General features: G+C 38.9%; 85 protein-coding genes and 1 tRNA gene. 40 read left to right on the top strand and 46 right to left on the bottom strand.

The features are described 5' to 3' along the window. Positions 1-77: 77 nt before the first annotated feature. The 8 genes from IQ282_RS11170 to IQ282_RS11135 form a co-directional block, all read right to left on the bottom strand. Positions 78-1,073 carry an NADP-dependent oxidoreductase gene (locus IQ282_RS11170; RefSeq protein WP_194851930.1) on the bottom strand — a complete coding sequence of 332 codons (996 nt, stop codon included), beginning with the start codon at positions 1,071-1,073 and terminating at the stop codon, positions 78-80. Positions 1,074-1,281: 208 nt separating this feature from the next. Next, on the bottom strand, positions 1,282-1,602 hold the full coding sequence (gene trxA / locus IQ282_RS11165) for a thioredoxin (protein ID WP_194851929.1): 321 nt from the start codon (positions 1,600-1,602) through the stop codon (positions 1,282-1,284). Between the two features lie 102 nt (positions 1,603-1,704). After that, the gene (gene dnaE / locus IQ282_RS11160; RefSeq protein ID WP_194851928.1) at positions 1,705-6,057 is read right to left on the bottom strand and encodes a DNA polymerase III subunit alpha; all 4,353 of its coding nucleotides are present in this window, start codon (positions 6,055-6,057) and stop codon (positions 1,705-1,707) included. A gap of 253 nt (positions 6,058-6,310) precedes the next feature. Continuing rightward, positions 6,311-8,965 carry a carboxypeptidase-like regulatory domain-containing protein gene (locus IQ282_RS11155; RefSeq protein WP_228547297.1) on the bottom strand — a complete coding sequence of 885 codons (2,655 nt, stop codon included), beginning with the start codon at positions 8,963-8,965 and terminating at the stop codon, positions 6,311-6,313. Positions 8,966-9,024: 59 nt separating this feature from the next. Next, entirely contained in the window at positions 9,025-9,831 is an 807-nt protein-coding gene (locus IQ282_RS11150) for a GLPGLI family protein (protein WP_194851927.1), read from the bottom strand. 1 nt (position 9,832) lies between these two features. Continuing rightward, entirely contained in the window at positions 9,833-10,141 is a 309-nt protein-coding gene (locus IQ282_RS11145) for a hypothetical protein (RefSeq protein WP_194851926.1), read from the bottom strand. Positions 10,142-10,276: 135 nt separating this feature from the next. Continuing rightward, positions 10,277-11,044: a GLPGLI family protein gene (locus IQ282_RS11140; protein ID WP_194851925.1), complete on the bottom strand. Its 768-nt coding sequence runs from the start codon at positions 11,042-11,044 to the stop codon at positions 10,277-10,279. 151 nt (positions 11,045-11,195) lie between these two features. After that, positions 11,196-11,642, bottom strand: a complete 447-nt coding sequence (locus IQ282_RS11135) for a ferritin-like domain-containing protein (protein WP_194851924.1) — start codon at positions 11,640-11,642, stop codon at positions 11,196-11,198. Positions 11,643-12,264: 622 nt separating this feature from the next. Between IQ282_RS11135 and IQ282_RS11130 the strand changes: the two genes are divergently transcribed. Both IQ282_RS11130 and IQ282_RS11125 read left to right on the top strand, forming a co-directional pair. Next, positions 12,265-13,539 carry a ribonucleotide-diphosphate reductase subunit beta gene (locus IQ282_RS11130; RefSeq protein ID WP_194851923.1) on the top strand — a complete coding sequence of 425 codons (1,275 nt, stop codon included), beginning with the start codon at positions 12,265-12,267 and terminating at the stop codon, positions 13,537-13,539. A gap of 2 nt (positions 13,540-13,541) precedes the next feature. Beyond that, entirely contained in the window at positions 13,542-15,329 is a 1,788-nt protein-coding gene (locus tag IQ282_RS11125; RefSeq protein ID WP_194851922.1) for a ribonucleoside-diphosphate reductase subunit alpha, read from the top strand. 394 nt (positions 15,330-15,723) lie between these two features. On the opposite strand, the gene IQ282_RS11120 is transcribed toward IQ282_RS11125, so the two are convergent. Then, a complete protein-coding gene (locus IQ282_RS11120; protein WP_194851962.1) occupies positions 15,724-16,296 on the bottom strand; it encodes a DUF3109 family protein in 573 nt (190 codons plus the stop codon). A gap of 451 nt (positions 16,297-16,747) precedes the next feature. Here IQ282_RS11120 and IQ282_RS11115 point away from each other — a divergent pair, with 451 nt between their 5' ends. Together IQ282_RS11115 and IQ282_RS11110 are read left to right on the top strand one after the other, a co-directional pair. Next, positions 16,748-17,350 (top strand): MarC family protein, encoded by a 603-nt coding sequence (locus tag IQ282_RS11115; RefSeq protein ID WP_194851921.1) that lies wholly within the window; start codon positions 16,748-16,750, stop codon positions 17,348-17,350. Positions 17,351-17,352: 2 nt separating this feature from the next. Continuing rightward, positions 17,353-17,550: a hypothetical protein gene (locus tag IQ282_RS11110; protein WP_194851920.1), complete on the top strand. Its 198-nt coding sequence runs from the start codon at positions 17,353-17,355 to the stop codon at positions 17,548-17,550. On the opposite strand, the gene IQ282_RS11105 is transcribed toward IQ282_RS11110, so the two are convergent. The 4 genes from IQ282_RS11105 to IQ282_RS11090 all read right to left on the bottom strand — a co-directional run bounded on the left by IQ282_RS11105 (position 17,547) and on the right by IQ282_RS11090 (position 22,422). Next, a complete protein-coding gene (locus tag IQ282_RS11105; RefSeq protein WP_194851919.1) occupies positions 17,547-19,130 on the bottom strand; it encodes a S41 family peptidase in 1,584 nt (527 codons plus the stop codon). The two genes, IQ282_RS11110 and IQ282_RS11105, sit on opposite strands and share 4 nt — an antisense overlap. Beyond that, a complete protein-coding gene (locus IQ282_RS11100; protein ID WP_194851961.1) occupies positions 19,127-19,558 on the bottom strand; it encodes a deoxycytidylate deaminase in 432 nt (143 codons plus the stop codon). The genes IQ282_RS11105 and IQ282_RS11100 overlap by 4 nt, the downstream gene beginning before the upstream one ends. 165 nt (positions 19,559-19,723) lie before the next feature. Then, positions 19,724-20,311: a HupE/UreJ family protein gene (locus tag IQ282_RS11095; protein WP_194851918.1), complete on the bottom strand. Its 588-nt coding sequence runs from the start codon at positions 20,309-20,311 to the stop codon at positions 19,724-19,726. 83 nt (positions 20,312-20,394) lie between these two features. After that, entirely contained in the window at positions 20,395-22,422 is a 2,028-nt protein-coding gene (locus IQ282_RS11090; RefSeq protein ID WP_194851917.1) for a TonB-dependent receptor family protein, read from the bottom strand. 262 nt (positions 22,423-22,684) lie between these two features. Here IQ282_RS11090 and IQ282_RS11085 point away from each other — a divergent pair, with 262 nt between their 5' ends. Continuing rightward, positions 22,685-24,967 carry a response regulator gene (locus IQ282_RS11085; RefSeq protein WP_194851916.1) on the top strand — a complete coding sequence of 761 codons (2,283 nt, stop codon included), beginning with the start codon at positions 22,685-22,687 and terminating at the stop codon, positions 24,965-24,967. A 29-nt stretch (positions 24,968-24,996) separates the two neighbouring features. Here the strand turns inward: IQ282_RS11085 and IQ282_RS11080 are convergent. Further along, positions 24,997-25,078, bottom strand: a tRNA-Leu gene (locus IQ282_RS11080). Positions 25,079-25,207: 129 nt separating this feature from the next. On the opposite strand from IQ282_RS11080, the gene IQ282_RS11075 reads away from it, so the two are divergent. The 14 genes from IQ282_RS11075 to IQ282_RS11010 all read left to right on the top strand — a co-directional run bounded on the left by IQ282_RS11075 (position 25,208) and on the right by IQ282_RS11010 (position 38,691). Next, positions 25,208-26,149, top strand: coding sequence for a ribose-phosphate pyrophosphokinase (locus tag IQ282_RS11075; protein WP_194851915.1), 942 nt, complete (start codon positions 25,208-25,210; stop codon positions 26,147-26,149). A 27-nt stretch (positions 26,150-26,176) separates the two neighbouring features. Beyond that, positions 26,177-26,824 (top strand): 50S ribosomal protein L25/general stress protein Ctc, encoded by a 648-nt coding sequence (locus IQ282_RS11070; RefSeq protein WP_194851914.1) that lies wholly within the window; start codon positions 26,177-26,179, stop codon positions 26,822-26,824. 66 nt (positions 26,825-26,890) lie between these two features. Continuing rightward, positions 26,891-27,523, top strand: coding sequence for an aminoacyl-tRNA hydrolase (gene pth, locus IQ282_RS11065; protein WP_194851913.1), 633 nt, complete (start codon positions 26,891-26,893; stop codon positions 27,521-27,523). Positions 27,524-27,692: 169 nt separating this feature from the next. Continuing rightward, positions 27,693-28,649: a bifunctional riboflavin kinase/FAD synthetase gene (locus IQ282_RS11060; protein WP_228547296.1), complete on the top strand. Its 957-nt coding sequence runs from the start codon at positions 27,693-27,695 to the stop codon at positions 28,647-28,649. Next, positions 28,639-29,973, top strand: coding sequence for an HTTM domain-containing protein (locus IQ282_RS11055; RefSeq protein ID WP_194851912.1), 1,335 nt, complete (start codon positions 28,639-28,641; stop codon positions 29,971-29,973). The genes IQ282_RS11060 and IQ282_RS11055 overlap by 11 nt, the downstream gene beginning before the upstream one ends. A 73-nt stretch (positions 29,974-30,046) precedes the next feature. Continuing rightward, entirely contained in the window at positions 30,047-31,318 is a 1,272-nt protein-coding gene (serS, locus tag IQ282_RS11050; RefSeq protein WP_194851911.1) for a serine--tRNA ligase, read from the top strand. Positions 31,319-31,324: 6 nt separating this feature from the next. Then, on the top strand, positions 31,325-33,115 hold the full coding sequence (locus tag IQ282_RS11045; RefSeq protein ID WP_194851910.1) for a tetratricopeptide repeat protein: 1,791 nt from the start codon (positions 31,325-31,327) through the stop codon (positions 33,113-33,115). 3 nt (positions 33,116-33,118) lie between these two features. After that, positions 33,119-33,448 carry a DUF4286 family protein gene (locus IQ282_RS11040; protein ID WP_194851909.1) on the top strand — a complete coding sequence of 110 codons (330 nt, stop codon included), beginning with the start codon at positions 33,119-33,121 and terminating at the stop codon, positions 33,446-33,448. A gap of 12 nt (positions 33,449-33,460) precedes the next feature. Further along, a complete protein-coding gene (locus tag IQ282_RS11035; RefSeq protein ID WP_194851908.1) occupies positions 33,461-33,820 on the top strand; it encodes a hypothetical protein in 360 nt (119 codons plus the stop codon). Between the two features lie 21 nt (positions 33,821-33,841). Continuing rightward, complete coding sequence (rsmA, locus tag IQ282_RS11030) at positions 33,842-34,693, top strand: 16S rRNA (adenine(1518)-N(6)/adenine(1519)-N(6))-dimethyltransferase RsmA (RefSeq protein ID WP_194851907.1); 852 nt, start codon at positions 33,842-33,844, stop codon at positions 34,691-34,693. A gap of 513 nt (positions 34,694-35,206) precedes the next feature. Then, entirely contained in the window at positions 35,207-36,556 is a 1,350-nt protein-coding gene (mgtE, locus tag IQ282_RS11025) for a magnesium transporter (RefSeq protein WP_194851906.1), read from the top strand. Positions 36,557-36,672: 116 nt separating this feature from the next. Further along, positions 36,673-37,149: a hypothetical protein gene (locus IQ282_RS11020; protein ID WP_194851905.1), complete on the top strand. Its 477-nt coding sequence runs from the start codon at positions 36,673-36,675 to the stop codon at positions 37,147-37,149. Between the two features lie 42 nt (positions 37,150-37,191). After that, positions 37,192-38,133 (top strand): 2-hydroxyacid dehydrogenase, encoded by a 942-nt coding sequence (locus IQ282_RS11015; RefSeq protein ID WP_194851904.1) that lies wholly within the window; start codon positions 37,192-37,194, stop codon positions 38,131-38,133. A 174-nt stretch (positions 38,134-38,307) separates the two neighbouring features. After that, positions 38,308-38,691, top strand: a complete 384-nt coding sequence (locus tag IQ282_RS11010) for a TM2 domain-containing protein (protein WP_194851903.1) — start codon at positions 38,308-38,310, stop codon at positions 38,689-38,691. A 60-nt stretch (positions 38,692-38,751) separates the two neighbouring features. Here IQ282_RS11010 and IQ282_RS11005 read toward each other — a convergent pair whose 3' ends face one another. The 4 genes from IQ282_RS11005 to IQ282_RS10990 are packed head-to-tail and all read right to left on the bottom strand — an operon-like array spanning position 38,752 to position 43,439. After that, complete coding sequence (locus IQ282_RS11005) at positions 38,752-39,792, bottom strand: carboxypeptidase-like regulatory domain-containing protein (protein WP_194851902.1); 1,041 nt, start codon at positions 39,790-39,792, stop codon at positions 38,752-38,754. Between the two features lie 8 nt (positions 39,793-39,800). Further along, positions 39,801-41,636, bottom strand: coding sequence for a GNAT family N-acyltransferase (locus IQ282_RS11000; RefSeq protein WP_194851901.1), 1,836 nt, complete (start codon positions 41,634-41,636; stop codon positions 39,801-39,803). Between the two features lie 46 nt (positions 41,637-41,682). Further along, the gene (locus IQ282_RS10995; protein WP_194851900.1) at positions 41,683-42,969 is read right to left on the bottom strand and encodes an aspartate kinase; all 1,287 of its coding nucleotides are present in this window, start codon (positions 42,967-42,969) and stop codon (positions 41,683-41,685) included. Further along, positions 42,966-43,439 (bottom strand): GNAT family N-acetyltransferase, encoded by a 474-nt coding sequence (locus IQ282_RS10990; RefSeq protein WP_194851899.1) that lies wholly within the window; start codon positions 43,437-43,439, stop codon positions 42,966-42,968. The genes IQ282_RS10995 and IQ282_RS10990 overlap by 4 nt, the downstream gene beginning before the upstream one ends. A 114-nt stretch (positions 43,440-43,553) precedes the next feature. Between IQ282_RS10990 and fbp the strand changes: the two genes are divergently transcribed. Then, the gene (gene fbp, locus IQ282_RS10985; RefSeq protein ID WP_194851898.1) at positions 43,554-44,573 is read left to right on the top strand and encodes a class 1 fructose-bisphosphatase; all 1,020 of its coding nucleotides are present in this window, start codon (positions 43,554-43,556) and stop codon (positions 44,571-44,573) included. A 130-nt stretch (positions 44,574-44,703) separates the two neighbouring features. Here fbp and IQ282_RS10980 read toward each other — a convergent pair whose 3' ends face one another. Continuing rightward, positions 44,704-45,129: a tellurite resistance TerB family protein gene (locus IQ282_RS10980; protein ID WP_194851897.1), complete on the bottom strand. Its 426-nt coding sequence runs from the start codon at positions 45,127-45,129 to the stop codon at positions 44,704-44,706. A 56-nt stretch (positions 45,130-45,185) separates the two neighbouring features. Next, on the bottom strand, positions 45,186-46,124 hold the full coding sequence (locus tag IQ282_RS10975) for an NAD-dependent epimerase/dehydratase family protein (RefSeq protein WP_194851896.1): 939 nt from the start codon (positions 46,122-46,124) through the stop codon (positions 45,186-45,188). Positions 46,125-46,139: 15 nt separating this feature from the next. On the opposite strand from IQ282_RS10975, the gene IQ282_RS15045 reads away from it, so the two are divergent. The 8 genes from IQ282_RS15045 (at position 46,140) to IQ282_RS10940 (ending at position 53,892) form a co-directional block, all read left to right on the top strand. Beyond that, positions 46,140-46,265 carry a hypothetical protein gene (locus tag IQ282_RS15045; RefSeq protein WP_262893094.1) on the top strand — a complete coding sequence of 42 codons (126 nt, stop codon included), beginning with the start codon at positions 46,140-46,142 and terminating at the stop codon, positions 46,263-46,265. Positions 46,266-46,376: 111 nt separating this feature from the next. Continuing rightward, positions 46,377-47,057, top strand: a complete 681-nt coding sequence (locus IQ282_RS10970; protein ID WP_194851895.1) for a hypothetical protein — start codon at positions 46,377-46,379, stop codon at positions 47,055-47,057. A 79-nt stretch (positions 47,058-47,136) separates the two neighbouring features. Then, positions 47,137-47,667 carry a hypothetical protein gene (locus tag IQ282_RS10965; RefSeq protein ID WP_194851894.1) on the top strand — a complete coding sequence of 177 codons (531 nt, stop codon included), beginning with the start codon at positions 47,137-47,139 and terminating at the stop codon, positions 47,665-47,667. Positions 47,668-47,721: 54 nt separating this feature from the next. Beyond that, on the top strand, positions 47,722-48,774 hold the full coding sequence (locus IQ282_RS10960; RefSeq protein ID WP_194851893.1) for a ligase-associated DNA damage response exonuclease: 1,053 nt from the start codon (positions 47,722-47,724) through the stop codon (positions 48,772-48,774). A gap of 160 nt (positions 48,775-48,934) precedes the next feature. Further along, positions 48,935-49,303 (top strand): hypothetical protein, encoded by a 369-nt coding sequence (locus IQ282_RS10955; protein WP_194851892.1) that lies wholly within the window; start codon positions 48,935-48,937, stop codon positions 49,301-49,303. Further along, on the top strand, positions 49,300-51,015 hold the full coding sequence (locus tag IQ282_RS10950; protein ID WP_194851891.1) for an ATP-dependent DNA ligase: 1,716 nt from the start codon (positions 49,300-49,302) through the stop codon (positions 51,013-51,015). The genes IQ282_RS10955 and IQ282_RS10950 overlap by 4 nt, the downstream gene beginning before the upstream one ends. 47 nt (positions 51,016-51,062) lie before the next feature. Continuing rightward, positions 51,063-51,431: a hypothetical protein gene (locus IQ282_RS10945; RefSeq protein WP_194851890.1), complete on the top strand. Its 369-nt coding sequence runs from the start codon at positions 51,063-51,065 to the stop codon at positions 51,429-51,431. A gap of 4 nt (positions 51,432-51,435) precedes the next feature. Then, positions 51,436-53,892: a ligase-associated DNA damage response DEXH box helicase gene (locus IQ282_RS10940; protein WP_194851889.1), complete on the top strand. Its 2,457-nt coding sequence runs from the start codon at positions 51,436-51,438 to the stop codon at positions 53,890-53,892. A gap of 95 nt (positions 53,893-53,987) precedes the next feature. Here IQ282_RS10940 and tnpA read toward each other — a convergent pair whose 3' ends face one another. The 3 genes from tnpA to IQ282_RS10925 all read right to left on the bottom strand — a co-directional run bounded on the left by tnpA (position 53,988) and on the right by IQ282_RS10925 (position 54,992). Beyond that, positions 53,988-54,389, bottom strand: coding sequence for an IS200/IS605 family transposase (gene tnpA / locus IQ282_RS10935; protein ID WP_194851888.1), 402 nt, complete (start codon positions 54,387-54,389; stop codon positions 53,988-53,990). A gap of 85 nt (positions 54,390-54,474) precedes the next feature. After that, positions 54,475-54,741 (bottom strand): plasmid stabilization protein, encoded by a 267-nt coding sequence (locus IQ282_RS10930; RefSeq protein WP_194851887.1) that lies wholly within the window; start codon positions 54,739-54,741, stop codon positions 54,475-54,477. Then, positions 54,741-54,992 carry a hypothetical protein gene (locus IQ282_RS10925; RefSeq protein ID WP_194851886.1) on the bottom strand — a complete coding sequence of 84 codons (252 nt, stop codon included), beginning with the start codon at positions 54,990-54,992 and terminating at the stop codon, positions 54,741-54,743. The genes IQ282_RS10930 and IQ282_RS10925 overlap by 1 nt, the downstream gene beginning before the upstream one ends. 158 nt (positions 54,993-55,150) lie before the next feature. On the opposite strand from IQ282_RS10925, the gene ileS reads away from it, so the two are divergent. From ileS to IQ282_RS10905, 4 genes are read left to right on the top strand one after another with little or no spacing between them, the layout of a single operon-like run. After that, the gene (ileS, locus tag IQ282_RS10920; RefSeq protein ID WP_194851885.1) at positions 55,151-58,567 is read left to right on the top strand and encodes an isoleucine--tRNA ligase; all 3,417 of its coding nucleotides are present in this window, start codon (positions 55,151-55,153) and stop codon (positions 58,565-58,567) included. Further along, the gene (locus IQ282_RS10915) at positions 58,564-58,953 is read left to right on the top strand and encodes a TraR/DksA family transcriptional regulator (RefSeq protein ID WP_194851884.1); all 390 of its coding nucleotides are present in this window, start codon (positions 58,564-58,566) and stop codon (positions 58,951-58,953) included. The genes ileS and IQ282_RS10915 overlap by 4 nt, the downstream gene beginning before the upstream one ends. Further along, positions 58,928-59,611: a DUF4097 family beta strand repeat-containing protein gene (locus IQ282_RS10910; protein WP_194851883.1), complete on the top strand. Its 684-nt coding sequence runs from the start codon at positions 58,928-58,930 to the stop codon at positions 59,609-59,611. Before IQ282_RS10915 ends, IQ282_RS10910 begins: the two co-directional genes overlap by 26 nt. A 36-nt stretch (positions 59,612-59,647) precedes the next feature. Beyond that, positions 59,648-60,256, top strand: a complete 609-nt coding sequence (locus IQ282_RS10905; RefSeq protein WP_194851882.1) for a lipoprotein signal peptidase — start codon at positions 59,648-59,650, stop codon at positions 60,254-60,256. A 20-nt stretch (positions 60,257-60,276) separates the two neighbouring features. Here IQ282_RS10905 and IQ282_RS10900 read toward each other — a convergent pair whose 3' ends face one another. From IQ282_RS10900 to IQ282_RS10875, 6 genes are all read right to left on the bottom strand, one after another. Next, positions 60,277-60,684, bottom strand: a complete 408-nt coding sequence (locus tag IQ282_RS10900) for a response regulator (protein WP_194851881.1) — start codon at positions 60,682-60,684, stop codon at positions 60,277-60,279. A gap of 2 nt (positions 60,685-60,686) precedes the next feature. Beyond that, on the bottom strand, positions 60,687-61,814 hold the full coding sequence (locus IQ282_RS10895; RefSeq protein ID WP_194851880.1) for an ATP-binding protein: 1,128 nt from the start codon (positions 61,812-61,814) through the stop codon (positions 60,687-60,689). An 86-nt stretch (positions 61,815-61,900) separates the two neighbouring features. Continuing rightward, on the bottom strand, positions 61,901-62,473 hold the full coding sequence (locus tag IQ282_RS10890) for a 5-formyltetrahydrofolate cyclo-ligase (protein ID WP_194851879.1): 573 nt from the start codon (positions 62,471-62,473) through the stop codon (positions 61,901-61,903). Further along, complete coding sequence (locus IQ282_RS10885) at positions 62,463-63,422, bottom strand: succinylglutamate desuccinylase/aspartoacylase family protein (RefSeq protein WP_228547295.1); 960 nt, start codon at positions 63,420-63,422, stop codon at positions 62,463-62,465. The genes IQ282_RS10890 and IQ282_RS10885 overlap by 11 nt, the downstream gene beginning before the upstream one ends. A 2-nt stretch (positions 63,423-63,424) precedes the next feature. Next, the gene (rimK, locus tag IQ282_RS10880) at positions 63,425-64,297 is read right to left on the bottom strand and encodes a 30S ribosomal protein S6--L-glutamate ligase (RefSeq protein ID WP_194851878.1); all 873 of its coding nucleotides are present in this window, start codon (positions 64,295-64,297) and stop codon (positions 63,425-63,427) included. Continuing rightward, positions 64,287-64,724, bottom strand: coding sequence for an ATP-dependent zinc protease family protein (locus IQ282_RS10875; protein WP_194851958.1), 438 nt, complete (start codon positions 64,722-64,724; stop codon positions 64,287-64,289). Before IQ282_RS10875 ends, rimK begins: the two co-directional genes overlap by 11 nt. 208 nt (positions 64,725-64,932) lie before the next feature. Between IQ282_RS10875 and IQ282_RS10870 the strand changes: the two genes are divergently transcribed. Next, entirely contained in the window at positions 64,933-66,255 is a 1,323-nt protein-coding gene (locus tag IQ282_RS10870; protein ID WP_194851877.1) for an alkaline phosphatase D family protein, read from the top strand. Here IQ282_RS10870 and IQ282_RS10865 read toward each other — a convergent pair whose 3' ends face one another. After that, entirely contained in the window at positions 66,256-67,098 is an 843-nt protein-coding gene (locus IQ282_RS10865) for an alpha/beta hydrolase (protein WP_228547294.1), read from the bottom strand. It abuts the gene before it with no gap. Between the two features lie 133 nt (positions 67,099-67,231). Here IQ282_RS10865 and IQ282_RS10860 point away from each other — a divergent pair, with 133 nt between their 5' ends. After that, positions 67,232-67,933, top strand: a complete 702-nt coding sequence (locus tag IQ282_RS10860; protein WP_194851876.1) for a YqjF family protein — start codon at positions 67,232-67,234, stop codon at positions 67,931-67,933. Between the two features lie 104 nt (positions 67,934-68,037). Here the strand turns inward: IQ282_RS10860 and IQ282_RS10855 are convergent, their stop codons facing one another. The 6 genes from IQ282_RS10855 to IQ282_RS10830 form a co-directional block, all read right to left on the bottom strand. After that, on the bottom strand, positions 68,038-70,785 hold the full coding sequence (locus IQ282_RS10855) for a carboxypeptidase regulatory-like domain-containing protein (RefSeq protein ID WP_194851875.1): 2,748 nt from the start codon (positions 70,783-70,785) through the stop codon (positions 68,038-68,040). A 72-nt stretch (positions 70,786-70,857) separates the two neighbouring features. Then, positions 70,858-71,706, bottom strand: coding sequence for a GLPGLI family protein (locus tag IQ282_RS10850; protein ID WP_194851874.1), 849 nt, complete (start codon positions 71,704-71,706; stop codon positions 70,858-70,860). Between the two features lie 84 nt (positions 71,707-71,790). Then, positions 71,791-72,660, bottom strand: a complete 870-nt coding sequence (locus IQ282_RS10845; protein WP_194851873.1) for a GLPGLI family protein — start codon at positions 72,658-72,660, stop codon at positions 71,791-71,793. Positions 72,661-72,796: 136 nt separating this feature from the next. Then, positions 72,797-73,660: a GLPGLI family protein gene (locus IQ282_RS10840; RefSeq protein ID WP_194851872.1), complete on the bottom strand. Its 864-nt coding sequence runs from the start codon at positions 73,658-73,660 to the stop codon at positions 72,797-72,799. A gap of 43 nt (positions 73,661-73,703) precedes the next feature. Beyond that, complete coding sequence (locus IQ282_RS10835) at positions 73,704-74,564, bottom strand: GLPGLI family protein (protein ID WP_194851871.1); 861 nt, start codon at positions 74,562-74,564, stop codon at positions 73,704-73,706. A gap of 294 nt (positions 74,565-74,858) precedes the next feature. Beyond that, positions 74,859-75,581, bottom strand: a complete 723-nt coding sequence (locus IQ282_RS10830; RefSeq protein WP_194851870.1) for a TlpA family protein disulfide reductase — start codon at positions 75,579-75,581, stop codon at positions 74,859-74,861. Positions 75,582-75,715: 134 nt separating this feature from the next. Between IQ282_RS10830 and IQ282_RS10825 the strand changes: the two genes are divergently transcribed. Further along, a complete protein-coding gene (locus tag IQ282_RS10825; RefSeq protein ID WP_194851869.1) occupies positions 75,716-77,275 on the top strand; it encodes a sensor histidine kinase in 1,560 nt (519 codons plus the stop codon). Continuing rightward, the gene (locus IQ282_RS10820) at positions 77,268-77,957 is read left to right on the top strand and encodes a response regulator transcription factor (RefSeq protein WP_194851868.1); all 690 of its coding nucleotides are present in this window, start codon (positions 77,268-77,270) and stop codon (positions 77,955-77,957) included. The genes IQ282_RS10825 and IQ282_RS10820 overlap by 8 nt, the downstream gene beginning before the upstream one ends. A gap of 378 nt (positions 77,958-78,335) precedes the next feature. Here IQ282_RS10820 and IQ282_RS10815 read toward each other — a convergent pair whose 3' ends face one another. The 10 genes from IQ282_RS10815 to IQ282_RS10770 all read right to left on the bottom strand — a co-directional run bounded on the left by IQ282_RS10815 (position 78,336) and on the right by IQ282_RS10770 (position 86,963). Further along, positions 78,336-78,503, bottom strand: coding sequence for a hypothetical protein (locus IQ282_RS10815; RefSeq protein ID WP_194851867.1), 168 nt, complete (start codon positions 78,501-78,503; stop codon positions 78,336-78,338). Positions 78,504-78,562: 59 nt separating this feature from the next. Beyond that, a complete protein-coding gene (locus IQ282_RS10810; protein WP_194851866.1) occupies positions 78,563-78,841 on the bottom strand; it encodes a DUF427 domain-containing protein in 279 nt (92 codons plus the stop codon). A gap of 75 nt (positions 78,842-78,916) precedes the next feature. Then, positions 78,917-79,885 carry an L-histidine N(alpha)-methyltransferase gene (locus IQ282_RS10805; RefSeq protein ID WP_194851865.1) on the bottom strand — a complete coding sequence of 323 codons (969 nt, stop codon included), beginning with the start codon at positions 79,883-79,885 and terminating at the stop codon, positions 78,917-78,919. After that, the gene (egtB, locus tag IQ282_RS10800; protein ID WP_194851864.1) at positions 79,882-81,036 is read right to left on the bottom strand and encodes an ergothioneine biosynthesis protein EgtB; all 1,155 of its coding nucleotides are present in this window, start codon (positions 81,034-81,036) and stop codon (positions 79,882-79,884) included. Before egtB ends, IQ282_RS10805 begins: the two co-directional genes overlap by 4 nt. Before the next feature lie 150 nt (positions 81,037-81,186). Beyond that, positions 81,187-82,011, bottom strand: a complete 825-nt coding sequence (locus IQ282_RS10795; protein WP_194851863.1) for a thymidylate synthase — start codon at positions 82,009-82,011, stop codon at positions 81,187-81,189. A 126-nt stretch (positions 82,012-82,137) separates the two neighbouring features. Next, on the bottom strand, positions 82,138-82,536 hold the full coding sequence (locus tag IQ282_RS10790; RefSeq protein WP_194851862.1) for a thymidylate synthase: 399 nt from the start codon (positions 82,534-82,536) through the stop codon (positions 82,138-82,140). Positions 82,537-82,656: 120 nt separating this feature from the next. After that, a complete protein-coding gene (locus IQ282_RS10785) occupies positions 82,657-84,417 on the bottom strand; it encodes a NupC/NupG family nucleoside CNT transporter (RefSeq protein ID WP_228547293.1) in 1,761 nt (586 codons plus the stop codon). Between the two features lie 9 nt (positions 84,418-84,426). Next, the gene (locus IQ282_RS10780) at positions 84,427-85,047 is read right to left on the bottom strand and encodes a bifunctional nuclease family protein (protein WP_194851861.1); all 621 of its coding nucleotides are present in this window, start codon (positions 85,045-85,047) and stop codon (positions 84,427-84,429) included. A gap of 92 nt (positions 85,048-85,139) precedes the next feature. Next, on the bottom strand, positions 85,140-86,108 hold the full coding sequence (locus tag IQ282_RS10775; RefSeq protein WP_194851860.1) for an electron transfer flavoprotein subunit alpha/FixB family protein: 969 nt from the start codon (positions 86,106-86,108) through the stop codon (positions 85,140-85,142). 108 nt (positions 86,109-86,216) lie between these two features. Continuing rightward, positions 86,217-86,963, bottom strand: coding sequence for an electron transfer flavoprotein subunit beta/FixA family protein (locus tag IQ282_RS10770; RefSeq protein WP_194851859.1), 747 nt, complete (start codon positions 86,961-86,963; stop codon positions 86,217-86,219). Between the two features lie 157 nt (positions 86,964-87,120). On the opposite strand from IQ282_RS10770, the gene IQ282_RS10765 reads away from it, so the two are divergent. The 4 genes from IQ282_RS10765 to IQ282_RS10750 all read left to right on the top strand — a co-directional run bounded on the left by IQ282_RS10765 (position 87,121) and on the right by IQ282_RS10750 (position 94,249). Further along, entirely contained in the window at positions 87,121-88,101 is a 981-nt protein-coding gene (locus tag IQ282_RS10765; RefSeq protein WP_194851858.1) for a pyruvate dehydrogenase complex E1 component subunit beta, read from the top strand. 451 nt (positions 88,102-88,552) lie between these two features. Further along, on the top strand, positions 88,553-91,063 hold the full coding sequence (locus tag IQ282_RS10760) for a DUF5686 and carboxypeptidase-like regulatory domain-containing protein (RefSeq protein WP_194851857.1): 2,511 nt from the start codon (positions 88,553-88,555) through the stop codon (positions 91,061-91,063). A 257-nt stretch (positions 91,064-91,320) separates the two neighbouring features. Continuing rightward, on the top strand, positions 91,321-93,753 hold the full coding sequence (locus IQ282_RS10755) for a sodium-translocating pyrophosphatase (RefSeq protein WP_194851856.1): 2,433 nt from the start codon (positions 91,321-91,323) through the stop codon (positions 93,751-93,753). Positions 93,754-93,898: 145 nt separating this feature from the next. Beyond that, positions 93,899-94,249 carry a hypothetical protein gene (locus IQ282_RS10750; protein WP_194851855.1) on the top strand — a complete coding sequence of 117 codons (351 nt, stop codon included), beginning with the start codon at positions 93,899-93,901 and terminating at the stop codon, positions 94,247-94,249. Positions 94,250-94,883: the final 634 nt, after the last annotated feature.

Raw genomic sequence — 94,883 nt, 5'->3', positions numbered from 1 at the left:
CGTTGAGCTTTAAGTAATAAATTTAATCCTTCAATAATCTGTATCGGTTATTTAGGACGAGACATATATAAGACGTATCAATAAACCTTCACCACCATTTTCCCTTTGTTCTTCCCTTCAAACAAATCGATAAATGCCTGCGGAATATTATCAAAACCTTCTACAACGGTTTCTTCATATTTCAACTTTCCGTCCTTTAACCATTCGCCCAGTTGTTTGATCCCCTCTGGGAATTTTTCTTGATAATTGCTGACGATAAAACCCTGCATTTTGACACTCTTCTTAACGAGCGTTGTTTCTAATCGAGGTCCCGTAGGCTGCTCTGTTTCATTATAGAGAGATATGGCGCCGCAGTTTACCACGCGCCCCATGCGATTGATATTCTCCATAGCGGCATCCAGCGTATAGCTTCCCACATTGTCATAATAAACATCGATCCCATCAGGCGCCGCTTCTTTAATTGCAGCAGAAAGATCGTCTGTCGTATCATAATTGATACCCGCATCAAAACTAAATTTCTCTTTCAACATTGTGATTTTCTCATCGGTTCCCGCGATTCCTATCACTTTGCAGCCTTTTAACTTTGCGATCTGTCCCACTATAGAACCTACAGCTCCCGCTGCTCCTGACACTAATACGGTTTCTCCCTTCTTGGGCTCCCCTATTTCTAGGAGTCCAAAATAAGCCGTCAGGCCGGTCAAACCTAAAATTCCCAGATTTGCACTTAATGGAACCTGCTCCTTATCTACCTTGCGCAATCCTTTACCATCACTGGTAGAGAATTCCTTCCACGGTAGCATTCCCGTCAAATAATCACCCTTAGCAAATTTTTCATGGGAGCTTTCTACAACCTCGGCAACGATGGCAGTTGTAATAGGTTCATTTAATTTAAAAGGTTCTACGTACGATTTCTCATCCCGCATGCGGCCGCGCATATAGGGATCAACGGATACATATTTGGTTTTTAAAAGAATTTCCCCATCCTTAGGTGATGGCTTTTCTGAATCTGTAAATTCAAAATCGCTGGTTTGTGGAGTTCCGGTGGGTCTGTTTTTTAAGAGAATCGTTTTCATGGTAGAAGTTTTTATAAAATTAAGGCTAACGCGCTCTAACTGCTCTTAGTACCGTCTTAAACTTGCAGCCCATTGCGTTAAAATCCTATTACTATTTCTTATGGCTGAGGTGTTGCGATTCCGCTTTCGCGAAAGCGAACTAACCTCAAATTACCGCATAAAAAAAGCCCATCGTATCGATGAGCTTCTTTATAAATTGTAGCGGAATCTATTTCATTAGATCGTCTAGCGCATCTGTGTACGCATTCTTGGGAGCAACGCCCACCTGACGACCTACTACCTCACCGTTTTGAAAAACCAAAACCGTAGGAATGTTACGAACGCCATATTTTGCGGCAAATTCTTGATTTGCATCCACATCCATCTTACCGACAACGGCCTTATCTGAATATTCCTCAGAAACCTCATCAATGATAGGTCCTACCATACGACATGGTCCACACCATGCTGCCCAAAAGTCAACCAAAACTGGTTTATCACTCTTAAGTACGATTTCTTCAAAATTTGCATCTGTTATTTCTAGTGCCATGATATCTTTATTAATTAGTGTATACAAAGTTAGGTAAAAGGACTGCTATAAATCTTAAACCTATATTAGAGTTGCCTATAAAGGTATGCGATTCACCAATTATTAGTTGATTCCATACCCTATTTCTGCATCGTCTAGCATCCGTAAAAGCTCTGCAGTCACATTTATCTTTTGCATTCTACTGGACAGATTTATAGAAATTTTCTCTTCGTGATCCTTTAAATTGAAAAACAATTGTTGATCGCCTTTGTGTTGTTCAATAATATCTTTTAAGATTTCTACCCGTTTTTCCATCACCTCATTTGCATGAAATTCAATTGTTAAGGAACGTGCCGCATTTGACATCACATCTTGTAATTGTTGCATGTGGGTAAATAAAATTCTGGGATCTCTAGGCTTTCCTGTATTCTTATCTATCCATCCTTGTTGAATCTTAATTTTTGCATGTAAAAATGTATTAGGAACTAAAAAATGGCGGAATTTCAAATAATCCTCTCCAAACAAACGGAATTCATAAGTGTCATTATAATCCTCAATCGCAAAGGTTCCCCATGGCTTATTTGCCTTGCTCACGAGATGACGGCATTCCGTCACAACACCGCAAAAACTGAGGTCGCGATTCACCATCGATTCCAGGTCTGTTAAATCTGAAAGATTTGAGTTACAGAAGAACTCGACTTCTTTTTTATAATCGTCCAGCGGGTGACCAGATATATAAATACCAACGACCTCTTTCTCACGCTTTAATTTTTCCATCGTTCCCCAGTCTTCACAAATAGGTAATTGTGGCTCTGGAATCTGCACATCACTTGCCTCACCGAATAAACTGACTTGAGCGCTGTTTTCGTTTTCCTGGAACTTCTGCGCGTACTTCACCACCAGTTCTAAAAACACCTGACCGTTCTCTGCTTCATGGAAAAACTGTGCTCGGTTCTCGCCGCCTAAGCCATCAAATCCACCGCTTAAAGCCAGTGCTTCAAACGATTTTTTATTTGCCGCCCGCAGATCGATCCGTTTTGCCATATCAAAGATGCTGTGGTATGGTTTTTCTTTTCGGTTCTCTATGATGGTCATCACAGCATTATGACCCAATCCTTTCACAGCACCCATCCCAAAGCGAATAGCACCCTTAGGATTTACCGTAAATTTATATACAGATTCATTCACGTCTGGCCCTAAAACATCAAGACCCATGCGACGGCATTCATCCATGAATTTAGTCACGTCCTTGATCTGGTTCATGTTGTTCGACAGGGTTGCCGCCATGAATTCTGCTGGATAATTTGCTTTTAAATAAGCCGTTTGATAGGCAATCCATGCATAACAAGTGGAATGCGACTTATTAAAAGCATAGGAAGCAAAGGCTTCCCAGTCCTTCCAGACTTTTTCTAATATCGTTCTATCGTGACCATTTGCTTCTCCCGCATCTAGAAACTGAGGTTTCATTTTTTGAAGGGTAGCCATCTGCTTTTTACCCATCGCCTTTCTCAAAACATCAGCTTCACCTCTGGTAAAATTGGCTAGCTTTTGAGATAGTAACATCACCTGCTCTTGATATACCGTAATTCCATAGGTTTCCTTGAGGTATTCTTCCATGGCTTCCAGGTCATAGCTTATCTCTTTACGACCGTGTTTGCGATCAATAAATTCTGGAATATATTCTAGCGGTCCCGGGCGGTACAAGGCATTCATGGCAATTAAATCTGCAAACTGTGTGGGTTTGAGCTCGCGCATGTATTTTTGCATTCCCATACTTTCATACTGGAAAATGGCCGTAGTTTCTCCACGCTGGAAGAGTTCATAGGTCTTCTCATCATCCGGCGGTATGGCTTCTATATCAAGCTCAATGTGATGTCTGTCTTTTATAATAGCAATAGTATCCTTGATCTGGCTCAGCGTTTTCAGACCCAAGAAATCCATCTTCAACAATCCTGCATCCTCCACTACATTGTTGTCAAACTGAGTGACGTACAGATCAGAGTTTTTAGCGGTAGCAACGGGAACAAAATTAGTCAGATCGTCTGGTGTGATGATCACACCGCAGGCGTGAACGCCTGTATTGCGTACAGATCCCTCAAGGATTCGAGCCTGTTTGAGCATTTGAGCCGTTGGGTCATTGCCTTCGGCAAGGCTACGCAGTTCCCGCACCATGTCTGCATCATCCCCACGGAAATTGGCACTGATCTCGTTATCTTCCAATGCAAATATTTTTTTCAGCTTGGCAAAATCCGGAATCAGTTTTGCGACGCGGTCTGCATCTTGAAGTGGTAGATCCAGCGCTCTCGCACAATCCCGAATAGAGGATTTTGCCGCCATCGTACCATAGGTAATTATCTGTGCTACCTGAGAAGCTCCATATTTTTCAATTACATAATCCATCACTTTATGCCGATTCTCATCATCAAAATCAATATCAATATCGGGCATGGATATACGATCCGGATTTAAGAACCGCTCAAAAAGCAGGTCATAATGGATGGGATCTACGTTTGTAATTTTCAAACAATACGCAACCGCACTACCGGCAGCAGACCCACGGCCCGGGCCTACCGCCACACCCATAGCCCGAGCAGCTTTTATGAAATCCCAGGTAATTAGAAAATACCCGGGATAACCCGTGTTTTTTATAACGTCCAGCTCAAAGTCAAGTCGCTCTTTGATATCATCTCCCAGGTCTTCACCGTAGCGCAGGGCCGCACCTTCATAAGTAAGGTGTCTTAGGTAGGCATTTTCCCCATTATTTGTTTTGTTGGTGGCGTCAGTAGCATCCACAAATTCCTGTGGAATGTCAAATACGGGCAGCAATACATCCCGTGCCAGCTCATAAGCCTCTACCTTATCCACCACTTCCTGAATGTTTGTAATGGCTTCAGGCAAATCCTTGAAAATCTGCTTCATTTCCATTCCAGACTTGAAGTAATATTCCTGGTTAGGCAACCCATAACGATAACCACGACCGCGGCCTATGGGCGTTGCCTGCTTTTCATTGTCCTTTACACAGAGTAAAATATCATGCGCATTTGCATCTTCCTTATGAACGTAATACGTATTGTTTGTGGCAACAATTTTTACATCATGCTTTTTAGCGAGATCCAGCAAAACGGCGTTGGCCCGTTGCTCATCTTCCTGTCCATGACGCATTATTTCTACATACAGATCATCGCCAAATCTCTCTTTCCACCATTCCAGAGCTTCCTCGGCCTGTTTTTCTCCTACATTTAGAATTTTTGAAGGCACCTCGCCGTATAAATTTCCCGTCAGGACAATCAGGCCTTCTTTATATTCCTCCACCAGTTTTTTATCGATACGCGGCAAGTAATAGAACCCTTCTGTATAGGCCTTACTGGCCATTTTGGCGAGATTGTGGTAGCCGTTTTTGTTTTTGGCTAGCATGACGATCTGATATCCGTTGTCCTTAACAGATTTATCGTTCATATCCTCACACACCTGAAACTCACAGCCTATGATGGGTTTTATGGGTTCGCGGTCCTTAGTATCCTCATTTCCCGCAAGACTTGCGTTATAGGCCTTGACGGCTTTTACAAAATGGAACGCGCCCATCATGTTGGCATGATCGGTCATGGCTACTGCCGGCATATCATTAGCCGCAGCGGCTTCTACCAGGTCCTGAATACTGATGGTGGATTGTAGGATGGAAAACTGGCTGTGATTATGTAAATGGGTGAATCGAGCAGAACTAAGCTCATCAAGGTTTTCTGCAATTTCCTGTTTGGTAATTTCTGGCTCGACGTGTTCAACCAGTTTTTCTGAAGCTTTTTTTAAATTGATGTGCTTGATTCCTGCAGGGGGAATTGTGGCAGGATTGCTTTCGCGAAAGCGAACTAAGTAACCCGCATCTTGCTTTAATTGTGCAATAGTATATTGTTGAAGTCTTACTAACTCAAAAAAGCAGCGGGTCGTGGCCTCAACATCTGCAGTGGCATTGTGAGCCTCGCCAAAGGGTGTTTTAAATAAAAACTCATGAAGCTCCGTCAATGTAGGGAGTTTGAACTTTCCACCACGGCCGCCGGGAATCTGGCACAGCTGCGCGGTATGTTCCGTACAGGTATCCAGCACTGGGATTTTCTGCAACTGGTTTGCAATACCGGTGCGTTCAAATTCTGCTCCCGTGACATTCAAGTCAAATTTAAGATTCTGACCTACGACAAATTTTGATTGCGCTAAAGCTTTATTAAATTTCTCGAGCACCTCCACCAGCGGTCTTCCTTCCTTTTCTGCCAGAGCGGTAGAAATGCCGTGAATACGTTCAGAATCATAGGGGATATCATATCCTTCTGGAGTGATCAAATAATCCTGATGATCCACCATATTTCCCATCTCATCATGTAATTGCCAGGCGATTTGTACCACGCGTGGCCAGTTGTCCACATCTGTAAATGGCGCATCCCAGCGTTTAGGAAGTCCAGTGGTTTCTGTGTCAAATATTAAGTACATGGCAGGCAAGGAATTAGATTTTTTGAACATCAAAAGCAAAACATTACCTTGATTATCAAACTATTATAAAAAAACGAATGGGAGGTTTCTGAAATTTAAAGATAGAATAAATCCTAGGTTTTGAAAAGCTGACTTATCAACAATGATGGAGTGAAAAAAGACCGCTGCACTAAAACTTCGCTCAATCACCACTCTAAAAGATAAAATACAAAAGAAGTGTTACTGGTAAATCATAGTTTTCATAGAAAATTGTCTAAAACCGGTACTTTACATTCATCAACAAGTATCTGGGCAACAATCGATAGGTGACTGTTGAGGAAGAAACATCGTTGATGGAACTGGTTCTAAACTGCTCTGTGTTGGTCAGATTTCTTGCCTCCAGCGAAAACGAAAACTTACTGTCCTTCAACTTGTACCGCGCATCCAGATCCATGAAGTAATAGGTGTTGTCGCCCTCGTTAATGTTACCAAAGAAATAACGCTCTGACTTCAGCTGAAAATCAAACTGGTCGTTAATCACAAAAGACAGGTCCAGAAAGCTGGTATTGTCTGTAAAGCTGTTCTTGATACCGCTTGCCTCGACCGTATTGAATGCCCATTTTGTACCGATATGATAATTAAATATACCGCTAAAAGCAGATCGCAGCTCAAATCCCAGACCATAATTGACCGTTTGAACTTCTCTTAGATCTGAACCGTTGATACTGTTCTTGAATTCTGTCTGGACATAACTTCCCTTGACCTTAAAGTTCGAACTCAACTTACTAATATAATAATCAAGATTTGTATTGAGCAGGTAGGTCGCACGATCCTGAATAAGAATCTTGTCTGTTTTTGAGAATTGCTGCTGTATGATGGAATTCGTACTGAAGAAATCGTAATTTTTTGAGTAGGTGGCAAAAACGTTTGCCAAAAACTGGTCTGACCAATTGCCCAGCGTATAATTAAAATTTATACTTCCAGATTCCAGCTGATTAAAATCTCCAGTCCCACGGGCAAACGATCTGTAACTGGTCAATATATAATTATCATAAACGTCCAGAATACCCGCATTAGTCGTATTGTGGGAAATTCCCAATCCCACATTATTTTTCCTGTTGATCTTATAATCTAGATTCAATCGCGGATTCACAAAAAACGGAGTTTCATTATCCTGTATGGTTTCAGTTTCCAGATTGTTGTTCAACTGGTGTGCGTCCAGACTTCCAGTGACCTTCAACTCGCCCAGTTTATAGAGGTATTTTGATTTGACGTACAGATCATTGACCCTATAATCCACATCATTGCCGTAGTCTGATGGCGGTTGGGAGATGTTATCGCTTTCGCGAAAGCGTATTTCATTCAATAACTGGTCCTGCCGGTATTCATTCCCTACTTCAAGTTCCAGCAAGTTTCCATTTTCCCTCCTGTCCAAATAGTGCAGATTAAGACCGGCATACAACATTTTATTATCCAGTGCCTGCTGCACATTGTCCGGTTGCGGGTTGGTGTTGAACAGATCATCAAAGAAATACTGGTTGACCTGATAATCCTGTGGCGATTGCTCCTTGATCACTCTTGCCGTTGCCAGCAGGACTTTTTGATTATCAATTCGTTGTGTGTAGGTCGTGATGTGGTTAAAACGTTCCTGTGCCGTGGTCAGGGATTCTATAGTGGAGATGTCATTGAATTGCAAATTACTTCCCGCATCGTTCCCACGATCGCTGTATGAGGTAACCGATTCAATCATTGCTTTTTTGCTAAGGTCATAATTGAGCTGGAACTTACCGTAGGTCGTCTGGTATTTGTTGCGTAATTTGTAATCTTCTGTATTGGTAAAGTTGGTCCCATTTGCAAAAAAGGATGCGGTACTGTTTCTAAAAAAGTCTGTTTCATCCCAGTCAAAGAAAGCTAGCGTCTTGATCTTCAATTTCTCGGTAGGATTAAAAATAGCGTTGAGTGATAGCAACTCTGCATTGTTAAAGTTGGATCGTCTTGCGGAGAAGTTGTACAATCCAGCCTCAAGGTTTAATAAATTATTGACTTGTTCACTATCACCTATACGACCAGGCTCGCCGTAGCGTGCAGGATTGATCAAGTTTGAGATGTCGCCAGTGGCATCCTCGCCGGTGGAGTTGGCATTGCCCAGAAAATAAAATTTGTTCTTTTTCCCAAAGCTCATCAAATTGAATCGTGCCCTATAAAAGGAATCCCCTTCCAGATCTTGCCCTACTTCTACATTCCCGAACCATTGCCGCTTGGCATCTTCATCCAAGGTTAGGTTGAGGGCAATCTTGTCACTTTCTTCAATGCCTTTTAAAAGTTTGTTGTTGGAATAATGCTGTAAAACCTCAATCTTGTTGAGCGGTTTTACCGGCATATTTTTTGTCAGGATCTTGTAACCCTTTTCAAAAAAGTCGTCGCCTTCTACCATGACTTTTTCTACTTCTCGATTATTAAACTTGATGGTTCCTTCCTCATCTACTTGAAGTCCTGGGATCTTACGCAGTAAATCTTCCACTACTTCCTCATTGCCCTGCATAAAGGCTTTGGCGTCAAAAATGATGGTGTCTTTTTTAACCCTTATGGGTAAGTCTGCATTAATGATAATCTCATCCAGTTGTTGTTGTTGCTCTGTCAGAATAACATCGATAGTCAATAATTTATTGATGTCAAGAACATCAATCTCAATAATTTTTGGGGCGTAGGATAGGGATGAAAGTTTTAAAAAGTGTTTGCCTGTTTGTTTTGCTTTTAAGGAATAAAAGCCTAGATCATCTGTTTGACTATAAGAGACAATACTACTGTCTTGCATTTTTTGCAGTAAAACGGTAGCATAAGAGACAGATTGAGAAAGAGAGTCGGTTACGGTGCCTGAGATTTGGGATAGACATATGGATGGCAGCAATAAAAAAATAAAAAGACCCAAAAAGGTCTTTTTTATTTCAATATGATTAGTGCACTGGTTATTTATCTCCTTCAAAATAATTAAAATGAAAAATTAATCTCTGATCTATATTCATTGGAAGGTTCTAACCATTGATCGGTTGAAAAGCCATATGTAATTGAATTAGTTCTAGAACCGGATCTTGCTTTACGGATTTTCAATCCTGCAATTTTAGCTTCAATTCTGTTCTGATCAAATTGCTTATAGCTCACATTTTTAAATTTTTTCTGTCTTTCTTTGAAATCTTCCACCTTATCATCCATAGACAAAACACGATTTATTTTTTTAAGTGTCCACCCATAAGTGTTTGTTTGGTCCCTTATTGAAACAATCAATCCTGGCAGACCGTTAAACTTCCATGGTCCTGCAGTAACTGGAATATCATATGTAAAATAAGCCTCATATTTTCTGCCTCTGAATTCCAAATGCGCTAAAAAGCATTTATAACCTGATAATTCTAAAGTCTCATCGGTAATTTCCCATTTCATTTCAGGTAAATCTTCGTTAATTGATAAAAACCTCTTTACGCCTCGGCGGTCAAATCTATTCTCAATTAAATGATTTTTATTCCTCTCTATTAAGATTTCAGAAAAGTATTCCTTTTTGTTTACCTGATGCAAAAGAATTATTGATGGATCGTCCTTTAAACTTCCTAAAGATTTGGGGGAGTAATCAACATTATAATAAAGATAATCATCACTAATCGTTACTGTAGTGTTTCGGATATTTACTATTTCAGGCACATAGGTAACTTTTAACTCATAGTCCAAATGCAAAAAATCAGTCTGAGCTTGGATGGAGCTCAGACTGAAATTTAATAATAATGAAACTGTTAATGCTTTAAACATTTTATTCATATTGCGTTGATGGATTTTTTAAACTGTGATCCTCCTTAGCCTTATCTACGTTAGCTTTGCTTCCACAGTTCGTATCGCTTGAAACGTTATAGTCAATTAAATCTATCGTTTCACCCTCTTCATTTACAAATCTGTAACGACAAATTTTTCGAAAATCAATCTCATTATCTATTGATTCAATGGTTGTGACAATCAAAGATGATTTTTTTTCTTTTTTCTCTAAATTGATGTCATCTGGAACAATAAATCCACTACTCAACATAAACACTCCAGCAAGCCCGGCAAATAATAATTTTCTCATAATTAAAAGTTTTAATTGTTAATATGAGTTAAAGAAAGTAAGAAGGTAAGAAGGTAAGAAGAAACCTAATTTATTTTTAATTATTTACTGATGACTGTGTTAATTAACTATAATTATTCACAATGGTTAATTGATTTACTTCTCCCATTCAAAAACCCGTTCTATACCTAAACGTGTGGTTACACTAGATGTTTGCGTTGTTCCCTGTGGCAATCTCGCAGCAGATGCTTTGTTTCTATTTTCCATAAATTCCTCCCTAAGTTCTTCAAATTCTTTGAGGGTTATTACTGGCACTTCATAATCTGCTATTGAAGGAAGCATTAAATCTTCTCGCTTATTTGATATCTTTTTTGCGATCCAGGTATGATAACTGTCTGAACTTTCTGTCGAAAGTTCCAGAATCAAGCCTGGCAACCCCATAAATTTGAATGGCCCGTAGCTTACAGGAATTTGATCTGTGAAAAAAGCAGTGAAATCCCTACCCCTAAAATTTAAAGTAGCCACTTGACATTTATAGTCTCCTATTTGTTTAAATTCGGTTCTAATCTTCCAGTCTAAATTCAAATTTTTATCCTCCACCAAAAATCGTTTCTGGTCATTTGAAATCGTGTAGGCGGTACTGGATTTATTTGTTGCGTTTAAGAAGTAAATAATATTCTTGGTTTTAATATCACCGCCGGTAATAACAAAGTGATTTCCTTCTTTTTCTTCGACATTCACTTCCTCTTTCTTATGAATGGGCGGTTTGATGTAAACCGCTTCATTATTCTTTACATAAAGGATCTCATGGTTTGAGTAAAAATTATTTTCATAATAATATTCGACTTTTAAAACCTGTTGAGCGCTCAATGAACTACAACAGAATAATGTAGCTGCATATAGTATGAGTGTTTTTCCTATCATCGCGTAAACTTAAGGAATTAAAACAATTGTTTAGCCATCACCTAAAACAAATGGGATCCTAGATTCAATAAATCAAAAAAAATCCCATCTAAGCCAAAGCTTAAATGGGATTCTCCATTTATAAAGATCTTGCGATCCTCATAAAATTATTTTACCAGGTTTTTTCCATTCCTTCAACTTTCGTCAAGGATGCCTGTATGTTGTCTCGGTGTTTAGTCAAGACGCTTTTTGTAGAAGGTGGCAAAGTGCTTTCGCTCAGTACATCGTTATATTCTTCCACCGCTGCTTTTTCACCTCGTACTGCTTCTTCCAGTACGCTTTCTGCCTCATCAGAGGAGAAGGTAGATTTAATTTTCATCCACCCGCGGTGTGCATCACCTGCTAGACTCGTTCCTTTATTAGGTTCTTGTCCGAAGCTTTTCATTTCGGCTTTTAATTCATGGCCGAAGTTGTAACGTTCCTGAGCTTGTTGGCCAAAGAATCCTTTTAATTCCGCATTATCTACTTGATCTTTTGCAGTTTTGTAACCTGCTTCTGCATCATAATTTTTTTCTAATAACGCATTTAATTTTTTTCCTACTTCGTCTGTATAACTCATGATAGTTGTTTTAGTTGTTAATTATATAGCTAATCTACAACCATAACCAGTGTTTCGTTGCGTAATTAATAATGCTTTGGCTAATAATTGTGGAGTTATTAACGAATGGCAGATTGAAATCAGAATACTATTAAATTGTTTAACTATTTAGTTGGTTATTCAATTCTATTTGTATCGACATAGTGTGTAGGATTTTAGCGGTGACTTTAAAGTGCTGACAGCTAGCAAACCCATCTGTACAATTTGGTTCTGTTGCTTGTTGATAACATGAAAAATTCACAATGCGATTACAAGGCACCTACTATCAATCGATTACCTTTTTTTGATTCTAAACCTAGATCCATTTGTTACAGAAAAGATATGATTAAAAAGTGATGCCTTTATAGCAGATCTATGGTGTGATATGACGCTTTCGCGAAAGCGAACTCCCGTTAGACCTGTTAACAACACACAGATTAATGCAGCGTTCAAGCGTACGAAACGGACTACTAACATCGATGTTTTCAGTCTCATTCTAGCCTCAAACGTATGTTGATAAAATCTGAAGAAAGGAATCACGAATAGGCGGCAAATGCACTCATCAATACCGAATTTTAAATTTCAATAGAAATACCCAGTTCAGATGGAAATTACATACATAAGGAAGAGAGATTTTAGCGTTAAGACTTTTACGCTTGACAAGATCACAAATGCAGTACTGAAGGCAATGAAGGCTGTCAATTCTGGCACACAGGAAGCTGCGCAAAATGTTGCTCTTGCCGTTTACAAAACCCTAATGGACCGTCAAAAAGTGGATCCCAATTATATTCCTACTATTGAACAGGTACAAGATATCGTAGAAAATAAACTGATGGAAACGGAATTTCACGAGGCCGCAAAAGCCTACATTCTATACCGTAACCAGCGCGCCGTTGAACGCAAGACAGATATATTTGAAAAGCGTGTCAACCTGAAACCGTACGAGTATCCGCAATTGTATGATTACGTTCCAGCAATTAGACATTCCTACTGGATCCATACGGAATATAATTTCACGAGTGATATTCAGGATTTTAAATCTGGATTGACTGATCTAGAGCGCAGTGCGATCAAGAATACCATGCTAGCCATTTCCCAAATCGAGATTGCAGTAAAATCATTCTGGGGCGATCTATACCACCGCATGCCTAAGCCAGAAATAGGTGCCGTAGGTTCTACGTTTGCAGAAAGTGAAGTGCGCCATGCAGATGCTTATTCGCATCTTATCGAAATTTTAGGATTGAACGAGGAGTTCAAAAATCTTAAGAAAAAACCGGTCATCATGAAACGGGTGCAGTATCTGGAAACAGCCTTGCGCAATTCTAAGGCAGACGATAACCAAAGCTATGCAGAGGCGGTACTATTGTTCTCGTTATTCATTGAACACGTATCCCTGTTTTCTCAGTTTCTTATCATCATGGGCTTTAACAAGCACAAGAATATGTTGAAGGGAATTTCCAATGTTGTAGAAGCAACCAGTAAGGAAGAGCAGATCCACGGCGACTTTGGTATTGATCTGATCAGAATATTGCGCGATGAGCAACCAGAATGGTTTACAGAAGAATACCATGAGCGCATCAAACAAATGTGTATCAAATCCTTTGAATCAGAAAGTGCCCTTGTGGACTGGATCTTTGAAGAAGGAGAACTGGATTTCCTACCTAAAGCGGTAGTCAACGAATTTATCAAAAACCGATTCAACAATTCTCTCGTGAGCATAGGCATCGAGAAAGTGTTTGAGATCGACGAGGAACTTATCGCACAAACAGAATGGTTTGACGATGAAATTATAGGAACAAAACATGGAGATTTCTTTGTAAAGAGATCCATCAACTATACCAAAAGAGCGCAAAGTGTAACTAAAGACGACCTATTTTAATTATGAGAGAAAACAACACGACAACACAGAAGGAACAACAGAAAGTTGATGCCCACCAGAAACTCGTTGACGCGAGAAAAGACACATTTAGTAACACAAAACCACAGGAAGAAGAAGGATTCCAGTGGCTTAACAAGAACAGCCGCGATTTTCTAACCGCTGGATATCTTACACCTGGTGCAACACCAGAAGGTCGTATACGTGAGATTGCAGAGCGTGCAGAAGAGATATTGCAGATTCCCGGGTATGCAGACAAATTTTTTGGATACATGAGTGACGGTTTCTATTCACTCGCCTCACCGGTATGGTCTAACTTTGGTCAGCGTCGTGGTCTTCCTATCAGTTGTTTTGGGTCTCATATAAACGATGACATAGGTAATATACTTTACTCCCAATCAGAGGTTGGCATGATGTCAAAACTAGGTGGCGGTACTTCGGGTTATTTTGGTAAAATACGCCCTAGAGGGGCACCCATTAAAAATAATGGTGAGGCTTCAGGCGCGGTTCATATTATGAGGTTGTTTGAATCCATGGTTGATGTTGTGAGTCAAGGATCTGTGCGTCGTGGCCGTTTCTCTCCATACCTTCCCATCGAACATAAAGACATCAAGGAGTTTTTAGAAATAGGAACAGAAGGAAACCCCATTCAAGAACTTACACATGGTGTAACAGTGACTAACGAGTGGATGGAACAAATGATCGCTGGCGATGAAGAAAAGCGTACCCTGTGGGCTCGCGTGCTTCAATCTCGAGGTGAGATGGGTTATCCCTACATTTTCTTTACTGATAATGCAAATGATAATGCAGCAGATGTTTATCAGGATAAAAACTTGAAAATACATGCCAGCAATCTATGTACAGAGATCATGTTGCCCTCAAGTGACGAATGGTCGTTCGTATGTGTATTGTCGAGCATCAACTTGCTTGAGTACGACAAATGGAAGGATACAGATGCGGTTGAAACCATGGTTTATTTTCTAGACGCTGTTATCACAGAGTTTTTAGAGAAACTAGAGGTTTATCGTGATTCTGACAAATTAGAAGATAGACAAACATTCCTATTTATGGAACGTGCCTACAAATTTGCTAAAGAAAACAGATCACTGGGACTAGGTGCACTAGGATGGCATTCTTTATTACAATCCAGAAATCTCGCATTCAACAGTCAGGAAGCATTTGACCTTAACAGTAAGATATTTAAAACACTTAAGGATAAGAGTTACAAAGCAAGTGAAGAACTTGCTCAAAAATTTGGCGAGCCAGAACTTCTTAAAGGCTATGGCCGTAGAAACGCAACGCTTAATGCAGTAGCTCCTACCACATCTAGTGCCTTTATATTAGGTCAGGTTTCTCAGGGAATTGAACCCATCTGGTCAAACATATATGTAAAAGATATTGCCAAAATTAAGACGACCATCAAAAACCCGTACCTCGTAGAGTTATTGGAAGAAAAGGGAATGAATACCCAGGAAGTCTGGCATGACATACGTAACTATGATGGTAGCGTGCAACATCTCGATTTCCTATCTGATGAGGAAAAGGCTGTATTCAGAACCTATAGTGAGATTGATCAGATGGATATTATCTATCAAGCAGCAAATCGTCAAAATCACATTGATCAGGGACAGTCTGTTAACATTATTGTTCATCCAGACATGTCCACTAAAGATGTTAATAAGATTCATATTGCTGCCTGGAAATTGGGGCTGAAATCTCTCTATTACCAACACAGTATGAACGCCGCTCAAAAATTCAAGCAGAAGAAAGACTGTGTGAGCTGCGAGGCATAAGAACCTTATAATTATTTTGAGAAGCCGTCTAATTTATGTGATTAGACGGCTTTTTTAGTGGGATAAAGTGAGCATCAGAGCTATAAAATTGAGAAGTTTTATTACTGTTAACGTACATTTCTGGGCGTGACCACCACGCTATGGCGTGACGGTCGGGCTTTGCGTTACAATCTTTTTACAACTACGTATTTCATACGCAGCTTTAAAAAGGATTTCCACTACAATCCCTCACGCAAAAAGATTTATTGAAAATCATCAGCATTGCTACTTTATGCCAATATGATCTAGGCCCAACATTCAGAAAATAGACAGAACGAAGAAATTGGATTATAGTGAACTATAACTTCTAACTGTTCCTTGATCTCCAGCAGCTAATCGCAAGGCAAAATAAATACTATAAGGAACTCTTCGTCTCCGCAATCTCCGTCAGTTCCCGGAACCACTTTTTGCCAAATTTTCTAATCAGCGCTTCTTCAAGAAATTTGTAAACAGGAACATTCAACTCTTCACCCAACGTACAGGCAGCATCGCATATTTGCCATTTGTGGTAATTCACAGCGGTAAAGTCTGTATATTCTTGCAGACGTACGGGATACAAATGACATGAGATGGGCTTATAAAAAGGCGTTGCCCCATCGCGATAGGCCGCCTCGATCCCGCAAAGTGCGGTACCATCATCTTTGAAGGTCGCATAAGCACATTCTGCATCATTTACCAGAGTAGTTTCTAATTCTCCGTTTTCACGCTCGATCCAGGTTCCCTGTGCTTCAATAGCAGCGATTCCTTCAGGTCTTAAATACGGTTTTATATTCTCATATTCCCGGTCTAATATATCAAGCTCTTTTTGTTCCAGTGGTGCTCCAGCCTCACCGGCAACACAGCAAACGCCTTTACAAGCTGTGAGATTACAGACAAAGTCTTTGTCTAACACATCATCAGAAATAATAGTCTTGCCCAGTTGGAACATAGTCGCTTTTTGAAGATGCAAAGATACGAGGAGTTTCACAGCTGTATGAAGTATGGGTTTTTCAAAGTTTGACATTTAGCATTCCAACTCTTATTCATTAAAAGTCAGATGGTCTTCAGTATTTGTAATATTTAAACTGGAAACTGATTTTGATAACAGACTAATTCGCCATCGTCATATTCTTCAAATAATCGATATCAGGGCTTAATTGGGTTCCTTGTTTGACATTCTAATTATATCCTAATAGAACGAACGATGCCAATGACAATTTGGTTCTAGCATCTATAGTCCGCATAGTTCATTCCTCATTCCATATATCTTGTATCTCATGCAATTTAAGAAGAGTTGTAAAACCGTAATATAGCCAGATTAATAACGCAAATTTAACCTCACGGTCTTACCATTAAAATACTAAACCGCAGTACTTTTGCACGCCGAAAAAAAGAGTGCCATGAATTTAAGTTTGATTTCAGAGATTTTTAATTCCGTGAATTTGAAGGAAATTTTCACCGCCACAATGGTGCTTTTTGCCGTCATAGACATTACTGGAAGCATACCTATTATTGTGGATTTGCGACGTAAGGTGGGTCACGTTCAAAGTGAGAAAGCAACTATAGTTGCCGCTGTATTAATGATAGGATTTATGTTTGTGGGAGAAAGCATGCTGCATCTTATAGGTATAGATGTGAATTCCTTTGCTGTGGCGGGTGCATTCATTATCTTTTTTATTGCACTAGAAATGATTCTGGGCATCCAGCTCTACCGGGATGAAGAACCAGAAACAGCTGCTATTATTCCTATCGCTTTTCCATTGATTGCTGGAGCAGGTACTTTAACCTCGGTATTATCGCTGCGATCAGAATACAGCGCCATTAATATTATAATTGCCATTCTCATCAACAGTATTTTTGTTTACGTGGTACTTAAAAATTCCGGTAGAATTGATAAAGTATTAGGAAAACAAGGTATAAATGTGCTTAGAAAAATCTTTGGAGTTATCTTGCTTGCGATAGCTGTAAAACTATTTGCGACTAACATTAAAGAATTATTTTAATTATGAAATACGTTACTTACGGAATCATGCTTTTGGCAGTTGCCAGTATTGTATTCAATACATTTAAACTTAACTTTTCTCATCTTTTTGCAGGCGAGAGCCAGGTGGCTGTAATCAGCATTGTTGCCGCCCTTTGCGTGGTAATTTTGATGAGTATTCTTCTAATTTCCTATAAAATCAAGGAGAAACAGGAGTCTTAGTATGCTTCCTTACTCAATTCTAAGAGCCGGTCAATTATAGAACTTTTAGAATTCAATAATTTGATCTTGAGTTCTGTTCCATACAATTGCTCTGCGAGGGAAGCCTTTATCAATAACGCTATGTAATCACGATTGCCAGTCAATCGCAATGAACTGCTGTACCTGCGTGCAAATTGATAAAAAGATAATAGCAAGGTTTCTGGAACTTTGTAGTCGTTCGTAAATTCCCTTTTAGACATGTTTCTTAAATACCTTCCCTCGTGTTGTAAATAATCATTTGCTACGCGGTCTGCATATCCTGTACGAGCAAAGAATTCTAGCGTTTGATTTTCATAGCTTTTAGGTCCTGCAACAAAAACATCGGGAATAATTCCTCCTCCTCCATAAACTACCTTCCCTCCTGGTGTGGTGTAGCGCAACGAATCGTTAACTTCAATATTATCCTTATCAGTTAATTCTCCATTTTCATAACGTTTCAAATACTCATTGAAATAATCTTCGTTTCCTTTATTATAGGGTCGCTGGATGCTGCGTCCAGTAGGTGTGTAATAACGCGCTACCGTTAATCTCACTGCACTACCATCACCCAGTTGCATTTCTTGTTGTACTAACCCTTTTCCAAAGCTGCGTCTGCCTATAATTGTCCCTTTGTCATTGTCTTGTAAAGCACCTGCAACAACTTCACTGGCACTCGCGCTATTCTCATTGATCAGAATAAAAACTTTTTTATCTTCAAAATCGCCTGCGCTAGTCGCATAACTATCTTTTCTATTATTTTTCCGGTCTTTTTGAAAAAGAATAAGCTGGCCTTTTTTTAGAAATTCGTCAGCCATTTCTATGGCAGCACTTAGAATACCGCCAGGATTGTCTTGCAAGTCCACGGCAAGTTGAGTAGCTCCTTTTTTCTCAAGCTTTAAAACCGCACGATGAAATTCTGCATTTGTTGTTTCTGCAAAGCGATTGACTTTTATATAGCCCAGCTTTTCATTGAGCATATAAGCTGCTTCCACACTTTCAATTGATACCTCGCCCCTCGTTACTGGAACATTAACGATAGAGGTATCTCCTGGTTTTAAGACGCCTAGAATTAGTTTGCTTCCTGACGCTCCCTTTAGCGCATCTGTAGATATTTTATTTTCACCATACAATGGTTTTCCATCCATAAATAGGATTTTATCGCCACTCTTGATCCCAGCTTTCTCACTAGGTCCTTTACTGATGGTGGAAAGCACAGAGATAGTATCTCTCGTCACAAAATAACGAATTCCTATCCCTACAAAATTCCCTCTCAAATCATCTGCTACAGCTTCTGCTTCATCCGTTGAGATGTAAACAGAATGCGGATCTAGATTTTGTAAAATGCCGTTAACCGCTACATCAACAATGCTATCTGTATTTACCTCATCCACATACCGTTGGTCAATAATATCTATCAACCTGTTCAGCTTACGCTTCTTTGCACTGCCCACGGATACAAAACTATTATCTGATCCGTTTGCTGACAATAAGTTACCTAGTAAAATACCTAAACTGAAGAATATTCCTAGAAATAACGGGTAAAGAAGGTATCGTTTTTTCATGAATCGAGATCGGTAATATGCTCTACTATAACGCCTGCCTTTTCTAGAAATTTCAATCCACTGTCGTCTTTATAATCTTGATGATAAACCACTCTGGTAATGCCACTCTGGTGGATTAATTTGCTGCATTGCTGGCATGGAGACATCGTGATATATAAAGTAGCACTGTGGCAGGATTGTGTAGATGATGCTACTTTTAAAATAGCATTTGCCTCTGCATGTAGCACATACCATTTAGTATACCCCTCTTCATCCTCGCAAAAGTTTTCAAAGCCGCTGGGTGTACCATTGTAGCCGTCACTAATAATCATGCGGTCGCGCACTATGAGTGCACCTACCTTCCTGCGTTTGCAATAGGAAAGCTGTGCCCACTCGCGCGCCATCCTTAAATAGGCGACATCGTATTTATGCTGTTTCTTTGGCTTCAATTCTACAAAAAGTTTTAAATCTGATAAAGTTTCCGTTTCCGCAATCCTGTAAATGTGATAAAGAAACGTGTTCAAGTACTATGGTAATGCACCGACTTCTAAAGTAGTCGCTTTCGCGAAAGCGAACTTAATAAAAGCTGAATAATACAATTTAAAGTTAGCCACTTACCAGATCCATCTGGCAATTAACATCGGGATCACAATCCCAAAAATAATAGCTGAAATTATTTGAGCCCATTCTTTTTTACTAAAGCGGAATAATCCCGTAAAGATAAAGTTTAAGATCAAGACAATGAGAACGATTACCAGTTGTGCGGCCTCTATTCCCAGCGCAAATTCGCCCAGTATCAATAATGTGTTATCATCGCTTCCAGATGCCAGCATGCGGAATGCTCCCGAGAAACCGAACCCATGAACTAACCCAAAAAACAATGCAATTATGGCCGCAAACCATGGTGTATTGTTCTGATGGCGCCTGCCCGCTGTGAATATATTGTAAAGTGCCGTAATCGCTATAGTCACTGGGATCAGGAATTCAATATAAGCCGTACTGAATGAGACTTTTCCAAATGCCACTAACAACAACGAGATGGTGTGACCTACAGTAAAAGCAGTCACTAGCAGTAACAGCTTGCGCCAGCCATTAAATAAATAAGGCACTGCAAGTAAAATTATAAAAAGTATATGATCGTATGCCAGTAAATCTAATACGTGCCAGAATCCCTCGAGAAAGTAAAAAATAAAGTTATCCATGAAAATAATAGGGGTTGATTGAAATGTCTCGAAATATAAAAAGAAGGTGTCAGGCCTGAAACTTTATACCTTACAATCACTCTTTAAATACGCACGCGCAATCCTGTATAAAAGTTGATTCCTGGCGCTGGCTCATAATAACGACCTCCAAATGCATTGATCCGCACATTATCAAAGTAACTGGAATTGAATAGGTTATTAACACCGCCTATGAGGGATACCTTGGTATTTTTAAATTTTATAGGGTAGCTGGCGCTCAAGTCTGTGATAAACGCATTATCTATTTCTGTAGTATTGAAATCATCGGCAAACAGCTTGCCTCGATAGGTAGAATTAAGCTGGATAAATAATCCCTGCGGTTGATCATAGGTAAACCCTAGAGTTGCTAGGTGTTTAGGGATTCCTGGCAATTGATTGTCTTCTAGATTTTCAGCACTCAGTTGATAGTCCTCATATTGAAAATTAGAATATGTGTAACTAGCATTAAGTGACAATCTATTTGTGATGGCTGTATTTGCAAATAATTCAAGCCCGTAGCGACTGCTGCTTCCCGCATTTCTGTAGAAGGTTCTATCAGGAAATTGAGCGAGTTCAAATGGCACAAGATCATCTTTAGTATCGATGTAAAATATTGCCGCATTCCACTCAAATTTCTCTCGCTGGCTCTTAAAGCCTATTTCATAATTTATGGACTTTTGCGCTTCTAGATCTGGATTAAATCCAGTGCTACCATCAGGATTTGCGGACAGCTCACTTAAAGCGGGAGTTTCAAAACTCGTGGCGACGTTTGCAAAAAGATGATCGCTAACAGATAATTCATAATTAAATCCTAGACTACCACTCCAGCTATTGAGATTTCGGGAATTACTATTACTTGCTAAAGTTCTGTCATCTGCTTCTAACGAATTGATATCATAGCGCAATCCTCCCAATAGATTCCATTTACCTATCTCTAATCGATCAACGAGATAAAAACCATAACTGTTATAGGATTCTAGCTGGTTAAAATCTGAATTTCCACGCTCGCCGTTGAGGTTATCAAAACGTTGTCGCTGGTCTGCTTGAAAAGCAAGTGCATATCCTAGCTGGATCTTATTTTGAAAACTGGAACCCATTGTGTCATAGGTCAAATAACTTCCCTGACCATAATAATTGCGATACAGTTCTACCTGACCGCCAGATTCAAAAGGTAATTTATTATCAAAATCTCGATAGGAATAAAATCCATAAGATTCTAAAGCCAGGTTATCCCAACGCTGTTGATAGGAGATTCCAGTTTTAAGCTGGCGTACCTGTTCTTGAGAATTGAATTGTACATTCCTAGACCTCGCTTGTCTTTTATTTTCATTCACCTCTTCTAGGGTGAGACCTCCAGCATCCAGTGCAACAGGACTGTCCGTATAGTTAAACTGGAAGGCAAGAGAGTTTTGGTTCTTAAAATTGAGGGTTGATTTAATGTTGAATTGGTTACTTTCAAAACTACTGTGTTCTCGATAACCGTCGCTAGTCGTGCGGGAAGCAGATATAATCGTTGCGCCATTATCATGTTTAATTCCAGCGGTGGCATCGTATTTATTCATTCCATAGTTACCCAGTACATAACCTACTTGAGCATAGGTGCTGTCAATTTCTGAAATTGTATTTATATTGATCACACCACCTGCAGCATTTCCATATAATAAAGAGGCTGGACCACGCAATATTTGCAGGTTATCAATAATTCCCAAAGTAAGATTGTCAATTTGTCCTTGTCCATCAGGGGTAGTTTCTGGAATACCATCAACCACTATTTTTATTCCACGAATCCCAAAAGCAGATCTCGCCCCAAAGCCTCTAAGGGAAATCCGGAGATCTTGAGAAAAATTATTGCGATTTAACACAAATAAACCCGGAATACCATTGAGATATTCATCAAAAGACAGCTGCTGTTTTGAATTTTGAGAATTTTTAAAAGTTTTAGACGCTACAGAAAATGGCGTTTCTTGAATTTGTTGTTCAATATCTATTGCTGGAAAAACTTTTACAGTTACAGTTTTTAAGGAATCTATTTGAGCGGTCGCTGGTACAGATAACAAACCGGCAAGAATAAATATAAAAAAGTAGATTTTCAAATTATAGATTTTGATAGATTAAGCAGGTGCAATTTTACAACATACCGCGCTGATTAACGACAAAGTCTATTGCTGTGGCAAATGGAATTAAATCCATACTTTGATGTGAAAATAGCTTGAATGATTGGGTATTGAACCATAATTGCTTTTCAATCAGGGTGTCAAAAAATAATACGTTTAAGAATTGGTCATTTTGATCATGATTGAATTCATCGAGATAGTCTATATTTAATTTTTTTAACATTTTATGTTATCATATTAAATGATCAGAAACTGCACTTTCTCTTTAATAGCTCTATTCACACTGAGCATTTGTTTAGGACAACAGAAAGAGGATACTAAGAATGTAAATGACTCTTCCACAGAGCAGCAAGAGCAGCAAGAGCAGCTTAGAGCAATGATCATTGATAGCTACAGGCTTTTTGATGAAGGAAAATTCAGAGAATCGCTACAAAACAACATCAACACCATTAAAAAAGCAGAAGAAGCTGGTGACTTTGTCATCGCACACGCTGCTTACAGCTATTTAGGTTATGATCGCTTGATACTTGAAGACACTGTAAGTGCTCTCAAGGCTTTTAAAAAATCCTATTATTACGCTACCAAAACTAGAAAAACTGACTTAATTGCAGATTCCTATGGAGATCTCGCGGCAGTTTATATTCAAAATCCCAAGACTTACAATAAAGGAATCCGATTTATCGAGAATGCTTTAGAAATGTATCAGACAGAAGGCAATTTAATAGGTCTTCAAAATTCCTACTATGAACTGGCTACAATTCTTTTTAAAAGAGACGATAAGGAACAGTTCAAACAAACATTAGATTCTCTAACTAAATATTCATTGAACTCTTCTCTCGATGAAAGGAATAAGACATTGTACCATAACCTTAAAGCGGAGAGTCATTTAAAAGATAACAAGATAGATGATGCAATTGCTGTCTTAATAGAAGCAATAGATCTAGGAGAGGCAGATAATAGAAACGATGAGTTAGAGAAATCCTATCGCCTCTATGCGCGAGCTCTCAGATCAAAAGAAAACTACATATTAGCTTATGAGATGCTTTCTAAATATGACAGTATTTACCAAATCAATCAGAAAGAGCGCAGCTTATCAGAAAGCAAGAGAATAGCTGCAAAATTTCAGGTGGATGAAGTCCAGAAAGATCTTGATCAAGCGCAACTTAAAACAGATTTACAAGCTCAAAAAGTTCAACAACGCACTCTCTTAAACTATATGCTTATAGGTGTCATCGTGATAGGTTGCGCATTTATAGTATCCCTTATTTACATTGCCCGCAAACGCAAGGTTTTTATAGAATCCCTAGAATTTAAAAATATCCAAGTTGAAAAGGCAAAAAAAGAAGCAGAGCGACTGTCCCAAGTGAAAAGCAGTTTCTTTTCTACGGTTAGTCATGAGTTGCGCACTCCTCTCTACGGTGTTATAGGCCTGACAAGTATTTTACTTGAAAAAAATAAAGATGACGAAAACCTTCAAGACCTTGAATCACTTAAATTTTCCGCAGATTACTTATTAGCTTTAGTGAATGATGTACTGCAGCTCAACAAGATTGATTCCTCAAAAGAATTAGATAATAATAATGAGGTTTTCAGTATTGCGTCATTGATGGAAAATATCATCTCCTCTTTTGAATATATCCGAGTACAAAATAATAATGAAATTAAGGTCAAATATGATAGCAAGCTTCCGCAATTGATTAAAGGGAATAGCATACTATTATCTCAAGTATTGATGAATTTATTAGGCAATGCGTGTAAATTCACTGAAGACGGTACTATTTTTATTGAAATCAAAGTTATTAAGGTAGATGAAGCTATAACCCTGGAGTTTTTCATTACAGATACCGGTCAAGGAATCGCAGAAAATAAAATAAATCAAATTTTTGAGGAGTTCGCTCAAGGCGAAAGCAAAAACTTTTCCTATCAAGGAACAGGTTTAGGACTTGCCATAGTAAAAAGGTTACTGCACTCTACCGGATCAGAGATTAGGGTAGAAAGTGAAGTGGGCAAAGGTTCTACATTCTCTTTCCAGATGAATTTTGAAGTTGTGGAAAACAGTAAACCTTATGATGCGCAAAATGAACACACTTCACTAATTTATGATATACAGAAACTGGATGGGTGTAAAATCCTTGTTGTAGAGGACAACAAAATCAACCAAATGGTCACTCGTAAGATTCTTGAAAAAGACAATGTCCATTGCAAGGTAGCAGAAAATGGTTTGATTGCAGTAGAAATGATTCGCACGGGTCAATATGAACTAGTTCTTATGGATGTAAATATGCCGGTTATGGACGGTTTAGAGGCTACAAGAGAGATAAGAACATTCAGCAAGATTCCTATCATCGCTCTAACGGCAGTAGAGCTTGAAGAAATGAGAGAACAAATTTATTCCTGCGGTATGGACGATATTATCGTAAAGCCGTATGACATTCGCAGCTTCCAGCAAACCATCATGCGACATTTACCGGGCGTTGAGTCTAGCCTTTCCAGATCAACCGAATTTCAAAATAGAATCAAATAAAAAACCAGAACATCGCTGTTCTGGTTTTGTACCTCAGGCCGGAATCGAACCGGCACGCCTTGCAGCATTGGATTTTGAATCCAACGTGTCTACCAATTCCACCACTGAGGCATAATAATTGGGATTGCAAAAGTAACAAATATTCTCAATCTCCAATTTTTTTCCTTTCCTTTTTCTATCCTGCAATAGAAAATAGTTTTACATTTGCAGCCTTAAAATCAAGGCCCTAAACACTTAACAATGCCCTATTCTTATTCAGAAGCAAAACTTTTTGGCTGTAGACAAAGTATGGGTCTCGCTCAATCCATTGCAAAAGAATATGGTGCTTCACTGGGGCAGGTTAATTTTGCCACCTTTAGTGATGGTGAGTTTCAACCCTCCTTTGAAGAGTCTATACGCGGTAGACGTGTATTCTTAATAGGATCCACACATCCCAGCAGCGATAACCTGATGGAATTATTACTAATGATTGACGGTGCAAAGAGAGCAAGTGCCAGACATATCACCGCTGTAATCCCTTATTTTGGTTGGGCGCGTCAGGATCGCAAGGATAAACCACGCGTTCCCATAGGGGCAAAAATGATCGCAAAGATTCTAGAAACAGCTGGAGCTACTCGCATCATTACGATGGACTTGCATGCAGATCAGATTCAAGGATTTTTTGAAAAACCAGTAGATCATTTATATGCTTCTTCCCTTTTCATTCCCTACCTCAAGAAGTTAGGACTGGATAATCTTACCATAGCATCGCCAGATATGGGAGGTTCTAAAAGAGCTTATGCTTATTCAAAAACACTAGAATGTGATGTTGTTGTATGTTATAAACAACGATTAAAAGCAAACATCATTTCTCACATGGAGTTGATAGGTGATGTTACCGGTAAAAATGTAGTCCTTGTGGATGACATGGTTGATACCGCAGGTACGTTAACCAAAGCTGCCGAAGTTATGATGGAACGCGGTGCAAAAAGTGTGAGAGCTATTTGTACACATGCTATTTTATCAGGCAAAGCCTATGAGAGAGTAGAAAATTCCCAATTAGTTGAACTAATTGTTACAGATTCTATTCCCCTTAAACAACAAAGCGATAAGATAAGAGTCTTGTCCTGTGCAAAATTATTTGCTGGAGTAATGTCCAGTGTACAGAACAACGAGTCTATCAGCGATAATTTTATAATGTAATTTCAATTAATAATTAAATAACCCAAAATGAAATCAATCACGATCAACGGATCTAAAAGAGAAAGCGTGGGCAAAAAGGCAACTAAAGCCCTACGTAATGCTGGATTGGTACCTTGTGTAATCTACGGAGGAGACGAGCCCATACATTTTTCAGCAGAAGAAAAAGCGTTTAAGGACCTTATCTACACCCCAGATGCACATACTGTAGTCATCGACCTAGGTGAAGCTGGTAAATTCAATACCATCGCCCAGGATATGCAGTGGCACCCAGTTAGAGAATTGCTACTTCATGCAGATTTCTATCAGATTTTTGATGATAAAATGGTAACTATGGAAGTTCCTGTAAGAAGTACAGGTGTTTCTCGTGGTGTACTTAATGGTGGAGTTCTGAGAAGAAATCTACGTAAATTAAGAGTTAAAGCACTTCCTGCAAACCTTCCAGACTTTATCTCGATGGATATTGCTCCCATGAAAATTGGTGACAAGAAGTATGTGCGTGACTTGAGAGTTGATGAGTATGAAATCATGCATTCTGATTCTCTAGTAGTTTTAATGATCAAAAACTCTCGTACTGCAATCGCAGATGAGGAAACTGAGGAAGAAGTACCAGCAGATGAGGTTCCATCTTCAGAGACAGATGATGTCGCTGCAGTTAAAGAAGGAACGGACGACTAGGTCAAACCTTGAATATTTCACAAGCCGTTCCTGCACTAGCTGGAGCGGCTTTTTTATTTTTGAAGAATGAAATCCATTTGGAAACGATGGTTCGGGACCGTTGATAAACCCGTAACCCACAAAAATGAACCTATGAAAAAATTCCTAATTGTAGGACTGGGCAATCCTGGTGTTAAATACAGTGAAACCAGACACAACATAGGCTTCAAGATTCTCGATCAAATTGCTACAGATAAGTCCGTGAGTTTTGAAACCCTGAAATTGGGCGATGTTGCGACCACAACCCACAAGGGAAAAAAAGTAATTTTACTCAAACCTAATACGTTTATGAACCTATCTGGCAAGGCGATTAAATATTACCTTAAGCAGGAAAACATATCCATTGATGAATTGCTGGTAATTACAGATGATCTCAATCTAGAATTCGGTACGATACGTATGAAAGGAAAAGGTAGTGACGGCGGTCATAATGGCCTTAAAGACACGCAAGTGCAATTAAACACTCCTAATTATCCGCGGCTTAGATTTGGAATTTCTGATGCGTTTTCTCAAGGAAACCAGGTGGATTATGTACTGGGTGAATGGAACAGTGAGGAACTTAAATCCTTGCAGGAGCGCATGGATACGGCGGCAGCGGCGGCACTGGCTTTTATACACGGCGGCCTTGCAAATGCCATGAACGAGTACAATGGCAAGTAAAACCAAGTTGATTTAAATGTGAATGATGATGTTAAGTTCGCTTTCGCGAAAGCGGAATTGATCACACCTTATAACATCTTGTAAATGTCTTTATACCAAAAACATTCTATAAATTAAAGGACTTAGTTCCCTATAATTATCTTATAAATTCTCGATAGATTCAATTAATTTGCAAGAGGTAAAACCGGAAAACGTATTGAAAACCTACCAAAATATTAACCAGTACAAATCGCAAAAAAAATCTGTGGTAACCATCGGTACTTTTGATGGATTGCATCAAGGGCATCAGCAGATTCTTAAAAAAGTGATTGATCGTGCGACTGATTCTGAACTCACCACGGTTTTGCTGACTTTTTTCCCTCATCCTCGTATGATTTTGCAGCCAGATCACGATCTTAAATTGATTAATACTATTGATGAACGGGTCGATCTGGTTGCAGAAAGTGGCATCGAGCACATGATCATTCATCCATTTTCACTAGAGTTTTCAAGAACAACAGCACATGATTATGTAAAGAACATTCTGGTAGATCAATTAAACGCAGCGGTAGTCGTTATAGGATATGACCATCATTACGGTCGCAATAGGACCGCAAGTATCGAGGATTTACGCGAGGATGCTTTAGAATATGGTTTTGAAATCATAGAAATTTCTAAAGAAGAAATTGAAGAGGTTGCAGTAAGCAGCACTAAAGTGCGCATCGCTATCAATGAAGGTGATGTAGAAACAGCTAATCAATATTTAAATAGACCATTCAGTATTTCAGGAACGGTGGTGGAAGGGAAACAAATAGGTCGTACCATGAATTACCCCACCGCAAACCTAAAAATTAAGGAGGAATACAAACTCATTCCTAAGTCTGGAGTATATATTACCAGCAGTATAATAGATGGCCTAAAGGTATGGGGAATGACGAACATAGGCACAAATCCTACGGTTCCTGGGGCTGATCAAAGCCAGAAAATTGAGACTTATTATTTAGATTTTGATAGCGATCTCTACGGCAAGAAGCTGGAACTCAAATTTCATCAACGATTGCGGGACGAGGAAAAATTCAAATCCATGGATGAGTTAAAGTCCGTCATGGCACACGATGAAACAAAAACGAGGGCGTATGCACAGTAGCCTGGATCGATGGCTTTTTAAACAGGTCGACAATTCTGCACTGGTATTGTTTCGGGTCATTTTTGGGTTGTTGCTTGCTGTTGAAGCTTTTGGATCTATGGCAACAGGTATGGTGCGTCGTCAATTTATTGATCCTGAATTTACCTTTACATTCATAGGTTTTGAATTTCTAGAACCGTTGCCAGGCAACGGGATGTACGTTCTCTATAGCATCATGGGAATAGCCGGACTACTTGTGATGGTGGGCTTTAAGTATAGAATGGCAATTACATTCTACGCAATTACATGGACTTATATCTATCTACTGCAAAAATCCAGCTACAACAATCACTGTTATTTATTGATGTTGCTCAACTACATCATGATCTTCTTACCAGCTCATAAGTCTGCTTCTGTAGATGCAAGACTTTATCCTAAAATCCGCATGGAGCACATGTCGCGCTGGATTTACATATTTATCATCGCCTTAATCTGGATTGTTTATGCGTATGCGAGTGTGGCAAAATTTTATCCAGACTGGCTGGATGGTAGTTTTCCTAGGTATTTAATGAGCATACGTGCTAAGAATTGGAACATTCTACAAGAACCATGGACACATGAAGCAATCAAGTATTTTGGGTTGTTTTTTGATATATTGATCGTTCCATTTTTATTATGGAAACGAACCCGCTGGCTTGCTGTAATGGCTTCCGTTTTCTTCCACCTCTTTAATAGTATTGTATTCAAGATTGGGATTTTTCCCTACATGGCTTTATCATTTTTAATCTTCTTTTTCTCAGTTACAAAAATCCACCAATGGTTTTTATGGAAAAAACAGTTCTATGACAAAGGAGAAATAATCATTCCTAAATCGCGCAATCTCATCATAACATGTAGCAGCGTTTTCTTACTAGTAATGTTATTGTTACCATTGCGTCACTGGACAATCAAAGACGATGTTTTCTGGACGGAAGAAGGTCACAGGATGAGCTGGCGCATGATGTTGCGCAGCCGCACTGGCAAAGCTCAATTTTTTATTGAAGACAAAGCGACCGGAGTTCGATCAAGAGTCAAACTAAGTAATTATCTCTCACCGCGCCAGAAGAACTCTGTACAAAGCAAACCTGATTTTATGTGGCAGTTTGCGCAACGTCTCAAGAAAGATTACGCAGCACAAAATATGGATATCGCGGTTTATGTAGATGCTAAGGTAGGTATCAATGGCCGCCAGCCCTCCCAATTTACAGATCCAGATATAGACCTTGCCGCCACGGAATGGAGCCACTGGAATCATGCGGTGTGGATACTACCGTCGCCTGGGTACGATCGTGTAAAGAGTCGCTAAAACTTAAGCACTGCTTCCCTACGTTCTTAGCGTTAGAAATAGTAATTTTATAAGCTTAAATTAGAATTGCCTTATGTTACAAATTGCAGCCATACGCGAGCATAAAGAAAAATTTGCTGAAGCCTTAAAAAAACGAAATATCGATGCTAATCCTATGTTGGATAAAGCCCTATCGATTGATGAAAATAGAAGAAATCTTCAAGCAAAACTGGATGAAACATTGGCAGAAAGCAACAGGCTTTCTAAACAGATAGGAGATCTTTTCAAATCTGGAAAAACTCAAGAAGCAAACGAATTAAAAGAAAAAACAGGAAGCCTAAAAGAAGCTTCTAAAGTGCTTTCTGAGCTTCTAAACAATGCCGTGGAAGCATTGCAGCAAGTTCTGTACACCATACCAAATATCCCACAAGATTCCGTACCGGCAGGAAATAGCGATACCGATAATGAGGTCGTTTCTGAGCATGGCGATATGCCTAAACTAATGGATAATGCTTTACCTCACTGGGAACTAGCTAAGAAGTTTGACATTATTGATTTTGAGTTGGGCAATAAAATTACAGGTGCAGGATTCCCTGTTTATAAAAGTAAAGGTGCCCGTTTACAACGTGCTTTGATCAACTATTTCCTTGATAAAAACACAGAGGCCGGCTATACGGAAATGCAAGTGCCGCTTTTAGTAAATGAAGCCAGCGGCTTTGGAACAGGACAATTACCTGACAAGGAAGGACAAATGTATCATGTAGGAATTGATGATTTATATCTAATTCCAACGTCAGAGGTACCTATCACAAACATCTACCGCGGTGATTTGCTTGATCTTAAAGATCTGCCTATAACCATGACGGGTTATACACCCTGTTTCCGTCGTGAGGCTGGAAGTTATGGGTCTGATGTGCGTGGCTTGAACAGATTACACCAGTTTGATAAAGTCGAGATTTTACGCATAGAACACCCAAATAAAAGTGATGGTGCGCTGGATGCAATGGTTGTACATGTAAAGGGAATCCTAGAAGAGCTCGAGTTGCCTTATAGAATTCTACGCCTTTGTGGTGGAGATCTAGGCTTCACTTCTACCCTTACCTATGATTTTGAGGTTTACAGTGCTGCTCAGGAAAAATGGCTGGAAGTTAGTAGTGTTTCTAATTTTAAAGCTTTTCAGGCAAATCGCTTGAAACTGCGTTTTAGAAATGGAGAGAATGGTACAGAATTAGCGCATACTCTCAATGGGAGTGCGCTGGCATTGCCTCGTATTTTAGCTTCTATTCTGGAGAATTATCAGGTGGAAAACTACATCAACATCCCTAAGGCGCTGATTCCTTATTGTGGCTTTGAGCGTATCGATTAAATAATTATGAGTAAATTTTTGCTTTTATTAATTTTCTTATGTTGCTATTTGGCTCAAGGCCAAAGTTTGCAGCTAGCAGATAATTATGCAGAGCAAGGAGCGTATGAAAAAGCATATGCAATTTATGAAAAGGCTTATTTAACGAATAAGAGAAATTTTATCTACTTGTTTAAAATGGTTGAATTCCAGCAGCAACTGGAAAACTATCAGAAAGCAGACAGTCTGCTAGATCAAGGAGAAGAATTCTCTGCTAGCGAGATTCTTTTCCCAATTGAACGCGGTTACAATGCCAGTCTACAAGGAAAGGATAGTTTATCCGTATCATCCTATCGCAAGGCAATTGCACAAATCGATTCATTTCCAGAAAATGGCTATGTGATTGCCCAAGCCTTTGAACGCCGCAGTTTACTTGATCAGGCAATAACTAGCTATGAGAAAACAATGGCAGTTAATCCTAGATATGATTATAATTTTCAAACGGCTAGACTGTACGGTGAGCAAGGAAAGCTGGATTTAATGTTTGAAAAATACCTGAATCTCCTAGAAGCAAATGAGGATCTTGTCCCACGCTTGCAGGCTGTCTTTTCAGAATATATCACAGATGATCCCGCTAACTCTGGGAATCAGGCATTGCGAAAAGCACTTTTAATCAGGCTGCGTCAAAAACCAGCGCTTATCTATAATCAAATTCTGAGCTGGCTGTTTATACAACAGAAGGATTTCAACGCCGCATTTGTTCAAGAAAAAGCCATTTACAGCCGCACCAAAGAAAATATATTAAACCTTCAGGACCTCGCGCTCATCGCTCATGAAGAAAATGCAGATGAAGCAGCGCTTTATATTCTAGAATATATCATTCAAGAGACACAAGTGGAACGCTTAAAATATGCTGCTCAAACACTTGAATTAAAAATTAAGACAGATGCCGCAGTGACTAGCGAGTTTCCTGAGATAAAAATAGAATATCAAAAATTACTCACAGAATACGGTACCGATGTAAATTCGTTTTTTTTGCAACATAATTATGCCAATTTCCTGGCGTTCAAAACAGAGAATATAGAAGAAGCTGTTGCCTTGTTAACTAATTTAGAAAAACAGCAGTTAAGCAGGTATCAGCAAGCAGAGAATAAGATGCTACTGGCTGATATTCTGGTACTGCAGGAGCAATTTAATCGAGCCTTAATTTTATACAGCCAGATACAAACCGATTTACCAAATGCAGAGATCGCTCAGGAATCCCAATTTAAAGTAGCTCGCACCAGTTATTTTCAGGGAGATTTCCCATGGAGTTTGACCCAGCTAAAAGTACTGCGAGGTGCAACCAGTAAGTTAATTGCAAACGATGCCATGGAGCTGAGCCTGACGATAAGCGATCACTCCCTTTATGATACTACTTATGTGGCTTTAAAAGCTTTCGCGAAAGCGGAATTAAAACAATATCAAAACAAACGAACTGAAGCTATTGTATTGTATGACGCCTTATTGCGAGACCATAAAGGAGATCCCATTGAAGACGAGACATTATTAAACCAAGCGACACTTTTTGAGCTGGAAGCAGATTATTCTATGGCCGTAAAAAACTACCAGAACATTATCGATAATTACGGCACTGGAATACTGGAAGACGATGCCTTATACAGACTGGCGTTACTTTACGAAAACCAATTACAGCAGCCAGAAGAAGCAAAAAAACTTTATGAAAAAATCATTTATAACCATGCAGACAGCATCTTTTTTATTGATGCCAGGCGCAGGTTCCGCAAATTGCGAGGTGATTTTGAAACGACAGATTTATAGGATATGGTAATTTATAACGTGACCAGTAACATGGCACAATCATTAGAAAACAGTTGGCTGGAATGGACGCGTGAGCATATTGCTCAAGTACTGGGAACTGGTCTGTTTATGGATGCGAGATTGACTCGGGTTTTAGTAAATGAAGATGATGGCAGCAGTACATTCTCCGTTCAATACAAAGCCAGTAGCCGGGAAGCGCTAGAAATCTATCATGAAAAGTACTCAGAATCCTACATAAAGTTAGGGCACGAAAAATTTGGCGAGCAAGTATTATCTTTCAGAACAGAACTGGAGCTCATTGATGAATATCGAGTGACTGGAAATATGAATTAAATCCCACGAACGATGAAAACCAAATTGCTTCTTGTAATCACCATGTTTGTGCTGCTTTGCTCCTGCACTGACACGGTTGCAAACTTCAAGGTCGTTAATACAACTGATGAGAAGATTGAAAACTTTATAATCGAGCCTTCTGGTAGTACAAATGTAGATTTTGTGGATATAGATCCTAGGGAGTCTATAAAATATGAGGTGAACCTGGCTGATGTTCCTAAAACAGATGGTCATTACACGTTGTCTTATCAGAAAAACGGAAAGAACGTACAGGAGAAATTTGGCTATTACACAAACGGTCTTCCTCTCGATGGAACCGTCAGAATTGAAATCCTTCCTTTAATTGTAAGGATCACACCAGTTTCTAATTAGCAGAAACGCAACAAACGCACTTTGGCAAAAAAACAATTTAAAAGATACACCACTCAAGATAAGGGAGTCACAGCAAAAAAACACCTAGGACAGCACTTTTTAAAAGATGACGGTGTGGCCATGGACATTGCGGGAAGCCTAAGTTACAAAGGATACGACCAAGTACTGGAAGTAGGACCAGGAACAGGAATACTTACAAAACATATTTTGCGCAAGGGCATTAAAGTAACAGCCCTAGAATTCGATAGTGAGTCTGTGGAGTATTTAAAGCTTTCTTTTTCTATTGAGCATGCAAACCTAGTTTCTGCACAAACCTTTCAAGTTATTGAAACCGACTTTTTACAAAAGGACTTGAAGGAGATTTATGGTGATACACCTTTTGCTATTATTGGTAATTTTCCTTACAATATTAGCACGCAGATCGTTTTTAAAACGATAGAAAATAGAGATCAGATTCCAGAATTTGGTGGGATGTTTCAGAAAGAGGTTGCACAGCGCATTTGTGCGCTGCACGGTTCTAAAACCTACGGGATTTTATCTGTACTGACGCAAGCCTATTACCATGCAGAGTACCTGTTTACGGTAGGTCCAGAAGTTTTTGATCCACCACCGCGAGTTGAAAGTGGTGTATTGCGATTGCAGCGTAAAGAAGATTATGATCAGCTTTCCTGTTCTTACGATAAATTGCGTCAGGTGGTCAAACTAGCTTTCCAGCAGCGCCGCAAAACGTTGCGCAATTCTTTGAAATCTCTTGAGCTTCCAGATGAAATGCGCGATCGAGAACTATTCAGTTTAAGACCTGAACAAATCTCAGTAGCCGATTTTGTGACCTTAACAACAGAGATTGAATCCTTAGAAAGCAGCGAATCGTGAGTTGTGAGTTGTGAGTTGTGAGTTGTGAGTAAAATTCTGATTTTGAAGAACCGCCACCTTGAATTTGAAACTTTTTGACATCAATTTGTTGTTTGATGATTTTTGAAGATGAAAGGAGAATAAAAATAGTTTTTAGAAAATCAAATACTTTTAATTGCGACATCGTCAAGGATTGATTGCAGCAACACTCGAGAGTTCAAGTTTTAACTTTAAAATCATACCGAGTTCATTTCTATTTATAAATCCTTTTGTTTAATTGCTTTCAGGAGTTGATATTACTCGGTTGTTCCTCAATAATCAGTCGTTAATTTTAGGGCTAGGAACAGAATCCCTTTTACTAGATGGAATTTAATAATTGGATTCAATTTTAGGTTCCGTTCTAAATTCAATTCTAGGCTTGATTTTCTGTCAAGTTTCTAATCAGTTTTTAGAGCACTAGTTGTTATTCAAAGCACACTTGAAGTTTATTTTCTCTTCAATCCTATTATATTTGCCCATTACCAATCTTCATCTATGCAATTCCAGGCAACAGAACATTTTATTGACGATTTACAGGTCTTGATCCAGCAGCAGGAATCTGAAAGGGTTAAAGCGATCCTGGAAGATCTTCACTTTGCTGATATTGCAGAAATCATTGATGAACTTACCTTGAGTGAGGCCATTTTTGTTATTAAATTATTAGACAGTGTTACAACGTCTGAGGCTTTAATAGAGCTTGATGAAGATCAACGGGACCGCATTTTAAATGCACTATCACCACAGGAAATAGCTTACGAACTGGAAGAGATGGATACTGATGATGCCGCAGATATCCTGAATGATTTGCCAGATGCGCTTGCCAAAGAAATTATAAGCGCAATGGCAGATGAAGAGCACGTGGAAAACATCGTGGATTTATTGCGCTACGATGAAAACAGTGCTGGTGGTTTGATGGCCAAAGAGTTAGTAAAAGTTAATGAAAACTGGACAGTAACCGGTTGTGTGAGTGAGATGCGTGCACAAGCCGAAAACGTGACCAGAGTCCACTCTATTTATGTAGTGGATAACAATCAAAAATTAAAGGGAAGACTGTCTTTAAAAGATCTTTTAACCAGTCCAGAATCCACTCCTATCAAAGAGGTTTATATTCCTAAAGTGGATTATGTTTCCGTGAATGCTTCTGGGGAAGAAGTTGCTCGTATCATGCGTAAATATGATCTTGAAGCTCTTCCAGTAGTAGATGAGTTAGATCGTCTTGTAGGTCGAGTTACTATTGATGATATCGTTGATTTTATTACAGAAGAAGCAGAAAAGGATTACCAGCTAGCTTCTGGTATTTCTCAGGATGTTGAAGCAAACGCTAGCATCTGGCAATTGACCAGAGCCCGCTTTCCATGGTTGGTTTTAGGCTTGTTTGGTGGTATAGGAGCGTCTGCAATCATGGGAGTTTTTGAACCCTTGATGTCAGAGCATGCCATTCTATTTCTTTTCACACCACTTATTGCTGCGATGGCCGGTAATGTGGGAGTTCAATCCAGTGCGATTATCGTGCAGGGAATTGCAAATGATGATCTTAAAGGAAGCATAGGTAACCGGTTGATAAAAGAAGTTTTACTAGCAATGCTCAATGGACTGATGCTGGGTGTTCTACTTTTTGCCTACACCTATTTTTCAAAAGGTGACATGCTCATTTCCATTGCGATTTCATCAGCTTTATTTACCGTGATTATCGTGGCGGGACTCATAGGAACGTCCGTGCCTATTATATTGCACAAGCGCGGCATTGATCCCGCCATTGCTACTGGCCCATTTATTACAACAAGTAACGACATCTGCGGGATTTTGATCTACTTCTCACTGGCAAAACTGATCATAGGCATATAAATTGTTGAAGTGTTAGTATCTTATAGTTCAGTCCGCTTTCGCGAAAGCGGACCAAACAAAAAGTCTCTGCTACAAATGATGTAGCGTCAGAGCAGATTTCCCATTATCTTCACAGTATGAAAGCAGCAACAGCAAAGGAATTGCGAGACGAACTCAAGGATCGTACAGAAAGTGAGTTGCGTGAGATCGTATTGAGACTTTCCAGATTCAAAAAAGAAAATAAAGAATTATTATCCTACCTGCTTTTTGAATCGCATCATGAAGAAGATTATGTGGCTAATATTAAATCCACCATTGATCAAAAGTTACTAGAAATAAACTCGAGTAACGGTTATTATGCAAAGAAAGGAATCCGCCGGATATTGAAGGAAACTAAAAAGTTCGTGCGCTATTCTGGCAGCAAGGAAACAGAAGTGGCTTTACTGATTCATTTTTGTCGCAGTTTACAGGAAACGCATCCCAAATTATTGAATCTAAAAGCCGTCAAAGATATCGTTCAACGTCAGATTGTTCTTATCAAGGTGCGGGTTTCTACCTTACATGAAGATTTACAACATGATTTTGAGCAGGAATTAAACGATATCGATTACTAAAGAATCGATTTATTTGATGTAGTAATTTTTACCTTTGGAATCATGAAGATCCTACACCTAGATAGCAATCACAAAATATTAGAAGATAAACTGGCTGCCGCTGGTTTTGAAAATCACCACGACTATACATCTACAAAACAAGAAATCGCACACAAACTAGCTGAATACGATGGTCTGATTGTGCGCAGCCGGTTTCCCATTGATGCAGAATTTCTATCGTACGGGAAAAATCTTAAATGTATAGGTCGCATAGGTGCAGGATTAGAAAACATCGACCTTGATACTGCGCAGAAAATGCAGATTGAATGTTTCAACGCACCAGAAGGCAATCGCAATGCTGTTGCAGAGCATGCTTTGGGAATGCTTCTCTCCCTCTTCAATAAATTAAATAAAGCAGATCGTGAGGTACGGGAAGGCAACTGGGATCGAGAAGGTAACCGCGGTATCGAGCTTGATGGAAGAACTGTAGGAATTATAGGTTATGGCAATATGGGCAAAGCATTTGCAAAAAAACTAAAGGGTTTTGATTGCACAGTACTTTGTTACGACATTAAGGAAAATGTGGGAGATGAAAATGCAAGCCAGGTTTCTTTGTCAGAGTTGCAATCCAGATCAGAAATATTGAGTTTACACACGCCTCAAACACCGCAAACCACGCGAATGATAAACAGGGATTTCATTGCCAGTTTCAACAACCCATTCTATTTGATAAATACAGCTCGCGGCAGTGCTGTGGTTACAGAAGATCTCGTTGTTGCCATGGAGAATGGCACTATTCTAGGCGCCGGACTTGATGTTTTAGAATATGAAAAAACGTCATTTGAATCTATTTTCCGCGAAAGCGAGATTCCGCCAGCTTTCAAAAAACTTCTTACCATGGATAATGTAATCCTAAGTCCTCATGTGGCGGGCTGGACGGTAGAATCTAAATTGAAACTTGCAGAAACCATAGCTGATAAAATAATTGCTAAGTTAAAGTCTTAAATTCAAACGCTTTATTAAGTAGTACTTAATAGGAACATAATCCTATATTTTTGAGCACATAAATCAATCAGCATTATTCTTAATATAAATAGATATGAGAATACACATCTAAAAAATGGAGTCGTTAAATAAAAATAAGTCTATTTTTAAGCACCAATCTAAAATACAAACAACATGAGTACAGAAGGATACGACAGCACAGAAAAAAATGAAGGCTTTGATAACACAAAAAAAGAGGCTCAAAACAGTGCTAGAGATTTTAAACAAGGCTTTAATGACATGGTCAACGGGCAGGAAAACAAGAAATTGCTTGCTGGACTTTTAGGGATCTTTTTAGGCGGTTTTGGTATTCACAAATTCATTTTAGGATATAACAAAGAAGGGATTATTCTATTATCCATTTTTCTCGTTTCCATTCCTTTAATGTGTATCGTGGTAGGAATGATCACCATTTACATACCATTTATCATAGGTTTGATAGAAGGAATTATTTACCTCACTAAGTCTGATGAAGAATTTTACGAGATGTATCAAGTAGGTAAAAAACCTTGGTTTTAAACCTTTCTCTACCAAATAGAAAACCGCCTATCGGCGGTTTTTTTGTTCACTACTATCCTACTAGTTGTAATTGAGAGGCAACATCCCACCTATACCTAGTTGCGGAATGTAACCAGAAAGCATTATATCTCTAGGAGAAAGATTGTTGCCATATTTATCAATGTAAATAATGTGGCTCGTTAAATAGAGATCTGTTTGATTATCGTCGCGATCCTTTATAGAGTATTTCAGATTCCTAAAAGTTAACTTGAATACATCTGCCTCCGCGCGTACTCTTATATGATCTTCGGGATTGACACGGAAGCCGTTGAAATGTAAATCAAACTTATCGTCCGTCATCGTTTCATGGATTATAGATCTGTATAATTTAAGCTGAGCCAATTCATACGCCTTTTCACGTCGTCTATTTCTTCGCCGTTCACTTGGTCTTTTTGAATCGAGTTCTTGATAAAATGATGTTCCCGCTACAAAAGAGTTTTCAGCTACATACCGGTCTGGTCGATGTTCAATTAGAAAGGTCTTTTCTAATCCAGTATTATTTTTTAAAAATCTAAAATTAATTTCAAATTCTGATAGATCGTAAGAAATTGAATAGCCTAAATAATCATTCGTTAACAAGATCGGGTTATTTGATACAGCTGTTAATTGTTTGGTTTTGGTATTGAACCTCAAACGCACATCTTTTAGATTGAGAATTTTACAATCTTCCAGCGATCTAATGCCTACAAAATACTTGAGGAAAAGAGCCTCCTTTGTTGCTCTATCCCATGGATCAGGGTCAATAACGATCGCATCGAGATTATTAGTTTGTTCTGACATCTTGATGAGACTCAAATTGACATTTTTGGGGTCTAGAATCTCGATTTTCTCGTAGCCCAAATAAGCGAATACCAATGGCGCGTTGAATTCTGGGGAATAAGTAATACTATATTTACCATCTAGGTCAGAAACAACACCTGTAGAAGTTCCAGAAATATAAACGGCTACACCAGTTAAAGGTTCGCCAGATGAAGCATCTACAATTTTCCCTGAGATCTTAAAATCCTGAGATAGCGATGTAAGACTTAAAAAGAGACTTAAGAATACTAATATTGCTCTCATACTAATTATTATTCCTTTTCGGGTTCTTTTTCCTCACCGTTATTCTTGAAATACTTCTCTTCCATTTCGGCTTGAAATTCTTCCATTACCGGTTTGACGGTACTTTCAGGAAGGTCTGCAATTCTAATGTACATTAATCCATCGATCGCGTCGTTGAATAATGGGTCTACATTGAATGCAATAACCTTAGCATTTTGCTTTACATATTTTTTGATCAATACCGGCAATCTCAACTCGTTAGGCTCTAGTTCATCGATAAGCTTGTCAAATTTATTAAGATCTGCTTCTGATGCGTCAAAGATGAAGTCCTTGTCAGCATCTTCTAGTTTAACTTTAAATTCCTTTTTTGCCTTTATGAATTGTGCGAGATAGGGATCGTAGTAATTAGACTTCATGAACTCAATCATCAGTGATTTTGAGAAGTTGGAAAATTTATTACTGATACTCACACCACCTATTAGGTATTTGTAATTTGGAAATCTTAACGTGCAATGAACAATACCTTTCCATAGAAGGAATAGCGGCATTGGTTTTTGCTGATATTCTGGGATGATGAACGCGCGACCCATTTCTATAGATTCACTCATCATTTTATAAGCATCTACGTCAATGTTAAACAACTCATTCAAGTAAAAACCTTCAATCCCGTGCTCTTTAAAGATCTCTTCTCCCATTCCCATACGATAAGCACCGGCAATCCTATTTGCTTCATTATCCCACAAAAACATTTGATGGTAATATTCATCAAATTCATCTAGGTCAATAGACTTATTAGTTCCTTCTCCTATCTGTCTAAACGTAATTTCTCTAAGCCTTCCTAGTTCCCTAAGTATTTGAGGTATATTTTCAGATTTTGCCAAGAAAACTTCATAATTCTTAGATATGAGCAGTCGCTTTTCATTTTCCCGCAATTTCTTTACCTCAAGAATCATCGCCTTAGAATCACCGGTCTTGATTATTTTCTGGGGTGGAGCCTTAGGCAGTTTAATATTCTTAGGTATATCCATGAGCTTCACTGATTCTTTATCATAAGCCTTAGAAAGCATGTAAGTCTTTCTCCTCAAGAAATCAGTAAAATCCTCTAAAGTCGTATGCTCTTTTTGTTTAGCTACAGGAATGGCATTTCCTACACGTACGATGATAGTTCTGCGTTTCTGCGTCAGAGTTTCAGAAGGTAACTTTGCGGTACGGAAGGTGTCAGAAACCTTTGCAAGCCAGTAGAATAGCCTGCTGTTTTTTGCATGAAAATAAATAGGTATTACCGGTACTTCAGCCCGTTGTATCAATTTCATGGCAGATGGTTCCCATGGTTTATCCACCACAAGCTTCCCATCGCGGTAAGTAGAGACCTCTCCAGCAGGAAATATCCCCAATGGCAAATCATTCTTCAAATGGCGCATTGCCTGCATAAATCCTGATTTTGAAGATTGGGCATCCTTATGCTCCTCAAACGGATTTACAGGTAGAATATATGGCTTTAAAGGCTCAATGCGATGCAGTAGAAAATTTGCAATTATTTTAAAGTCTGGTCTTCTATCAACCAGTAGTTTCAATAATAAAATACCGTCCACACCACCTAGTGGATGATTTGAAATAGTAATAAAACCACCAGTTTTAGGTATGCGCCGCAAGTCATCCTCAGGAATTTTAAACTGTATTTGAAGATCCTCCAGCACACCATCTAAAAATAAGCCTCCCTGCTTATCCTTATTTCTATCGTAGATTTTATTGAGCGTGGATATGCGTAAAAGCTTCATAAGCGTCCAGCCTCCAAACTTTCCTAGTAAACCGTATTTCTCAATATTGATCGCTTTTGCTACCTCATCTGCACTTACAAGACTCATAAATTCTATCTACCTATTCTAACAAATATAACACTTCAATCAATGACTAATCCTGCACTACTAATTGCAATGTATCTTGAGCTCTCTGTTTCAACAATACATTTTTCCCATGCTCCATATCTTCAATAGTATCACCATCGTAATGGCGTACTGTAAAAAGAGAAACTCCCGTCACATGACTCACTTTGAATTTTTTTTCTAGTCCTTTCAGTAATGTAGAAATACGCCCATACTTATCCTCGATACATAATGAGAAACTAATAGCACTATTTTGCAATAGCCCTACCTGCATCTTGTTCTCACTTAGTTCATGAAAAATATCTGATATATTGCTTTCCCCTATAAAACTAAAGTCTCGAGAAGATATTCTCAAAAAAACCATGTTTTTGCGTACAATAAAACAAGGCGTGGTAGGTACTAAATGTTTACTGGAGGTAATTACAGAACCTACACTTTTAGGGTTCAAAAAAGACTTCACGTTAAGCGGTATGCCTTTGCGTTGCAGTGGTTGCAGTGTTTTTGGATGAATTACAGAGGCTCCATAAAATGCAAGCTCGATGGCCTCATCGTATGGGATTTTTTCTAGTAAAACTGTATTCTTAAACACTCGTGGATCTGCGTTTAAAACTCCGGGAACATCTTTCCAGATGGTGACTTCAGCAGCGTCCAAACAATACGCAAGAATAGCTGCCGTATAATCACTTCCTTCCCTTCCCAGTGTGGTTGTAAAACCATTCTCGTCCGACCCTATAAAACCTTGAGTGATAAAAAGCTCGTCGCTGCATTGCTCTAAAATTTGCTTTTCTGTTTGCTCCCAATCGACTGTTGCATCTCGATATTTATTATCTGTCCTGATCAACTGGCGTGCATCTTTCCACTTTACTGGAATGCCGCAAGCTTTGAGAAAAGCAGTGACAATCCTAGTGGACATTAATTCACCATGACTGACAACCTGATCGTAGAGAAAACTGTAGTTCCTACTTTTATTACGCAATAATTCGCCCTTGAGGGATTCAATAATGGCTTTGAGATCCTTGTCAATTCCGCTTTCGCGAAAGCGAACTAAACTTTCATCATCTATACCTTCTGACGGCTTTTTGAGATCTTCAATAATTGCAAGGTGTGCTTCATACAAAACGTCGATTTGCTTGAGGTAAACACTATCATTTGATTTATAACTTGCTATTATAATCTCTAATGCGTTAGTTGTTTTACCCATGGCAGATATCACAATTCCCAAACGGTCTGTCCCCATGGTTTTTAGAACTTTCCCCACGTTGCGTATACCAACGGCATCTTTTACAGACGCTCCTCCAAATTTATATATTCTCATTTTTCCAAATATTGAGCCAGTGATACTCCATCCATTTGTACTAAATGCCATCCCGGGATAATTGTCGCGCCACTACTTTTATAAAAATCAATGGCTCCTTTATTCCAGTCTAAAACAACCCATTCCACACGACGAACATTTTGAGCATGCGCAAATTCAAGTACGCGATTGTACAAGGCTTTGCCTAGACCTTTTCCTCGCATTTTATGGGTAACTATTAAATCCTCTAAATGGATAGATTTACCTTTCCAGGTAGAAAATCGAGGGTAACATAATGCAATGCCTTCAATCTTATCATCATATTCACCTATGAAACAGGTGAATAACGGCGGTTTTGAAAAGGCATGTTTTTGAAGTTCTTCAACCGTTACCTCAACGGCATCTGGCTCCTTTTCAAATGTGGCAAGCTCTTGAATCAATTCCAGAACTCGAGGGTAATCTTTTTCTGTAGCTGGGCGTATGTTAATCATGAGAACAAAGAAAAGTCAAAAAAGGAAGGATGTCATTATCTAATGGCAAAAAGTCAGTCACGATAACGATATAGTGGTTCCTTAAATATATCTTTGTTCCCTACAAAATCTTTCATGGCACGCATCAATCAATCTCTAGGCGAATTTATAATTGAGAATCAAACTGAATTTGCCTACAGCAGCGGCGAGCTTTCCAGACTTATCAATTCCATACGATTAGCTGCCAAAATGGTGAACCATGAGGTCAATAAAGCCGGACTGGTAGATATTACTGGTAGTGTAGGCGCTATTAATACTCAAGGAGAAGATCAACAAAAACTGGATGTTTTTGCTAATAATGTGTTTATTCAAACCCTAACCAACCGCGAAATTGTATGCGGCATTGCTAGTGAGGAAAATGAAGACTTTATTACAATCGCAGGAAGTCATGGCGATCATAAAAATAAATACGTGGTCCTAATTGATCCACTGGATGGAAGTTCTAATATAGATGTGAATGTATCTGTAGGTACCATTTTCTCTATTTACCGACGAGTAACTCCTACGGGAACCCCTGTTACTTCAGAAGATTTTCTGCAACCGGGAAATTTACAAGTTGCCGCAGGATATATTGTTTATGGAACCTCTACGATGCTGGTTTATACCACGGGTCACGGTGTTAATGGTTTTACACTCAATCCCGCACTGGGAACTTATTACCTATCACATCCTAACATGAAATTTCCTGAGGAAGGACGCATTTATAGCGTTAATGAAGGAAACTATGTGCACTTCCCTCAAGGAATTAAAGATTACATCAAATACTGTCAGGAAGAAGAAGGTGATCGTCCATACACCAGTCGTTATATAGGAAGTCTGGTAAGTGACCTGCACCGCAATATGATCAAGGGTGGTATTTATATGTACCCCAAAAGCTCCAAGGCAGCTACCGGAAAACTAAGATTACTTTATGAATGCAATCCCATGGCTTTTATCGTCGAGCAAGCTGGTGGTAAAGCAAGTGATGGTCATACTCGCATCATGGATCTCAAACCTACAGAACTTCATCAACGTGTGCCCTTTATTTGTGGGAGTATAAGAATGGTTGAAAAGGCTGAGGAGTTTATAACAGCCGCAAACAAAAATCATGAATAGAAACTTGAGACAAAGCGTGCAATAATTCAAAGCTTTCTCCCTCAGGAATAAATCATTAAAAAAACCGAAAATCCATTTGTAAATGGATTTTCGGTTTTTTACTTTAGAGCTTTTGCTCACATAAAATTAACTATCTGTTTTTATTGAGCAAATATCTGTAATCTTCTAGATTCAATGTTCCGTTAAATATCTCTATGGAACGTTTTACCAGGTATTCCGCATCTGCATCATTGTAACCTAGTGCAGTTGCATATTTTCTAAGCAACTTGTGCTCTGGCTCATCCATTTGATGATCTACAAAAACAATTTTAAACAAATCGTGCAACCACTGCATGCGCTCCTCACTAGTGTTAGGAGGCGTTACTGGATAAGAATGTGGATCCTTCATTATCTCAACATAATCAGAATCAGAAATATCTAGAACTTGCTTGAAACGTAACAATTGTACTGTTTCTTCTTCTTTAATTCCAGAAGATTGTGCTAACGCAACGATCGTGGCAAAATGACTTTTATTTTTGGAGCTTTCCCCAGATTCAAATAATGATGAAAATGACATAATTCTATTTTAATTGAGTTGCAAATATAATAATATGACTCTGTAGACGGCTTGTTCTATTTTAGATGTTCTAGCATTTCTACGACAACTTTCTCGAGATCATATCTCGCGGTCCATTTCCAGTCTTCTCGGGCAGCCGTATCCTCAATGGAACTAGGCCAGCTGTCGGCAATTTGCTGACGGGAGTCTGGCTCATAATTAATTGAAAAATCAGGCAGATGCTTTTTAATCTGGTTTGCAAGTTCTGCAGGAGTAAAACTCATCCCGCTCAAGTTATAGGAAGATCTTACTTTAACCTGGTCTGCTGGTGCATCCATAATTTCTAGAGTGGCCCGTAAAGCATCCTCCATATACATCATAGGCAGAGCGGTATTTTCAGAAAGAAAGCTGGTATAACTGTTATTTTCTAGTGCTTGATGGAAAATATCGATCGCATAATCTGTGGTTCCACCACCAGGCAACGTTTGCCATGAAATAAGACCGGGATAACGTATGCTGCGTACATCCACTCCATATTTCTCATGGTAATACTCACACCAGCGTTCGCCAGTTTGCTTGCTAATTCCATAAACGGTACTAGGTTCCATGATGGTATGCTGCGGTGTATTCGTTTTAGGCGTTGTAGGACCAAAAACGGCAATACTGGACGGCCAGAAAATCTTGTTTATTTTACCTTCCTTAGCGAGATCAAGGACATTAAAAAGCGAATTCATATTGAGTTTCCATGCCTTATCTGGAAATTTCTCTCCAGTGGCGCTCAACATCGCTGCCATCAAGTACACTTCTTCCACTTCATAATGAAGACAGATGTTTTCCACCTTATCAGCATCCATCGCATCCATAATCTCAAAAGGACCAGATTTCATCAACATTTCATTTCCCTCGCGTATATCGCCAGCAATGACATGATCATTTCCATGAATTTCACGCAGTCGCATAGTGAGTTCTGTTCCTATTTGGCCACAGGCACCTATGACGAGAATTTTAGTAGGCATAAAAAATATCGTTTGGTGACAAAGATACAAGAGGTTTTTAGCATAGACAGCAGCATTGTGATGCAGATAACTGTGGTTAAGTCCGCTTTCGCGAAAGCAGAAAAGTCAGGACAATCAATCACTTTCAAGAATTTAACTTAATTCATTACAGAAACGATAACAATTGTTAACTATCATTTATAATAAATTATAGATTTAACAAAGTTGGAAGTCTATAAATTTGACCATCCAATGAATCAAAAAAATAAAATCATGAAAAAGAATCTAATTATCGCAGCATTTGCTGCAACAGCACTTATCGCTTGTAAGAACGATGATAAAACAGATGACGACTTAACGGACGACAACGCAATGGTAACGGAAATGGATATGGACGAGCCTGCCGATAACACAGATATGGCCAAAACCGATTATACCCAACCGGAGGTTTCTAAAATGCAACAAGATTTTGCTGAAGCTGTAGAAGTTAAGGACGGTAAAGCAAACAATGTAAAAGGATGGATGATTTACAATAATGTAAATGATGACATTAAAATGTTGACCAGTGCTAAGCCAGATGCTAGAATGACATCTGCTCAAAAATTAAGAACAGATTTTAACGAGCTGAGAAATACGCTTCCTGAATACCTCAATGTGCGCAGGGTAAGACGAGCTATTGATAAAATAGATGCTAGAATTACCAATTATGAGGAAGATGTTCTAGACACTGACGTTGATGAAAAGAGAACCAAGAAAAACCTTGAAGACATCAATGATGCGTACATTAATTTATCAGAACAAATCGCAAAAGCTCGTGAGCAATACATAGATAATAAAGAAGATGCTATTGAAGAATATCTTGAGGAAATCAATGATATCGACAAGAACATGACCTATGAAGAACGTTTGAGAGATGCTCGTGAAGAGTATAATGAAGAAATGAAGCAGAAATAGAACTTCATGTTCTATTGATTAAAGCATCGCCGTTAATGGCGATGCTTTTTTTATGTAGTTTTGATATGGTTTAGATTTTATGAGAAATTTCATTTTTATAGTAATCGGTTTTATTTTGATTTCTTGCAATGAGCAGGAAAAACAAGACGATACTCGAGATCCTATTAATCTTGCCGAGATAAATTTCGCATCTACTAAAATGGTACTTGTAGGCGACGCAAAAGCTGCTGCAAGTGACTGGGTAGAATATACCAGGTTAGAAACAGCACTTGAAAACTATGACCATAGCGTGAGTGCCACAGAACAAATGGCGTCCATCACTAGTGATATGCGCACCAGTATTCCACTAGAACTAAACAATCAACCTATTCGTTCCCGACTTTTAGTACTTCAAACTAAAATTAAAGTATACCAATCCTTTTTACAACATAGTTCAAAAACAGCGGCTGAACACCAGCAGCTTTACAATGCAGTAACCTTAGCCCTTGACAACTTTATAGGACAGCTCAACGAGGTTTACATCAGGGATCTTCAAATGAAAGAATTGATTGATGAACTTAAAGGTGAATTGCCTGATTCAGACGTTGTAGAAACTGACTCCCTTTCCTAATAAACTTCTCTTAAATGGGTGGCTACTTCCCTACTTGCTTGGTAATTTTAAGCAATGACCACACCTCTATTAAAATTCACGGATAAAGGCATTTATTGCCCTCCAGCTAAAGTTTATCTCGATCCCTGGAAGCCCGTTGACAAAGCGCTTATCACGCATGGACACGCAGATCACAGCCGTTGGGGTCATAAAAATTACATCACCCACCACGACAATGTACCTATCATTTCCCATCGTTTGGGGGATATTAATGTTTCTGGTGTCGCTCATGGCGAAAGCCTACTCATCAACAATGTCAAGTTTTCCTTTCATCCAGCGGGACACATTCCGGGTTCCTGCCAGATAAGAGTAGAACATAAAGATGAAATCTGGGTATTCACCGGAGATTATAAAACCGAGGATGACGGTATCTCAACACCCTACGAGCCCATAAAATGTGACACTTTTATAACAGAATGCACCTTTGGATTGCCGGCATTTAAATGGAGGCCACAAAACGAAGTCATGCACGACGTCAACGAATGGTGCGCACAAAATCATGCCGAGGGCAAAACCTCGATATTGTTTGCTTATTCCTTAGGAAAAGCACAGCGACTGATCAAACACCTGGATACATCCCAGATGAAAATCTATTGTCATGGTGCGGTTTTTAAAATGACGGAAGTCCTGCGGGAATTGATTGACTTCCCGCCTACATATCTTGTCACTAAAGACACTCCCAAAGAAGAGCTCAAAGGGAATATAGTAATTGCACCGCCCAGCGCACACGGCAGTGCATGGATGCGCAAGTTTGTGCCATACGCAACGGCTAGCGCCAGCGGCTGGATGACCTTCAGAGGCGCACGCCGCAGACGGGCTATTGACAAGGGTTTTGTTCTTTCTGACCATTGCGATTGGGATGGATTGTTGGAAAGTATTGAGGCTACCGGTTGTGAGAATGTGATTACCACGCACGGTTACCAAGAAATATTTGCCAGATACCTGCGGGAAGAAAAAGGCCTGAATGCCATCAGCGAGCGTACCCAATACGAGGGTGAGAACTTGAATGAGAATGAATCGGAAGGTGAGACGGAAACCGAAACAAAGTCTGATAAAATTGAGAAATAGCTGTTAGAGGTTAGAGGTTAGAGAAAAAATAGTCAATAGCTGGTAATGGGTAGAAATAGTTGAATAAAAACAAATGTTTTATAAATCAACAATCTTGAATTAATGCAAAATAAACTCCCTCTCCGCCGGAAAGGGCTGGGGTGAGGTAAATAAGAAACTAATGGGAATTATAAAAGACAACGACGATAATCTAGAGGAAGAGAACTTAACTTTCTTCTTTGATGGATCAAAAAAACTGCATGAGTTTGTAGAGAATAAGGAAGTGAACAATCACAAAACATTAAGTTCTAGCGGCAATACTAATGCTTCCAGTAGAATAGAAAATCATTTTATTAGTGATAATCTAATCTTTAAGCATCTGGATGAACACCCTACTCTGAACGTTCCTGAAAATGATAACAAAACTCTTGAATTAAAAGGGGACGATAAGACTAATAGACGTTCCAGCGCAGTTGAGAACAATACAGATAATACTAAATCTGATTCAAGAACGAATTCATCTTCAACTTCAAATCCGAGTTCATCATGAGGCAATTTGCAGAACTCATACGAACCATTGACGGCACGAACAAAACCACATTAAAGGTAGCTGCGCTTACCGAATACTTTAACGCAGCGCCAGAAGATGATAAGCTATGGACGATTGCTATCCTTTCACACCGCAGACCCAAAAGACCTGTCAACACAACGTTGATGAGAGAATGGGCGACAGAAATCAGCGGTATTCCCATGTGGTTGTTTGAGGAGTCCTATCATATTGTAGGAGATCTTGCAGAAACAATTGCGTTGATTCTACCTACCACCAGCGAACCTTCAGAAAAATCCTTATCTCAAATAATTCACGAATTGATCCTACTCCGCAAAAAAACGGACGAAGAAAAGAAAGAATACCTGCAGGAAAACTGGCTGAAACTCAACTATTACGAAAGATTCGTTTTCAATAAAATAATGACCGGCGGTTTCCGTATTGGAGTTTCCCAAAAATTGATGACTAGAGCACTTGCCGCATCAACGGGAATAGATCAAGATGTGCTTGCCCATAAATTGATGGGAAGCTGGACGGGAGAGAATACGACATTTCAGGAGTTGGTTTTTGAAGATAACGAGGTCGCCATGCGCGGCAAACCTTATCCGTTCTATCTGGCCTATGCGGTGGAAGGTGAAGTCAAGGATTTGGGAGATGTAAACGAATGGAGTGCAGAACATAAATGGGATGGCATAAGATCCCAAACCATTATTAGGGCAGGCGAATTATTTGTCTGGTCACGCGGAGAAGAACTGGTAACCGATAAATATCCAGAGTTTCAAAAATTTCTCGAAGTGATTCCCAATGGAACTGTCATTGATGGAGAGATTCTTCCTTATAAAAATGGGGAGATATTAAACTTCAATGATCTGCAAACAAGAATCGGCAGAAAAACAGTGGGTAAAAAATTACTGTCAGACGTTCCTGTGGTAGTGGTTGCTTACGATTTATTAGAGTGGGAAGGAAAAGATTTGAGAGATACGCCATTCATCGAGAGAAGAAAATTGCTAGAGCAACTAGTGAGAGCTGTTCAGGATGGAACTCCGTTTGAAGAGTTAAAAGATCAAACCGGCATTGAGGATACTAGTAATAATGGTTCTATCCGGCATGTGGTAAGCGATAAAGATGATACAACTACAGATGCGACATCATCAGTTCCATTAATGCTGTCAGAAACCATGCATTTTGATTCTTGGGAAGAAGTTGCAAAAGAACGCTCAAAAAGTACCGAACGCAAGTCAGAGGGTTTGATGTTGAAACGCAAGGACAGCCCATATTTAGTAGGTCGGAAAAAAGGCGATTGGTGGAAATGGAAAGTAGATCCATTTTCTGTGGATGCGGTGTTGACTTATGCCATGCGTGGTCATGGTAGAAGGGCTAATTTATATACAGACTATACCTTTGGATTATGGCAGGATGGCGAATTGGTCACTTTCGCGAAAGCGTACTCCGGACTAACCGATGTGGAATTTAGAAAAGTGGATGCATGGATCAAACGAAATACATTGGAGCGCTTTGGGCCGGTACGATCTGTGACGCCGCATCACGTTTTTGAGATTGCTTTTGAAGGAATCGCACCCAGTAAAAGACATAAATCTGGCGTGGCAACAAGATTCCCGCGAATCGTACGCTGGCGAACCGACAAACCCATTGAAGAAGCAAATACGCTGGATGATCTAAAAGCATTAATCCCTACGGAAGGGGGTTTTCTTTAAATATATTATCTTGATATAATTGATAAATTTCAAATAATTAATCGTTTATGAAAAATCTATTTTTATTGATAGCGTTTTGCTGCATCTTGAGTTCCTGTGCATCAAAAAAGGAAATAAGCACTATCGACTATTCCAAAATCTCACAAGACTTTGATAAGGAGAAACTTCTAGGAAAGTGGCTTACAAATATGCCATCAGAGTCTGGAAGTTATATCATGTTCAATGACGATAATACATTCAATACGGATGACAATAAACAAGGAACATTTAAAATAGAGAAAGACAGCATCTTCAAGAGATTTCCTGTTTTTGTGGCCAAAGGAAGACTTCTTGAACAGAAAGATAAAATGATTAATATCCTTTGGGGAAATTCAGAAGCTATCAAATATTACAGAGCAGATTTTAAACGCAATTAAATCCTTGAACAAAAAAGAACTCTACCATATCGCAGAAGATTTTTTCCAGCAACAAGGCTGGACGGCTTTTCCGTTTCAACGGCAGACTTGGGATGCTTTTTTGGCAGGTAAACATGGTTTACTTAATGCGCCCACGGGAAGCGGGAAAACCTATGCGTTATGGGTTGCTATTGTTCTTAATTATATTAAGAATAATCCAGATTATAAAAAGAAGCCTAAGAAAGGGCTGAAAGCAATCTGGATTACGCCGCTGCGATCACTTTCTAACGAAATTGAACAGACCTCGCAGCGGTTTGTGGACGGCATCGGTTTACCATTTACGGTTGGAATAAGGTCCGGCGATACACCCACTAAAGAGCGGGCCGCACAGATGAAAAACATGCCAGATCTGTTAATTACAACTCCGGAAAGCCTGCATTTGCTGCTGGGTTCAAAAGACCATCAAAAATTCTTTAGCAACCTCAACGCTATCGTGATTGACGAGTGGCACGAGTTATTGGGAACAAAACGCGGCGTTCAAATGGAGTTGGGTATTTCTCGCTTACTAGGATTGAGTAAAGATCTTAGGGTATGGGGAATAAGCGCGACTATTGGTAATTTAGAGCAGGCTAGACAGGTTTTACTGGGTGTCAATGAACATCGCTTTCGCGAAAGCGTACTCATCAAAGCAAATTTGAAAAAAGACATTGAAGTCAAGTCGATAATTCCAAAATCCATGGACAAATTCCCGTGGCGCGGGCATTTGGGACTGCATTTGATGAAAGAAGTGGTGGAAATTATTAACAACAGTAGGTCTACGCTCATTTTTACCAATACACGAGCGCAATGTGAACTTTGGTTTCAGGGTTTGATGACTAATTTTCCTGAGCTTGCCGGTGAGGTTGCCATGCATCATGGTTCGATCAACAAAGAAACCCGCAATTGGGTGGAAAATGCGATTAGAAATGAAAGTCTCAGAGCTTGTGTTTGTACCTCATCCCTCGATTTAGGAGTTGACTTTGCTCCTGTGGAAACCATAATTCAGGTGGGTGGACCCAAAGGTGTTGCTCGATTTCTACAGCGCGCTGGACGATCTGGACATCGCCCTGGCGAGACAAGCGTGATTCATTTTTTACCGACACATGCCCTTGAATTAATTGAGGCAAGCGCTCTTCAAAAAGCAGTTTCCACTCAGGCGGTGGAAGATCGCCTGCCCTATATTCTGTGTTTTGATGTGTTGATTCAATACTTATGCACACTGGCAGTCTCTGGCGGTTTCTATCCTGCAGAAATCTATCCTGAAATCAAGAATACCTTTTGTTATTCCAGCATTACAGATGATGAATGGGACTGGTGCCTGCGATTGATTGTTCATGGTAGCTCGTCGCTTCAATCCTATGATGAATATAAGCGGGTAACCGTTGAGGAAGATGGGAAATATGTGATTACAGACCGGATGATTGCCATGCGTCACCGCCTTCAAATGGGAACTATTGTAACGGCAACAACTATTACCGTTAAGTTTGTTACAGGTGGGTATATAGGTTCTATTGAAGAATATTTTGTCAGTAAATTGACTCGAGGAGATGTTTTTGTTTTGGGGGGACGGACGTTGGAATTCGTCCGCTTAAAAGGCATGGAAGCACAGGTCAGACTTTCCTCTAAAAAAAGGGCTCGGGTTTCAAACTGGCAGGGAAGCAAGTTGCCGTTAAGTGCCCAACTGGGCGAATTGCTGCGAGAAGAAATGGAGAATTTTCAGACCGGTAAAAAACGCACTCCAGAAGTTAAAGCGTTGCGGGAGATAATCATCCGCCAGCAACGAGAAAGTATTGTGCCGCTGCAAAGTCAGTTTTTGATTGAGACCTTTAAAACCAGAGAAGGATATCATGCGGTTTTTTATCCGTTTGAAGGCCGCTTCGTCCATGAAGCCATGGCAGGCGTGATTGCCTACAGGATTAGTTTATTGAAACCGATTACCTTTTCGCTAGCGTTTAATGACTACGGATTTGAACTTTTGAGTGATCAGGAATTTGATATGCAGGAGATTCTGGATAATAACTTACTGACTCCAGAAATGCTATCACAGGATCTACTCTCCAGCATGAATGCTACAGAAATGGCGCGGAGGAAATTCCGTGATATTGCGGTCATTTCTGGCCTGGTCTTTACCGGCTACCCCAATAAATTGATCAAAACCAAACATCTTCAAAACAGCAGCCAATTGTTGTTCGAGGTCTTCCGCGATAATGAACCAGAGAATCTATTGTTCCGCCAGGCTTATACCGAAACCTTTGAACAAGCAATAGAAGAATATCGATTGTTTGATGCATTGGAGCGTATTCAAACCCAAAAGATCGTCTGGAAGGCTTGTGAAAAACCGACACCTTTTTCCTTTCCTATTATTACGGATCGGTTACGGGAAAAGTTAAGTAGTGAGAAGCTGGCGGATAGAATTAAGCGGATGCAGTTGCAGTGGGAATAGCGCAGCGGTTGAATTTTAAAAAGAAATTTCAAAACAACGACAGTAGTTTCAAAGCTTTCCTAAGGGTAGAATTAATTCTACCCTTAGGAAAGTGGCTATGACATTTCTTCCAGATCTATGTCGACAGTACCTTTTTGATGATGTGATTTCTGATTCTTGATATAGTTTGCGATCATATCCACATCCTTTTTACTGACCGTAAAAGCTCCGTAACCTCTAGACCATTTAAATTGATCACTCATATCTTTCATAAATATTGAGCTCGAGCCTTTAAGATCTTTTACAAGTTTGGCAATGTTATCCTTGGCATTCATTTTCAATAGTACATGGACGTGATCTGGCATTCCATTAATCGCTAGTGGTATTTGATTTAATGCCTCAACCTTGTTCCATAGAAAATTGTAGAGTCCATTCTCCATATGAGCAACAACAAATTTTTGTCTTTGTTTACAGACAAACACCAGATGATAGTAAAGTTGTAGGTTATTTCGTGACATAAAAGAAAGATATGCCTTTTCTTGTTCCAAAGGGTGGACTTAAGTCCACCTTTTGGAAAAGGTCATCGCAAAGTTTTACCTCCGATTATGGAAAAATATCATAGATGTCTTCCCTTTTTACAAATCTAGCCAGATCCACTACGCCATCTGTATGATAAAAGCCTAACCGATATTTACCAATTCTCGTTCGATATGCGGTATCATGGTTCTTCAACTTGATAATATTGGAAATTGCAGATAGATCGTAAGAATTTTCCAACTCTATGATCTTAGACTTGATTGTTTTCTTCAGCTTTTTATCTGAATGCTTTTTTACGTCTTTAAAAAACGATTTTCTAAAGGTTACTTTCATTAGCTATCCAAAAAGTCCATTACCTCTTCTCGGCTAACATACTCGTCGTTCTCTGTTTCCATCATAAGAGCGAGCAATCCTACATCTTCCTTTTCCTCTTGAGATAATCGATCAAACTTCTCTTTTTCTTTATGTTCTACATAAAAAGAAACCGCTTTTTCCATCAAAGCCTTGACGCTCATATCCTCAAAAGCTGATAGTATTTTGAGTTTAAACAAAACCCTTTCATCTATATCTATGTTCTTTTTCATCTTGCGAGTTTTATATACCAAATATACATTTTATACATAATATCTGGAGTTAGAGTTTTATAGATTCCCTATTCCAAAGGACAGACTTAAGTATGCTCTTTGGAATGAAAAGACTTCTCTTTTTTCCGTACTTTTGCCAGCCTTAAAACAGTAGCAGAATGAGTACTAAATTCAAGGAATACAAAGGGTTGAACCTACCAGAAGTTGATGAGCGCATCAGAACATTTTGGAAGGAAAACGACATTTTTAATAAGTCGATGACGACTCGTGAGGGAAATGATCCCTTTATTTTCTTTGAAGGTCCACCATCTGCTAACGGTCTTCCCGGAATCCATCACGTGATGGGGCGCACCATCAAAGATCTTTTTTGCCGATTCAAAACTCAACAAGGCTACCAGGTCAATCGCAAGGCGGGCTGGGACACCCATGGACTTCCCGTGGAACTGGGTGTGGAGAAAGCACTGGGGATTTCTAAAGAAGATATAGGAACTAAAATTAGCGTTGAAGAATACAACGAAGAATGTAAAAAGGCCGTCCTCAAATACACTGACATCTGGAGTCAGCTCACTGACGACATGGGCTACTGGGTAGATATGGAAGATCCATACATTACCTACAAGTCTAAATATATGGAGTCTGTATGGTGGTTGTTGAAAGAGATCTATTCTAAGAATTTGATCTACAAAGGCTACACAATCCAGCCTTATTCTCCTGCTGCGGGAACGGGTTTGAGTTCGCATGAGTTGAACCAGCCCGGAACTTATCAAGATGTTACGGATACCACGGTTACAGCTCAATTTAAGGTTGTCGACCCATCGAAATTACCGTTTGAAACCAACGGCGAAGTTTTTTTCCTTGCCTGGACGACGACACCTTGGACGTTGCCTTCAAACACCGCGTTGACGGTGGGAAACAAGATTGATTATGTTCTGGTTGATACCTTCAACCAATACACTGGTGAGCCCATGCAGGTAATTCTTGCAGAGAAATTAGTAGGCTCGCAATTCGGAAAGAAATATCAGAATATGGAGGAGGAATCCGCTTTCGCGGAAGCGAAACAATCCTACCAAATTTCTGACAAAAAAACCCCTTATTCAATATTAGGAAGCTGTAAGGGAAGCGAGCTTATAAACATGCGCTATGAGCAATTGCTCACATATGCTACACCGTTTGAAAACGCGCAAGATGCCTACCGCATTATCGCTGGTGATTTTGTAACTACTGAGGATGGAACAGGAATCGTGCATACTGCACCCACTTTTGGAGCAGATGATGCGCTGGTTTCTAAACAGGCAAACCCACCGATCCCGCCGATGCTTGTCCTCGATGAAAATCAGAACCCAGTACCGTTAGTCAACCTTCAAGGAAAATTCCGTGATGAGTTGCCAGAGATAGGTGGAAAGTATGTGAAGAATGAATATTTCGCAGAAGGTGAGGCGCCAGAACGTTCTGTGGATGTAGATATCGCGATCAAGCTTAAGGAAGATAATCGCGCCTTTAATGTTGAGAAATACGTGCACAGTTATCCGCATTGTTGGAGGACTGATAAGCCTATTTTATATTATCCGCTGGATAGTTGGTTCATTAAAGTGACCGAGTTTAAGGATCGCATGCATGAGTTGAACAAACAGATCAACTGGAAACCTAAATCTACTGGTGAGGGACGTTTTGGCAACTGGCTAGCAAATGCAAATGACTGGAACCTTTCACGTTCCAGATTCTGGGGAATTCCATTGCCCATCTGGAGAAATGAAACTGGAACCGAGGAAAAATTTATAGGTTCCATAGAAGAATTGATGACGGAAATTGAGAAATCTGTCGATGCTGGCTTTATGATGGAGAATCCGTTTGCCGGTTTCAAATCTGGCGACATGAGCGAGCAGAATTATGACCTGGTAGACTTGCATAAAAACGTAGTCGATGCTATTTATCTTGTAGGAGATAGTGGTGAAAAACTGACCAGAGAAGCAGACCTGATCGATGTGTGGTTTGATTCTGGTTCCATGCCATACTCTCAATGGCACTACCCGTTTGAGAATAAAGAAGTAGTAGAAAACCAGTTGCGCAAGGCTGATTTTATTGCAGAAGGTGTGGATCAGACCAGAGGTTGGTTTTACACACTGCACGCGATTGCTACCATGATCAGTGATGATATCGCCTACAAAAATGTGGTTTCAAACGGTCTGGTTTTAGACAAAAACGGACAGAAAATGTCTAAGAGATTGGGCAATGCTGCAGACCCATTCGAGACACTAGGCAAATATGGTGCAGATGCGACGCGCTGGTATATGGTCAGCAATGCAAACCCTTGGGATAACCTAAAATTTGACGTCGACGGCATTACAGAAGTCCAGCGCAAGTTTTTCGGCACACTTTATAATACCTACAGCTTCTTCGCTTTGTATGCGAATGTGGATGCATTCCGCTTTCGCGAAAGCGAAATACCATTAGAAGAACGGCCAGAAATCGATCGCTGGGTGCTATCAGAATTGAATACTTTAATCAAGGATACGACGTCTTTTTATGAAGATTATGAGCCTACCAAGGCTGCCAGAGCTATTACCACTTTTGTGACGGAGAACCTGAGCAATTGGTACGTACGTTTGTGTAGAAGACGTTTCTGGAAAGGTGATTATCAGCAAGATAAAATTGCTGCGTATCAGACATTATATACTTGTTTGAAGACTGTCGCTCAACTGGGCGCTCCTATCGCTCCGTTTTTCATGGATCAATTGTACCGTGATCTAACCACGGTTTGTGAGTCAACTGCCAGTGAAAGCGTGCACTTGTCACTATTCCCTAAGTGTGATGAAAGTGCTATCAATCCAGAGCTGGAGGAAAAAATGCACAAGGCGCAGACAATTTCCAGTCTGACATTATCACTGAGAAAAAAAGAATCTATAAAGGTGCGTCAGCCATTGCAGCGCATTATGATTCCTGTACTTGATGAACGTGACAGAAAGCAGATTGAAGCCATTGCAGACCTCATAAAAAGTGAGGTAAATGTAAAAGAAGTTGAGCTCATAGGCGATGCCAGTGGAATCCTCGTTAAAGAGATCAAACCTAACTTCAAGGCTTTGGGACCGCGATTTGGGAAGGATATGAAGCTGGTAGCGGGAATGATCAATAGTTTTCAACAAGAAGACATTGCATTGTTAGAAAAAACAGGTGAGAAATCAATCGAGATTGATGGAAAACAAATTACATTGGACCTTGCTGATGTAGAAATTAGCTCTAAGGATATTGAAGGCTGGCTTGTTGCAAATCAGTCTGGAATAACAGTGGCGCTGGACGTTTCCATCACCCCAGAATTGAAAAAAGAAGGAATAGCAAGAGAACTGGTCAATAGAATCCAGAACATTAGAAAGGATTCTGGACTTGAGGTTACAGATCGCATTATGGTAGAAATCAAATCCCATGAGCAGATTGATGAAGCCATTGCAAGCAATGAGCAATATGTGAAGGATGAAACCCTTGCAAATGCCATTGAAATTAAAAATGAATTAGTTAACGGTACGGAAATTGATTTTGACGAAATAAGAACGGTTATCCGTATTAAAAAAATCCAACTATGAGTACATCTGCAGATGAAAAAATAAGGTATAATGAAAAGGACCTTGCGCACTTTAAGCAAATCGTTAAAAGTAAGATTGAAGAGGCTACAGAGCAATATGAATTGATCAAAAGTGCCTTTACAAACGATGCTGACAATGGTACGGAAGATACTGCTCCACAATTTAAAGCTTTTGATGAAGGAAGTGCTGTTATGAGCAAAGAGGCAAATGCAGCTCTTGCCATACGTCAAGAGAAATTTATCCGTGATTTGAAAAATGCTCTAATACGCATTGAAAATAAGTCTTATGGGGTTTGTAGAGTTACTGGTAAACTTATTGCAAAAGAGCGTTTAGAACTCGTTCCTCATGCAACTTTGAGTATTGAGGCAAAGAATATGCAGGATTAGTGATGTCGTGGCATATCAAAAGATTATAAACATATATTTTCTGACATTCTTTTTATGCGGATCCTTATTCTGTCAAGCACAGAATAAGGATTCTGTATATACTCACACTGAATCACGCAACGAGAACTTTACAACTGTTTTTATAGAATTAGAACATTTTGTAGAATTAGAAATTTCTACTACTAAGGAGAAAGGCTTCTATGTTAGTGATGAGAAGCAATCAGGGGAATATAGTAAGGCATTATTGTTAAATACGAAAGTTGCTAACGATACTTTGTTTGTTACGGATCCCAAAAATCCCGTTTTTACATTTCCACAGGATAAATTAAGTGCTCATAAAATCACGGATACTAGAGCTATTCTAGTATTGCCTGAGAATAAAAATCTGTTTCTTAATCTAGTTAACAGCAATGTAAAAATAAGTGGTGACTATAAGCGTCTTATTCTTAACATTCACACAGGAGATGCGATTTTCAAGAAACTGTCTGGCGATGTCACCGTTATAAGTGTTAATGCTGATGTAGCTGCGACGGCACTTAAAAGTTATATGTTTGATGGCTCTTCCAGAAATGGAACTCTATCGATTAAACAAAATAAAAGTACTACAAAATATGTATTCAAGGTTGAAGCCATCAACGGAGACATTTACTTGAACTGATATTTTATATATTGTAAATAAGGTATTCCCACAATAATGAAATTATACAAAGCCATTCTTATTATCGCCCTTGTCCTAATTGTAGACCAGGCTAGTAAGGTTTACATCAAGCTAAACTACATGCTACGGGATTCCAGAAATCCCATTGTGGACTGGGATAAGTTCCAATTGCTTTTTTACGAAAACCCTGGAGCGGCTTGGGGCTTTGAATTACCGGGAGATTACGGTAAAATGGTTTTAACAATATTTCGTCTATTTGCTATTTGCGGGATCGGGTATTGGCTTTGGAAAAGTGTAAAAAATCACAGTCATAAAATATTAACCGTGTGTATCGCGCTTATTTTTGCTGGTGCTTTAGGGAATATTATCGATAGTGTTTTCTACGGTGTTATATTTTCTGGCAGCACCACTAGCGTTGCTACTTTATTCCCAGCAAATGGTGGTTATGGCACTTGGTTTCATGGAGAAGTTGTAGATATGTTGTACTTCCCACTCTTTAATGGAACCTGGCCACAATGGGTTCCAAGTGTAGGAGGACAAACTTTTACTTTTTTCAATGCTGTATTCAATATCGCGGATAGTGCTATATCTGTGGGTGTGATATTATTAATTTTGTTTAGTAAAAGAGCTTTTCCAGAGAAATAAGTGAATTGCTACTGATAACCTTATTTAGTAAAAGCTAGAGCAATGGCTTCTTTAGAAATAGGCTTGTTCATAAAGAGATTCACAATGCCATGATTCTCTGCTCGATCAACTTCCTCTGGATTGATGGTAGAGCTTACCACGTTTAATCGGACATCATTAGCAAGTAGCTTGTTTGCGTAAGGCTCAATATGCTCTAAAAACTCCCAACCGTTCATAATGGGCATATTAAGATCCAGCAGGATAATTTCTGGAAGCAACTCCTCATCGTTATCTATGTTATTCTTAAAGTATTCCAACGCCTCTTGACCGTTTGCAAATACGATTATCTCGCGTGCAAAATGGTTCTGGTTTATGAGCATGGTAATGAGACTAACGTAGAGCTTATCATCGTCGATAATACATACTTTAGAAATTAGAGGGTCTGTCATGTTTAAAACTTAACGGTAAAACTGCTCCCTATGGTGGATGCACTGTTAACTACAAGATCACCTCCTAACGCTTCAACTTGATTTTTGGCTAGGAATAAAGCGAGGCCATTGGAGTCTTTCAGTTTTTGCTGATCTGTAAATGCTTGAAAAACGCTTTCTTTTTGAGAAGTCAAATCTATACCGCGACCGTTGTCCTTAACCACAAGCAGCCTTTTCTTATTTTTTACTTTTGTTTTAATCTCTATGTACGAGGATTTAGAAGGGTCTCTATACTTAATTGCATTCTGAACCAGGGTATAAACAATATTCTCAAAAAATGCAGGTACGTATTCAAAAAATTGAAGCTTAACAAAATCTGTTTTCACAGTAATTTCTGCCTTCTCTAGTTCTTTTTGAAGACGAATTAGAACCTTATCTACAACGGTTTTGACATTGATAACCTCATAAACTTTTTTCTGAGAATTGATAGTAACTACCTGATTTAAGTGCTCTAATGTGCTGCTCAAATTATTAGATATTTCACCTAAGTAGGAGTAAAAAACTTTAGTCCTATCATCTTCTAAAACTTCCTTAAACAACTCTAACGTCAATTCAAGATTGCTGCTATGGGAGCGTAAATTATGAGAAACGATATGCGCAAAATGCAATAATCTTTCATTTTGAGCTTTGATAACCTGACTGTGTTTCTCTAATTCCTTCTTCTCTCTTACATATTTATCGATGCTGGTGAAAACACCACGTACTCCTATCATCTCCCCTTCTTCATCATGTTTAGGCTTTCCTGTAAACCGCATCCAGATTTCTTGATTACTACAGGTATTCATCAAAACATCTCTTTCAAAACGGTTTCCAGTTTGACAATCGCGGATCAAATCTTTTAAGTCTCTAGGAGAAGAAAGCAGATAAGCTGCTTCATTTATCGACGGCATATAATCTACAGGCATGTGAAGTATCTCACGGCCTATGGTGTCGATAAAAAAAGCGTTTTGTTTAAAGTTTGCACTATAAACTCCTGTCCGTGTAGCTTCTGCTACTTCTGACAGAAAATAGGCTTTATCCTCTTGTGAGGAATTAAAATAATCATTGCAGTCTAACATCTTATAGGGGGGAAGCGTGTCAGTTAAAATCAAGTTATGGTACTAGATTGTTCAAATTAAAGAAAACTATCGACCATAAGCGCATGGATTACCTTTAATCTCCTAAAAAAATCTTATTGTTATTTAAACCTCACGATGCCTTTAGGGGTAACTAGTTGGTTTAATGGTATATCAGTCGATTCAGTCGCTATTTCAAAATCTAACGGTTCAAAAAAGGAGAGGCCTATTTTAATAGTATTTGAACGACATTTAGACAAAAACCGATCGTAAAAACCCTTTCCATATCCTACTCTATTACCACTACTGTCCGCGGCGAGTAAGGGTATAAAGACTACATCCATATCTTTGGCGTCAATCTCAAATTCATTTTCTTGAGGTTCTGGAATACCGTATTCATTGATCTTTATAACTGTTTGATCGGTCAATAAGAAGTGTCGTAATTCGGAGGTCTTAAAATCACTTCTCGACAAAGCAACATTTTTATCCCTACCCTGTAAGATTTGAAGAATATATTCTGTTCTGATTTCATTTTTAATATCAATAGATAAAAACAAATGAAACAATTTTTGGTCCCAAATATCTAATTTGAGTGTATTGTTAGCTATGCATACACTGAGTTCATGAATATCTTCTTCAGACAAATCTGCTCTTTTGGCGAGGTATTCCTTTCGTAAGTTAACTTTACTCTTCATCCTTACTTATATGAAAAATCGCGTCACCTTGATATACTAATGGGCTGTGGTTTACATTAATTACAAAGCCGTCATGAGGAGCGTTAACTTTGTGACGCATTGTTCCATAAGGATCTGTAATGGAGGCAATCATTTCACCCTTTTCTACACGTTTACCGTTTACCACACGTGGATGTAACAAGCCACTGTATCTAGCACGCACCCACTTTGAACGTTTGATTATATGTACAGGCTTTTCGTTTTCATGAACTAATGATTTGTCCTGGAGCATTCCTAAATGATCTATGATCCTGATGGCACCGTTGACCGCGGTTAAGATCACATTTTTATCACTTTGCTGCGATTTCCCTCCTTCGAACAATAAATACTTCTTGCCCATTTTGCAACAAGTTTCTCTGAAGGTTTTGGGAATATTCTTAGAATGGATCAAAAATGGTGGCTGGAATACGTGAGCCAGAGCTAAGCTTTCAATCTCCATGGGGTCAACCCTCAATTGTGGTGCGTTAAATCGCTGTGCACCTCCAGTATGAAAATCCATTACTAAATCAACATGCGGTAAAATACCTTTAGTAACTTGGTAGGCAAAACGACTTGCCAAAGAACCATTTTTTGTTCCTGGAAATACTCTGTTTAAATCTCTACCGTCAGGAAATTCGCGCTGCATATTTAGGAAACCAAAAACATTAACTACGGGAATAGCGATGATCATTCCTTTTTTAGGACGCACCACTTTTTTAGAAATTAACTGCCGCACCACCTCAACGCCGTTAAATTCGTCACCATGAAGACCTCCAGTAAGTAAAACAATAGGACCAGCTCTTTTCGCACGGTGGATAATAACTGGAATATCTACCACGGTAGAGGTATACAACCGCGCCATGTTAAAGTTGAGCGTGTGGCTAGTACCCGGCTTTATAACAGTTCCTAAAATAGTAATGTCAGTTGCCATATTTATATATTGTTTTCTATGTATCTCACGATTTCGCGAGCGATATTATATTTTGTTGCAGCTTCAATACCTTCCAATCCCGGTGAGCTATTCACCTCCAGTACCAGCGGGCCACGACTACTTTGCAATAAATCAACACCGCATACTCCCAACCCCAGTGATTTTGCAGCTGCAATCGCCGTATTTTCTTCCTCTCTGGAAAGCTTAATCTTCATTGCCGTGCCGCCGCGATGCAGGTTAGAACGGAATTCTCCTTTCTGCGCCTGACGTTTCATAGCTCCTACTACTTTATCACCAACGACAAACACCCGTAAATCTGCACCGCCCGCTTCCTTTATAAATTCTTGCACAATCACACGAGACTCCAGCGTGTTATAAACTTCTAAAATAGTTTCTGCGCTTTCAAAGTTTTCGGCAAGATTGACTCCTATTCCTTGAGTTCCTTCCAGTACTTTAATAATACAAGGTGGTCCATCTACCATTTCTAGAATAGCGCTAGTATGCTTTCCAAAATTTGTAAAAGCCGTTTTAGGCATTCCTACACCAGAGCTGCTCAACCGTTGCAAGCTCTGCAACTTATCGCGACTGCGAACCAAGGCATGAGAACTTACCGTCGTAAAACATTTCATGGCCTCAAACTGGCGCACTATTGCCGTACCGTAAAAAGTAATACTTGCGCCTATTCTTGGGATAATAGCATCGGGTTTGTCTAGACGCACTCCTTTATAAAAAACAGTAGGCTTTTGTTTTTCAAGTTTTATATCGCATCTAAGGGGATCAATCACCTTTACCTCGTGACCGGCAGCTTTTATTTCTTCTACCATACGCGCAGTACTGTAAATGTTACTGCTTCTGGATAGGATGTTAATCTTCATGTTGGGATTGTAAATAGGATATATCCTGCAATTCAGGATCTACAATGAGTTTTTTAGAAAGGAATTTTCGCCCCAAAAGTACGGGGAAACGCATCTCTGACCTATCGTTCAATGTGAGCGATATCTTATAAAGCTTCCCAAAAAGTCTGATGTTTGATTTTACTTCAAACCGCTCCTCTTTTGCTCCGTTACTGCTGCGTACCGTTGTCACTTCATAATCATTAAACTGGATGTTCTGACCATGGAATTGCGGGTGACTCTCATCTAGAAAAATCGCATGTAAAACACCGTCTTTTTCAACAATATCCTGGCAATGAATGCTTGATGTGTACGCACCGGTATCAATTTTCACATCAATCTCCTCCAGATTTAATTTAGGGAAATCTGCTTTATCAGTGCGTCCTATGATAATTTTTTTGTTCTTAATCACTGTATCTTAAAATAGGGTTGCAAGTTACAAAGCTTTGAGAAGTTACGTTGCCTATGTATTATTAAAGGTCGTCTAGATAATTCATCGACTTGGAATGATTTCGCTTTCGCGAAAGCGAACTCGCATCAAATCTCTAACAACTTAAAAATGGCATATATTTAATTACTCCCATTAAATTTCTCAACTTTACAGGAAAGCTTTCTCCATGAAAAACCTTCTAGTTTATTTATTTGCAATCTGTCTATCTACCAGTGCCATTGCTCAAGGGGAGTTGGTGAATTCTGGACCGATGCTAGGCTATTCCGGGTTTCGGGAAGTTCTTTTATGGCTTCAAACTACAGAACCTGCAGAGGTAAAAGTTGGGTATTGGAAAGATGGCGAAAAAGAGCGCTTTACTGAAACGTTCTCAACGCTTAAGAAAGATGATTTAATAGCTAAGGTTTTTCCAGATCAGGTTGATTATGGGACTACCTACAATTATAAAGTTTACATAAATGACAAACCTGTCATCAGTAAATTTAAACTGGAGTTTCAAACGCAACCTTTATGGCAATACCGTACAAACCCGCCAGATTTTAGAGTAGCACTGGGTTCCTGTAGTTTTATTCATGAGGTGCAGGATGATAACCCACAACCTTATGGTGGCGGCTATGAGATTTTTAATTCCATCACCCAGAAAAATCCAGATCTGATGTTATGGATGGGCGATAATATGTATTTGCGAACTCCTGATTTCCTGACTGAAAACGGTATACGTCACAGATACCGTCACACCAGAAGAAATACAGAAATGCAAGAATTACTCGCCACAACCCACAATTATGCAACCTGGGACGATCACGATTATGGCCCGAATGATGGTAATCGCAGCTACGTTTTAAAAGAAACTACAGAAAAAGTATTCAATGATTACTGGGGAAACCTAAATACAAATGCCGCGGGAAATGGCGGTGTCGCACAGCAATTTGTATGGAACGATGTGGAGTTTTTCATGCTCGATAACAGAACACATCGAGCGCCCAACAATTCGTTAGCAACAAATAAAGATTATCTAGGCAAGGAACAAATAGACTGGCTGATTGATGCCTTAACCAGTAGCAAAGCAAGTTTCAAAATCGTGATTAGTGGCGGTCAGATTATAAGCGATGCAGCCGTATATGAGAACTATGTCACTTTTCCAGAAGAACGGCAGCGATTACTTGATCGACTAGAAGCAGAACGCATTGAAGGTGTGGTTTTCATGAGTGGAGATCGACATCATACAGAAATTTCCAGACTGGAACGTCAGGGGGCTTATCCATTAATTGACATTACGTGCTCACCTCTTACCGCGGGAACACATGCCGCCCGTGATGAGGGAAACACATTGCAGGTTTCAGGTAAAACGTTCTACGATCACAATTTTGGAACCTTGGATGTAAGTGGGCCTTGGGGAAATCGTGAATTATTATTGACCATTTATGATGCTCAGGGCGATTCTGTTTTTGATTACTCTATTTCTCAGCAAGAGCTCAACTATCCAGAATAGTTACTGGTGCATAAACTGGCTGATTTCTTCATAGCGATCATTCCAAGGCCAAAATAATTGGGTCACCATCGCTGCGTGTTTTTTATCAAGCCATTGAATTTTTACGTCAGGCTGGAATTTGTTTAATTCCTTAATGAAAGCCTTGTTGCTGGAGGTAATTGATTCATATGATTTTTCCCCAGTATAAATTTTCATCTTTGGCGTTTGAGCTGTTATGAAATTAATAGGTGACGCCTGCTTCCAGTTTTCTGGATCGTCTGTCCAGGTTGACAGATAGTCCTGGCTAGTCGTGGGAGGGTTCTTTTTTAAATAACTCTCCATATCCAGACCGGCAGAATCATTAAGTATAATTCCCTTAATATCTTTTTGATCAATACCATAGGAAGGATTCATAGTAGCCAGTGCCACTAAGTGTCCACCCGCAGAGTGACCTGTCAAATAAATTTGCGATGGATTACCACCATATGCTGATATGTTCTCTTTGACCCACTTAATGGAAGTGGCAATTTCTCTAGCCATCTCATCATAACTAACTTTCGGACTTTTTGTATAATCAGGTAAAACTGCAACCATATCATGATGGGCAAAATTTCTACCTATAGATCCATAAATCTCTTTTTTTCCACTGTTCCAGTTGCCACCATACACAAATATTAAAACGGGTTGTGGATTTTTTAAAGCTTTTTTAGGAGCATAAATATGAAGCGTTGGACTTTCTGAAATACCTTGAATTTGACTGCCATAATCAATATTCTTCGTTTTTTTTACAGCGCAAGAAGTGAAAAACGTTACCATAATAAAAATAGTGAGTAATGGTGCTAGTCTTTTTATTTTAAGGCTCATCGAGGTTATTTTAGGTCTATTTAAGCGACTGTAATAGAGTTAGTCCGCATCAATATTAATGCAAATCGGTTTGTGACTTTCTCAATAAAACCCATTTAACCTAAGTATAACGAGTACCACAGTACCTTTACATATGTCTTTTCTTACCTCTACCTGGAAATATCTTCCGTTTGCAAACTATAAAGTGGATCCCTCACTGTTGATACCACACCTTCCCAATGGGACAGAATTAGACCTGCGTGGTGATCTTGCTGATATCAGCCTTGTAGGATTGCGGTTTGAAAATACCCGAATTTTAAATTCACCCATCCCTTTTCACATCAATTTTAGCGAGATCAACCTTCGGTTTTATGTGAAACAAACAGGAACTGATAGACGTGGTGTCGTATTTATTAAAGAAATTGTTGATCGACCCATGATAACTTTGGTAGCAAATAACCTATATCATGAGCGCTATGAAACCATGCCGGTCACCTTTGATTTGAATGAAAACTCTAAAGGAAACTCTCATGTAAAGTATCGCTGGAAACCTAAGGACTGGCAACAATTCTCAATTTCCTATGAGCCAGAAATCCTTCAAATCGAGGATGGAAGCAACGAGCAATTTATTCTTGAACGCTATTATGGCTACTCAGAATACAATAAGAAAACAACCTATGAATATGAAGTTTGTCACGCCAGTTGGGAGCATTTCAAAGTAACCGACTTTAAGATAGACGTTGATTTTGAACAGACTTATGGTGCAGAATTTGCCATTCTTAATACCTTAAAACCGGAGACTGTTTTGATGGCCCAAGGTTCTAGGGTTTCTATTGAAAATAAACGAAAATTATAGTTCTGAAGCTTGAAAATAGTTCGCTTTCGCGAAAGCGAAACCCTCATAAAACAAAAAATGCAATGTCTATCGACATTGCATTTTTTTATATAAGTACTCGTATTCTAGATATCGTACTTGAACTGTAAGTAAACGTATCGAGGTAACACGTAGGTGTCGTTAGTACTCGTGGCGATCTGCCCAAAATTGTTGTTACTATTAAATCTAGTGTTTAAGAGATTTGTCGCCGCAAGCTTGTATTCCCATTTAGAATCAGGTTGATTGTAAAACAAAGAAGCTTCTAAAAAGTCCAAATTATTCTTAACACCACCAGTAGCTTTAAATATAGTTAGGTCATATTCTGCCACCAGTTGCAAGGATTCCCCTATCTGCCAGTCTGCATCGATTCCCAAAGTCTGTCTGGTAGAGTTGGTTTCTCTATTTCCATTATCGTTATTGTTATAGGTAATATTATAATTCACATCAAAATTCACCCCATCTTGATAATTACTGCGAACACTGGCTCCATAACCTTGAGAAAGGCTTTTTGACTCTAATATTTCTGTATTGATAATATTATTGAATGTATTTAGAGAAACATTTGCATTCAATCCTGCTCTAATTTTTCCAAATTCTCTAGTAAAGCTTCCAAAACCACTCACCGATTCATTTGCTAAAGCCTGGTTGATATTAGTACTCACCTGGTTGATACCATTCAATATTGTGCTGGATTGCAATGCATCCCGCTGCTTTGTGTAAGTTATGTTTCCAAAAATGGTGGTGTAGTTAAACATATTAAAGTTATTATACCTTAAAGAAAGACGATCGTTAATGGCACCTTCTAACTGATTATTCCCCTGGTTTAATCGGTTGTAATTGTTAAATACGATTCCCTGGGCATAACTATCAACATCACTAAAACTCATCGTCTGAGCATAATCAAGATTCAATGATTCTGAAGATTTAAACTGATATCTAACATTAAGATCCGGCAAAAATTTACTGGATGAAATTTCGTTAGTTGCAACGTTTTGAATATCTGTCGTTTTAAAATGATGTACGTTAAAACCAGGCGTTACTGTGAACTTGTCAAAAATCACCTTATAGTGAAGGCCAGCATACAAATCTGAAAACCTATAATTGACATTGTTTCTTAAAGTTGGATCTGACAGTTCATTAATAGAGTTATCATCTAAAATCTGAAAAATGCTAGAGTCAAAGTCTTGATCCACCTGTATCGTTCCCAAAGTAAGGTTGAGATTACTCGTTTTATTTAAGATGTAAAAATAATCACCCTTAGCATCGAGTCTTTTAGTATCCACTAGTTTACGCTGGTTGATGTTATAAGGGTCAGATTGTATGAGTCCCAGCCCACCGTTACCGTTCAGGTCGGTAAATGGTTCTGGATCTTGTTGATCTCTTATATTTCTAATAGCATTGTAAAAAGGATCCTCTTCCTGATCTACATATCGCCCTTCAAATGTGAAAATACTTCTATCAGATGCTGTGTAGTAGGCGTTCAATGATTGATCAATCACCATAGGTTTTTGTGCATTGAGTTGATCAATGTCTTCAACAACGTTTTCAAAACCACCAGATACCGCTGGCTGGTTGCGCGAGGAGGTAAGGTCTGAAATCTGGCTAACATCGCTTATATTGAGTTGTCCATCGTATTCCAATGAAAAATTTGAATTGGGTTTATAATCACCGCCCAGTTTAAATATGGCAAGTTCATTACGTTGAAAACTCTGATCTATCGTGTTCTCTGTCGTCCCGTTTTGTATAAAAGACACTCGGGAATCTGTACGTGCGTCTGTATCCGTACTGGAAAAAATTGCAAATCCGTTAAAATCTAAAGACTTACTTGCTTTTACAGAAGCATTGAGTGCTGCAAATTTACTCTCTACATTTAATGCCTGATTATTACCAAAAGCTCCTAGACCACCAGCGCCTATACCTGCATTAATATCTGTTCCTGCCTGTCTTGTATTACCACGTCGTCCTCCAGTAAATCTTCTGTAATCGCTAAAGGTAAATGCCGGTAATCCCAGATTATTAAAATCTGTTAGCACATTAATGGAAAGATTGGGACTGTAATAAAAGGCTTTAGGTTTAACCAAATAACGCTCATCGTCACCTCCAAAACCACCACCGGCAGTCAATTCTCCGAACCAAAACTTCTCTTTACCTTCTTTCAATCTAATATTGATAGCAACCCGATCATCGTCATTTCCTAATCCTTTTAACTGGCTCACGTTGTTGAAATTTTTTAAAACCTCAACCTTTGAAATCGCGTCTGCGGGAATATTTTTAGTGGCAAGTCTGGAATCTCCTTCAAAAAATTCTTTACCATTTATAAATACGCGTTCCACGGCTTTTCCCTCGACCTGGATATCGCCTTCAGCGTTCACTTCCATTCCCGGTAATTTTTTGAGGACATCGCCCAGCTTTTTCTCGGTACCGTTAGTAAAGCTATCGGCATTGTAAACGATGGTGTCGCCTTTAATAGTGACCGGCATTTCATAAACGATGCTGATGGCATCCAGTTGGTCTGCACCATCCATCATGATAAAATTCTTTACCATATCCTCCTGAATCTTAGTTACCGTTTCTTCGATAGGTTTTAGTCCTAAAAAGGATACTTTCAAAACGTAGGTACTGTCTTGCTTTAAGTTCGCTAGCTGGTAGCGACCTTCTGTATTAGAGATCCCAAAAGCACCCATGGAATTGTTAGATCCATAGGCGATAACATTTGCCATCGCAACGGGTGTTCCCAGACTATCGATGATAGTTCCTGTAATTTTAATATTTTGTGCCTGTGCTGTAAAAGCTGTGAGAAGCAGAGCGACTAGTGCAAGAATAATTTTATTCATTATCTGGTTGGGTATTAAAAAGCGAGGTGTTTTAAACCTCGCATATGTTAGTATGGTTTATGTAAATAATAATTAATTTCTACGACTGCCTCTCCCGCGAAAGCGTTGTGACATTTCCTCCATTTTCTTTGTGAACGTAGCGTTATACTCGGCTTGTTTTATTTCATCGCCCTTAGTAGCAGGTTCTATGTCGTCTCTATTCTCTGGATTAAGAGCGATTTTTGTACATAACATGGTTGTATTATTTGCATTGATTTCTAAGATCAACCCTGGAAGACCACCATATTCTGCTGGACCGTGTTGAACGGGAATTTCTGGTGTGAACCATGCGGTTACAGTAGTCGTGTCATCTTTTTCAAACATATCTGTGATTTTAGTGGCCTCATCATCATCTTTCTTTTTCTTATCATCATCACGTCGTCTTCTAAAAGCACTCATATCCAGGTCATCATTCTTCTTCACCGCTGTAGCTTTCACCACAGTATAATTCCCTATCTTTTTTGTTTCACCTGTAATTTGCCAGTCCAATACTGGAAGATCATCTTTAATCAGGAAGGTTTTACCCATCATATCACGCTGCTCTGTGAAGGTTTGTGTAGTCATGTCCTTATATTTTTCACCACCCATCGATGAACCCATGAAATTTCCCCAGCCGCCACCTTGTCCTGGAGCTGCTAGTGCTACTTCTTCCTTCCATACAGATTCTGATCTATTGAATCTTAAAACAAAAGTTTTTTCACTTGCTTTTTTGAGGTTCTCTTCAATGCGCTTGCGTTGCTCTGCACTCATTTCACGGTTACCTTCCATCCAGCTTTTATCAATGGAGGCTTTAGAGAAATAGGTCGCTTCACCATATATGTCCTGTGCGGTAGACCAGGAAACTGCTCCTAACAGAGCTATAATAAAAAATATATTTTTCATTTCTTTTTTTTGGATTAGTCCCTTTTGTATTACAATAGTTACAAGAACTGATCTATGACTAGAAAGAAATGATATGGTTTAAATCTAATTCCGAATTATTTCTGTGACGATTACACCACTACCGCCGCTTCTTTCCATACGTTCTTTATATTTCTTTTTGGAAAGTGCATCAAAATCCTTCTGATTTATTTCTTTTCCGCTTCTCGGTTTTTTGATGTTCAGATCATTTTCGGGATTGATCTCTATTTTTGTACACAGTATAATAGTTTCAGACTCTTTTACCTCCAGAATCAATCCTGGTAATCCTTGATATTCTCCTGGTCCATTGCTAACGGGAATTTCTGGAGCATACCATGCCGTGATTGTTCTGTCTTTATCCTCGATTTGTGCTAATAAACCACCAGCTTCTTTCTCTTCTTCTTTTTTAGCTTTAGCCTCTTTCTGGCTTTCTGTTAATTCTGGCAGATAAGTTGCTTTGTAACAGAGGTAATTCCCTATCATTTTAGTCTCTTGTGAAAGTTGCCAGTTATATTGTGGCAGTTGATCAACAATCAAGAATTCCTTACCCAAGATTTCGTCTTCTTTAAAAAATTGTTGTTTCTGCAAATCTTTGTAGATGGTATTTGAAGCATTTCCCATTCCAGAAAAAGTCATGGAAAAACCTCCATTTGTAGTCGGTTTAGCAAGCTGCTTCACCTCTTCATAATAAGATTCTTTACCAGTAAATTCCAGCGTGAACTCATTCTTTTGACCTTTGCTTAATGACTCCATCATTTTAGCTCGCCATTCTGCCTGTTGCGGATTTTTTGCTTTGGTGGTATCCGGTTTGATATCGACTTTAGTTTGCGATATGTAATTTGCGATCGCTTTAAATTCTTGCTGGGCTTGTAGGGTGTTCGCTTTCGCGAAAGCGATATAAACAACAGCAACGGCCATCCATTTAAAATCTTTCATGATGATCTGGTTTTTAGTTCTTTCCAAAGATGCACTATTTCTCAGGTTCATATAAGTTAACGACCGTTAACGAGTGTTAACCGTTTTTTGATACTGCATAAAAATTGATAGACTGGAAAAAATAACTCGTTTGAAATTAATGGCGAATTACTTCTGTTGTAATGAATGTGTTACTGCCACCATTCATCTTGACCCGCTCCTCATATTTCTTTTTGGCCAGTGCATCGAAATCCTTTTGATTTATTTCTTTCCCACTATTTGGTTTTTTAATATCTAAGTCTTTCTCTGGATTCATTTCGATTTTAGTGACTAGCAGAATTGTATTGAGCTCCTTTACTTCAAGAATTAACCCTGGCAATCCTTGATATTCTCCTGGACCATTGCTTACAGGAATTTCTGGTGTGTACCAAGCAGTTATAGTTTTATCTTTGTCTGCCATTTGTGCAAATAAGCCACCCGCCTCTTTTTCTTCTTCCTTTTTAGCTTTAGCTTCCTTTTGAGTTTCTGTAAGTTCAGGCAAGTATGTTGCTTTATAGCACAAGTAATTCCCTATCATTTTAGTCTCCTGAGAAAGTTGCCAGTTGTATTGTGGCAATTCATCGACGATTAGGAATTCTTTCCCCATAATCTCGTCCTCTTTTACAAATTGTTGTGCTTGCAAATCTTTGTAAACGGTATTTGACGCGTTCCCATTTCCAGAAACACTAATAGACATTCCACTACCGGCAGATGGTTTAGCCAATTGCAGAACCTCTTTGTAATTGGATTCCTTATTGGTAAATTCTAGCGTGAATTCATTTTTTTGCCCCTTACTCAACAACTCCATAAATTTGGCCTTCATGGCATCTTGTTCTGGATTTTTAGATTTGGTGGTATCTGGTTTAATATCAAACTTAGTTTGCGCTACATAATGTGCAATAGCTTTAAATTCTTGCTGTGCTTGTAAGGTGTTCGCTTTCGCGAAAGCGATACATAAAAGGATAACTGCTACTTTTTTCATTTGGAACCTATTTTAGTCATTGATTTTTTTATCACGGTATGATTTATCCCTTAATAATATTGACGGACATACCACTGCTTCTATTTCCTGCCTCTCCTAATTTTTCAATCTTGAGAGCCTCAAAATCTGCCACGTTGATCATTTTACCAGACTTAGGCTTACTCACCTCATCAAAGTTTTTTGGATTGATCTCAATTTTGGTACACAAGAGAATTGTATGTTTTTCCTTGACCTCTAGAATAAAACCAGGCAGCCCTTGATAAACACCAGGTCCATTACTTATGGGGATCTCTGGAGTGTACCACACCGTTATGGTATTATCTTCATCTGGAATCATGGATAAGATGCCGCCTTGTTGCTTTTCCGCCTCATCCGCTTCTATTTCTGCTTGAGATAATACGGGTTTAAAAGTAGCTTGATAGCAGGTGTACTTTCCTATAGTCTTGGTCTCACCCGTGAGTTGCCAGTCATAGGATTCCAATGGTCCGGTAACGAGGAAATCCTTTCCTAGTATGTCCTCAGACTTGATATATTGCTGCTTCAACAAATCCTTGTAAACCGCAGCGGTAGAACCATTGTGCGCATTGAAGGATAGGCTATAATCGCCATTTCCCATTGGTTTTGCCAGTTTTTTGATCTCTTTGTAAGAAGATTCACCGGCGGTAAATTCCATAATAAACTCCTGCTGGCTGCCTCTTTTGAGGGCATCTTGAACCTTTTCATTCAGTGCTATGTCGTCGGTTTTTTGGGTAAATTTATCCACCTCGTCGCCTTCGTTTACATCAAATTTTGTCTGGAATGCAAAATGTGCCACGGCTTTGAAGTCTTGTTGGGCTTGTAAAGCGCTCGCGTTCGCGAAAGCAATATAAGCAACGGCCACCACCATCCATTTAATATTCTTCATGATCCTAAGGGTTTTAGTTCCTTCCAAAGATGCACCATTTTTCATACCCACCTAAGTTAACGACCGTTAACGAGTGTTAACCGATTTTGTTTATTCCTTTATATATGCGTCTCTATCCTGACAGCTTTAATAAGGAACTTGAAGATTAGGGAAAATGAGATTAGATCTAGTTTTCTTGAGTTTAACTTATTGATTTTAGATCACTAAGTCAAATTTTAGATTTAGAGATCTTTTAAAGATATTTGGAATATTGAGTTAGGCAACAATTACCCAACCATTTTTATAAGTTTCCCGCTACAGCAAATTATTCAACTGCGTTTCATATTCAGACAAATCAAATTTTAATTCTTGCTTTTTGTTTACCGTCATTGTAGTGGACGGTATTGAGCCATTTATAATTTGAACATTACCCTTTTTATCCAGAATAATATTTCGTGGATAGGTGTTTATTCCTATTTCATCAACGAATTTCTGTGCGTCAACAATGTGTTCGTAAGTAAAATCTCTCTTTGCTAAAAACAATTTTACTTGTTCTTTTTTATTGAATGTAATTGCAACGAAATTAACTTTTGATCCATACTTTTTCTTCAAGGACTCCAACGCCGGCAATTCTTTGATACACGGTACACACCCGATAAACCAAAAACTTAATAATGTTGGTTTTCCCTCCAAATCGCTAAGCTTGATTTTGTTGGAATTTAAAAGCTGTAATTCGGTAAATGGAAGTTTCTTCTTTAAGTAGGAATCTATATGCTCTATCTCATTAGTAGTGACTGACACAAACCCTAAGTCAAAGTTTTTGTACAAGATTTTTTTAGTAATGCTATCAACTATTACTTCTTTGATCTCTCCAGCTTTGCCTTCTCTTTTCATTCTTTCTTCAAACCCGTCTCTCATACTTATATATTCAGATTCTGTCATTAGTTTTCCGTCACTTTGCTTATAGACTACTTTCATTTCTTGTGCTGGTGCTTTAAAAAAGGAAAAAAGAATTAAGATAAATACTGATTTTTTCATTTTAATGTGGTTTTATGTTTTAGTATAATTTTGATTAACCAAAGATGGAATGTTTTAATACCTACCTAAGTTAACGACCGTTAACGAGTGTTAACCGATTTTTTCATACCGCGGGAAAAGAGCACCTTTACCGTATGAATCATAATAGATATAGATTTTTATTGGTCCTCATGAGCGTCGTGATTGCCATAACGCTATCAATACAGCTATACTGGGTTTTCAAAAACTATGAAGAGAGTAAACGCCAGCTCGATCGTGATATCAAAACCTCATTTGACCTTACCGTTTCAGATTATTTTACAAATACTGCAAAAAAAAGTACAATGGGCTTCTTAAGCGCGGATGGAGAGTTACCGGAACGAAGAGTGGATTCCTTAATTAACAATATGATTTCTCTCTCAACAAAGAGTAATGAAACGAGGAGTAAGAATCTTAAATCCTCAGAATATTTGAGGATTGAGGATGACTCTATCAAATTCCCAGAGAAAAACGACAACGTTACCATTAAGAAATCAAAGTTTTTAGATACAAATATTAAAGATTCGAAAAAGGATAAAGAGGATGTAGGCGTAAAAATGAAGCGGTTTCTGGGAGTGAAAGATTCCTTGGAGTCCGGTGATAACGTATCAATATCGAAAATTGCTATTTCAGACGACACGTTTTCTGGAGAGCTAAGTAAAATCGACAAAAGATTCACCTTATCGTTTTCAACCAATAGTTTAGATCTTAAATCATTGGACAGTCTAATGGATCTAACTTTGAAAAAGAATGATATCCAGATCAGCAATGGTTTTAAATACAACGACGGAGAGGATGATTTTGAAATAGGTAACCTTAACGGTGATTATGAAGTAGAAAGTAATAATCCACAATTGTATAATAACACTAAGCTCAAAATGCTTTATTCCGGTCAAGAAACAACCCTTTTCAAACGGAACCTTGCAGGACTATCGCTTTCGTTTCTTTTGATCTGCGGCGTGATCTTTTGCCTTTTCTACATGTTATTTATCATCCGTAAACAAAAACAGCTGAGTCTTATCAAAAACGACCTGATTTCTAACATTACTCACGAGTTCAAAACTCCTATTGCCACGGCGAGCGCTGCATTGGAAGGCGTTCAGAATTTTACGACCGCAGGAGATTGGGAAAAATCAAACCGGTATTTAAATGTAGGACGGGAACAGTTGACTAAACTAAATCTAATGGTGGAAAAACTACTGGAAACGGCAACTGTAGATAGTGAACAACTAGCGCTACAGAAAACGAAGCTTAGTTTGAGTGCAATTATTGAAGAGTCAGTCAATCGCTATAGATCCATAACTGAAAAAACAATGGAGCTAGCTCTTCCAGATGTTCCCGTTGAGTTTTATGGTGATGAGTTTCATATCGAGAATGCCATCAATAACTTGTTAGATAATGCCATTAAGTATGGAGGCTCGATTATAAAATTGACGGTTGTCTTAAATAATAAAGAGATCTTATTATCTATAAGTGATAACGGTGACCGTCTCAAGCCAAAAGATGTAAAACACCTTTTTGAGAAGTTCTACCGAGTTCCTCAAGGTGACCAGCACAACATTAAAGGGTACGGTATAGGCTTGTTTTATACCAAAGCCATTATTGAAAAGCATGGAGGCAGCATAACGGTATCATTAAATCCTACCACTTTTAAAATCCATCTTCCACATGAATAATCTTCCTATAAAAGTGTTGCTGGCGGAAGATGAACCTTCCCTAGCGATGATCGTTAAAGAAAGTCTGGAAACGCGGGACTTGCAAGTCACCTTATGCGAAAATGGAAAAATTGCATTAGAAAGCTTCAAAAAATCCGAGTTTGACATTCTCGTGCTGGACGTGATGATGCCGCTGCTTGATGGGTTTGAATTGGCAAAGAAGATCAGACAACAAAACGAAACCATTCCCATCATCTTCCTAACCGCAAAATCACAAACGGAAGACGTTCTTCACGGTTTTCATATAGGTGGAAATGACTATATCAAAAAACCATTCTCCATGGAAGAGTTGATCGTGCGCATTCACAATCTTTTAGATCGTAAAAACACGCAACAATCTGCCGATAGCTTTATTATAGGAGCATTTGAATTCAATTTCCCACAACAAAAACTATCCTTTAAAAAGGAAGAACCCGTTAAGCTTACCCACAGAGAAGCGCATTTGCTGTTTCATTTATTTCAAAATAAAAATAAAGTACTCGACCGTGCTTATATCCTTGAAAAATTATGGGGTAGCAATGATTTTTTCACTGGTCGCAGCATGGATGTATTTATATCAAAGTTGCGCAAGAAACTCGCAGATGACCCACAGATTGAAATTGTAAATGTGAGAGGTTATGGGTATAAGTTGATCGTGGTGTAAAAGAGTTAGCAGTTAAAATAAAAGATGTTTTATAAGCTCAAGCTCTCGATGAACGGATATTGAATGGACTTAACTCAAAATTGAGAGTTTTGCAATCTTATAGAATACATGTTGCCTTCAGTATTTCCACTTCGACAAGCTCAGCAAGGAGCCTCAAGTAAAACAGGTTCATTTGCGGTTTTGCAAAAAAAATCTGAAATAAACTGAATTTACCGGTAATTAGGCATTAACAAAACTAGTATCTTAGAAATATAAAACTACTACCCTTAAGCCGCTGCGCTGAGCGTCGTTAGAGTGTAAGACTGGAATGGGTGTAGCACAGTCAAAAATTGAGAATCAACTGAATCTATTTCGATAACTCAATGTTTGGGAAAAACATCAAATAACCTGCTTCTTCCGTGATCTAAACCGACCTGTTATTGCAAATATTAATCCTGAACCTACTAAAATACCACTTACGAAATCTACTGCATCGTGTTCTAATGTGACTTGTAGCACGATTGCTGTGATCAATAACAGAACTCCAACGATTCTAATAAAATTCATAAGACTTTTTTTCAAAATATGTTTAAGGATTACAACTAAGAATTAGGCTCGAAGAACTTTTATGTTACCTCCACACCTTTCCAAAAAGCCACGTGATTCTTAATTTCCTTAGCTGCTGGTTTAGGCTCTGCATAGTACCAGGCAGCATCCTTATTTGTTTCTCCATCAACTTCTAGCGAGTAATAATTTGCTTTGCCTTTCCAAGGACAGCTGCTGGTTGTTTCCGTTTTTTCAAAAAATTCCTTCTTGATACTTGATTCCGGGAAGTAATGGTTATTCTCGATTACTACGGTGTCGTCACTTTCAGCGATGACCTTATTGTTCCATGTTGCTTTCATACTCCTAAAGATAATCGACACAGCATCGTTATTCTGTCAACAAAACCTCAAATTAATGATTTTTGGAATTTTAAGTTATGCTTTTACTTGCATCAAATAATCTTTAAAATATTTTGCATCATCCTCGTAATGCTTTTTCACTTGAAGCCCTGATTTATGGGCGAGCCATTCAACGATGTCGTCATCATATTTTTGGGAGATTTCTGTATGGATAGTTTCCCATTTTTTAAAACCAACGCTCAGATCTAATTTCCCTATGTGCACCTCACAAATTTCTGTGGCTAACAAGTAACTTTTAGCCGTTCCTGTTTCAGGATCGTAAGCTTCCCAATGTTCAAATTTGTCCACGGAAAAATCGGCATCCATTTCTTTATTGATGCGATGCAGTAAATTACGGTTGAATTCTTGGGTAACCCCTTGTGAGTCCGCATAAGCATTTTGAATCGTCAGTGGATCCTTCTTTTGATCAAACCCCATAAATAAGTAATCATTGGGAGCCATGACATCTTTCAATTTGGTTAAAAAGTCAATAGCTTCTGGATGTTGCAGGTTCCCAATATTAGAACCCAAGACAATAATTACTTTCGGTCGTTTATTGTAATGAGCAAGTTCGCCTAGAACCTTAAAATACATTCCCTGTTCTCCTTGAACATCCAGATCTGGAAACAGATCTAAAAGGTTAGCGCTCAACTCGTCAATAGAATTTTGGCTAATGTCAATAGGTTTATAGGTGAAGTTAATCTGGTTTTCACAAAGTTCCCGCAGCAGCAATTTTGTTTTTTTACCATCACCCGCACCTAACTCAATCAAGTCAAAACCTGTGGTACTGGTTTCAAATTCTTTGCGCAGCTCTGTTTTAAATTTGTCAATGATGTTATACTCTGAATTAGTAAGGTAATATTCAGGAAGAGCCATAATCTGTTGGAACAGCTTATCCCCTTTATCATCATAGATATATTTTGAACTTAGAAATTTGGGATAGGCACTTAATCCTTCTCTAACATGTTGTTCAAAGTCGTATTGGAATAATTCTTTTTTAGTCATAAAGATTTAGCCAGTCTTAGGCCGGTAAATTGCCATCTCAAATAAGGATGGAAAAAATTTCTGTAAGTCGATCGTTCATGGTTTGTTGCAGTTGCGATAGAAGCACCACGCAACACTTTTTGATTCACCATAAACTTTCCATTATATTCTCCTAATGCTCCGTCTGGTTTTTGATAATTAGGATAGGGTAAATAGGCACTCTCTGTCCATTCCCAGCGGCTGCCCCACGAGAATTTGTCTTGTGCGATTTCCCATTCAAACTCTGTAGGCAATCGCATTCCCTTCCATTGTGCAAAAGCGAAAGCTTCATAATAACAAATATGTGTTACTGCCGCATCAGGATTGATATTCTCTGAACCTGATAATAAATAATTGACCCATTTACCATCATCGTTGAACCAATACATAGGTGCGTTTACCTTATTCTTTTTCACCCAGTCCCATCCTTCTGTATGCCAGATCAAAGCGTTCTCATAGCCGCCGTATGCCATAAATTCCATCCACTCTGCATTAGTCACTAGTTTGTTAGAAATGGCATAGGGCTCCAGAAAAACGCGGTGCTTAGGTAATTCATTATCATAGCAGAAAGAATCACTGGCATGGCCTATTTCATAAATTCCCTCTTTTATAGAAATCAATTTTGATTCTATATCTTCTACTAAAACCTCATCCTTTCTAGAACCATAAATAGGTTGTAAAGGATTATTTCCTAAAATATACTTGATATCAGTTAGCAACAATTCTTGATGTTGCTTTTCATGATGAATTCCTATTTCTAAAACAGGCTTCATCTCCTCTGACAATCCTTGATTTAACAACGATTTCATCGCGTTAGTGACGTGCTGCCGGTACGCATAAACATCTTTAACACTAGGCCTGGAAAGATTGCCTCGATCTGTACGAACTACTCTTTTACCCATACTCTCGTAATAACTATTGAAAACGTAGGCATAACGCTTGTCAAAACGCTGATAATCTTTAAGATAAGGGACCAGCAAAAATTCTTCAAAGAACCAGGTAGTATGTGCAAGATGCCATTTAGGTGGTGATACATCTACAATAGGTTGCACAACATAATCCTCTGTTTCTAGGGGTTTGCATAAGATTTCGGAATCAGATCTGGTCTGAATAAATAAATCAAGAAGGTTCATCTATCAAATTTAATAGCTTTAGTCGAGAAGTATATTTCTATGCTCGTTAAGCTCACGTTAAACAGCCTATTAGAAATATGCTGTAGTTTGTTTAAAAGTTCGCTTTCGCGAAAGCGAAAACTCTATAATCAGCTGGATTTGAAGCCTATATCATATTGCAACAGCTCCTTTTATCGCAGCGTGTGGATCATAATTCTCTAACGTGAAATCCTCAAATTTGAAATCGAAAATATCTTTAATCTCCCGGTTCAATTTCATAGTAGGTAAGGATTTAGGTTCTCTGGACAACTGCAGATCAATTTGATCTCGATGATTTGAATAAATATGTACATCGCCAAAAGTGTGAATGAAATCACCATACTCAAAGCCACAGACCAGTGCCATCATCATCGTCAGTAACGCATAACTAGCGATATTAAATGGTACGCCCAAAAACACGTCAGCACTGCGCTGGTACAATTGACAGCTTAGTTTATTATCTGCCACATAAAATTGAAAAAATGCGTGGCAAGGTGGTAAAGCTGCCTTGCCGTTTGCTACATTCTCAGAAAAACTGACACTTGTATCTGGCATCACGCTGGGATTCCAGGCCGTTACCATCATGCGGCGGCTGTTAGGATTAGTTTTGAGCGTGTGAATCACTTCCTTTATCTGATCAATTCCTTCACTGTTCCAGTTGCGCCATTGATGACCGTAAACAGGACCTAAATCACCATTCTCATCTGCCCATTCGTTCCAGATGCGAACACCGTTTTCTTTTAGGTAAGCGATATTAGTATCGCCCTTGAGCAACCATAATAATTCGTGAATTATACTTTTTAGGTGAACCTTTTTAGTGGTTACCAGGGGAAATCCCTCATTCAAATCAAAACGCATCTGATGTCCAAATACGCTGCGGGTTCCCGTTCCAGTGCGATCACCTTTATCAGTTCCTGTTTCTAAAATATGCTTGAGAAGATCTTGATACTGTTTCATACGATATTTGTTATCCTATTTCATTTTGAAAAAAGACATCTAATTTCAAAGTATGAAAATAAGAAAAAGTAATACAACCCTAATCGTAATGAATTAGAGTAATACCCTAAATTTTAATTGAAAAACTTAATGATTATCGTCTTCGGTCACCTCTTCAATAATGAAGGATTCTGCCCAGGAAACAGCGCTATCCAGAGACTTAAATACACCGAATGATCCTTTGTAGGCCGCTTGTTCTTTACCTGCTGTAGGAATGATGGATTCCCGGTGTGCAGAAACGATCGCGATGGCAATCATTTTTTTAGGATCGATAAGCTTGTAAACGGATAGATCTACTTCACGACCAAATTCCCTGTTGGAAATATAAACCATAGGCCGCTTACCGAAATGTTGCTTCACCGCATCGATGATTATTTTTCCAGTGACATCATCAACTACGACATCAGCATTTACAGTACCTATCACATAATTACGATAGTACTGTAAAGTACCAAATTCAAGTGTTTGAATAAATTCTGGTTTCATCATTCTGTGCTAACAAAGGATTGGTAAATGTAACCCCAGTTCATAAATAAACGTTAACAGAATTGTATAAATTTAAAGACTTTAGCGAATTTTCTTACAAATACCCAACTTGATTGATTACTAACCAAATAGCATCCCAGCAATAGTTGCTGTAAGTAAAGCCGCACAAGTCCCTCCTATCAGCGCTCTAATACCGAATTTTGCAAGAACTTTCCTTTGAGAAGGAGCGAGAACTCCTATTCCACCTATTTGAATACCGATGGAAGCAAAGTTTGCAAATCCACAAAGTGCATAGGTGGATATAACGATGGATCTATAATTTACCAGCACTCCAGTATTCTTTAACGTACTTAAAGAAGCGTAGGCAAAGAATTCATTGAGAATTGTTTTTTCCCCTAGCAATTGTCCTACTGCTACAACATCTTCAAGAGGAACACCTATGAGCCATGCGACTGGGGCAAAAAGATTTCCTAAGATGTACTGCATGGAAAATGAAGTATATCTGCCGTCCGTCCATTGAACGATTTTATCATTCAAACCTGTAGGATCTCCTATTAAATCCCCCAGCATCCAGTTTAGAACAGCCATGATAGCCGTAAAAACAAGAAGCATGGCACCTACATTAACAGCAAGCTTTAATCCATCAGTAGTTCCTCTAGAAATAGCGTCTAGTACATTAGAACCTATTTTCTCCTTGGAAATATCAAGTTTACGGTCAATCTTGTCTTCTTCAGTTTCTGGAAAAAGAATTTTTGCAATAATGATCGCTGCTGGTGCACTCATTATAGAGGCAGTCAACAAGTGTTTTGTGAAAATAATTTTTTCAACATCGCTATCTCCTCCCAGAAATGCAATAAACGCAGCAAGGACACCACCAGCAATAGTTGCCATTCCACCGACCATAAGACATAATATCTCTGATTTAGTCATCTTATCTAGATATGGCTTGACCACTAAAGGCGCTTCCGTCTGGCCTATAAAAATATTAGCGGCAGCAGCAAGAGATTCAGATCCACTCAAACGCATGGTCTTACTCATTACCCAGGCAAATACGTAAACGATTTTCTGAAGAATACCTAAGTAATACAACAAAGAGGTAAAAGCTGAGAAAAACACGATAGTAGGCAATACCTTAAAAGCAAATATGTATCCCAAACTGGAATTGACGTCTATCAAACTACCGAAAACAAAGTCGGCACCAGCTTCAGAGACATTTAAAAAATCGACTACTTTATTAGAAACCCAATCAAAAACATAGGCAACTGCGGGAACCTTTAATACCAATACGGCAAATAGAATCTGCAAACCCAGACCGGTAGCGACAAGCTTCCAATCGATCTTACGTTTGTGAGCACTTAGTGCAAAACATAACCCTAGGATGAAAACAATCCCGATCATACCGCGATAGAAACTCTTAAACGTAAAACCAAAACCCATGGATGGATCTATGGCAAAGTCTGCTTTTGTGGTAGTAGCTGCCGCTACGTCTAAAGGTTCTACTGTTCTTGAAAAGTCAAAAGATTCTGAATCGTTTTTATAAACTAATAATTCGCCGGTTAGGTTTTCAACCGTGTAACGCTTAGGTTCTGATTGTGGTTCTACAAAATATAAGGTCAGTTCGTTTAGATCATAGAAGTAATTTCCAGTGGCGTTCTGCAATGAATCTTCACCTGCTAAATAATAAGTAAAATTACTTTTACCAAAAGCTACGGAATCAACCGCGACTCCTTTAAATGTAGCTTGTTTATCACCAGGGTTTGATACACTGCTGTTCCAAATGCCTTCTAATGAAACCTGACCGGTTTGCGCTGCACTAATTGCTGGAGCGAGCATTAAAATTGAAAACACAAAACTTATTAGAACGCGGTAGAACATCTTCATATGTAATTATTATCTTCTTGAGATCTCGTCTCTAATGCTTGCAGCAAGTTCATAATTTTCATTAACCACTGCCTCTTTCAACATTTTATTGAGTTCCTCCAGTGATAATGAGGCGTAATCATTTTCTTCTTCCGTACCAGAATTGATTAGCTCTTCAAACATATCATCGCTATCGAGATCGTCATCGTCAGTATCCAGTAATTCCTTATCGGCTTGCATGTGTTGCTGGATTCCAGCTTCATCCAGTATATTTTCATAGGTAAAAACTGGAGCCTTAAATCTAACAGCTAGAGCAATGGCATCACTGGTGCGCGCATCAATTATTTCTTCAATTTTGTCTTTCTCACAAATCAAACTGCTGTAAAAAACACCATCGACTAATTTATGTATAATCACTTGTTTTACCACTATGCCATAGCGCTCTGCAAAACTTTTAAAAAGATCATGGGTCAATGGGCGTGGTGGACTGATTTCTTTCTCAAGTGCTATGGCAATACTTTGTGCTTCAAAAGCACCTATGACAATAGGCAGTTGACGGTTACCTCCAGATTCTTTTAAAATAAGTGCGTACGCACCATTTTGAGTCTGGCTGTATGAAATTCCTCGGATGTTAAGTCGTTTTAGACTCATTTTATATGGATAGGCTTGTAAAGAAAAAGCTGTGCAAAAATGAGTGTTTTTCTCAGATTGCACAGCTTTAAATCTAATAATTCTAAAACTTATTAAGCATTTGCTGCTTTAAAAGCTTTTAATTTTTCAATTAGAGCGGGAACAACTTCAAAAGCATCGCCCACTACTCCATAGTCTGCAGCCTTAAAAAACGGTGCTTCTGCATCGTTATTTATGACCACTTTTACTTTAGAAGAACTTACTCCTGCAAGATGCTGGATAGCTCCTGATATACCTATGGCAATGTAAAGATTAGAAGCAACAGGTTTCCCTGTTTGTCCCACGTGCTCACCGTGTGGTCTCCATCCCATATCACTCACTGGTTTAGAACAGGCTGTTGCTGCTCCTAAAACATCTGCAAGCTCTTCAATCATGCCCCAGTTTTCTGGACCTTTCATTCCACGACCGGCACTCACCACAATTTCTGCATCTGCGATGGTTACTTTATCGGTTGCTTTATCTACGGATTGTACTTCAACCTTGAAGTCGTCATCGTTTAATGATGGAGCAAAATCTTCCACGGCACAATCTGTAGCGCTTTCTTTTAGACCAAAAGCATTTTTAGAAAGCCCGATCAATTTACGGTCGGTGGAAATTTGTGTGTTACTGAACGCTTTGTTTGTAAAAACAGATCGCTTTACGGTAAATGGGTCAGTGCTGGACGGTAATTCTACCACATTGCTCACATAACCAGCATCTAAATGAACGCTTAACAAGGATCCTAAATATTTTGCATTTGCGCTGCTGCTTATCACGATTACTTTGGCATCAACGGCTTTAGCGGCCTGCGCGATAGAATCTGCATAAGCACCTGCATTGAATTTTTCCAGCTTGGCATCTTTTACGTTGTGCAATTTGCTAACTCCATAAGTTCCCAGCTCTCCAGCGTCTGTTGCGTGGAATGCAATGGCGGCAACATCAGTTCCCATCTTGTCTGCGATTCCTTTGGCATAACTCGCCACTTCATAAGCCGTCTTTTTGAAGGCTCCATCTTCTGATTCTGTATATACTAATACTGACATAGTTTTTGATTTTTATGTGGAGTCTCAAACCTGAAAGTTCCACTGTGTTTGTGGGTATTGCGCTTTCGCGAAAGCGAACATCCCTTTAATTTCTTTATAAAACTGAGTTTATATCACTTTTGCCTCATTGTGCAATAGCTCTACCAGTTTATCCAGATTATCTGCATCTACAAGAGTCACCGCACCTTTAGGCTCTGGCTTTTCAAAGGAAACGCTGTTAGTTTCACTGCTGGCGTTTACAGATGCCTTAACATCTAATGGTTTTTTACGAGCCATCATGATCCCACGCATGTTAGGAATTCTCAAGTCGCTTTCTTCAACAAGACCTTTTTGTCCACCTATAACAAGTGGTAAAGATGCTGTAACCGTTTCTTTACCCCCATCAATCTCGCGGGTTACAGTAGCACTTGAACCTTCAATTTCTAGAGCGATACAGGTATTGACAAAGCTTGCACCTGTCATTGCTGCTACCATTCCTGGAACCATACCACCGTTGTAATCAATGGATTCACGACCTGCAATAACGAGGTCGTAACCACCGTTCTTCACAACGTCTGCAAGTTCTTTTGCAACGGCATAACCGTCCACAGCTGGCGTATCCACACGGATCGCTTGGTCTGCTCCTATAGCTAGGGCTTTTCTTAAAGTGGGTTCTACTTCTGCACCACCTACGGTAACTACATCCACACTGGCATTCTGCTTTTCCTTGAACCACATGGCTCTAGTCAAACCGAACTCGTCGTTAGGATTTATAACAAATTGAACACCGTTTGTATCAAACTGAGTGTTGTCGTCTGTAAAATTAATCTTTGATGTTGTATCTGGCACATGGCTGATGCATACGAGTATCTTCATGTTTTCTATGCTTTTAAGTCAATTTTCTATCTACTGCGAATTTAAAGAAAAACCTACAAAAGAACTATGCGTGCATAATAATATTTTGTTAGACTTTTCTTGAGCGTTGGGGTATATGGAGTATTTTTGTTTCTCGTTCCCCAAAAGGAAACATTTTATGAAGACGATACAATTCCGTGAGGCCATACAACAGGCCATGAGTGAAGAAATGCGACGCGACGAGACTGTCTATTTGATGGGTGAAGAGGTGGCAGAATATAATGGAGCTTACAAAGCTTCTAAAGGTATGCTGGATGAATTCGGCCCTAAGCGAGTTATCGACACCCCTATATCTGAATTAGGATTTGCTGGTGTTGCCATAGGTTCTACTATGACCGGTTGTCGACCGATCGTAGAATATATGACCTTCAATTTCTCATTGGTAGGAATAGATCAGATCATTAACAATGCTGCCAAAATACGCCAGATGAGTGGTGGACAATTAAACTGTCCCATCGTTTTCCGTGGTCCTACCGGTAGTGCTGGACAATTAGGAGCTACGCACTCGCAAGCTTTTGAGAACTGGTTTGCAAATACTCCAGGATTAAAAGTCATCATTCCTTCAAATCCCTATGATGCCAAAGGACTTCTAAAAGCAGCGATACGTGATGATGACCCCATCATTTTTATGGAATCAGAGCAGATGTATGGCGATAAGGGAGAAGTTCCTGAAGGAGATTACATTTTACCAATAGGAGTAGCTGAAATAAAACGCGAAGGAACAGATTGTACGATCGTTTCTTTTGGAAAAATTATAAAGGAAGCTTACAAGGCAGCAGAAATACTTGAGGAAGAAGGGATTTCTGTAGAGATCATCGATTTGAGAACGATACGTCCCTATGATAAAGAGGCAATCCTGATGTCCGTAAAGAAAACAAATCGTCTAGTTCTTCTTGAAGAATCATGGCCTTTTGGAAATATATCTACAGAGATTTCACACATGGTACAAGCAGAGGCTTTTGATTTTCTAGATGCTCCTATATATAAGATCAACACCGCAGATACTCCAGCGCCATATTCACCAGTTCTTTTTGAAGAATGGTTGCCTAATTCTGACGATGTTGTAGAAGGCGTTAAAAAAGTAATGTACAGAAAATAACTTCTAATAGTTTCAATCTATATAAATCCCATTCTGAGAAATCTGAATGGGATTTTTTCATTCTTAATAATTTACTTTTAAAAGAAAGTTGCTTAAAGCAAAAGAGTCGGAACGCTTTCAATTCAAAAATAATTATACGGTTAGGACGACGTCTGTTATTTGAATCTTATAAAATGTTTTCAAAAGAATCATCTCAACTTAAATTGCAAGAGCTTTTAAAACAGCATTTTATAAGAGCAGTTGACTAGAATAATTACATTTTTCAACATTTTAAAGACTATTAGCAAACCGCCCGAAAGATATTTTCGTAGGTATTATCCTAATTAAGCTGTGCCCTGTGCCCAGCATTTTTAAATCGGGTTGACTCGTAGGGAAGTCGGCTCGATTTTTTGTTTTAATAAACAGTAAGTTTTGAATAGTCGTTATATCTTCGGCCATTCGTATATATCCTATGACACACACACAACCTGCTCGTTACAAGCATCTTATTTCTATTCTAACTGTGCTTTTTATGGGAAGCATTGCCTTTGCACAGACAAAAGTAGGCGGCGTCGTCTATGATAAAGATGGAGTAACTGTACCTTTTGCAAACGTTGTTTTTCCCGGTTCTTATGAGGGAACAATAACTAATGATGATGGAAGGTTTTATTTGCAATCAGAAAAGACCTATGAACAAATTGAAGTATCATTTGTAGGCTATAAAACCCAAACGATAGAACTGGAAAGTAAAGTTAAATTAGACTTTAATATAACATTGCAAGATGATCAAGCAGAATTAGATGCGGTAGTTGTTTATGCAGGAAAGACATCTAAAAAGAACAATCCAGCACTAGACATACTTAGAAAAGTTTGGGAAAACCGTCGCAAAAACGGACTGGATCAATTCAAACAATACCAATACGAGAAATATGAAAAACTCGAGTTTGATTTGAATACCATTGATAGTGCCATGATCAATTCCAACCTCTTTAAAGGAATGGAATTCATTTTTGATTATGCAGATACGAGTGCTGTTACAGGTAAAACTTATCTCCCAATTTTTATAAACGAATCCCTTGCCACAGTTTATGGTGACAACGTATCTAATAAGGAGAAGACTAACGTCAAGGCTAATAAAAACTCAGGATTCTCTAACAATCAAACCATCATTGCTTTTGTAAAAGACCTTTATACAGATATCGATGTTTATGAACGTTACCTAAAGTTCTTTGATAAGAGTTTTACCAGTCCTGTTGGGAAAAGTGGGATTGACACCTATAATTATGTTTTAAGAGACACTGCTGTAGTTGATGGCGTGAGATCATTTAATATCGTTTATTACCCACGTCGTAAAGGTGAATTGACATTTAAAGGAGATTTCTGGGTGGCAGATTCCACCTACGCAATCAAGGAAATAAATATGCAGGCTACCAAAAGTGCCAATATTAACTGGGTCAAGGATATTTATATAGAACAGGAATACACCGTACTTGATGACAGTTTATTCCTCATTACTCGTGATTATTTTATGAGTGATTTTGCGCTCAATAAAGATGAAGATTCAAAGGGACTCTATGGAAAACGAACCACCCTTTTTGATCAGTATCAGTTTGACATCGAGAAACCAGATGATTTTTACCGCCGCCGTGTCAATGACTATGACCCGGAGATTTATGATCGATCAGAAGCTTATTGGGATGAAAACCGACTTGAAAAACTCAATAAGGATGAAAAGCAGGTTTACACCATGCTTGATACCTTGAAACAGAATAAAAAATTCAACAGGATTTACAATATCGGTAGCATTCTAGCGACTGGATATTATGAAGTGGACAACTTTGATTTAGGTCCTGTCTTTTCTGTATTTGGATTCAATGATGTGGAGGGCTGGCGTATTAGAGCTGGTGGCCGTACATATTTTGATTCTAACGATCCGTGGAGATTAGAAGGGTACGTGGCTTATGGATTGAGAGACGACCAGTTTAAATATGGTATCTCCGGAAAATATCTTTTAGATAAAAAGAGTCGACTCACCATTTCCGCTGGAAACCGTCGCGATATTGAACAACTTGCTGCTAGCTTAACTAGTACAAATGACGTTTTAGGAAGAAGTCTTGCTTCCAGTGCTTTGATTAGCACAGGGAATAATGGGAGATTGTCCTCCATAAATCTCTCTACTTTAGGACTAAGTTTTGAGCCTTTATATAATCTTGAGTTTAGAATAGGAGGAACCTATCGCACTATTAAAAGTGCAAACCCTGAATTTTTTAGTCTTGATTATTTAAATCGTGAGCCGTTAAGTATTGAAGGTGAGGTTCAACAAACAGATTTGAGTTTTTCAACCACTTTCACGCCAGGAAGAAAAACATCCAATTATGGAGTGGATAGGACTTTAATTAATGCAGGTGAATACCCTATACTTTTTGCAAATTATACCCGTGGTGTAAAAGGACTTATTGATAGCGACTTTGAGTATGATCGCGTTCAATTTTATTATTCCCAGCCACTGCAAGTTGGAGCTTTTGGTAGACTGACGGCTCGTGTTGAGGCTGGTAAAACATTTGGCACGGTACCACTTGCATTGCTAGATGTAATTCCTGGGAATCAAACTTATTTCAATATTTCGGGTGCATTCAACACCATGAATTTTTATGAATTTGTAACTGATGAATATGTAACTCTTCATTTAGACCATAATTTCAACGGTCGTATTTTCTCCCGCATTCCTGGATTGCAACAGTTAGACTTGAGAGAATTGATCGGTTTTAAAGCTGTTTATGGAACGATAAGCGATGATAATATCGCTATCAATCGCAGCAGTATTAATTATCGCGCTCCTGAAGAAGTATATTATGAATACAGCTTTGGAATAGGCAATATTTTTAGAATACTTAGACTGGACGTGAGTTTTAGGGGTAACTATAACAGCTTACCAGATGCGCGCAATGTTGCATTAACCGGTAGTTTCGGATTTAGTTTTTAAAACAGTTTACATTCTAATATGATATCAAGCCCAGCAAATTATGCTGGGTTTTTTCATTTATAAAGTTTTCTAGGCTTTTTCGGCATCAGGTATTTTTCCTGTGAGATTCAATTAAAGTTCGCTTTCGCGAAAGCGTTATTCATTTCAATCTATCCTTAAAGTGCTAATTTTCTAAAAATCCTTGTTTAATCTGCTTGAGATTCTCGTTAACATAAATTTATTACATTAGCGAGAATTAATAATCAATCGATTAAAATATGGAAGATTTAGTTATTTATGCGCCGCTCCTTTTAGCAGCGTTGGGATTTGCGTTTATGTTGACCAAGAAATCCTGGGTAATGAAACAAGATGCTGGCGACGGCAAGATGAAGGAGATTTCAGACCACATATATGAAGGTGCGCTCGCCTTCCTAAAAGCGGAATATAAACTGCTCGCCATATTTGTTGTGGTCGTGAGTATCCTGCTGGGAATTGTTTCTGTAGTTGTACCCACAACGCACTGGATGATTCTGGTGGCGTTTATTTTTGGAGCCTTATTTTCTGCTTATGCCGGGAATATAGGGATGAAGATTGCTACTAAAACCAATGTTAGAACCACGCAAGCCGCTAAAACCAGTTTACCTAATGCATTAAAAGTATCCTTCGGTGGTGGAACGGTGATGGGACTAGGAGTTGCTGTTCTTGCCGTTTTAGGTCTGACAGCGTTCTTTATATTATTCTTCCAAATATTTATGAATGGTGTATGGGCTCCAGCAGAATTTGGCGGTGTCATGAAAACACCTACAGAATTGATGACTATCGTTTTAGAAACGCTTGCTGGATTCTCTTTGGGAGCAGAAAGTATCGCATTATTTGCTAGAGTTGGTGGTGGTATTTATACTAAAGCAGCTGACGTAGGCGCTGACCTTGTCGGTAAAGTAGAAGCTGGAATTCCTGAAGATGACCCTAGAAACCCTGCAACCATTGCAGATAATGTAGGGGATAACGTTGGAGATGTTGCCGGTATGGGAGCAGACCTTTTTGGTTCCTATGTCGCAACCGTTCTTGCCGCCATGGTGCTGGGTAATTATGTCATTCGAGATATGGGTGGTGATATTATCAATCAAGGTTTCGGCGGGATTGGTCCTATTTTATTACCCATGTCTATCGCAGGAGTTGGTATTGTGATTTCAGTAATTGGAACCATGCTGGTTAAAATTTCCAGCAATGATGCTAAAGAATCCCAAGTAATGGGAGCGCTCAACATCGGGAACTGGACTTCCATTATTTTAGTGGCGCTTTCCTGTTTTGGATTGTGTTATTATTTACTACCAGATACTATGACCATGAATTTCTATGGAGAGGGATTAATTACCATTTCTTGGCTTAACGTCTTCTATGCAACATTAGTTGGTCTTGTAGTAGGAGCTGTGATTTCTTCTGTAACCGAATATTACACAGGGTTGGGTAAAAAACCAATTCTTAAAATCGTACAACAATCCTCAACCGGAGCAGGAACAAATATTATTGCGGGTCTTGCGACCGGGATGATCTCGACTTTCCCATCGGTACTTTTATTTGCCGCTGCGATCTGGGCATCTTATGCTTTTGCGGGATTCTATGGTGTGGCACTTGCTGCCAGCGCCATGATGGCAACAACGGCCATGCAGCTTGCAATCGATGCCTTCGGCCCGATATCTGACAATGCCGGTGGTATTGCAGAGATGAGCGAGCAGGAACCTATAGTTCGAGAACGTACTGATATTCTAGATTCCGTAGGAAATACAACGGCAGCAACTGGTAAAGGGTTTGCCATCGCTTCTGCAGCATTGACTTCTCTTGCTTTATTTGCGGCTTACGTCACGTTCACAGGAATTGACGGTATCAATATTTTTAAAGCGCCAGTTCTAGCGATGCTGTTTGTAGGTGGGATGGTTCCCGTGGTGTTCAGCGCACTTGCGATGAATGCGGTAGGAAAGGCAGCCATGGAAATGGTAGAGGAAGTACGCCGACAATTCCGTGAGATTCCTGGAATCATGGAAGGCACCGGAAAACCTCAATATGATAAATGTGTGGATATTTCTACTAAAGCTTCCCTGCGCGAGATGGTATTGCCGGGAGTTTTAACGATCGGTTTCCCATTAGTTATTGCATTTGTTCCCATGATTTTTGGAATGAACCCGCTTGCGATTGCTGAAATGCTAGGCGGTTATATGGCGGGAGTTACAGTGAGCGGTGTGCTTTGGGCAATTTTCCAAAACAACGCTGGTGGCGCCTGGGATAATGCTAAAAAGTCTTTTGAAGCAGGAGTCTTGATCAATGGCGAGATGACTTACAAAGGATCTGATGCTCACAAGGCTGCGGTTACTGGAGATACCGTGGGAGATCCATTTAAGGATACTTCTGGACCATCAATGAATATCTTGATTAAACTTACTTGTTTGATAGGACTTGTGATCGCACCTATATTAGGAGGACATTCTGAGGGAGTTGCTGTAAATGATCAGGAAATTATCGAAGTCGCAGCTGGTCCACAAAAGGCGAGACTTATAGAAGTTGAAAAATCAATTGATCCTGAAACTGGAGTCGTGACAGCTGATGTAATGGTGGAAAACACAGTTGACGGCGATCTACAATCTAACAATTACACGTTTACCGGCACAGACGAGGAGGTAAACGCCCAAATAGCCAGTTTGAAACAAGAAAATTAAAGGGTTAGAAATTGAAATCCGCTCAAATAATTTTGAGCGGATTTTTTTGTGTTTTTTCCTAACTAGCGAAAACATTTGACCACATCGGATTAATTTTTAAAAATAAACTAACTTAGACCTCCATCTAACCTAATAACTTTCAACTATGAGAATCATGAAAATCGTTAAAATTGTTCTTTTAGGTAATCTAGTAATGAACACGCCATTCATTCTCAGTTTTATCTATATCAATAATTATAGTCATTCTAACTATATGGTTTCATTAGCTGCGATGTTTGTTATTGGTTATTTGTATTGGAGCATGATGGCTCCGTGGTACAGGAAATATTCTATTGTAAAATTAAAAAGTAAGAATGAATTCTTTCTTTGGAAAAAACTTAGTGTTTACAGTCTTTTGTTGTGGCCAGATAATTTTATCCTTAATAAAACAGAGTTATGGGATGATGAAAATTATGACACCTACCAAAAGAAATTAACTTCTTTAGATGAAAATTAGATCACATAAACTTTATAAAGAGGCATAAAATAAAACTGCCTGAATAATCAGGCAGTTTTATTATTTTCTTAGCGGTGATAGCTTTTTGAATCTTACAATTGCAGAAGTTTTCCGACTTATTTCAACACAATATTAGTTATGAAATCACAGGTAGTTTACAATAAATAAGTAGGGATTGTTCTAGCAGCTTTGCCTTTGACAATACTTTTGTTCGGAAATCTCTATGACATTAGTATCAGCCGCTTTTATCCGTTATTCCTATGATCGTTTTAATAGGGTATCACTTAATAACCCACTTTAAAGCTTTTAAGGCAAATGATGATAGGTTTACCAACAATCATTTGATATTATCAATCGTGATTGTATTGACTGGTGTCTTAGTTTTTGTTTTTAAAGATCGTCTGTTTTAATAAATAAGTCTTTTCTACTCCTTTACATTCCATTCCAGCATTCTCAGCGTCAACTTTTAGTATTTTAATACAACTTGTAACATAGTTAAAGGTTGTAAATACGAGAATATAATTACTTTGTCCGAGCCTTATCAAAACATCTGATCGCCAAAGGGGTGTCCGCAAAAAACTGTACGGAATAGAAGGAGGTTGACCAAGTATTGAAAGGAATAAAAGATATAAAC

Source organism: Nonlabens antarcticus, assembly GCF_015356755.1.
GTDB classification, from domain to species: Bacteria; Bacteroidota; Bacteroidia; order Flavobacteriales; family Flavobacteriaceae; genus Nonlabens; species Nonlabens antarcticus.
The sequence above is the reverse complement of the archived record's forward strand: the minus strand, read 5'-3'. Positions and strand labels throughout refer to the sequence as shown.

Excerpts from the sequence above, each read along its gene's own strand:
- IQ282_RS11170 (WP_194851930.1), bottom strand. The coding sequence starts at position 1,073 with ATGAAAACGATTCTCTTAAAAAACAGACCCACCGGAACTCCACAAACC.
- trxA (WP_194851929.1), bottom strand. The coding sequence starts at position 1,602 with ATGGCACTAGAAATAACAGATGCAAATTTTGAAGAAATCGTACTTAAG.
- dnaE (WP_194851928.1), bottom strand. The coding sequence starts at position 6,057 with ATGTACTTAATATTTGACACAGAAACCACTGGACTTCCTAAACGCTGG.
- IQ282_RS11150 (WP_194851927.1), bottom strand. The coding sequence starts at position 9,831 with ATGTTTAAAGCATTAACAGTTTCATTATTATTAAATTTCAGTCTGAGC.
- IQ282_RS11145 (WP_194851926.1), bottom strand. The coding sequence starts at position 10,141 with ATGAGAAAATTATTATTTGCCGGGCTTGCTGGAGTGTTTATGTTGAGT.
- IQ282_RS11140 (WP_194851925.1), bottom strand. The coding sequence starts at position 11,044 with ATGATAGGAAAAACACTCATACTATATGCAGCTACATTATTCTGTTGT.
- IQ282_RS11135 (WP_194851924.1), bottom strand. The coding sequence starts at position 11,642 with ATGAGTTATACAGACGAAGTAGGAAAAAAATTAAATGCGTTATTAGAA.
- IQ282_RS11130 (WP_194851923.1), top strand. The coding sequence starts at position 12,265 with ATGGAAATTACATACATAAGGAAGAGAGATTTTAGCGTTAAGACTTTT.
- IQ282_RS11125 (WP_194851922.1), top strand. The coding sequence starts at position 13,542 with ATGAGAGAAAACAACACGACAACACAGAAGGAACAACAGAAAGTTGAT.
- IQ282_RS11120 (WP_194851962.1), bottom strand. The coding sequence starts at position 16,296 with ATGTTCCAACTGGGCAAGACTATTATTTCTGATGATGTGTTAGACAAA.
- IQ282_RS11115 (WP_194851921.1), top strand. The coding sequence starts at position 16,748 with ATGAATTTAAGTTTGATTTCAGAGATTTTTAATTCCGTGAATTTGAAG.
- IQ282_RS11110 (WP_194851920.1), top strand. The coding sequence starts at position 17,353 with ATGAAATACGTTACTTACGGAATCATGCTTTTGGCAGTTGCCAGTATT.
- IQ282_RS11105 (WP_194851919.1), bottom strand. The coding sequence starts at position 19,130 with ATGAAAAAACGATACCTTCTTTACCCGTTATTTCTAGGAATATTCTTC.
- IQ282_RS11095 (WP_194851918.1), bottom strand. The coding sequence starts at position 20,311 with ATGGATAACTTTATTTTTTACTTTCTCGAGGGATTCTGGCACGTATTA.
- IQ282_RS11085 (WP_194851916.1), top strand. The coding sequence starts at position 22,685 with ATGATCAGAAACTGCACTTTCTCTTTAATAGCTCTATTCACACTGAGC.
- IQ282_RS11075 (WP_194851915.1), top strand. The coding sequence starts at position 25,208 with ATGCCCTATTCTTATTCAGAAGCAAAACTTTTTGGCTGTAGACAAAGT.
- IQ282_RS11070 (WP_194851914.1), top strand. The coding sequence starts at position 26,177 with ATGAAATCAATCACGATCAACGGATCTAAAAGAGAAAGCGTGGGCAAA.
- pth (WP_194851913.1), top strand. The coding sequence starts at position 26,891 with ATGAAATCCATTTGGAAACGATGGTTCGGGACCGTTGATAAACCCGTA.
- IQ282_RS11055 (WP_194851912.1), top strand. The coding sequence starts at position 28,639 with ATGCACAGTAGCCTGGATCGATGGCTTTTTAAACAGGTCGACAATTCT.
- serS (WP_194851911.1), top strand. The coding sequence starts at position 30,047 with ATGTTACAAATTGCAGCCATACGCGAGCATAAAGAAAAATTTGCTGAA.
- IQ282_RS11045 (WP_194851910.1), top strand. The coding sequence starts at position 31,325 with ATGAGTAAATTTTTGCTTTTATTAATTTTCTTATGTTGCTATTTGGCT.
- IQ282_RS11040 (WP_194851909.1), top strand. The coding sequence starts at position 33,119 with ATGGTAATTTATAACGTGACCAGTAACATGGCACAATCATTAGAAAAC.
- IQ282_RS11035 (WP_194851908.1), top strand. The coding sequence starts at position 33,461 with ATGAAAACCAAATTGCTTCTTGTAATCACCATGTTTGTGCTGCTTTGC.
- mgtE (WP_194851906.1), top strand. The coding sequence starts at position 35,207 with ATGCAATTCCAGGCAACAGAACATTTTATTGACGATTTACAGGTCTTG.
- IQ282_RS11020 (WP_194851905.1), top strand. The coding sequence starts at position 36,673 with ATGAAAGCAGCAACAGCAAAGGAATTGCGAGACGAACTCAAGGATCGT.
- IQ282_RS11015 (WP_194851904.1), top strand. The coding sequence starts at position 37,192 with ATGAAGATCCTACACCTAGATAGCAATCACAAAATATTAGAAGATAAA.
- IQ282_RS11010 (WP_194851903.1), top strand. The coding sequence starts at position 38,308 with ATGAGTACAGAAGGATACGACAGCACAGAAAAAAATGAAGGCTTTGAT.
- IQ282_RS11005 (WP_194851902.1), bottom strand. The coding sequence starts at position 39,792 with ATGAGAGCAATATTAGTATTCTTAAGTCTCTTTTTAAGTCTTACATCG.
- IQ282_RS11000 (WP_194851901.1), bottom strand. The coding sequence starts at position 41,636 with ATGAGTCTTGTAAGTGCAGATGAGGTAGCAAAAGCGATCAATATTGAG.
- IQ282_RS10995 (WP_194851900.1), bottom strand. The coding sequence starts at position 42,969 with ATGAGAATATATAAATTTGGAGGAGCGTCTGTAAAAGATGCCGTTGGT.
- IQ282_RS10990 (WP_194851899.1), bottom strand. The coding sequence starts at position 43,439 with ATGATTAACATACGCCCAGCTACAGAAAAAGATTACCCTCGAGTTCTG.
- fbp (WP_194851898.1), top strand. The coding sequence starts at position 43,554 with ATGGCACGCATCAATCAATCTCTAGGCGAATTTATAATTGAGAATCAA.
- IQ282_RS10980 (WP_194851897.1), bottom strand. The coding sequence starts at position 45,129 with ATGTCATTTTCATCATTATTTGAATCTGGGGAAAGCTCCAAAAATAAA.
- IQ282_RS10975 (WP_194851896.1), bottom strand. The coding sequence starts at position 46,124 with ATGCCTACTAAAATTCTCGTCATAGGTGCCTGTGGCCAAATAGGAACA.
- IQ282_RS10970 (WP_194851895.1), top strand. The coding sequence starts at position 46,377 with ATGAAAAAGAATCTAATTATCGCAGCATTTGCTGCAACAGCACTTATC.
- IQ282_RS10965 (WP_194851894.1), top strand. The coding sequence starts at position 47,137 with ATGAGAAATTTCATTTTTATAGTAATCGGTTTTATTTTGATTTCTTGC.
- IQ282_RS10960 (WP_194851893.1), top strand. The coding sequence starts at position 47,722 with ATGACCACACCTCTATTAAAATTCACGGATAAAGGCATTTATTGCCCT.
- IQ282_RS10955 (WP_194851892.1), top strand. The coding sequence starts at position 48,935 with ATGGGAATTATAAAAGACAACGACGATAATCTAGAGGAAGAGAACTTA.
- IQ282_RS10950 (WP_194851891.1), top strand. The coding sequence starts at position 49,300 with ATGAGGCAATTTGCAGAACTCATACGAACCATTGACGGCACGAACAAA.
- IQ282_RS10945 (WP_194851890.1), top strand. The coding sequence starts at position 51,063 with ATGAAAAATCTATTTTTATTGATAGCGTTTTGCTGCATCTTGAGTTCC.
- tnpA (WP_194851888.1), bottom strand. The coding sequence starts at position 54,389 with ATGTCACGAAATAACCTACAACTTTACTATCATCTGGTGTTTGTCTGT.
- IQ282_RS10930 (WP_194851887.1), bottom strand. The coding sequence starts at position 54,741 with ATGAAAGTAACCTTTAGAAAATCGTTTTTTAAAGACGTAAAAAAGCAT.
- IQ282_RS10925 (WP_194851886.1), bottom strand. The coding sequence starts at position 54,992 with ATGAAAAAGAACATAGATATAGATGAAAGGGTTTTGTTTAAACTCAAA.
- ileS (WP_194851885.1), top strand. The coding sequence starts at position 55,151 with ATGAGTACTAAATTCAAGGAATACAAAGGGTTGAACCTACCAGAAGTT.
- IQ282_RS10915 (WP_194851884.1), top strand. The coding sequence starts at position 58,564 with ATGAGTACATCTGCAGATGAAAAAATAAGGTATAATGAAAAGGACCTT.
- IQ282_RS10905 (WP_194851882.1), top strand. The coding sequence starts at position 59,648 with ATGAAATTATACAAAGCCATTCTTATTATCGCCCTTGTCCTAATTGTA.
- IQ282_RS10900 (WP_194851881.1), bottom strand. The coding sequence starts at position 60,684 with ATGACAGACCCTCTAATTTCTAAAGTATGTATTATCGACGATGATAAG.
- IQ282_RS10890 (WP_194851879.1), bottom strand. The coding sequence starts at position 62,473 with ATGAAGAGTAAAGTTAACTTACGAAAGGAATACCTCGCCAAAAGAGCA.
- IQ282_RS10885 (WP_228547295.1), bottom strand. The coding sequence starts at position 63,422 with ATGGCAACTGACATTACTATTTTAGGAACTGTTATAAAGCCGGGTACT.
- rimK (WP_194851878.1), bottom strand. The coding sequence starts at position 64,297 with ATGAAGATTAACATCCTATCCAGAAGCAGTAACATTTACAGTACTGCG.
- IQ282_RS10870 (WP_194851877.1), top strand. The coding sequence starts at position 64,933 with ATGAAAAACCTTCTAGTTTATTTATTTGCAATCTGTCTATCTACCAGT.
- IQ282_RS10865 (WP_228547294.1), bottom strand. The coding sequence starts at position 67,098 with ATGAGCCTTAAAATAAAAAGACTAGCACCATTACTCACTATTTTTATT.
- IQ282_RS10860 (WP_194851876.1), top strand. The coding sequence starts at position 67,232 with ATGTCTTTTCTTACCTCTACCTGGAAATATCTTCCGTTTGCAAACTAT.
- IQ282_RS10855 (WP_194851875.1), bottom strand. The coding sequence starts at position 70,785 with ATGAATAAAATTATTCTTGCACTAGTCGCTCTGCTTCTCACAGCTTTT.
- IQ282_RS10850 (WP_194851874.1), bottom strand. The coding sequence starts at position 71,706 with ATGAAAAATATATTTTTTATTATAGCTCTGTTAGGAGCAGTTTCCTGG.
- IQ282_RS10845 (WP_194851873.1), bottom strand. The coding sequence starts at position 72,660 with ATGAAAGATTTTAAATGGATGGCCGTTGCTGTTGTTTATATCGCTTTC.
- IQ282_RS10840 (WP_194851872.1), bottom strand. The coding sequence starts at position 73,660 with ATGAAAAAAGTAGCAGTTATCCTTTTATGTATCGCTTTCGCGAAAGCG.
- IQ282_RS10835 (WP_194851871.1), bottom strand. The coding sequence starts at position 74,564 with ATGAAGAATATTAAATGGATGGTGGTGGCCGTTGCTTATATTGCTTTC.
- IQ282_RS10830 (WP_194851870.1), bottom strand. The coding sequence starts at position 75,581 with ATGAAAAAATCAGTATTTATCTTAATTCTTTTTTCCTTTTTTAAAGCA.
- IQ282_RS10825 (WP_194851869.1), top strand. The coding sequence starts at position 75,716 with ATGAATCATAATAGATATAGATTTTTATTGGTCCTCATGAGCGTCGTG.
- IQ282_RS10820 (WP_194851868.1), top strand. The coding sequence starts at position 77,268 with ATGAATAATCTTCCTATAAAAGTGTTGCTGGCGGAAGATGAACCTTCC.
- IQ282_RS10815 (WP_194851867.1), bottom strand. The coding sequence starts at position 78,503 with ATGAATTTTATTAGAATCGTTGGAGTTCTGTTATTGATCACAGCAATC.
- IQ282_RS10810 (WP_194851866.1), bottom strand. The coding sequence starts at position 78,841 with ATGAAAGCAACATGGAACAATAAGGTCATCGCTGAAAGTGACGACACC.
- IQ282_RS10805 (WP_194851865.1), bottom strand. The coding sequence starts at position 79,885 with ATGACTAAAAAAGAATTATTCCAATACGACTTTGAACAACATGTTAGA.
- egtB (WP_194851864.1), bottom strand. The coding sequence starts at position 81,036 with ATGAACCTTCTTGATTTATTTATTCAGACCAGATCTGATTCCGAAATC.
- IQ282_RS10795 (WP_194851863.1), bottom strand. The coding sequence starts at position 82,011 with ATGAAACAGTATCAAGATCTTCTCAAGCATATTTTAGAAACAGGAACT.
- IQ282_RS10790 (WP_194851862.1), bottom strand. The coding sequence starts at position 82,536 with ATGAAACCAGAATTTATTCAAACACTTGAATTTGGTACTTTACAGTAC.
- IQ282_RS10785 (WP_228547293.1), bottom strand. The coding sequence starts at position 84,417 with ATGAAGATGTTCTACCGCGTTCTAATAAGTTTTGTGTTTTCAATTTTA.
- IQ282_RS10780 (WP_194851861.1), bottom strand. The coding sequence starts at position 85,047 with ATGAGTCTAAAACGACTTAACATCCGAGGAATTTCATACAGCCAGACT.
- IQ282_RS10775 (WP_194851860.1), bottom strand. The coding sequence starts at position 86,108 with ATGTCAGTATTAGTATATACAGAATCAGAAGATGGAGCCTTCAAAAAG.
- IQ282_RS10770 (WP_194851859.1), bottom strand. The coding sequence starts at position 86,963 with ATGAAGATACTCGTATGCATCAGCCATGTGCCAGATACAACATCAAAG.
- IQ282_RS10765 (WP_194851858.1), top strand. The coding sequence starts at position 87,121 with ATGAAGACGATACAATTCCGTGAGGCCATACAACAGGCCATGAGTGAA.
- IQ282_RS10760 (WP_194851857.1), top strand. The coding sequence starts at position 88,553 with ATGACACACACACAACCTGCTCGTTACAAGCATCTTATTTCTATTCTA.
- IQ282_RS10755 (WP_194851856.1), top strand. The coding sequence starts at position 91,321 with ATGGAAGATTTAGTTATTTATGCGCCGCTCCTTTTAGCAGCGTTGGGA.
- IQ282_RS10750 (WP_194851855.1), top strand. The coding sequence starts at position 93,899 with ATGAGAATCATGAAAATCGTTAAAATTGTTCTTTTAGGTAATCTAGTA.